Source organism: Lentzea sp. NPDC102401, from assembly GCF_044765805.1.
Classification (GTDB): domain Bacteria; phylum Actinomycetota; class Actinomycetes; order Mycobacteriales; family Pseudonocardiaceae; genus Lentzea; species Lentzea sokolovensis.
Genome location: NZ_JBIWKS010000020.1, coordinates 1 through 114,548, shown reverse-complemented (window position 1 = coordinate 114,548; position 114,548 = coordinate 1). Strand labels below are relative to the sequence as shown.

Sequence of the window (114,548 nt, the reverse complement as noted above, 5' to 3'; positions counted from 1 at the left end):
CCAGACCGGGCAGAGGGTGAGATCTCCCGCCGGCAGCACGTCGTCGGCCGTGGAACGGGGGTTGGGGACGGTGACGGGCTGGGCTTGGGGTGCGGGAACGGGAGTTGGCGCTGCCGCGGAAACCGGGGTGGCGGAAACCGGGGTGGCGGAAACCGGGGTGGCCGGAGGCGCCGGAACGGTCTGGCGCGTTGCCGGGGCGACCGGTGCTGCGGTGGGACCCGGTGGCGCAGTGGGAACTGCTGCCGTGGCGGGAAGCGGTGCCGCGGCTGGACTCTGTTCAGCGGAGAACTCCGCCGTCCTCCCCCCGCTCGGCAGCACGTCGGTGTACCAGTACCGCTCCCGTGCGAACGGGTACGTCGGCAGACCGACCTTGCGCGGGCGCGGCCCGTCGGCGTGCAGGCGCGACCAGTCCACCCGCACCTGGTTCACCCAGGCCTCCGCCAGCGGCCCGAGCCGGCGTCGCGCCGCCCAGCGGGCCAACGTCTCCTGGAAGTCCTCGTCGTCCTTCAGCGCCGCGAGCGAGCCCGACGGGCTGTCGCCGTTGCCCACGAACGTGTCCGCGGGCAGTTGCGCGCCGCTGACGTACGCGTCGAGTGCCGCCACCAGGGCCGGCAGATCACGGACCACCGTGGCGAAACGTGCGGTCATCGGCTCGCGGCCGACCTGCAGGGTGTAGGCGATGTCGGGCAGGTCGGCGTCGCTCCACGCGCCGTCGCGCAGTTCGTCGCGCAACCGCTCCGCCGACTCGCGCAGCCGCTCGTGGTCCGTTGCCGAGAGCACCACCGCCTGGGCCTCGGCTGCACGGTCTGGACGTTCCGGCACGATGTACTCCTCCACGAGCAGATGGGCGTTCGATCCACCGGCGCCAAAGGCCGAGACCACCCCGGCCCTGGGTTGTGCGCCGGTGCGGGGCCAGGGCGCCGCCTCGCGCTGCAGCACGAACGGGGTGCGGCTGAAGTCGATCTCCGGGTTGACCTCCGCGGAGTGCAGTGACGGCGCGAAGGTGCCGTGCCGCATCTGCAGCAGCAGCTTGCCGAGGCCGGCGACACCGGCCGCCGCCTCCAGGTGACCGATGTTCGACTTGACCGAGCCGATCGCGCAGAAGCCGCGGTCGTCGGTGAACTCGGAGAACGCCGAGGTGAGTCCGGCGATCTCGATGGGGTCCCCCAGCGGGGTGCCGGTGCCGTGCGCCTCGACGTACCCGATCCGGCGCGGGTCGACGCCGCTGCGGCGGTACACCTGCCGGATCACCGACGCCTGCGCGACCGGGTTCGGCACGGTGAAGCCGTGCGTGTGGCCGCCGTGGTTGACCGCGGTACCCCGGATGACACCGAGGATGCGGTCGCCGTCGGCCTCCGCGTCGGCCAGCGGGCGCAGCAACACCGCGCCGACCCCCTCGCCGGGGACGTAGCCGTCGCCGCCCGCGCCGAAGCTGCGGCACCGGCCGTCGCTGGACGCGAACTGGGTCTGGCCGATCATCAGGTACTTGCTCGGGTGCAGCGAGAGGTTCACCCCGCCCGCCAACGCGACGCCGCACTCTCCGCGGCGCAACGCGGCACACGCCAGGTGGATCGCCGTCAACGCGGCGGCGCACATCGTGTCGACCGCGATGCTCGGGCCGTTGGCGTCGAAGAAGTACGAGACGCGGTTCGCGATCGACGCCAGGCTTCCCGGCACGACCACCGGCTCGCCGCGCACACCCTGCTCGGCGCCGTAGAGCTGGTACTCGGTGTACATCGCCCCGGCGAACACGCCGATGTCTCCGGCGTCCTCGTTCACCACGGCCCTCGCCGCGGCCCGCAACGAGTCCCTGGTGTGGCCCGCGTCCTGCAGCGTCTCGTAGGCCGCCTGCAGGAACAGCCGCTCCTGCGGGTCCATTGTGGACGCGGCTCCCGGCGAGATGCCGAAGAACAGCGGGTCGAACTCGTCCACGCCGTCGAGGAAGCCGCCCCACTTGGCGTAGGTGCGTCCCGGCTTGCCGCGCCGCGGGTCGAAGTAGCGGTCGTGGTTCCAGCGATCGGCCGGGATCTCGGTGACGCTGTCCACCCCGTCGAGCAGGTTGGCCCAGAACTCGTCCAGGTTCCGCGCACCGGGGAAGCGGCCGGAGATCCCGATCACCGCGATCGGCATCTCCTCGTCCGTCCGCGCGGGAGCCGGAACGACCGGTTCCGCGACCGGAGCGACCACAGGAGCAGGAGCGGCCACGACCTCCAGCTGAGCAGTCGGGAGACCCACGAGCGCGGCGAGCGCGTCCGGCTGGGTCTTCACGAAGTGGGCAGCCAGGCCGTCGATCGTCCGCACCTCGAAGAACAACGTGCTGCCGACGTCGTCGAGCCCGCGGCGCACCGCCTCGGTGAGCTGGACGACGAGGATCGAGTCGATGCCGTACCTGTCGAAGGTCACGTCGGCGCGCACCGAGGAGACCGGCAGTTGCAACACGTCCGCCACGAGCGCGCGGAAGTGGTCGCGTGCTCGCTCCAGCAGCTCGTCCTCACGGCCGGCCGAAGCCGCCGCGACGGGCTCGACGGTCTCCGGAACGGCCTGCGCCGCCGGCAGGGACACCGGCTCGTTCTCCGGCCCGGCCGGGAATGCCGCGCCACCCGCGGGAATCGGCTGCCGGACGACGTCGTCGGCACAGGCCACGAACACCTGCTGGCCGAGGTCGTCGGCGCCCTCCGCCGCGACGAACGCGGACCGGAAACCGGTCTCGCTCAGCGCTCGCAGCCAGTCCGAGGGCGTGAGCCCGGGAGAGCCTGGAATGCGCAGCGCCGGGTCGTCGTAGCGCCACCAGCCTTCCAGCAGGCCGAACGTGAGGTGGCTGAAGTAGACGTTGTCGCTCAGCTCGTTGAGCAGCAGCACGCCGTTCGCGCGCATCGCCGCCTTGGTGTTGGTCAGGGTCGTGCGGATGTTGCGGGTCGCGTGCAGCACGTTGGTGGCGACCACGATGTCGTACCCGCCGACGTCCAGCGACTGCTCCGCTAGCGACTTCTCGACGTTGAGGATGCGGGTGTCCAGGTAGGGCGCGATGTCGCCGAACGAGCGGCGCGCGTGCAGCAGGAACGCCTTGGAGAGGTCGGTGTAGCAATAGGTTTCGATGTTGTCGCGCCACGGTGCGAGCCGGCCGAACACCACCCGGCTCGTGCCGCCGGTGCCCGCGCCGATCTCCAGCAGCCGCAGCCGCACGTCCGGGTTCTCGGCCACCCGTGCCCGCACGTGGTCGACGAGCGTGTCCGCGAGGACGTCGTTGAAGTAGTCGGCGACCGGGTTGTTGCGGTAGACCGCTTCCACGAGTTCGAGGGAGGACTTGGGGAACATGACGTCGGTGGCGGGACGGCGTCCGGTGAGGATGTCGTTCAGCGCCCGCAACGTCGTGTCGACGAGCACCGCCTGCGGTCGCTTGCCCTCGTTGTCCAGCCACGGCGTGCGGTCGGCGTCCCAGCGGCGCCAGGCGGCAGCCAGGTCCACCGAACTCGGGTCGATGGCGCCGTAACGACCTTCGCTGGAGCTCAGCAGGCCTTCCCGCACGAACACGTCCAGCGTGTGCTCGAGCCAGCGGCGGTAGAGCGGGACGATCCCGCCGATCGTCATCCAGTCGTCGGCCGTGCCGGTCTGGCCGGGGCCGAACAGGCCGAGGTCGCGCAGCAACGCCCAGGTGATCCGGACGAGCGCCGGTTCCATGGACCGGCCGTGGCCGTCCGCGGCGACGCGCACGCGCTCGATGGCGGCCTGCCGGTCCGGCCGAGCGGCGAGCAGTGCGGCGGCCGGCGAGGAGTTCGTGTGAGGCAGCGCCGTGAGAGTGCTGCGCTCGTAGAACGCCGCGATGCTGCGGGAATCCGCGGCCTTCAGCAGCGCCAGCCGGTCGTGGGACGAGCCGAGCAGGTGGTCGACGGCGGCCATGCCCTCGTCCGGTTCGATCGAGCCGAGTCCCAGCCGCGCCATCCTGCGCCGGTAGCCGTCCTCGGCCACGATGCCTACATTGCCCCAATATCCCCAGTTCATCACCTTGACCGGGCAGCCGAGACGGGCGGAGAGCCCGCCGGCGTAGGCGTCGGAGAACGTGCAACCGGCCGCGTAGTTGGCCTGACCGGGGGCGGTGAAGAACGCCTGCATGGACGAGAAGAAGACGACGAACTCCAGTGGCTGGTCCGCGAAGACCTCCGCCAGTGCGACGGTCACGCCGGCCTTGGCGGCGTAGGTCGTCCGCAACAGCTCCTCGTCCATCCGCGCCACGCTCCGATCGCCCAGGACGATGGCGGTGTGCAGGACGCCGTGCACCGGCCCGTACTGCCGGACGATCTCGGCACGCGCACGCCGCAGATCGTCCACATCGGACGCGTCGCACGACAGGTAGCCGGGTCGCGGGCCGAACGCGGCGAGCCGGTCCTGCTTCGCCGTGATCTCCGCGTCGAGCGGACGGCGGCCGATCCAGACGACCTGCGTGCCGTGGCGGCGCAGCAGGTGCTCGGTCCACACTTCACCGATGCCACCCGCGCCACCGATGGCGACCACCACGCCGCCGGGCGCACGCGGCGCGACGACCGGTCCGTCAGCGACCACCTCGACCAGGCGCGGCAGCAGCCATTCGCCGTGACGCAGCGCCACGACCCCGCCTCGTGCCGCCGCGGGCGGGTTCAGCACGGCGTCGAGGGACACAGCCGCCCCCAAGGCGATGTCGACGACCCTGACCTGCCAGTGCGGGTACTCCTTCGCGACGGACCCCAGCAGGCCGTGCACTCCCGCGTGGGTCGCGTCCACGGTCTCGTCGTCGTTCGCCCGGCAGGCCTGCCGGGTGACGGCGGTGAAGCCGATCTCGCGGCCGTCGGCACCCTGCGCCAGCAGGGCCTTGATCCAGCGGAAGACGGTGAACGTCCCGTCCGTCCCGCCGGTCTCCGGTGCGAGCCACACGACGTGGCCGGCATCGGAGGGAAGGCTTTCATGGTCCTCGGCTCCGAGTACGGTGGCTCCGGGGAACCGGGCCAGGAACGCGGCACGCTCGGCCGCTCCTCCCCCGGCGAGCACCAGACGGCCGCCGATGGCGGGCTCCAGCTCGACGCCGTCCGGGACCGCATCCCAGACCGGAGCGAGCAGTGCCGTGCGCAGATCGGGTTCCGCGGTCACGCGACGGAAAGCAAGTCCCCGCAGACGCACGGCGACACGGCCGGTCTCGTCACACACTTCGATGTCCACAGTGGACGTCTCCGAACCGCCACCCGTGTGCCGCAGGTGCGCCCACATCGTGCCGGAGACCGGCCCGAGGAGGTCGATCCTGTCGACGGCGAACGGGAGTGCGGGACGTCCGCTGCTCTCCGCGAGTTCGCCGGACTCGCCGCCGAAGAGACCGACGACCGCCTGGATGGCGCTGTCGAGCACCGCCGGGTGGACGGCCAGGTCCTCGTCCTGGGCACCGGCCGGGACGACGAGCTTCGCGAGCACCTCGCGGTCGCCGATGGCCAGGCTTTCGAGCGCACGCAGGCGAGGGCCGTGGGCGATGCCGACCGCGTCGAGTGCCGAACGGCATTGTTCCGCGCTCAACGTGCGGTTGCCACACCGCGCCCTGACGGCGTCCAGTGCCACCGTCCCGGCCGGTTCCGGCTGAACGTAACGACCGTGCGCGTGCACTTCCGCCTCGCCTTGGCAGACGCGGAAACCGTCGCCGTCGCGCTCCACCGTCAGGTCCGCTCCCTCGGCACCGACCGGGAACGGCTTGGCCCACACGAGGTCACGGATTCCCACCGCCTCGAACGCACCGCTGGTGGCCGCGCGGCGCGCGAACTCCAGTGACAGCACCGCCGGAAGCACGGCGCGGCCGTTGACGTGGTGATCGGCGAGGAAGAACTCCTGCCCGGTGAGCCGGGTGCGGTAGGCGGAAGCACCGCGCGACGGCCAGTAACGCTGCCGCTGATACGGGTAGGTGGGCAAGGGAACGATCCTCCGCACTGCGGCCGGGAAGGCCGTGTCGAGGCCGGCGAGGTTCTCGCGCACGAACGCGGACGCCAGCTCGTGAGCCGTGCTGGGAAGGACGCCGTCGCGCGGTGCGGCGTCGACGGCGACCTCACCGTGGTGGACACCGGTCGCCGTGCCGGAAAGCCAGGAACGCAGGCGCTGGGCGGCCTCGGCCGTGCTCGCGGCCACGACGGCAAGACGGTGCGGCAGGGGCGCGCGGCCGGCCGCGAGGCTGTACGCGACCTCCGCGGCGGACAGGCGCGGTTCGCGCTCCAGGTGGGCGGCCAGACGTGCCACGACCTCGCGCAGAGCTTCCGGCGACCGGGCCGACAGCAGGAACGGCTGCTCCCCCGCGGCTCCCGCGACCGGTTGCCGCTGGTACTCCTCCAGCACGACGTGGGCGTTGGTTCCGCTGGCGCCGAAGGAACTGACGGCCGCGCGACGCGGACCCTGCTCGGGCTCCGGCCAGGCGACGGTCTCCGTGGGCACGGTGAACGCGCTGCCCTGCAACGGAATCCGGGCGTTCGCCCCGGTGAAGTGCAGCGTGGCCGGAATCGTGCGGTGCCGCAGCGCGAGAACGGCCTTCACCACACCGGCGACACCCGCGGCGAACTGCGTGTGGCCGAGGTTCGACTTGATCGACCCGAGTGCCACGCTGCCCGGCCGCGCGCCGGCGAAGACCTTCGACAGCGCCCGGAACTCGATCGGGTCACCCAGTTGCGTACCGGTGCCGTGCGCCTCGACGTACTGGACGCCACCAACACCCAGGTTGGAGTGCACCTCACGCAGCAACCGTTCCTGCGACAGCGCGCTCGGAGCGGTTATGCCGTTGGTGGTGCCGTCCTGGTTGACTCCCGAAGCGCGCACGACGGCGTGGATGTGGTCGCCGTCCCGTTCGGCGTCGGCGAGACGCTTGAGCACGATCGCGCCCGCGCCTTCACCCGGCACGAACCCGTCCGCGCCGGCGTCGAAACTGCGGCAGCGGCCCGACGCCGAGAGCATTCCGGCCACGGAGGCGGACCTGTAGAGCCGCGAGGTGTTCTGGACGAAGACTCCACCGGCGATGGCGAGATCGGCGGTGCCCGCGAGCAGGTCGCGGCATGCGAGGTCGATCGCGACGAGCGAACTCGAACACGACGTGTCGACGGTGAGGGCCGGGCCGGTGAAGTCGAGCAGGTAGGCGATCCGCGACGCGACGACCGAGCCCATCGTGCCCCACAACGCCTGCGCCGGCGCGTCTTCACCGAGGTGCTCGGAGTAGTCGCCGGCGTAGCAGCCGACGTAGACGCCGGCCCGCGTGCCGCGGCGACGCCCACCCGTGTAGCCCGCGTCCTCCAGCGCGTTCCAGCACTGCTCCAGGAAGACGCGCTGCTGCGGGTCCATCGCCGTCGCCTCGACGCCCGAGATGCCGAAGAAGGCCGGGTCGAACCGGTCGACGTCGCGCAGGAAGCTGCCGGTGCGGCAGGCCACGGTGGCGGGCAGCGGCCAGCGCGTCACGGGTTCGACCAGGTCGGTGCCGGAGACCAGGTGCGCCCACAGCGCGTCGGGGTCCTCGGCGTCGCCGTAGCGTGCGGCGAGGCCGACGACGGCGATCGCGTCGTCCTGACCTGACGTGGTGGCGGCGACCGGTGCGGCGGCCGGACGGGCGCCTGCCAGGAAGGTGATGAAGCGTTCGGCGGTGCCGTGGTCGAACAGGTCGGTCGTGTCGACCGACGTGCCGAGGACGTCGTTGAGCCGGTGCACGAGGCTGACACCCAGGATCGAGTCGAGTCCGTAGTCGGCGAACGGCCGGTGCCGCTCGATCTCGGAGACCGGCATCTGGAGGATCTCCGCGAGCTCGGCCATCAGCACGCTCTCCACGTTCACGGCCGCCGGGCGCGCGACCGGCGCGGCCTCCGGCCGGAGTGCGGCGGGCTCGAACCAGAACTCAGGTCCGGCGAAGGGATAGCCCGGCAGGTGCACGCGCGGGCTCACACCGTCCACTTCGGACCAGTCGATCGGCGCGCCCCTGACCCAGAACGAGGCGAGCTCGGCGTGCCCACCGTTGCCCAGCCAGTGCGCGATCAGTTCCCGCAGCTCGGGTTTGGCCGCCAGCTCGGCCAGCGTCTCGTTGTTGGCCTCGACGCGGCCGCGCCACCACGACTCCCCGGAGGAGTCGGTCGTGGGAGCGGAGAGGAACGCGCGCAGCTGACGGCGCCACTCCAGCGCGTCGCGTGCCACGAAGCACACCCGCTCGTTCATGGCTTCACGGCCGGTGCGGAGGGTGGCAGCGATGGCCGCGAGGTCCGGCGTCTCCTGCGTGTCGAGCCATTGCGCCAGCTCTGCCACACGGGCGCGCAGGTCGTCCTCGGTGCGCGCGGACACGGGCAGCAGCTCCGGAATCCCCTGCGCGGCCGAAGGCACTGCCGTGGAAAGGTGCTCGGCGACGATGACGTGGGCGTTCGCGCCGCCCGCACCGAACGAGGAGATCCCGCCGATCCGGCGCCCGCCCGCGGGACGCGGCCAGGTGCCGCCGTCACGGGACAGCTCGAACGGCGTCGCCGCGAAGTCGATGTTCGGGTTGGTGCGCTCGGCGTGCAGCGTCGGTGCGAACTCACCGTTGCGCAACTGGAGCACGACCTTGGTCAGTCCGGCGATGCCCGCCGCCGCTTCGAGGTGACCGATGTTCGACTTGACCGAACCGATCGCGCAAGACGCGCCCGCGTCCGGCTCGAAGGCCTGGGTGAGCCCGTCGATCTCCACCGGGTCGCCGAGCCGGGTGCCGGTGCCGTGCGCCTCGACGTAACCGATGTCGCCCGCCCGCAGCCCGGCGGCCTTGATGGCCTCGCGGACGACGGAGGCCTGGGCGCGCGGGTTCGGCACGGTGTAGCCGTTGGTGCGGCCGCCGTGGTTGATCGCCGAGCCGAGGATGACCGCGTGGATCGGGTCCCCGTCCGCCTCGGCCGCCGCCAGCGGCTTGAGCAGCACCGCGCCGACGCCCTCGCCGGGCACGAAGCCCTCGCCCCCGTCACCGAAGCTGCGGCAACGGCCGTCGGCGGCCAGCATCCTGGACCGGCACAGCTCCACGTAGGTCGAGGGGTGCAGGTAGAGGTTCACCCCGCCCGCGATGGCGACCTCGCAGGTGCCTTGGCGCAGGTGTTCGCACGCCTCGTGGATCGCGGTGAGCGAGGCCGAGCACATCGTGTCGACCGGCAGGCTCGGGCCGCGCAGGTCGAGCAGGTAGGAGACGCGGTTGGCCAGCGAGGCGAACGACGTGCGCGGCGACCGGCGCGGACCGCTCACCGGGGGCGGCACGTTGCGGTCGAAGCCGGTCTTGGTCACCCCGGCGAACACGCCGACCCTGCCCTGGTGGCGGGTGGCGAGCCGGTCCCGCGTGTAGCCGGCGTCTTCCAGAGCGGACCACACGGTTTCGAGGAAGAGCCGTTCCTGCGGGTCGATGTCGGCGGCCTCGCGCGGGGAGATGCCGAAGAACGCCGCGTCGAAGCGGGCGAAGCCGTCGAGGAAGCCGCCCCACTTGCTGTAGCTGGCGCCGGTGTCGACGGCCTTCTGCTGGTCGGGTTCGAAGAAGCCGTCGAGCGTCCAGCGCTGGGCCGGGATCTCGCGGATGCTGTCGCGGCCTGCCCGGAGGTTGGCCCAGAAGTCGTCCAGGGTCGGCGCGTCGGGGTAGCGGCCGCTGAGACCGATGATCGCGATCGGCTCGCCGGCGGGGTCGGGGCGCGGCCCGGTGGTGGCTGCGGGGCGCGTGGACGCCCCGGACGGCACCGGAACCGGGCGCGCGGTCGCCCCAGCCGACACGAGAACCGGGTCCGCGGACTGCACCGGAAGCGGGCGCGCGGTCGCCTCGGCAACGGACGAGGTGTCCGGCCGTGCCGTCCTCTCCGCCACGTCCGCGGCACCCGGCGCCTGGACGTCGTCCAGCCAGCGCGCGCAGCCCTCGGGGTGACGCTCGGTCAGGTGCGCGGCCAGCTCCGCGAGCGTGGGGTACTGGTAGAGCACGGTCTTCGGCAGCGCGCCGAACCAGCGCGCGAAGTGCTTGTTCAGCCGGGTGACCGTGATCGAGTCGATGCCGTGGCTGTCGAGCGGCGCGGTGGCGTCGAGCGTCGCGGGGTCGAGTCGCATGGTCTCGGCGATCAGGCCCTTGAGCCGTCCGAGCACCCGCCCGCGGAGGTCGTCGGTGCCGGTCATCACTGTTCCTTCCCCGGAGATCACGACGTGGGTGGCACCGAGCTCGACGGCTCCGTGCAGTGCGGCCAGCGCGGCCTCGGTGGGCAACGGCGGGCCGAAGCGCTCGATGAGCGCCGGAAGTTCCTCGTCGGGCACGTGCATGCCGCCGTCCCGCCACAGCGGCCACGCCAGCGAGACGCTCGCCCCGTGCCGTTCGCCGCGGGTGACGAGCTCCTGCCGGTGCGCCGCATAGGCGTCGAGGAAGCCGTTGGCCGCTGTGTAGGCGGCCTGGCCGGCGTTGCCCAGATTCCCCGCGGCGGCGGAGAACGCGGCGAAGAAGTCGAGCGGGAGATCGCGGCTCGCCTCGTCGAGGTGCACCAGCCCGGCGACCTTGGGGGCGAGCACGCGCAGGAAGTCCTGATAGGACGCACGAATCAGGTAGTCGTCCCGCAGCAACGCGGCCGCGTGCAGGATGCCGTCGAGCCGGCCGTGCGTGCGGACGACACGAGCGACGAGTTCGCGCACCGCCGTCGCATCCGTGACGTCGACTCGGTGGTACTCCCCCGGCCCGTCGGCTGTCGCGGATCGTCCGCACCGCACGACGACCGCGTTCGGAGCGTGCCGGGCGACGTCCTCGGCGAGCAGGCGGCCGATCCCGCCCGCACCGCCGCTGATCAGGTAGACGCCGCCGTCGCGCCACACCGGGGAGCCGGTCGTGCGCGCCACCGGTTCCCAGGTCACGGTCTCCCGTCCGGCCGGGGTGTGCCGCACGTGCTCGCCCTGACCGTTCAGGGCCGCCACGAGATCGGCGGCGGAGGGCTCGTGGGTGAACTCGACCAGCCGGACGGTCAGACCTGGGTCCTCCTGTGCGGCGGTGCGCAGCAGTCCCAGCAGCCCGCGGTAGAGCGAGTCCGCGCGGCAGGCGAGCTGGACGACGCACGGGCGTCCGTCCGAAGTGGACATCAGCCGCTTGAGCTCACCGAACAGCCGGACCGCCGCGCGCTCGTAGGCGACGTGCGGGGCGTCGCCGCCGGTGGTCACCTCGGCGGCCTGGACGCCGGGAAGGTCGATGGCGGGCAGGTCGCACAGCACGACCAGCCGCCGGCCACCGGCGGGTGCCGGCGGGACCTCCTGGCCGGCACGCCACACGGGCACGCTCAGGATGCTGCGGGTCACGGCGAGGGTTCCTTCCGAGAACGAGGTGGGCTCAGGCGAGCGCATCGGGAACCTCCCGGTTGGCCAGGACCGCTTCCAGCAGTGCGGCGCGCGCACCGACGTCGAAGGAAGGGGGTCCGATCACCGTCACGGGCACGGCCGGGGGTTGCGGGGTGCTCGTCTCCGGCACCCAGTAACGCTCGCGTGCGAACGGATAGGTGGGCAGCGCCAGCACTCGCCGTTCACCGGACGGATGCAGGCTCACCCAGTCGACCGCGCGTCCTTCGCACCACAGCGCGAGCACCCGGTTGAGATCGCCGCTCCGCAGGGCGGCGGTGACTTCCGGCTCCGTTTCGCGGTCGCGGCGCACGGCCGCACCACGCGCCCGGCGCAGGCTTCCCGTGTGCAGGCCCGTGCCACCCGCGAGGAACGCGGTGAGCGCGGCGACGACCTCTCCGACGTCACGGGCGACGAAGCCCAGCCGGTGCTCCATCTCCTCCCTGCCGACCTGCAGCGTGAAGGCCAGGTCCGCGAGCGAGGGCGAGTTCTCGCCGAGGAAGGCGCGCAGGTCCTCGGCACGAGCCGCGAGGCGGTCCGCGTCACGGGCCGAGAGGACGATCGCCTGCGGTTCGGCAGTCGGCGCCGGTTCCGGTCGTGACGGTGGGGCTTCCAGGACGACGTGGGCGTTGACCCCGCCGAACCCGAAGCTGCTGACACCGGCCCGCAACGGCAACTCGGTGCCTGAAGCATCGGTCACCGGCTGCCAGGGGCGTGATTCGCGCAGGACCTCGAACCCACTGCCGTCGAGCTTCAGGTGCGGGTTCAACTGGTCGAGGTGCGGCACCGCCGGCAGCTCGCGGTGGTCCATCTGCCGCAACACCTTGACCACACCCGCCAGGCCGGCCGCCGCCTCGGCGTGGCCGATGTTCGCCTTCACCGCACCGAGAGGGCGCGTGGCCGAGCCACCGAGGTTCCGGTACGCGGTGGTGAGCGCGTCGACCTCGACCGGGTCACCCAGTGCGGTGCCCGTGCCGTGCGCCTCGACGTAACCGATGCTGTCCGGGTCGATGCCGTGCATGGCCGTCTGGATCACCTCGGCCTGCGCCGAGGCGTTGGGGGCGGTGAGCGAGGCCGCCCGGCCACCGTGGTTCTCCGCCGTGCCGAGAACGACACCGTGAATGGTGTCGCCATCGCGCAGCGCCGCGGACAACGGCTTGAGCAACACCGCCGCCACGCCCTCCGCACGGACGTATCCGTCGGCGTCCGCGGAGAAGGTCTTGCAACGCCCGTCGGGGCTGAGCATTCCCGCGGCCCGCGTCGAGACGAACGTGTCGACGCTCAGCAGCAGGTTCACCCCGCCGGCCAGCGCCATGGCACAACGCCCGGACCGGATGCTCTCGACCGCGCGGTGCAGCGCCACCAGCGAACTGGAGCACGCCGTGTCGATCGGCTCGCTCGGTCCCCGGACGTCGAGCAGGAACGAGATCCTGTTCGCCAGCACGGCGTGCGAGTTGCCGGTCGCCGTGTAGCCGTCCGGCTCGACACCGCTCGCGTTGAGCAGGTGGTGGTAGTCCGTACCGGACACCCCGAAGAACACACCGGTGTCCTCAGGCAGCCGTGCGGGCGAGTAGCCGGCGTTCTCCAACGCCGTCCACACCGTCTCCAGCGCGAGCCGCTGCTGCGGGTCCATGAGTTCGGCTTCCAGGCGGGACAACGAGAAGAAGCCCGCGTCGAACCGGTCGACGCCGTCGATCAGCCCCGCGTACTTCGGGAAGTCCGCGCGTGCCACGACATCGGCGTAACGGCCGTCGAACCGGTCAGCCGGATAGGAAGAGACGAGATCCGCGCCTTCGCTGAGGCGTTCCCACAGGGATTCCGGATCGTCCGCACCGGGGAACCTGCCGGCGACACCGATGATCGCGACAGCGTCGGTCTCCTGTTCGGCCGGAGGCAGCGCCACCGGGAGGGCCTGAGGAAGTGACGACGGCACAGCGGGAACGAGAGCTGCCGGAGCGGACGTCCCGACCTCGTCGGCCAACTTGCCGACGAGACCGCGGATGTTGGGGTGCTGGAAGAACACCGCCGGGCTCAGGTCGACGCCGAGCCGGCCACCGAGTTCCTGGGCGAGCGAGGCCAGGCTGATCGACTCGAACCCGAACGCAGGGAAGTGCGTGTCGAGGTCGATGTCGGCCGGGTCGGTCTTGAGCAGCGCGGCGACGGTCTCGCGAACCTGGGCGGTCAGCCGGTCCCGGACCGCGCCGTCCCCGTCCCCCACGCCGGTGACCGCGGCCGGCGCGTTGCCGAACTCCACGCCCTCCCATCGGCCCAGCACCGCTCCGGTCTCGTCGAGCAACCGCACGTCGAACTCGGAACCCCTGCCCTCCAGCACGATCGCCCTGGTGCGGCCGAGATCGGCGCCCTCCGCGGAGCGAATCCGCACGACAGTCGCGTCGGCGTCCGAGGTGAGGTACTGCACGCCCTGCACCAGCCCGTTGAGCACCCAGGCCGGAACCCGGACGCGCCGCTTGTGCGGATCCTGGGACAGCGCGGGTTCCGCGACGCGGACGAGCAGCCGTCCGCCGATCTCCGCGACACCCTCGACCACCCTGGCGTAGGGCCGGGCGTCCACCCCCAGTTCGCCGAGCTTCGCGTAGAACGCCTGCTCGTCGAGCGAGAGCGGGGTGCCGATCACGGAGTCGTTCTGTCGCAACGGTTCCGTCGCAGCCACGAGATCGGCGCCGAACACGACGGTGCCGTCCTGGTCGTGCAGTTCGGCGCGGTTCGCGCCGAGCTTCCACGTGAGCAGCTGTTCCCGCGACGGATCAGGCAGCGCGGCCCAGCGCGCGTCACGCACGGCCCAGCCGTCCCCGAGTCCGGCGACCTCGGCGAACGCGAGCGCGCCGTCCACCAGTGCGACTGTGGCGTAACGCTTTTCGCGCCGCACCGAGTAGACGTAGTCAAGCAGTTCGTCACCGCGCAGTGCGAGCCGGTAACGAACGCCGTCCAGATCGGACTCGTTGACGCCGACCCACGGGTGCACCCGCCGCGCGAACGCGATGGGGTCCAGCACGCTCGGCGCGTCGTCGAACTCCGGGTACCAGCACCGGACGCGCTCGAACGGGTAACCGGGCAGCGACAGCTTCGCGGGCCTGGTCCCCTGCGGCCACAGCACGTCCCAGTCGACAGCCGCACCGGCGGTCCACACCACCGCGAGCGCACCGAGGTCCGTCCCGGCAAGCGCGTTCTCCACGTCCGCCTCGTCCGGCGGATCGGTCACGCCCATCGTGCTCGGCACGAACCACACGCCGTCGAGCACGACCGGACTCGTCCAGTCCACTTCGGACAGAGCGGCGAGCTTGGACACCACTGCGTCGACGTCCGCGGCGACGAACGCCACACGGGACGACATCTCGTTCTTGCCCGTCTGCAACGTGAAGGCAAGGGCGTCCAACCCGGGCCGCGACGCCACCACGTGCGCATGCAGGTCACGCACCACACGTCCCAGTGCCTGCGGCGTGGCCGCCGAGCAGACGATCAGGCGTGGCAGTCCGGACTCGACCACCGGCTGGACCACGTCTTCGTGCTCCTCCACGACGATGTGCACGTTCGCGCCGCCGGCTCCGATCGAAGTGACGCCGGCACGCCGGGGCACCGTCTGCCCGTCGAGCACAGGACGCGCCCACTCGGTGCGCTCGTGCTGCACGACGAACGGGGTCTCGGCGAAGTCGATCGCCGGGCTGAGGGTCTCGGAGTGCAGCGACTTCACGATCGTCCGGTGCTTCAACTGCAGCAGGACCTTCGTCAGGCCGACGATGCCCGATCCCGACAGCAGGTGGGCGATGTTGGACTTCACCGAGCCGAGCGCGCAGAAGCCCCGGTCGGCGGTGTCCCGGCGGAACGCGCTCGTCGCGCCGCGGATCTCGATCGGGTCACCCAGCGACGTCGCCGACCCGTGGCCTTCGAGATAGCTGATCGTGCGCGCGTCCACTCCCGCGTCGTCCAGCGCCTTCTCGATGGCACGGCCCTGCTGCACCGGACTGGGCACGGTGAACCCGTTGCGCACGCCCGCGTTCGTCATGCCGCTGCCCCGGATCACGCCGTAGACGTGGTCGCCGTCGGCCACCGCTTCGGCGAGCGGCTTGAGCACGACCATGCCGACGCCCTCACCGAGCACCGTGCCGTCCGTGCCGACGCCGTAGCTGCGCAGGAGGTCGGCCGTCTTGCTGGTGAAGTGGGCCTGGGAGGTCCCGATCAGGTCGTAGGGGTGCAGCATCAGGTTGATGCCGCCGACGACGGCCATCCGGCACTCGCCGGCCCGCAGCATCCGCACGGCCTGGTGCACGCACGTCGACGAGGACGCGCACATCGTGTCGAGGAACATCGACGGCCCGGTGAAGCCGTAGAAGTACGACAGCATGTTCGCGAACACGCCGATCTCGCTGCCGCTCGTGGCCGTGCCGCGCATGAGCATGTTCTGGAAGCCGTACAACGAGTAGCTGTTGTTCATCGACCCGACCAGCACGCCGACGTCGCCCTGGTAGCGGCGCTGGATCGTCTCGCGGGAGTAGCCCGCGTCCTCCAGCGCGGTGACGCCCGCCTGCAGCAGCAGCCGCACCTCGGGTGAGAGCAGTTCGGCCTGTCGCTGGGAGAGGGAGAAGTACCGCGGGTCGAACGCGTCGATGTCGCGCAGGAACGTCCCGGACTTGACCACGGACTTGCCCGGCACGTCACGCTCGCCGTAGTAGATGTCCTGCTGGCGCCACCGGTCCTGGGGCGGCGGCTCGAAGCTGTGCCTGCCCTCGCTGAGCAGCTCCCAGAACTCGTCGAGCGTGTCCGCGCCGGGATAGCGGCCGGACATGCCGATCACCGCGATGTCGTGGTCGCCGTGCTCGGCCACAGGACGTTCCCTGGTCTCGACCCGTGCGACGGGTGCGGGTGGAATGACGGGCTCCTCGATCACCTGCTCCTGCGGCACCTCCGGCGCCGGGTCCCCGGCGGGCGCGAACAGCTCCACGAGCCTCGGCCGGTGCTCGGCGAGGAGGTATCCCGCCACGCCTCGCAGGTCTACGTGCTCGAAGAACAGCGTCTTCGGCAACGATCCGAAGTCGTCCTCCAGCCGGCTGGTCACGTCCACGATGACGAGCGAGTCGATGCCGTAGCGCTCCAGCTTCTGGTCGGCCCGGATGCGCTCCGGTTCCTGACCGGTCAGCTCGGCGAACAGGTGCCGCAGGTGCTCCTCGGTGCGAGCCGTCAGCGTTCGATCGTCCATTTCGGACTTCACGGCGACAGCGGCAGCGCGCTGGACGGGCGCGTCCTTCGTGAGACCCGAGTAGCGGCGCAGTTTCGGCGCGTCGCCGTACAGGACGATGCGCTGTGAGGGAGCGTCGACGCCCAGTGCCCGTTCCAGCGCCCCCAGTGCCGCGGTGGTCGGCAACGGGACGGTGCCCGTCGTCTTGCGCAGATAGGCCTCGGTCGCCGGGTCGACGCGCATGCCGCCCTCGGCCCACAGCGGCCAGTCGACGGCGCGGACGACGTGGCCGGACGATCGCGCGGCCCAGGCGTCCAGGAAGGCGTTCGCCGCCGCGTACCCGGTCTGGGCCGCACCACCGAACGCACCCGCGACCGACCCGAACACGAGCAGGAAGCCGACGCCGCGCTCGCGGCACACCTCGTCGAGGTGCGCGGTGCCGGCCAGCTTGGGAGCCAGCACCGGTGCGGTGGTCTCCAGCGGGGTCTTCACGAGGTAGCCGTCGTCGAGCACCCCGGCCGCGTGGAAGATGCCGTCGATACGGCCGAAACGCTCGCTGATCGCGTTCGCGGCGGCACGCACGCTCGCCAGGTCGGTCACGTCGGCCTGCTGGTAGGCGATGCGGTCGCCCAGATCGGCGACCTGGGCGCTCCCGGACCGTCCGCTCAGCACGACGGTCGCGCCGTACCGAGTGCTCAGGTGCGACGCGATCAGGCGGCCGACACCGCCCGCGCCACCGGTGATCCAGTAGACACCGCCGTCGCGCAGCAGCGACTCGCCGCCGGAGGTGACCGGCAGTTCCTCCGTCTCGCGGGTCAGGCGACCGCCCGAGACGTCGTAGGCGACCTCGACGTCGTCGGAACCGGCCTCGGCGCGCACGATCTTCTCGAACCGCGCGGCGTCGACCGGGCCGTCGACCAGCACGAGCTTGCCCCGGACCGCCGGGTTCTCCTTGTGCAACGACTTCAGCACCGCGGCGAGCGGCGCGAACACCAGGTCGCCGGGACGGCCCGGCGCGATCACGACCACCGTCCGTCCCGACGGCCCAGGCCTTTCCAGCAAAGCCTTCAGGTGCCGGTAACACGCGTCGAACACGACCTTCGCGGAATCCGCTGGGGCGTCCCCGAGTTCCCTCGGCAGCGGCAGGACCTCGGCGTCGAGCCGCCCGGCAACGGACTGGCCCAGCACCGCGTCGAGCACGACGAGCGGCCCGGCGGGCGCGGTCTCCGTGACGGGCTCAGCCGCACGCCACACCTGGTGTGCCTCGACGAGCGTGCCGTCCACCGGCTCGGCCGCGTCGGCCTTCTTGGCCGCGAGCGGGCGATGCGTGTAGCCGCGCAGCCGGGCGCACAACGTCCCGTCCTCGCCGAACACGTCCAGGTCCACTTTGGACTCACCGGAGGCGCGGAGCACCGCGTGCGTGATCCGGCCGACCGGTGCCAGCAGCGTCAGCTCGTCGAGCGCGAACGGCACGGCCACCGCGTCGGGGTTGCGCCAGCCGGACTCGTCCGCGCCCAGGGCGAGAACGGCCTGCAGCGCGCTGTCGAGCACGACCGGGTGCAGCAGCCAGCCGGACGCCGCCCGCGCGGGCACCTGGATCCGGGCGAGCACGCCCTCCTCACCGCGCGACACCTTCTCCAGGCCGCGCAACGCGGGCCCGTGCTCGATCCCGCTGGCGCGCAGAGCCGCATACCCACGATCAACGTCGACTGTCAGCGGGAACCGGGCGGAGAGGTCTCCGGCGGTCTCGCCACCGGCCTGACCCGAAGTCAGATGTCCAGTGGTGTAACGGTTCCCGGAGTCGTCGAGAACCGTGAAGCCGAAACCGCCGTCACGGGGTTCCAGCCGCAGTCGCACGACCAGCCGCTCCCCCGTGACCGTCAGCGGCCGGAGCCAGCCGACGTTGCGCACGCTCGGCACCTCGATCCCGCCGATCCGTTCGGCGGCGGCGAGCACCAGACCGAGCACGGCGACACCGGGGACCACCGGAACGCCGTTCACGACGTGGTCACGGATGACGTCCTGGCCGGCCTCGAAGGTCAGCGGGAAGGTCCAGCCACCGTTCTCCTCCACGCCGGCACCGAGCGACGGGTGGCCTGCGGCCTCCAGCGGCCGGAACCAGTACGGCGTGCGCGCGAACGCGTAGCCCGGCAGGTGGATCCGCCTGCCGGTCGCGGGCCACGCCGACCAGTCGACCGGGAGGCCACGAACCCAGGCTCGGGCGAACTTCTCCGTGCGGCCCTGTTCACGCCACACCGCCACCAGGTCCGTCAGGTCGCTCTCGTCGAGCACGGCGACCTGCTCGTCCTCGGCCTGCCCCCGCACGCTGTCCCCGCGCACCTCGCCACTCTCCGAGAACGCTTCGAGCTGCTCGGCCCAGTCAGCTAAATCCTGGGCGCGGAAAGCCACTCGCACGGGCAACGGCACGCGGCCGTGCCTCAGCGTGTGCGCGATGTCGGTCAACGAGGGCGGCGCGTCCTCCGTCAACCGCGTGCGCACCCACTCCGCCAGATCGGCGCACGTCTCGCGCAGCCGGTCGTCGTCCCAGGCGGACACCGGCAGCCATTCGTCCTCTTCGGACGGTGGCGTCGACTCCACGGCGGGAACGGACTCCAGCACGGCGTGCGCGTTGGTGCCCGCGAAACCGAACGAGCTCACTCCGGCACGCAGCGGCTCGCCGTCCGGTGCGGTCCACTCGGACAGTTCGCCGACGACGCGGAACGGCGACCCGGTCAGGCTGATCAACGGGTTCAGGCGCTCGAACCCGACGGTGGCCGGCAACCGGCCGTGCCTCATCGAAGCGATCACCTTGAGCAGACCGGCGACCCCGGCCGCACCTTCGAGGTGACCGATGTTCGTCTTGACCGAGCCGAGGCCGCAGTGGTGCTCCTCGCCCGTGTCGCCGAGCTCGGCGAACGCCTTCTTCAGGCCTCGCACCTCGATCGGATCACCGACCGGCGTTCCCGTGCCGTGTGCTTCGACGTAGCTCACCGACGCCGGGTCGATGCCGGCCCGCCGGTAGATGTCGACGATCAGCTCTGCCTGCGCGTCGGGGTTGGTGACGGTGAGCGAACTGGTGCGGCCGCCGTGGTTGCTGCCGATGCCGCGCACGACCGCGTGCACGGAGTCGCCGTCCCTGAGCGCGTCGGCGAGCCTCTTGAGCAGGAGGACGCCACCGCCCTCGCCGCGCACGTACCCGTTGGCCTCCGCGTCGAAGACCTTGCTCCGACCGGCCGGCGAGAGCATGCCCGCCTTGCTGAACGCGACGAAGTGCCGTGGCGACCAGACGAGGTTGACGCCGCCGGCCAGTGCCTGGTCGCAGTCGCCCGCCTGCAACGCCTGCACGGCCTGCTGCACCGAGACCAGCGAACTGGCGCACGCGGTGTCGTTGACCACGCTCGGGCCGCGGAAGTCGAAGAAGTGCGAGACGCGGTTGGCGATGACCGCGTACGCCGCGCCCGTCGGGTAGTAAGCGTCAATCGTGGTGAGCTCCTGCTCGACCAGTTCGGCGTAGTCCCAGTGACACACCCCCATGAACACTCCGGTGCGCGAACCCGCCAGCCGGTCGGCGCGGTGGCCCGCGTCCTCGACGGCGTGCCAGCTCAGTTCGAGGGCCAGCCGCTGCTGCGGGTCCATCAGCCGTGCCTCGCGCGGGGAGATGCCGAAGAAGTCGGCGTCGAAGCACTCGACGTCGTCGACGAAACCGCCCCAGACGCTGGCCGTCTTGTCGCCGTCCCGGCGTGGGTCGCCCGCGAAGTCCGAAGCGCGCCAACGCTTCTCCGGCACTTCACTGATCAGTGAGCGCCCCTGTTCGAGGTTCGCCCAGAACTCGTCGGCGTTGCGCGCACCGGGCAGCCTCAGTGCCTGGCCGACGACCGCGATCGCGGTGTCCTGCGCGCCGGAAGTGTGCTGTGTCATGGAAGTTCCTCGTCTATTCCTGGCCGTGTCCGGCCGGCAGCGCGCTCGTGCGGCGATCGACCACGTGCAGCCCGGCGCGCAGGGGCGAGGCGTCGAACGCCTGCCCGCGGACGAACCAGTGGTGCAGCCAGTGCAGGGAGGCCAGCAGCGTGAAGGCCTGGTTCTCCTTGGTCCCGATCCGTTCGGCGGGACTGGTGAAGACGCGGTCGACCAGAGCGCGGGTGAACCGCGGGTCGAGCACGCCGATCGCGTCGAGCGTGGTCTGGTCGGTCAGAACGTCGCGGAACTCCGGCCAGGCACGCACGAAGGCCGCGCCGTCGGTCGCGCGGTAGGGGAACTTGCCCTTGTCGATGACCTTTTTCGGCAGCACGCCGGCGAAAGCGCGCTTGAGGAGGTACTTCTCGTCGAACGGGTCGCCGAAGCGGTGGTTGAGCGACGCGGCCAGCTGCACGACCGCCGGGTCCAGGAACGGGCAGCGGTTCTCGACGCCGTGGGCCAGTGCCATCCGGTCGCCCTGGGTGGAGAGCAGGTATCCCGACAGCAGGGTGCGGAACTCCAGCCACTGCGCCCTGCGCACGGTGTCGAGCGCGGCGTAGTCCGGTTCGGAGGCGACCATCTGTTGCGCCGCGGCGAACGGGTCGGTGGCGCCGCGCAGCAGGCGTGCGGCGAACCTGCCGTTCTGGAACCGCATCTGGTGCGAGAACAGTCCGGTCAGGTGCTCCTCGGTGAACTGCTGGTACAGCCCCAGCATCCGCCGGGGAGCGTTCTCCCCGGAGAAGTGCGGGAGGTACGGGTAGATCCGCGCGATCCGCTCCAGGCGGCCCTGCTCGTCGAGGTCGTGCCAGGAGTCGAGCAGCAACGCGTCCTTGAAGATGCCGTAGCCGAGGAACGCCTCGTCCGCGCCCTCACCGCTCATCACCACCTTGATCCCGGCCTCGCGCACCTTCTCGGCGAGCAGGTACATCGGCACGAACGCGGTCCGGAACGCGGGAACCTCCGCGTGCCTGACCGCGGCCGGGAACGCCTGCACCACGTCGTCGTCACGCACGTGCACGGACTGGTGGTGGGTGCCGAGGTCCGCGGTGACCGCCGCCTGCTCGGCGGACTCGTCGAACTGGGCGTCGTCGAACTCGATCGAGAACGTCCGCAGCGGGTGCTGCTGCCGCCCGGCCGCCAGGTGGGCGATGATCGAGGAGTCGAGCCCGCCGGAGACGTAGACACCGACCTCGACGTCGCTGCGCAGCCGCACGTCGACCGCCGCCGTCAGCTCCGCCCGCACCAGTTCGATCGCTTCTTCCTCGGAGTCCGGTGGCAGACCCGGCTCCAGGTCGAGCGTGGCCCACCGGCCTCGTTCGACCTCGTCACCGCGCAGGCACAGGAACTCCCCCATCGGGATCTGCTCGATGTCGCGGTACCCGCTCTGCGCCGGCAGCGGCGTCCAGGTCGCGAAGATCGACGCGAGCTGCTCGGAGTCGAAGGAGAACCGGAATCCCGGAACGGCCAGGAACGCCTTCATCTCGGAGGCGAACAGCCACTTCCCCTCGTGCCGGGCCACGAACAGCGGCCGCTTGCCGAACCGGTCGCGGACGAGGGTGAGCTCCCCCGTCAGCGAGTCGTAGAGGGAGAAGGCGAACGCGCCGTTGAACCTCCGCAGGCAGTCACGCCCCCAGGCGAGCCACGCCTGGAGCACGACCTCGGTGTCGGAGTCGGTGCGGAAGCGCATCCCGAGCCGGACGAGTTCCGCGCGCAGCTCGCGGTAGTTGTAGAGCTCGCCGTTGTAGCAGAGCCACCACCGGCCGTCCTCGCTGCCGACCGGCTGCGACCCGTGGGTGAGATCGATGATGCTCAGGCGGACCGTGCCCATCACGAGGCGGTCGTCCAGGTAGCACCCGGCCTCGTCAGGGCCCCGGTGCTCGATCTGGCGCAGCATCCCCGCGATCAGGTCCTGGTGCCCGGAGATCCCGTGGGCGCCTCCGTAGGCGCCTGCGATTCCACACATCCCCGGTCACCGACCGTCCACGACGGACAGCACGTGGGCCTCGACGAACTTCACGATCGCGCTGAGCGAGACCAGCACCTCGTCGAGCAACTGCTCGCCCAGCTCGAGGCCGTAGCGCTGCTGCACGTGGTTCATCAGCGAGATGTAGCCGAACGAGTCGAGCACCCCCGCCTTGAACAGGTCGGTGTCCTCGGTGATCTCGTCCCCGAACGTGAACAGCGCCTCGTTCTCCAGGTAGCTCTTCAGCTCCGCGGTCAGCTCGGCGGTCATGGGTTTGCTCCTTCGATCAGGTGAGCCAGTTCAGGCCAGTGGGCGCGGATGAAGAAGTGGTCGCCCGGCAGCCGGTGACGGACCAGTGGTTCGGTGGTTTCTCGTTGCCACGCGAAGATGTCCGCGTCGCTGAACGGTTCGAGGTCGCCGGTGACCACCGTGATCGGCACGTCCAGCGGCGCCTCCTCGTGGTGGCGGTACCGTCCGAGCACGGTGAAGTCCGCGCGCAGCACGCGTTCGTAGTGCGCCATGAGGTCCTCGTACTGGCGCAGCTGCTGCGGTACCCCACCGAGTTCGTCGAGATGCGCCCAGAAGGCGTCGCCGGTCAGCTGCCAGGTGTCCCGCTCCCGGCTGGGCACCGACGGCCCGCACTCGCCGGAGACGACCAGCCGCACCGGAGCGGGCAGGCCCTCCGCGCGGAGCTGCCGGCACACCCGGAACGCGAGCCTGGCGCCGAGACTGTGGCCGTAGACGGCGAACGGTTCGCCGTCGCGCAGGTGGTCCCGAAGCTGGCCGGTCAGGTCCGCGACGAGCGCGTCGGGATCGGTCACGAGAGGTGTCGAGTGGCGGCGTCCGCGGCCGGGCCGTTCCAGCGTCACCAGCTCGACGTCCCCGAGATGCTCGTTCAGCGGCCGGTAGGAGTTCTCGTCGCCGCCCGCGAACGCGATGGCGAAGACCCGCCGCGGTGTCGCTGTCTGCTGCACCGGCGCGGTCTCGATCTGGCGCACCATCCTGGTCAGCACTCCGTTTCCGCCGATTTCCCGGAATCGCGCCGCGGGCTGCGAGCGAAGTACCGCGAGGACGCTGTCCGACCAGCGCACGGGACCGTCGAGCTGGGCTGACAGCGTTGTCGCCACCTCGCCGTCGCGGTACGGCCGTGCGGTCGCGTTGGCGATCACGGTGCCGTCCAGCGGCGCGAACCGGAATCCGCGCAGGAACGCCGCGAACTCCTCCCGCGCCGGCTTCATGTACCGCGAGTGGAAGGCCGCGGACACGCGCACCTGGGCCACGCGCAGGCCCTGTCCCGCAAGGACTTCACGGGCACGGTCGATGTCGTCGGCCGGGCCGGAGAGCACGTTCTGCAAGGGGGTGTTGCGGTTCGCCACGTCCAGGGTCGTGAGCTCGTTCCCGGCGAGCAGCTCCTCGAGTCGCCGCACCGAGGCGCCCACCACGGCGAGCATCGCGCCGCCCCGTTCGGCCCCCATCAACGCGGACCGCTGCGCCACCAGCTTCAGGCCGGTCTCGAAGTCGAACGCCTTCGCGGCGAGCAACGCGTTGTACTCCCCCAGACTGTGCCCGAGCAGCACGCCGGCCGGCGGCTCGCCGCGATCGACGCTGTCCCAATAGGACAGTGCGTTCACCACGAAGACCGCGGGCTGCGTGTAGCGCGTGTCGTCCAGGCGGCCGTCGGGGTCTTCGAGGCACAGCCGCGCGATGTCGTAGCCGAGGACGTCGCTCGCCAGCGAGACGGCCCCGGGATATCGGTCGAACAGTCCCGCCCCCATCCCCTTGGCCTGGGTTCCCTGGCCGGGGAAGAGCGCGACGCCGCCGCCGTGCGTGACAGGCATTGCTGCTCCGCTTCTCGGATCAGTGAGTTCAGAGGAGTTCTCCCCGAATGCGGGGAGGAAAGACCGGCTCGATCGGCCGGAAACGTCGTCGCCAAACCGTTTTCGGGCATGGGTCTGCCGCGGTCTGAATTGAGGAATGTTTCGCCGATCAGAGAGGATCGGCCACGAACCGGGGCGGAGCGGCGACTCAGGCCGCGGTCGCGCCGGCCTGGACGGAGCCGGCGACCTGCGCGGATGCGGACGACAGCACCATGTTGGGTCCTTCGACCCCGGAGTCGGGACCGCCCAGAGCGATGACGGCCGCGACACCCAGGCTCATTCCGGTGTAGCGCGTGACGACGGCGAACCGCTTCACAGTTGAGTTCTTCAGCACTTTGTCACTCCCGTTCGCTCGACTGAAACCACTGTCGCAGCCGTGGTTCCCGATCCGTTCCTCCCCGGGATACCGCTTCAGTACCTATGCGGTAGGACCGGATCTGCGGGACGGCGGATCAGGTGAGAGCGCGACACCCCGGCCGCGATCCAGCAGCGCCTCCACCGTTTCCGGTGTCGGTCCCTCGGCCACCACGTACAAGGCACTGTCGGGCGCCGCGTGGGTGTGCTCCGCACCCGCGAACCAGCGGGCACTCGACGGACGCACCTGGCCACCCGCCAGCGCTCGGAAGAGTTCCGTCTGCACGTCGACGCCCGCCGCGATCTCGATGAGCCTGGCGATCGTCCTGGTCCCGAACCCGGGCCTGACGCTGACGACGCGGGGACCTCGTTCGGACAGCACGAGCGTGGTCTCCGCGGGCCCGAACTCGTAGCCCACCAGGTCGAGCACGGCCGCGACGGTCGCCCGTGTCTCCCTCGAAACGGGCTCGGCCAGCTCCGCCGGGTGCAGGTAGCGCACGCCGCCACTCGTCATCCACTTGGCCGTGGCACCGACGACGCGGTGCATGCCGTCCAGGGTCAGCGTGGTGATCACGACCTCGGGCCCGATGACGAACTCGGCGATCTCGAACGGCCCCTGCTCGGCACCGTTCAGCCATTCCGCCAGCTCGGCGCTGCGGCGCAGCACGACCTCTTCCCGTTGTCCCGAACGGATCATCACGGGCAGGCCGATCCTGGCGACGGCCTCGGAGACGTCCGCACCGGTGGCGGTGGCGCGGCGGATCATCGGATACCTGCTCGTGGCCAGCACCTCCGCGAGCCTGTCGTCCTCGGCGAGGATGCGGGCGGCACCGGCGGAGTCCGGAACCGTCTGTGCCGCCGGGAACCCGTCCGAGGCGAGGACGTGCGTGATGCGGTGGTCCTGGACGACTTTCGCGACGGTCCTCGTCACGGCGCTCTTGTCGTCCGGGTCGACCACGTCGGTGTGATCGGACGCCAGCGTCCCGAAGGCCTGCCGCTCGTCCTCCGCGATCACCAGCCGCAGATCGACTCCGCTCCGCACGGCCTTGCGCGCCAGCGACACCGACGGGAAACACAGCAGCAGCCGTATGTCCGCGTTCATCGCCGCATCGCGTTTCCGGTCCCATCGGACCGAGTGCTCGTACACCGCCGCTTCATCGTCGCGCTCCTCAGCAGATCGGTGAGGCCCAACGATTCTCCAAGGCCACATCAGCTGTCGACACCTGCTCTTCAGCCAGCGTGCCCTCAGCCGATACCGATCCGTTCCCGGTGGAACCCCGGGTGGGAACGAACCCCGGCAGCCGTCAGATACGCGCTCCCCGAGGAACGCCGAGGCTTTCGAACAGCGCGTCTGCCCGCTGCGCGAGCGAGCGGGCCCGCTCGTCCTCTCCCCGCCGGTCGCAGATCTCGGCCAGGCCGGCGAGTGCCCGTGCCTCCTCGATCCGGCACCCGATCCGCGTGGCGAGCGCGAGCGCACGTTCGTGCAGCGTCCACGCCTCGGCCAGTTCCGACTGAGCTCGGTGGAGACGGGCGGCCAGGTTGTCGATGACGATGCTCCGCAGCGGCGTCCACCGCACCTTCTGGTGGCCCAGCCCCAGCCCGAGCGCGGCGAACTGCCGGGCCTCGGCCGTGCGGCCCTGACGGTGGACGACCAGTGCCGAAAGGACATACACGAGCGCGATGTCGCCGGGGACCCCGGCGGTCAGGGTGAGATCGCGCGCGGTCGCCAGCAGTGCGTCCGCCCTGGCCACGTCACCCATCGCGAGGCGGGTCATCGCGAGGTAGGCGAGCGTGACGACCTCGTTCTCCTGGACGCCGAGCTCGCGGTTCAGCAGCAGGGCGCGCTCGCCGACGGCGATGGCCTCGGCGTACTCACCCCGTTGCTCGTGCAGGGTGCCGAGGTTGACCAGCGACTCCGCCTCCGCCCGTCCGGCGCCCAGCTCCCGCTTGATCCGGATCGCCTCCTCCAGCAACGTCCTGGCCTCGTCGTGCCGCCCGGACGTGAGCACGAGCAGGCCGAGCACCCCGGTGTCCTTGGCAACGCCCCTGCGGTCGTCGATCGCGTTCGCGACGGCCAGTGCCTCCGACACGGCCTCGATTCCCGCCTCCAACCGGCCGAGCTTCCAGTTCGCCACGGCCAGGTTCGACAGGCTGAAGCGCACCAGCTCGGCGTCGCCGACCTTCCGCGAGGAGACGACGGCCAGCCGCGCCACCTCGGCGAACTCCTCGAACAGGCCGTCCGCGTCAAGCAGGAACACGACGTTGCGGGCCAGCCGGACGACCTGGCTGTCGAAGCCGCGCTCGTGTGCCAGCACGAGTGCCTCGCGCAGGGTGGCCTGCTCGCGGTACGTCCACTTGCGGGCGGCCTCGTCGGTCGACATCCGGGGAAGCTCGAACGTCTCGGCGATCGGCGTGCCGCGCAGCACCGCCCTGCCGGGGAACAACACGTCGCACGCCTGGTCGGTGGCCCGCACGTAGTACTCGAGCAGGCGGGCGAACGCGGCCCGCGTCTCCGCCAGCACCTCGTCCCCGCTCTCCGCGTGGGTGAGCTGGCGGACGAAGCTGCGCACCAGGTCGTGGAAGGTGTAGCAGCCGATCTCGTGCTGCTTGAGCATGTGCGCGTCGAGCAGCACCTCCAGGACGGCCTCCGCGTTGAGCGCGGACATGCCCAGCAGCGCGGCCGACGAGTAGACGTCGACGTCACGACCCGGGCACACCCCGAGCATGCGGAAAGCGGTGCGATGCCGTGAGGCGAGACCTTCGTAGGACATCCGCAGCGACAGGTCCACGCCGCGTTCGCCGGACTTGAGCTCGTCCAGGAGCCGGGACTCGTCGCTCATCCGGTCGACGAGATAGCTGATCGGCCATCGGGGCCGGTTGCCGAGACGGCTGAGCGCGATCCGCAACGCCAGCGGCAGGTGCCCGCACAGCGCGACGAGTTCGGCCACCGCCTCGGGCTCGGCGGCCGCCCGGCGCCCGCCCAGCACCTGGGCGGCCATCGCCGCGCCGTCCTCGTTCGTCATCGTCCCCAGGGTCATCCAGTGCGCGCCGTCGAGGTCGATGAGGCGCGTCCGGCTGGTGACCAGCACCAGCGCCTGACCGCTCTGCGGCAGCAACGGCAACACCTGGGCGACGTCGCAGACGTTGTCCAGCAGGACGAGCAGCCGGCTCTCCGTCGTCATCGTCCGCCAGAGGGCGATCCGCGCGTCGGCCTCGGAGGGCAGGTCGTCGGTCTCCACGCCGAGCATGCCCAGCAGCTTCTCCGCGGCGACCTGCGGCGGCACCGGCGTGCCACCCGCCGTGTAGCCGCAGAGGTCGAGCGCGAACTGCCCGTCCGGGTAGTTGTCGGCCATCAGGTACGCGAAGCGCACGGCCAGTGACGTCTTGCCCACGCCACCCATTCCGTCGATCGCGACGACCTGCGGTCCCAGGCCCGCCGGTTCGCTGAGAACGCCCTGCAGCGCGGTGAGTTCGGGTTCGCGGCCGATGAAGTCCGTGAGGTCGTAGGGCAACGAGCGCAGGGCCGGCCGCGGCACCGCCTTGGCGACGGGGAGAGCCGGACTGTCGGCCACCGGCGCCTCGATCTGCGCCGGAGCACCGAGCGCCGGGTCGTTGCGGAGGATTCGCTCGTACAGCGCGGAGAGCTCACGGCTGGGGTCGATCCCGAGTTCCTCCGCCAGCAGCCGGCTGAGCTGCTGGTACTCGTTGAGCGCGTGTGCCTGCCGTCCGCAGCGGTACAGGGCCAGCATCAGCTGGGAGCGGAGCTTCTCCCGCAACGGGTTCGCCCCGACGTGTTCGCGGAGCTCACTCACGAGTTCCCGGGAGTCACCGCGCGCCAGGCGCAGATCGGTGAGCTGCTCGACCGCGTCGAGGTAGCGTTCACGCAGCGCGACCTCCGCGGTCTGGATGGCCTGGCCGCCGCTGCCCGCGAGCACCTCTCCCCGCCGCAGCGCCACCGCCGCCCGCAGGTGCGCCGCCGCTTCCTCCCAGCTCTGCCGGGAGGTCGCCCTACCCGCCTTCTCCAGCAGGTCCAGGAACACCTTGAGATCCAGCTGCTCGACCGGCAACTCGACCCGGTAGCCCGGTCCCTCGGTGAGGATCATCTCCCCGCCGGAGGGGATCAGTTGACGCAGCCGCGCGACCGCCTTGCGCACCTGGTGGGTGGCGGTGGCGGGTGGTTCCTCGTCCCACACGAAGTCGACCAGCTGCGAGACCGACATGACCTGCCCCACGTCGAGCAGCAGGGCGACCATGACACGTTCCTGGACAGGCCCGCCGAGGTGGATCCGGCGGTTGCCGGCCCAGCACTCCAGCGAACCGAGCAGGTTGATCCTCAGTCCCTGCTCACCCGCCGGCGGCAAGGTCGACGAGGGACCTTTCGACGTGCCGGTCACATCGTCACCTCACTCAGATCGGGCTCCTGCAGCCAAACGCGTTTCGATCAGAGAACCGCAATTCGAGGCCGATCGGGTTGCACCACAAACGAAGTTACTACGACACACGTTACAGATCGGCAACCAATACGAACACACCTCTCGGCACGGCACCGCCCGACCGGCAGTCACCCAATGCGCCACATGCCGTCTCACCAGGCAAAAGCGGCCTGCCTAATTCGCCTTTCAACTAGAGACTGGGAATTTGCCAGTTCTTCCTCCGCAAGGAAATCCTGGGAATACCCCCAAGAATTCGACACCCCCCGGAAAACTAGGGAAATCACTGGCATGAACGTGCTGTCAGGGCCCGAGCGGTTCGAGTCGGGCCGGCACGTGCTTGTGCCACGGCGTGCCGGCCCACTCGTCGCGGTCCTCCGCGGCGGTGAGTTCGTTGGGAGCGACGCCCGTGCGCTCCTTCACGGTGAGCCCGAGGCCGTTGGGCAGCGAGATGTGGCCTGAGCGCATGGTGTCGGTGGCGTCCACGGACACCTCCGCGCTGCCGCGCCGGGTCGTGAGCCTGACCCGGTCGCCTGTCGTGACACCGAGCCGCGTCGCGTCGGTGACGCTCATGCGCAGGCGGCCGTCCGGGTCGCGCCGTCGCCAGCCGGGGTCGCGCATGATCGTGTTGGCGGTGAAGGCGCGCCGTTCTCCCGCAGACAGCACGAACGGCCACTCCGGATCCTGCCGCGGGACGGGCCTCTCGCCCAGCGCGGCCACCGCGGCGAGCAGTTCCGGCACGGCGAGGGTGATTCGCTGACCGCGCAGGCGCCGCCACGAGACGTCGTACTCGTCGTCGGTGATGTGCACGCCGTGCCGGCCGTTGACGATCGCCTCGAACAGCCGCTCCCCCGCCTCGAGGCCGGACCCGTAGCCCGCCTTCTCGACTCCGGCCGGGTTCTTGCGGGCGCACTCGTGCGCGGCCATCCACAGCACAGCGGCCGCCGAGGCGTCGTGCGGCAGCGTCGGGCCGAGCGTGCGGTACAGCAGGACGGACGCGAGCCGCCGCTTCGCCGGATCCGCGAGGACGGTGAGGAACGCCTGCGCGAACTCGGCTCGTCCAGCGGCCGCGGCCGCACGCAGCGGTGCGTAGTCGTCTTCGGTGAGCGCGCCGGACGCCTCGACGAGACGAGCGTGGATCTCCGGCTCGGGCAGCACGCCCCGCGGTGCGGGCACGACGGGGTGCCGCAGGTGGAAGATGTTGCGCGGGAAGTCGAAGTTGAAGAACGTGGCCTCGAACTTCTCGAACTGCGTCGGCGCCGGCAGCACGTAGTCGGCCAGGCGTGCGGTCTCGGTCATCGCGACGTCGATGACGACCACGAGTTCCAGCGCGGCGAGCGCCTCCCGCATCCGGGCGGAGTCGGCCAGGGAGTGCGCGGGGTTCGCGCTCTCGACCAGCATCGCCCGGTAGCAGGCCGGGTGGTCGGTGAGGATCTCCTCCGCGATGACGTTGCACGGCACGAGGCCGCTGATGATCCGTGCGCCCGCGACGGGGCTGCGCGGGCCCTCGTCGCCGGCGTGCCCGCGGTCACGGCCGATCGGCACCAGGCTGGAGGGCACGTACTGGGCGCCCTGTTTGCCGAAGTTGCCGGTGAGCAGCCAGACCAGCTTCTCGACGTAGCTCACGAGCGTGGAGTCGCGGTTCATCTGGACACCGAGGTCCTCGAACACCGCCACGGAGTCCGCGGCGGCGATCCGGGCGGCGACCGCCCGCACCAGCGTCTCCTCGACGTCGGCGACGGCGCAGTAGTCGCCGACGGGCACCTGCCGCAGGACGGCGGTGACGGCGTCGAGGCCGTCCGTGTGCTCGGCGAGCCAGTCGGCGGCGATCAGGTCCTCCTGCACGAGCACGGCGGCCAGCGCCGTCAGCAGGTAGAGATCGGTGCCGGGCCTGACCTGGAGGTGGAAGTCGGCCAGCTCCGCCGTCTCGGTCCGCACGGGGTCGATCACGACCATCGACCGGGCCGGGTCCTTGGCGATGTCCTTGAGCACCGAACGGGCCCGCGGGAAGCCGTGCGACTGATAGGGATTCTTGCCGACGAACAGCGCGACCTCGCAGTGCTCGAAGTCCGCGCGGGTCATGGTGCCGAGCATGCGGGCGCTGACCCAGAACTCGCCGGTCTTCTCCTGCGCGAGCGCGGACGAGCGGTAGCGGCCGCCGAACGCGGCCATCGTGGCGGGCGAGTAGGCGCCGCCGAGGTGGTTGCCCTGCCCGCCGCCACCGTAGTAGAAGATCGTCTCCCCGCCGAAGGTGTCGCGGACCTCCCCCAGGCGCGCCGCGATCTCGCTGATCGCGGTGTCCCAGTCGATCTCCTCGAAGGTGCCGTCCGGCCGCCGCCGCAGCGGGTGCGTGATCCGGCCGGTGTCGCCGTTCTGGTGCAGGCCGAGGCGCAGCGCCTTGTTGCAGGTGTAGCCGGCCGACGCGGGGTGGAGCTTGTCGCCGCGGATCTTGTCGAACGACCGGCCGTCGTCACCGACGAGGATCTCGATCCCGCAGTTGCACTCGCAGAGGATGCAGGCGCTGGGTTTCCACATGGGCCAGGCTCCTAGTCTCGTCGCTCGAGCAGGGGCGCGATCTCGACGAGCACGTCGTCGAGCGGGCCCAGGTCACGGTGAGCGCGGCAGAGGATGATCGCACCCTCGATCGCGGACACGACCAACGTCGCCAGCCGCTGCGCGCGCTGTGCCGCGAAACCGTTGGCGGCCAGCGTCTTCGCGAGGCTGGCCTGCCAACTGGTGAAGATCTCCCGCACCAGCTCACCGGCGTCGGGGACGAGATCACGGCTGTCCATGGCCATCGCGGCGACGGGACAGCCCGCCCGGTAGTCGGTCTTGACCAGCGCCCGCTTCCAGAAGGCGACGAGCCGGTCCACCATCTGCCGGACGTCGCCCCCGGCCGCCGACTCGCTGACCATGGCGGCGATGTAGTCCCCGGCCTGACGGACCGCACCCAGGACCATCTCGTTGCGGCCACCGGGAAAGTGGTGGTAGACGGACCCCCGCGGCGCACCGCTGTGCGCCAGCACCGCGTCGACCGTCACGCCGGCCGCGCCGCGTTCCCGCAACAACAGCACCGCGCTGTCCAGCATGCGCTGCTTGGTGCCCCGCCTGCCCTGCCCGCTCATCGCGCCGTCCCTGATTCGGGAGTATGGCAGAGACCATAGTCGCTGCCACCGGCCGCGGCTACCCGTCCGTCACGCCGGAACCACGTCACTCCGCGCCCGCCCGAGCTGGTCGAAGTCCTCGTCGGGCAGCTCGACGTTCACCGCACCGGCGTTCTCCTCCAGGTGGCGCAGGGAGGACCTCGTGACGGCTTACTCCAACCGCCTGGACCTCGCATCGTCGCTGGTCACGGTGCTGGATCAGCTCCGACAGGCACAGGCGGATACCGCGACCACGGCTGACAGCGTCCGTTCGACCGGTCGCAGCGCCCGGCAGTGGCGGGTCAGTGATCGACTGAGCGAGGCAGACATGCGGCTGCTGGTCGAGGCGTTCGAGTCCGGCATTCCCAAGTGGAAGCTTGCCGAGCAGTACGGGGTGAGCGAGAGCAGCGTCAAGCGCCTCGTTCGGCGCCACCGTCAGCAGCAGGCCGCGCAGCTCGCTTCCGCCTGATCCCCTCGTCTCCCTCGGCTCCGCCACCTGCGGGTGGTCGAGCCGAGGGAGAGCAGGTTTCTCTGTTTCTCCTGAAGTACCAAACAACTTAATAACGAAAGGGGGTGATCCATGATCACTGCAAACGCGATGACGGCTACTACTAGAATAATGGCGACTACCCCGATAGTGCCGAATCCTTTTTGCGACTGTGTTTTCGACATAGATTGTCTCGTTTAAATTGATCTATGCCGGATTATGCGGGAATTGAGCCGATTTATGCAAGTCGGAAGATCACTCTAGGGCCGTACTGCTTTCAATACCGCATTCCACGGGTACGCGTCCATGACCTTGCCACCCATGCGCGGCGGGTGCGGTACGAAGCCGCCCTCTCCAAATAGCACGGTCACACCGGACTCGCGTAGTTCCTCGATGCTGCGCCGGAAGGGACGGGTGTTGGCAAGGGCGGTGTTCACGAACGGAAGTACAGCGATCGGCAGACCCAACCCGGTCAGCTCGGCGAGCTGCGTGAGCACGTAGGTGTCAGCGATGCCTGCCGCCCACTTGTTGATCGTGTTGTACGTGGCGGGAGCGACGATGACGGCCGTGGCCTTGGGGAGCGCGGGTTGTCCGGCGCGCTGGTGTCCGGTGCGGACGGGGTGCCCACTGAGCGCTTCGAGTGCTTCGAGATCGAGGAAGTGTTCGACAGCGGCCGGCGTGGCCACACACCACACATCCCACCCGTCAGCCTGCGCGAGCTTCACCATGCGGTCGATGTGGTCAGCAGGGCCAGCACCACAGATCATCAAATACAGGACAGGTGCGCTCACGCCTCAACTCCAGCTCGTTCAGCCATCTGACGCACGAGCTTGGCAGGCTCGCCCGTGGTGTTGTTCAGCAGAGACCGCAGCAGACCGTGTGCCAACGGCCGACAGCGGACTTCCTCTGGCGCGATCTGTTCAGCGCGTCCCAGCATCCGCACCGCTTGGCGGTAGTTGCCGACACCGGTATGGGCCTCGGTGAGATCAAGCATGTAGTTGGCCTGTCGTTCGGCCGACAACGCGCCCACGGCCCGCGCGCTGATCGTCGTCGCGAACTCCAAGGCCTGCCCACACTCGTGCAGTCGAACCAAGGCGGAGACGCGGTGAATCTGCGTGTTGGTGACGCCGAAAAAGGTGTGGTGGTCGTCGTAGTGCGGCTTGTACACGAGCGCGGCGGCAAGCGCAGCTTCGTGCATGTCACGAGCGAGATTGGCGTCGTCCTGGCCCGCCGCCGTGATAGACGCGGCCAGATACAACATGCCGTGGAGTGACAGGAGCTCGGCCGCGTTCGTCCGTACCTCACCCTGCATTCGGTCTGCCATAGCCAGCAACGTCACGATGGCCTGTGACTGCTCGTGGATGCTGGTCATGGCACGGGCAACGCTGCGGGTGGCGCGTGCGAGTGACCAGGTATCGCCAGCCTCCATCGCGGTGTGCATTGCTCGATCGGCAGCCAGCCAAGCAACGTCGTTGGCTTCGAACTTCAGCAGCATGGACGAAGCCAGTCGATACACCGTGACCAGGATGCGGTAGGCGGTCATCCGGTCGGTCTCTGGCGCAACCCGAACCGCGGCTTGCGCCTCTGCCATCAGCTCGGGCAGGTGGCGCGCAACCACCGTGAAACGCGACATGTTCCAGGCGTGGTCGAGGTAAGAAGCCTGACGCGTAATAGCCTCAAAATCGGTCACTGCCGTTGCTGCGTGCAGTCCGGGGTAGGCAGCAAGCGCCCGGCGAATAGCCTGGACTTCGCAGGCGTCGACACAACGACGCGCACGCTGATCGCGGTTGTCGTCCGTGAGCACATCCGGATCGACTCCGAGTACCTCAGCAACGCGCTCGATCATGGGCACGCGCGCTAGGGCGCGCTCACCGGACTCGACCTTGTCCAGCCACGAAGTCGATCGTCCGACCATGTCGGCGAACTGCTTCCGAGGCAACTTGCGGCGCTCACGCCAGTAGCGGACACGTTCGCCGATGTGTTCCTCGGCCTGATCCATACTCACCTCACCTGAGCTGCGCCAACAGCCCTCACTGTACCCATTCTGAAGTCGCACATTTTGTACAAGTTGTCGCGCGCAACCGCCTTAGCGTCGAACTCAGGCACCTGGACGTTGGCGGCACTCCCGGACGGGGGCGGGCGGGGTTTCTCTCCCTCGTACCTTGCCGACGCAACCCCGAAAAGCCCTGGCGTTCAGGTGCCGCCCATGCCCGCCACGCTGACGACAGAGGTATGCGCTGTGATGCCCTCTCCCGCCGACCCGACGACTGGCGGACAGCCGCAGAAGGTGATGTACGGCTACATCCGTATGGAAGAGCCGGACGAGATCGAGATTGCCTTGCTGCGTAAGCAAATGGCGGTGGTCGCAAACGCGCACGGGTGTCGACTAGGAGCGGTCTTTATTGATCGGCGCGTGCCAGCGGACGCTGTGGCGCGGATCGGCTTCACGGCCTTGGTCGACGTACTGACGTTCCCCGACACCCTTGGCGTGGTTGTCCCGACGCTCGATGACCTGTCGACGCAAAGCGGCCTGCGGAAGGTGCTGACCGCCCGCATCACGAGCACGGCTTCCAGACTGTTCGTCTTGAGTGGGAACGGCGTCTCGGCGTGATCCGCATCGTCTCCACGCTCACACAGCGGTTGGCTCCCGGTAACGAGGTCTACGGCTACATGTGGGCCGCTACCGATGCGGTCGGCCCGCTGCTGAACGGGCGGCTGACGCTGAAGCGCTGGGCGGTCGACCACCAGTTGGTTCTGGGCACGGTGTGTGCTGATGCTGGCGTGCAGGCTCCGCTTAATCGCCCAGGGTTCCGCGCCTTGCACCGCCTGGTGAGCCTCCATCGCCCGGCAGGCGTCGTCATGCCGTCGCTTACGCACTTGTCGACCTTTCACGGTGAGGCACTGGGCGCTGCGGTACTCCTGCGACAACAGGGCTGCCTGCTGTTCGTCGTTGAACCGAGCACTGCGGATGTCCGAGACGCCCCCATGACGCCCACCCTCCCGTGGTAGCCGGACATGGCGCGTGCACAGAAGCCCAAGAAACCGCCAGTGGAGCAACTGCGCGCGGTGACGGTGCAACTCACCGCCGCCGAGCTGGCGGCGATCAGCCGTGCGGCAGTCGTTGTGACCGCCTCCGGCGAACCGGCCTTTATCAACGCGGCCGAGAGCGCACTGCGCAAGCTGCGTGACGCGGCGGCCAAGCATCCGGATTCCCCGCGAGCAACACTTGGACAGACGCGATGAGTGGACGATCTTCGGCGGCAGTCCAGGCTGTCGAGTCAGCGAACACCCGATGCACGGCCAAGCATGACGGCTGTCGACCGGGCAGCGTTCCGGTGGCCGAGCTGCTGGAGCGCGAGGCGAAGCGCGGGCAAGCGCTCCGGCTGCACTGGCGGGAGCAAGACCTTGATACGCAAGGACTTGCGCGCCCGCTGGACGATGACGACTGGCCGACCGGCATCCTGCCGAAGATCCCCGCCATGCGCGGCGAAGAGGTCACTGCGGATTCGGTCGGCGAGCTGCCCCAGCGGCCCCGCGACACGGTCTTTCCGGAGCCTGACGAGACGGACGGACCGCTGTGGTTCCAGCGTGATCCGGCGCTGCTGAGTCAGATTCTCGACGGTCTGCGGAAGCTTGCTTAGACCGGTATGCGGTAGGTCGGTAGCTCCTCTTCGAGCCAAGCCGGATCGAACGCCAGACCGGTGACGCGCTCGACTGCTTCAAGGCTTGCAGACTTCAAGCGCTCCAACGGAAAGTCCTCCGGCTCCACCCAACCGGGAAGCAGGTCGTTCGCTCCGGCAGGCAGCCCGATGAATGTGGGGTCAAAGCGGCCGGTGATCTGGCCGTCAGTGGCCTGGAGAAACTGGTGGCCGCTCGGACTCCAGTACAGCGAGAGGAACAACCCGTCGGGGCTGGAGAGTTTGCGGGCTACCTCCGGCGCGTTGCCGATCCAGCCGTTCGGCTCGATCACGAGCGCGTAGTCCCGGAAGTGCTTCACCTGCATGACGACGAACGTGTCTTCGTGCTCACCGCGCCACATGAAGGCGGCGTCGAACGTCAGGGACTCGGGCGCACTGTCGTCGACTCCGTACGCGTCGCGCAGTTCGTCGTCTGTCCGGCCCTGGATGACCGCCAGTGTCCAGGCGAGGTCGTAGGCCACGTCTGCCCAGGCGTAGTCGCTCACACGAGGCATTGTGCCTGATCCTCCATCCCCCGGCTGGGCCGCGGCGCCACACCAGAAGGCGTCCGGTTCGTGCCGCTGCTGCCGGCACCCCGACGACGCGTGTTCGCCTTGTGGCGCAACAGCACCACGAACCGCCCCGCGTGCCGGGCGGCGCTGCGCGCACTGCAGGACGCCGCCCTGCGGTGCGACACCTGACCAGCGTCATATCCCGTAGCTGAAGTGAAGCAGGCCGACGAGTTCTTCGTCCTCGTCCACGAGTTCGATGCACGAAATGCCGCTGGCGCTGTCGTACGACGGGAACAGCATCACGTTCAACCCGGTCTCCGGGTCGACGACCTCGCTGGGCCACGGCCCCTTCCGGTGCACGCTCTCGCTCGACAGCACCGCCTCCTTGAGCCGGGCGAAGGTCTCTCCCGTGACGAACGAGCCGGCCTTCTGACTGGCCAGGCAGGTGTAGTTCTCGATGGTCATGAGGCCTGCCTGGTCGTGCCGCCAGGTGGCCTCGGCGAGTTTCTCCGGCCCGGCCAGGGCGATGAAGACCACGCGCACGTCGTACCGCGTCTGCCCGGTGTCGTCGCCGTAGTCGTCGATCCCGACGAACACCGGGTAGGTCCCGGGCGGCACGTCGTAGCTGTCCTCGCCGAACGGCGTGTCGTCCGGCGTGGACCAGACGACCGGCCCGTCCACCACCAGGTCACCCGCACGCTCGATCCACTGGGGCAGGGCACCGCACGGTGAGTTGGCGTCCGCCCAAGCCCAGTTCCGCTTGATGAGGTCCGGCACGAAAACGTCCATGTCCATGAGGAACCTTGGCACGGCCGCGAATCGGGCGAGCAGGTACTCCTTTCGCGAACCCTGAGCTGATCCGGGAACTGCTCGGCCCGGTCAGGGTGGGACGGGTGGCGACGCCACCAGCCCAGCAGTGCGGCCAGGACCAGGCAGCCGCCCGGGCCCCCACGCCCGTCCACGGAGCCCGGTCGTGCAGCAGGACGGCCGCCGCGACGAGCACGACGTAGACCGCGCAGCCGACGAGCCAGAAGCGCACCCGCCGGGCCTTGGTCGCACGGTCGGACATCAGAAGGATCCTTTCAGTCCTGCGACGGAACCTGCGCGGATTCCGTCGGGTCAGTGGTGTTGCCGGGTCCACCCAGGCGTAGTTGGACAGGGTGGGCGAACTACAGCCCAGGCCCCGGAACCGGCGCGCCCGCACAGCTGCCCGTCGACGTGCGGCCGGTGTCGAAGAACGTCACCGCGGCCTCGGCACAGGGCAGGTCCTGCAGCGAGCCGTGGGCGTCGTCCTCGATCGTCATCAGGTCACCGCCGACGCGGCCGCGCATCTCCAGGGCCCAGCCGATCGGCGTCACCGGTTCGTACAGGTGGGCGACGAGCTGCACGGGGCTCTTGCCGGCCTTGAGGTCCCACGGCTTTCCCTCCGTCGGCCAGCCGACGCAGCGCTGTTCGTAGATCCCGAACCGGCCGGCCACCGGGAAGCGTTCGGCGCGTTCCTCGCGGTGGCGCCACACGGTTTCGAAGTCGCGGGCGCTGGGTGAGTCGTTGCACAGCAACGCGGTCTGCGGGAACGGGTCGTAGCGGTGGACGTCCGCGTCCCAGCCGAGGCCACCGGGCCGTTTCGGTGCCGTTGCCGGTCCGTTGTCCTTGATGGACCTGAGCTGTGCGGCGAGGCCTGCCCATTCCTTGCGGGGGTTGGCGTACATCATGTTCACGGTGTCGCCGTCGACGACGGTGCCGTCGGGCATGGTGCGCGGATGGGCGGTCAGCTCGGCCCGCAGGTCCAGCAGTGCCTGTGCGACAACGGTCTGGGTCGCTCCGAGGTGGTAGACGGTGTCGTAGCGGGCGATCCAGGCGGCGAACTCGTGGAACGTGTTCTCCCCCGCGGTGGCCTGAGCGTCGTCCATCGTCTTCATGTCGAGCACCGGCGGCACGACGGAGTCGAGCAGCATCCGGTCCACGCGGTCGTCGAACAGCGTCCGGTACGTCGCGCCGAGCCCTGTGCCCCAGGAGATCCCGTAGTAGCCGATCTTCGTCTCGCCGAGCGCCTCGCGGATGACGTCCATGTCGCGGGCCACGTTCTGGGTCGTCATGGAGCGGGCCAGGTCCGGGTCGCGGTCGAAGCACTCGCGGTTGCGCTTGGCGTCGCGTTCGGCGGAGAACCGGGCGCGTTCCTTCGGGGACAGCGACGGGTTCGGTTGCGTGTCGTCGCGTTCGCACGGAACGGCGGTGCTGTAGCCGATGCCGCGCGGGTCGAAGCCGATGAGGTCGTGACGGACGTTGAGCCCGCCGGCCCTGCTCGCGGCGAGATGACGCGGCATCGTCACGCCCTGCTGGCCGGGGCCGCCGGGGTTCACCAGGATCGCGCCGGTCCTGTCGCCGGTGGCCCTGAGCCTGCTGACCGCGATCTCGATCTGCCGCCCGCCGGGGTTCGCGTGGTCGAGCGGTACCCGGACCATCGCGCATTCGGTGCGCGGGTCGTCCGGACTCCACCCGGCGGCCACCGCCGAGCACGGTTTCCAGTCAGGATGCTCAGCGGCGGAGGCGACGCCACCCACGCAGAGCGCGGAGCCCATCAAAACGACTACGGGCAGCATGGGACGCAACGGTTCTCTCCTCAGATTGGTAGTCACTCGGTGTCCGTCCTGATCGCCGTCAGGATCGGGATCCGCACGACGCGGCGGGCCGGGACGAAGGCCGCGGCGACACCGATCGCCACGGTGATCGCCATGAACACGGCCAGCCGGTCCCACGGCAGCACAGGGGTGGTGTTCGCCTGTCCGCTCACCGTCATCGCCCCGATCACGCAGCCCGACACGACGCCGGCCAGCGCACCGATTACCGCGATGATCACCGACTCGATCCGCAGCACGGCGCCCACCTGGGACCGGCCGAGCCCGACCGCGCGCAGCAGGCCGATCTCGCGGATGCGCTCCATGGTGGACATCGTCATGGTGTTGACCACGGACATCGCGCCGATCAGCACCGAGACGCTCAGCATCGCGTAGAGGAGGTTGAGGTACAGGTCGAACTGCGCGGCCTGCGACTCGACGTACTCGTCGCGCGTCTGCACCACGAGGACCGGGTTGTCCAACGCGCTGCGGATGTCGTCGCGCACCTTCTCCGCCGGCCCGCCGGCCTTGATCAGGACCTCGCGGTTCCAGAGTTCGTCCGCCGGGAGGTTCGCCGTGTCGACGAGGGCGTCGGCGCCGAACTCCTCGGGTGCGTCGAAGATGGCCACGACCGTGAGCGGCTTCTCCTTGCCCACCGTCGAACCCACCGTCCACCCGTGTGCCGCCGCGACGCCGCTGTGCACCGCGATGCCCGTGCCGAGCTGGTCCAGCGAGCCCGAGCGAACCGTCAGCGGCACGAGCGCGCTGATCGACCCGGCGTTCACGCCGGTCACCTGGAGGGAGCCCTTGTCCAATGGCAGCAACGCCTGCCGCAGCGCCGTGACGTGCTCGACGCCGGGCACCTTCGCGATCTCGTCGGCTGTGCTCGGGCTGATGTCCGCGAACGGGAGCGCCTCCACGCGGATGTCCGCGTGGTTCCACGACTTCGCGGTCTCCTCGCTCTTCGCCGAGATCGAGGCGATCGGCACGGTGACGGCGGCGCAGACCGACAGTCCGATCATGAGCGCACTGGCCGTCGCACCGGTGCGACGCGGGTTGCGGCGTGTGTTCTCCACGGCGAGGGTGCCGGTAAGTCCGGCGAACCGGGTCAACGGACCGCGCAGCACCGAGGTCAGCCCCGCGGCGAGCAACGGCGTTAGAATGATCATGCCTGTCAGCATGGTCGGCGCGCCGAGGTAGATCATGGTCTGCTCACCTCGCCCGAGCACGACCATCAGGGTGCCGGCAGCGGTCACCACGAAGCCCGCGATGTTCCTGCGGCGCAACGACTTCCCTGTCGGCGGCAGACCGGTGCGCAGTGCCGCGATCGGCGGGATCGCGGCGGCGCGGCGCGCCGGGAGGTAGGCGGCCAGCAGGGTCACGCCGAGTCCGACGCCGAACGCCGCGAGCACGGTGGCCGGGGTCAACGGCCGCAACGGGACCGGCGCGCCTTCGAAGACGGCGAACTCCGACTTCAGCACCGCCGCGCCGCCCACACCCAGCAGGTAGCCGGCCACGGTCGAGGCGACGCCCAGCAGCGTCGCCTCGGTGAGGACCATCCGCAGCACGTACCGCCGCCCGGCGCCGATCGCCCGCAGCAGCGCGTGTTCGCGCGCCCTGGCGGCGGCGAGCATCGTGAAGGTGTTGGCCACCAGGAACACCGACGAGAACAGCGCCACGCCCGCGAAGATCAGCAGGATCATGGTCAGCTTGTCGTTGTCGCTCGCTTCAAGACTGGTCAGCTCGTCGGCGGTGGACACGCGGAGGTCGGGCAGCGCCGTCTCCACCGCCGCGGCCAGCGCTCCCGGACCGGTGCCCGGCGCCGCGGTGAGCAAAGCCGAGGTGTAGCCGCCGTCGCCGGGGGCGAACTGCTCGCGCGCCGTGGCGTCGGCGAACGCGACGAGCGTGCCGCCCTGCACGATCCGGGTGTTCTCGTGGTCGAACACACCGGTCAGCCGGACGTCGTGCGCGGCACCCGCCACGACGACCCGCATCCTGTCGCCGACCTGGTAACCCGCGCGCTGTGCGGCCCACTTGTCGAGCGCGACCTCGTCCGGTCCGGCCGGAGCGGTACCGCTGGTCAGCCTGTGGCGCTGCGGGTCGAAGTTGACGCCGCCGTCGGATCCCGGTGTGCCGACGAGCTTTCCGTCCTCGCCGACCAGGAACGCCGGGCCTTCCGCGACCGGACGCAGGCCGCCCACACCGGCCACGCCGCGCAGCCGTTCGATCGTCGCGGCGGACATGGCCTTGTTGTCGCGTTGCTCGACCTGGACGTCGAAGTCCTTGGGCGCGCCTTCCACGGCCGCGCGCACGGTGTCGCCGTAGACCAGTGACCCGGTGACGAACGCGACGCCGAACACGATCGCGATCGCCGGCAGGAGGAAGCGCACGCGGTTGTCCATCATGGACCGCCATGCCACGCGGATCATCAGCGCACCGCCTGGCCGTCGAAGCGGCGCATCCGGTCCAGCACCAGATCCGGGGTGGGACCGGCCATCTCGTCGACGATCCGGCCGTCGGCGAGGAACAGCACGCGGTCCGCGTAACCGGCGGCGATCGGGTCGTGCGTGACCATCAGCACCGTCTGACCCCACTCCTTCGCGCACCGGCGCAGCAATCCGAGGATCTGCGCACCGCTGCGGGAGTCGAGGTTGCCGGTCGGTTCGTCGGCCACCACGATCTCCGGCCGCGACACGAGCGCCCGCGCGCACGCCACGCGCTGCTGCTGACCGCCGGACAGCTCGGAGGGACGGTGCCCGAGCCGGTCGCCCAGCCCGACCGCGTCGACCACCCGCCGCGTCCAGTCCTGGTCCGGCTTCGCACCCGCCAGCGTCAGCGGCAGGACGATGTTCTCCCAGGCCGTCAGAGTCGGCAGCAGGTTGAACGACTGGAAGACGAACCCGATCCGGTCCCGCCGCAGCCGCGTCAGCTCAGCCTCCTTCAACGAGCCGAGGTCGACGCCACCGACCCACGCCTTGCCCGAGGTCGGCGTGTCGAGCCCGGCCAGGCAGTGCATGAGGGTGGACTTGCCGGAGCCGGAAGGTCCCATCACCGCGGTGAACTCGCCGCGCCGGAACTGCGCGGACACCTCGGCCAGCGCCGTCACCGCGGCCTGCCCGGACCCGTACACCTTGCCCAGCCGGTCGGCCACCGCCACCGTTCGCTGATCCATCTGACACCGTTCTCGTCGACTTCGGGGAACGGTCCACAGCCTGCTGACGGACGACGCCGCGCGGATCCATCGCACTGCTGAGTGATCTCGGAGCGGCTCCACCAAAAGGTTGAGGACCTCGCCGCGGCTCTGACCTACCGTCGCCGTTATGACAGGCATCCTGACGCGGCTCACCTGGTGGCAGCGCGTCGTCTTCTGGCTGATCGTCGCGGCCGGAGGCGCCATGCTGGTCGTCGAGGCGTTCAGCGCACCGAGCGTGTACGGCGCCCTGGGCGTGACGGTCTGCGGGATCCTGCCCTCGGTGGCGTTGTTCACGCGCGACCTCTCCGCGCGCGCCGTGGCGGGCATCGGAACGCTGTCGATCGCCTTCACCGTCGTGTGCGCGACCGTGCTGCCCGGTCACCTCGACAACACGTTCGGGTTCTTCGAGCTCATCGGCCTCGCCTGCCTCTGCGTCCGGACCCTGCTGGTGTTCCCGGCCTGGCGCGCGGCGGGGCTGTGCGTCCTGCTGGGCGTCGCCGCGACCACGCTGCCGTTGCGCCTGGCGGACCTGGACACCCTCCTGACCCCCGCGATGGCGTTCATCATCGCCGTGGTGCTGGCGTTCGTCCTGCTGCTCGGCCTGTTCATGCGGCTGCACGACCGCAGCCGCACCGACTCGTTCCAGCTGTCCCGGCAGGCGCAACGGCTGGAGTACGCCCGCGACCTGCACGACTTCGTGGCCCACCACGTGACCGCGATCGTCGTGCAGACCCAGGCGGTCCGCTTCGCCACGGGCAGCGGGCAACTGCCGGACCCCGCGGTGCTGGACAAGATGCTCGACGGCATCGAACGGGCGGGCTCGCAGGCGTTGACGTCGATGCGGACCATGGTCGACGTCCTGCGCGACGACAACGCCCCGATGCACCCCCATCAGGCGATCACCCTGATGATGAACGACCTCGCGTCCAGCTTCACCGGCGCGCCGGTCAGCACGAACATCGACCCGGCGATCGCCTCCCTCGACCTGCCGACCTCCACTGTGGACGCCGCCCGGCACGTGGTGCAGGAGGCGCTCACCAACGTGCTCAGGCACGCCACCCGCGTCAGCCAGGTGATGATCAGCGCCCGCGCCAGGGGTTCGGAGGTGGAGATCAGCGTCACCAACGACGGCCAGGCAGGCGACAACGGCCTGCCCCAGGGCGGCTTCGGCCTGGTCGGCCTGGCCGAACGGGTGGAGTCGGCCGGTGGCAGCCTTTCCGCCGGACCGACGGGTCGTGGTTGGGCTGTGACAGCACTTCTGCCATCCTCCACCGCATGACGATCCGGGTGCTGATCGCCGACGACCAGGAGATGATCCGCTCGGCGTTCGGGATGATCCTCGGCACACAGCCCGACATGGAGGTCGTGGCGAGCGTCGCGGACGGCGAGAGCGCGGTCGAGCAGGCCCGCCGGCTGCGCCCCGACGTCTGCCTGCTCGACATCCGGATGCCGGCACTCGACGGCCTGGAGGCGACGCGGCTGCTCGCCGGCCCCGGTGTGGACGCACCCCTCAACGTGCTCATCGCGACCACGTTCGACCTGGACGAGTACGTGTACCGCGCGCTGCGGAACGGCGCGTGCGGGTTCCTGCTCAAGGACATGTCGCCCGCGCTGCTGATCGAGGCGGTCCGCGCCGCCTCCACCGGCACCAGCCTCATCTCCCCCACCGTGACGGTGCGGCTGTTGTCGAAGCTGGCGCCGGCGCGGCAGAGCGACGACTCCACTGTGGACAGACCGCTGCCGGAACCGCTGACCGACCGCGAACTGGACGTCGTGAAGCTCGTCGCGAACGGCCACACCAACGACGAGATCGGCGCCAAGCTGTACGTCTCCGTCGCCACCGTGAAGACGCACCTGGCGAACGCGCAACGCAAGCTCGCCGTCCGCAACCGCGTCGAGATCGCGGCATGGGCGTGGCGCACCGGCGTCGTCACCGGCTGAACGGAACAGCGCCCTCCGGACCAGCCATCTCCAGCCAAGGTTGCCTCGGCGAGGCAGATCTCACGGTTCACTACTTCACTAGTGAAAGGTGTTACCTTGGCGTCAGCCGAGGACGGAAAGGAGACGGCCGTGAACATGCGAGGTCAGCCGGAACAGGTACTTCCGGTCTTCACGCAGGGTGTGGGCAAGCGGTACCGCAGGGGCTGGGCGCTGCGGGAGACATCCCTGGTGATCCCCCAGAACCGGGTCGTGGCCCTCGTCGGCCCGAACGGCGCGGGCAAGAGCACGCTGATGGGACTCATCACCGGCCTGCTGCGCCCGACGACAGGTTCGATCACCGTGTTCGGTGACCGCCCGTCGGGCAAGGGCCTGCACCCGGCGGTGTCCTACCTGGCTCAGCAGAAGCCGCTCTACCACCAGTTCACCGTGGCCGAGACGCTGACGTACGGGGCGCGGACCAACCCGACCTGGGACCAGGGCTACGCGGAGCACCTGATCGAGCAGGCGGCGGTGCCGAGGAACGCGAAGGTCGGCACCCTGTCAGGCGGGCAGCGCACCCGCGTGGCCCTGGCCCTGGCGCTGGGCAAGCGGCCGAGCCTGCTGCTGCTCGACGAACCGCTGGCCGACCTGGACCCGCTGGCCCGCGAGAACGTGCTGCGCGCACTGATCACCGAAGCGAGAACCCAAGGCATCACAGTGGTGTTGTCGTCGCACGTGCTGGCCGAACTCGAAGGCGTGTGCGACCACCTCGTCCTGCTCCACAAAGGACGGATCCTGCTGGCCGGCGACGTCAGCCGGCTCGGCGCGGGCGGCACCCCGCTCGGTCAACTGGCACTCGACCACATGCGCGCGGCGGCGGCGCAGGAGGAAGCGGCATGATCTGGGCTTCGTGGCGGCAGCAGCGCCTGCAACTGATCACCCTGCTGGGCATGCTCGTCATCGGCGCGGGTGTCATCGTCCTGCTGTGGTCGAACATGGTCGACGACATCACCTCGTCGCAGCTCACCGCGTGCGTGACGCAGTCCCTCCAGGAGTGTTCCGCGCCGGACGGAGCGGCGAAGGCCTTCCGGGAGGCATGGGGAGACCGGTTCGACACGGGGCGGTTGGTGATCACCGGCCTGCCGGCCCTGATCGGTGTCTTCATCGGAGCGCCCCTGTTCGCCAAGGAACTGGAGCAGGGCACTCACGTACTGGCCTTCACCCAGTCGGCGAGTCGCACCCGGTGGATGTTCAGCAAGCTGGTGGTCGCGCTGCTGCCCGCGTTGATCGTGCTGATCACGCTGCAGTACTTGGTCTCCGGATGGCTGGCCGCGGCCGGCACGCTGGGGCCGCTGATGAACGGTCCGTTCAACGCGTTGAACTTCGGCGTCGCGCACGTCTCGCCCGTGGGCTACACGCTGTTCGCGTTCATGCTCGGGACCTTCCTCGGGGTGCTGACCCGCCGCACCCTGGCAGCGATGACCGCGACGCTCGGCGCGTTCATCGTCGTGCGCCTCGCCCTGTCCGGCCTGGTGGACCGCCTGGTTACCCCGCAGCGACTGGAGGCTGCGTCCGGCACGAGCCTGGAGGTCGACAGGAACACCAGCCTTGTGATCACCGAGGGCTGGCTCGACACAGCCGGACGACCGGTGCCCGACGACAAGGCCCTGGCCCTGACCCAGGCCTGCAAGTCGACGCCGGGCGGGACGCCGAACACGCAGGAGGGATTCCTGGCGTGCCTGCCGCAGTCCGGTCTCGCCAAGCGGTACGCGGTCTTCATCCCGGAGAGCCAGGCGTGGCAGGTGCACCTGGTCGACGTGGCGATCTTCGGCGGGCTCGCCGTCCTGCTCATGGCGGGCACCATCTGGGCGCTGCGGCGTCAGAGCTGATCGCGGTGGAGGCCCTGAACTGCGGGAGCACCTATGCTGACCGATGTGATCGAGTTCCGGATCGACCGGCGCTCCGGGGTCTCCACCTACATGCAGATCGTCCATCAGGTCAAACACGCCATGCGACTGGGACTGCTGACCCCCGGCGACCGGCTGCCCTCAGCGCGCGAGGTGGTGGAGGCGACCGCCGTCAACCCCAACACCGTGCTCAAGGCGTACCGCGAACTGGAACGCGACGGACTGGTGCAGGGCCGCCGTGGCCTCGGCACGTTCGTGACGAAGTCGCTGTCGTCCGAGGCCACCGCCGGCGACGACGCCCCGTTGCGGCAGGAACTGACCGGCTGGATGGGCCACGCACGGGAGGACGGCCTCGGGGTCGAGGACGTCGACGCCCTGTACTTCGCGGTCCGCGACGAGCACTACCCCGCTGAGGAACGATCATGACCCCGTTGACCGCCACGGCCCTGGGCAAGCGATACCGCACCAACTGGGCCGTCCGCGACTGCAGTTTCACCATCCCCGAGGGCAAGGTCGTCGCCCTGGTCGGGCCGAACGGCGCCGGCAAGAGCACCCTGCTGCGCATCGCCGCGGGCCTCGTCCGCCCGAGCACCGGTGAGCTGAGGGCGTTCGGCACCCCGCTGCGGGGCCGCATCCACCCGGACGTCTCGTTCCTGGCGCAGAACAGGCCGCTCTACCGCGATCTCACGGTGCGCGAACTGATCCGGGTCTGCGCGGCCATGAACGATCGCTGGTCCGCCGAGCGGGTCGACGAGGTTCTGGGGCTGCTGGGCGGTGTGGACCAGGAGGCGAAGGTGCGCACCCTGTCCGCGGGCACCCGGACCCAGGTGGCCATCGCGATGGCTCTGGGACGGCTCCCGCGGCTGCTGCTCCTGGACGAACCTCTGTCCGACCTGGATCCGCTGGCACGCGACGAGACGCTGCGGATCATCATGACCGAGGTGGCCGAACGCGGCACCACGGTGGTGATGTCCTCCCATCTGCTCACGGACCTGCGCGAGGTGTGCGACCACCTCCTGCTGATCGACGACGGCCGGGTGCAGGTCGACGGCGACATCGAGGAAGTACTGGCACAGCACAGGTTCCTCTCCGGACCGGCCGTGGACGAGGCCAGTGTGGACGGAACGCTGGTGAGCGCGACCCGCACCCAGCGCCAGTCCATCCTGCTGCTGCGCGACCCGAAACCGGCTCCGGAGGGCTGGTCCGCCGCGGAACCGGATCTGGAGTCCCTGGTCATGGGCTACCTGTGCGCGTCGCGCGACCGGCGGTCGCCGGCTCGACGCGGATAGCTCCGCAGGCGGAGGTCAGGGCTTGGTCTGGTACTCGCGGGCGACGTCGACCAGAAGCTGGTGCATGGCGAGTTCGGCGGGTGCGCGAAGCCGGTCCTGGCGGTGCGCCAGCAGGACGCGCCTGGCCGGCACGTCGGTGCCGAGGGCGAGGACGCGGACGTCCGGGTTCGGGTTGCGCACCGCCGTCCGCGGCGCGAGCGCGACGCCGAGTCCGACGCTGACCATGGCCTGCGCCTCCTGGTAGTCGTTGGCCTCGAACGCGATCTTCGGGGTGAAGCCGGCCGCGCGGCAGCTGCGTTCGAGCACCTCGGCCACCGGGTGGTCGTGGGCGCGGACGATCCAGTCCTCGTCGGCGAGTTCGGACATGGTGGTGAACCGCTTGCGGGCGAGGCGGTGGTCGGCGGCGACGATGAGCACGGTCGGATCGTCGAGCAGCGGGGTCAGGGAGATGTCGTCCACGTTGACCCGGTTCCACGCGTAGTCCCACAGGAGCGCGATGCCCACCGTGCCGTTCTCCAGCAGTTCCACCAGCTCGTCGAACCGGGTGCTGCGCACGTCCAGGCGGAGGTCGGGGTACTGGCGGCGGAACCGGCTGACGACCAGCGGGAGCAGGGCGCTGGCGACGGTCGGGAACACCCCCACCGCGATGGTGCCGCGGCGCAGTCCCGCGAGTTCGGCGAGATCGGCCTCGGCGGCGCTGAGCCGGCGCAGGACGTGACGGGCGTGGCCGGCCAGCACGGCTCCCGCCTCTGTGGGGCGCACACCCCTGGCCTGCCGGTGCAGCAGGGGTTGACCGGCCTCCACCTCGAGCCTGCGCAGCTGCTGCGAGACCGCGGACGGGGTGTAGCCGAGCTGTTCCGCGGCTGCGGTCATCGAGCCGGTGTCCACCACGGCCGCGAGCAGAGCCAGGCGTCGGACGTCCAGCATGAGCGCTCCTCGTACGAAGAAGTTTGATGCGGCGAGTTCACTGGTTGATGACTTCCGTGCAGTCTAGCTTCAAGCTTCACATTGACCCTCAGCTGTGGTTTTCCTTGCCCAACGTCCGAATGCGCGAATAGCTGGGTCCGCGGAGCCTGAAGCATTACTTCACGGGTAGTCAGATTCTCGTGATTGTGTTCACTCTCGGCGCGAGTCACGGTAGCCGTCGTTCCCCGGCTGTTACGGCGGTGTTGCGACCGTCGCGAAGGAGTGACTGTGCGAGAGATCCCGGCGACGTGGATGCGCGGCGGCACCAGCAAGTGCTGGGTGTTCGAGCGCGACGTCCTCACGGTGCCCGGCCGCAGCGTCGACGAGGTGCTGCTGCGCCTGTACGGAAGCCCTGACCCGCGTCAGGTCGACGGTGTCGGCGGGGCGACCTCCACCACCAGCAAGGCCGTCGTGCTCACCAGGAGCGACCGGCCGGGCATCGACGTCGAGTACACGTTCGCCCAGATCGGCATCGCCGACGGGCGGGTGGACTGGACGAGCAACTGCGGCAACTGCTCGGCCGTCGTCGGGCCCTACGCGCTGCGGCGCGGCTGGGTGGCGCCCACCGGCGAGGTGACCACGGTGCGGATCAACAACACCAACACCGGCCAGTTGATCGTCGTAGACGTGCCGACGCCCTCGGGCCGGGTGACCGAGCAGGGTGGAGACCACATTCCCGGAGTGGCGCAGCCCGGCCTCGGGGTGCACCTGTGGTTCGTCGATCCGGCCGGCCGGACGACCGGGGCGTTGCTGCCCACGGGCAACGCCGTCGACGTGGTGGACGGGGTCCGCGCCACGCTGCTCGACGCCGGGGCTCCCGTCGTCCTCGTCCCCGCCGCCGAGGTCGGCGCGGACGGTGAGGCCTCCCCTGCCGCACTCGACGCCCAGGAGGACCTGCTGGCCAGGCTCGACCGCATCCGCCGCGTCGCGGCGGTCCGCATGGGCCTCGCCGCCGGCCCCGCGGAAGCCGCCAGGGCCATCCCCAAGATCGCCCTGGTGAGCCCTGGCCGGCCGGGGCGTTCGGACGTGACCGTGCGGATGTTGTCCATGGGGCGGACGCATCCCGCGCTGGCCATCACCGGAAGCGTCGCGCTCACCGCCGCCGCGCACACGCCGGGTACGGTCCTGTCCGGCTTCACCACCGGCGAGCGGGAGGTGCTGCGCCTGGACACTCCGGCCGGGGTCGTGACCACCCGCGCGGGCACTCGCGACGGACTGCTCGCGATCGGGGTCACCCGGACCGCACGTCGCATCGGCGACGCGACCCTCGCCCTCCCCGACGACGAGCCGACTGCGACCCAGCCCACGACACAGGCCGCCTCGTCGGCCGCCTGACCGCACCGTCCCCGCCCGGACGGAAGCGTCAGGGCCGTACGACCGAAGAGGACAATGATGTCATCACAGCTGATCGCGATCCTGGTTCTGGGCGGCATGTTCGTCATCGCCACGATGCTGCCCATCAACATCGGGATCCTCGCGCTCGTCTCGTCGTTCGTGGTCGGCACGTTCGTGTTCGGCCTTGAGGACAAAGAGATCTTCGAGGGATTTCCTGTCTCCCTGTTCATCACCGTCGTAGGCGTCACCTATCTGTTCTCCGTCGCCAAGCTCAACGGCACCATCGACCTGTTGGTGCAGGGCGGAATCCGGCTCGTACGAGGCCGCGCGATCCTCGTCCCGTGGGTGCTGTTCCTCGTCGCGGCGACGCTGACCGCGCTGGGCACGTTCACCCCCGCGGCCGTCGCGCTCCTGGTGCCGATCGGGATGAGCTTCGCCTTCACCTACCGCATCAGCCCGCTGATGATCGGCATGATGGTGATCTGTGGCGCGCACGCCGGGGCGTTCTCCCCGATGGCGGTGTCCGGTGCGCTCGTGTACGGCATCGTGGCCAAGTCCGGCCTGACGATCTCCCACGCCACGTTGTTCTTCGCGAGCCTGGGCTTCAACCTGCTGCTCGCCGCCGTCACCTACGTGATGCTCCGCCGCCGCGGCGAGGAGAGCTTCGACGAGCACCCGGACAGCGCCGCGGCCGACGGTGACGCACCCTCCGGAGGAGGTGCCCCGGCGCCGGCCGGTGGCGGTGTCGCCACCGAGGTCAGGCCGAAGACGACCGCGGTCACCTGGCACCAGCGGGCCACGCTCGCGGCACTGGTCGGGCTCGTGGTCGGCGCACTCGCCTTCCACCTGCAGATCGGGTTCCTCGCCCTGGCCGCGGGTGTCGTGCTCGCCCTGCTCGACCGCGCGAACCTCGGCAAGGCCGTCGACGGCATCAGCTGGCCCACGATCCTCCTGGTCGCCGGCATGGTCACCTACGTGGGAGTGCTGGAGCACTCCGGCACCATCGACTGGGTCGCCCACGGCGCGGTCGGCCTGGGAGCCCCGTTGCTCGTGGCGCTGGTGCTGTGCGTCATCGTCGGCGTCACGTCGGCGTTCGCCTCGTCCACGGCGATTCTCACCGCGACCATCCCGATGGCGATCCCGTTGCTGCTCACCGGATCGCTGCCGGTCGCGGGCGTCGTCGCCGCGATGGCCATCTCCACGACGATCGTGGACGTCTCACCGTTCTCCACCAACGGCGCACTGGTCCTCGCCAACGCCCGCGGTGTCGACCGGAACCGCTTCTACCGGCAGGTGATCTCCTACACCTGCGTCATCGTCGCCCTCGGACCGGTCGCGGCGTGGGCGGTACTCGTCCTGCCGGGCTCGTTCTGATCAACGGATCCCGGTCGCTGCTCCGAGGATCTGTCCTTTCTGGAGTGTCAGCGCGGGAGAAGCCGGATCGTCACCGGGATCGCGTCGGCGCCGACGACGGTGCCGACGATGGCGGGCCCGTGGCGGTCGTACTTGGCGTGGTAGGCCGCGTCGATGTCGTCGTGCACGTCCGTGGCCGCGTCCGCGAAGGTGACGTCGCGCTCGACTCCGCCTGCCCGGACGCGCCCGGTTCCCGCGGTCGTGGCGTTGCGGTACCAGGAGTTGTCCGGGCCGTAGGCGCTGCGCACGTAGAGGTCGTCGCCGGCGCGGACGACCCACATGGTCACGTACGGCCGGAGTGTGTCGTCCGCGCGCAGCGAAGCGAGCTGGAGCTCTTCCGCGCCGCCGATGCGATCGAGTTCGTCCGCGGTCCAGGCGGTCATGGCTGGATCAGGACCTTCAGCGCGGTGCGGTCGGCCATCGCCTGGTAGCCCGAAGCGACGTCGTCGAGCGTGACGGTGCGGTCGAAGACGCGGCCGGGTTCGACGCTGCCGTCGAGGACGTCGGGCAGGAGTTCCTCGATGTAGGCACGGGCCGGCGCGACTCCGCCGGTGAGGGTGATGTTGCGGAAGAACACGCCGAAGTCGGCCGGCACGTCCGGGTACTGCGGCACACCGACGCGGCTGACGGTGCCTCCGTCGCGGACGATGCCGAACGCGGTCTCGATCGCGGGCTTGAGGCCCACGCACTCCAGCACGACGTGGGTGCCGTCGCCGCCGGTGAGCTCCCGGACTCGTTCGACGCCTTCCTCGCCACGCTCGGAGACGACGTCTGTAGCACCGAAGTCGCGGCCTAGGTCGGTGCGGTCGGTGTGGCGTCCCATGAGGATGATCCGCTCCGCGCCCAGCTGTTGGGCGGCCAGCACCGCGGACAGCCCGACGGCACCGTCGCCGATCACCGTGACGGTGGTGCGGGGGTTCACGCCGGCGGTGACGGCGCAGTGGTGGCCGGTGGGGAACACGTCGGACAACGTCAGCAGCGAGGGCAGCAACGCGGAGTCCTCACCGACGGGCAGCTTGACCAGCGTGCCCGCGGCCTGCGGCACCCGTACGGCCTCGCCCTGGCCACCGTCGACACCCGGCGAGCCCCACCCGCCGCCGTGCCGGCAGGAGGTCTGCAGGCCCTCGCGGCAGAAGTCGCAGGTGTTGTCCGCCCACACGAACGGCGCCACCACCACGTCGCCCGCCTTCAGGCCGGTGACGTCGGAGCCGGTCTCCTCGACGACGCCGAGGAACTCGTGGCCGATCCGGTCGCCGTGGTCCTGCGCGGGCTTGGCCTGGTACGGCCACAGGTCACTGCCGCACACGCACGACCGGAGCACGCGCACGATCGCGTCGGTCGGTTCGTGCAGTTTCGGGTCCGGCACGGTCTCCACTCGCACGTCACCGGCACCGTAGATCAACGTCGCCTTCATGAGCCTCTTCCTGTCGTGGCCGTCCGCTCTGGGGCGGCTTCCCCGGTCAGGTTCGGTCAAACGCCGACGGCGGGCGACGCGACAGGACCTGCCTTCACGGGGTGACGACGCTGTTCATCGGCGGCGGATCAGGCCGATGTCGGTCGCGGTCGCGACGGCGGCGGTGCGTGAGTCGACGCCGAGTTTGGTGTAGCAACGGGCGAGGTGCGACTTCACGGTGCCTTCGGTGAGGTGCAGGCGTGCCGCGACGGCCCGGTTGGACAGCCCGTCGGCGACCAGGACGAGCACTTCGATCTCCCGCCGCGTCAACGCGACGTCGGGCATGCGCATCCGGGTCAGGAGCCGGTCGGCGACGGTCGGGGCCAGGGTGGTGCGCCCTGCGGCGGCGGTGCGGACGGCGGCGGCCAGGTCGTCGGGAGGGGCGTCCTTGAGGAGGTACCCGGTGGCGCCCGACTCGATGGCGGGCAGCGTGTCGGCATCGGTGTCGTAGGTGGTGACGATGAGAACGCGGGGCGCGCCCGGTCGAGCGGTGATCGCGGCGGTCGCCTCGGCACCGGTCATTCCCGGGCCGAACCGCAGGTCCATCAGGACGACGTCGATGTCGCCCTCGGTGGCGCGTGCCACGGCGGCTTCGGCGGTCGCGGCCTCGGCGACCACGACGAGACCGGGTTCGGTCTCCAGCACTGCCCGCAGACCCGCTCGCACCACGGGATGGTCGTCGGCCAGGAGGAGCCGGATCGGGGTGTCGGTCATGGCAGGGCCTCTGGCTGGGTGTCGGTGGAGCGCGGCAGGGGCAGCCTGGCGGCCAGCGCGGTGCCGTGGCCGGGGGCCGACTCCACGGTGAGGGAGCCCCCCAGCGCACGGGCGCGGGTGCGCATGGCAGCCAGGCCGAACCCTCCCTCGCCGGGATCGGGAGCGGGAAGGCTGCTGGGGTCGAAACCGGTTCCGTCGTCGACGACGCCGAGCGCGATCTCGTCGCCGCTGTGGCTCAGGGTGATCTCGACGGTGGTGGCGCCCGCGTGGCGGACGGTGTTCGCGATGGCGGCCTGGGCTATGCGCAGCAGGGCGACCTCGTGCGCCGTCGGCAGCGGGACCGGATCGCAGGTGAGGTGGAACCGCGCGGTGATCCGGTGGCGGGCGCCGGTGGTGGCGCACAGGCGTTCCAGGGCGTCCGCCAGCGTGGTGTCGTCGAGGGCGGGCGGGGTGAGGGCGGCGACGAAACGGCGTGCCTCGGCCAGGTCGTCCGCCGCCGCCTGACGGGCCTGGCGCACGTAGCGGGCCGCGTTGCCGGAGGTGTCGGGCAGCACCCGTTCCGCGGCGCTCAGCAGCAGCTGGATGCTGGACAGCCCCTGGGCGAGGGTGTCGTGGATCTCGTGGGCCAGGCGTTCCCGTTCGGCCAGCACCCCGGCGGTGTGCTGGGCACGGGCCAGGTCGGCCCGGGTCGCGGTGAGCTCCTCGATCAGGCGCCTGCGTTGCTCGCTCTCCCGGTAGAGCGCCTGGTAGCTCCAGACGACGGCGACCGCGACGGCGGCGCCGAGCAGTGGGCCGATCGCGGCGACCGGGCTGAAGACGGCCTGGTGCGCGCCGAAGGCGGTGATCGCGGCCAGCGCCGTGGCGATCACCGCGACCAGGCCCGCCCGGCGTGGCAGCAGGTGGAGCTGCAGAAAGTACAGGGGGAAGGCCACCCACACGCCGTCGGGGGTCAGCAGCACCAGGACCAGCCACACGGCGCTGACGGCGCCCAGCCACCCCGCGGCGGCGAGCCGGGACGTGCGGACGCGGGGCAGCAATGGTCCGGCCGCGTACACCGCCCCGCAGACCAGCGCGACCGCGACGACCGCCCAGGCCCGAGGGTGTCCCCCGGCCACGGCCCGTGCCATCGCCAGCACGAGCAGGGCGAGGAACAACAGGTGCAGGCACCAGGTCAGTACCCGGTTGGTCGGTGTCAGAGCGGGAGCGTTCACGGTCTGTCCAGGCTACGGGGGCGGCGGTGGGAGGCACCTCTGTCGAAAGGTGTAGCAGGGGCGCCGTCTTCCGGCTCGGCAAGTGCCATCCCCGGCCAGATGCCGCGGCAGGGCACCGGCGGCGACCGTGGAGACGTACTGATCCACCCGCCGGAAAGGACAGGTCGAGATCTTGTTCGTCGCCTGGAGAGAACTCCGGTTCGCCAAGGGGCGTTTCGCCCTGATGGGAACCGTGATCGTGCTGATCACCCTGCTGGTCGGTCTGCTGTCCGGACTGACCGCCGGGCTCGGACGGCAGAACGTCTCCGCCATCACCGGCCTTCCCGCCGACCGGATCGCCTTCGCCGCGCCCAGCGCCGACCAGGCGCTGTCCTACGCCGACTCCACCGTCACCGAGACGCAGTGGCGGCAATGGGCCACCACCTCCGGCGTCACCCGCGCCGAGCCCCTGGGCATCACCACCACCAAGGCGACCGCGGGTGACCGGAGCGCCGGTGTCTCGGTCTTCGGCGTCCGAACCGGATCGCCCCTCGCCCCGGACGGCGGAAAGCTCACCGAGGACTCCGCGGTGCTGTCCGCGGCGGCCGCCGCCGGCCTGGGAATCCAGTCCGGTGACAGCGTCGCTCTGAGCGGACGGCGGCTGACCGTGGCCGCCGTGTCCGGTGACGCGTCCTTCAGCCACACCCCGGTCATCTGGACCACCCTGGACGTCTGGCGTGCGACCGCTCCCCCGTCCGCCGACGACCCGTTCGCCACCGTGATCGCCCTGACCACCACCTCCGGCGCCGATCTCGCCACCACCGACCAGGCCGCGGGCACCAGGACGGTCACCACGGACGGCTCCCTGGCGGCGATCGGCTCCTACGCCTCCGAGAACGGCTCTCTGCAGCTGATGCGCGGTTTCCTGTTCGCCATCTCCGCCCTGGTCATCGGCGCCTTCTTCACCGTCTGGACCATCCAGCGCAGTGGTGACGTCGCCGTCCTCAAGGCGCTCGGCGCCACCACGGCCGGGCTGCTCAAGGACGCGCTGGGCCAGGCCGTCGTCCTGCTCGCGGGCGGCACCCTCGTCGGAACCGGGCTCGCCGCGGGCCTCGGTGCCGCCCTCGCCGGCTCCGCCGTCCCGTTCGTGCTCACCCCCGCCACCGTGCTCGTCCCGGCCGCCGTGATGGTCCTGCTCGGCGCGCTGGGAGCCGCGCTCGCGATCCGCCGCATCACCTCCGTCGACCCGCTGACCGCACTGGGGAGCACCCGATGAGCCTCACCCTGACCGGCGTCACGCTCACCTACCCCGACGGCGGCTCCCGCCTCACCGCGCTCGACCAGGTCACGCTGGACGTGCCCCGCGGAAGCCTGACCGCCGTGGTCGGCCCGTCCGGCTCCGGCAAGTCCAGCCTGCTCGCGGTCGCCGCCACCCTCATCACCCCCGACGCCGGCACGGTCACCGTCGACGGCACCACGACCACCGGCATGACCCGCGGCGAGCTCACCGACCTGCGTCGGCACAAGATCGGCATCGTCTTCCAGCACCCCAGCCTGCTGCCCGCCCTCTCCGCCCGCGAACAGCTCCAGGTCATGGCCTGGATCGACGGCCGTTCCCCGGCCAAGGCCCGCACTCGCGCGATGGAACTGCTCGACGCCGTCGGCCTCGCGCCGCAGGCAGAACGCCGCCCGCACCAGCTTTCCGGCGGCCAGCGCCAGCGCGTGAACATCGCTCGCGCCCTGATGAACGACCCCACCGTCCTGCTGGTCGACGAACCCACCAGCGCCCTCGACCACGACCGCGGAGCCGCCGTCGTCGACCTCCTCACCCGTCTCACCCATAAGCAGGCCACCGCCACCGTCCTGGTCACCCACGACCGCGACCACCTCACCGGCGCCGACCAGATCGCCGAAGTCCACGACGGCCGCCTTCGCCCCGGCGCCCTCAGACAGGCGTGCAGGTGATCGACACGATGCCGGGCGAGACGCCACTGCCGACCACGTCGAAGCTGGTGGACCTGCCCGGTTCGAGCACGCCGTCGCGCGCGGCGCCGACCACGTGGACCGACGAGCCGGACTGGGTCACCTGACCCACGGACGTTCTCTCCACGTGCTGGCCGCCGGGGAACGTCCAGTCGAGGATCCAGCCCTGGACCGGCGAGTCGCCGACGTTCGTCACCTCCACGACCGCGCGGAACCCTCCCGTCCAGGTCTCCTCCACGTTCAGGGCGGCGAAGCACGGCGTGGGAGCGGACGTCCCCAGCGCCCTTCTGGGCTTCTGGTCGTCCACGGAGACGGAGAAGTTCTCGATGGCGTTGCCCGCGCCTCCACGCCACAGGTTGAATCCGGCCTCGACCGCGATCAGGTACCAGTCCGGTGAGACCAGACCTCGTCCGACGGAGTCCCCGGTGAACGCGCTGATGTCGAGGTCCCTGACGGCCGTGGCCTCGCCGACGCGCTCGTAGGTGATCCGCACCCGGCCCTGGTCACGTGCCAGCCACACGTTCCACCGGGCATCGGAGATCGGCACCTCGCGGGCCAGCATGACCCCTCCCGGCCGGACCCCGCCGCGACTGCGGAGCCAGATCACCATCTCGGCGCCGTCCGGCGTGCCCTCGGCGACGGGTCCGCTGTGGAACCACACCACGTAGGCGGCGTTGAAGACCCCGGTGTCGACCTGGCTGGTGATCCAGTCGCTGGTGACGCGGGGCATCGCCGACACCTGGACCGGCAGGTCGCCGACATCGGTGCAGTCCTGCCAGTGACACCCCTTGAGCAACGACGGGGTGGCGGCGGGGGCGCCTTCCGGCGACACGTCGTGCGCGGCGCTCTCGATCCGCAACGACTGGTCCCCCACGGTGATGCACTGGGGCGTTTCGGCGTTCCACACGTTGTTCTGGGCGAGGTAGTCCCGCCCCCCGGCCGGAACGACACCGTCCTTGGCGCAGAGGGACAGGCTCGCGCTCGCCGCGGGTCCCACGTTCGTCAGGACCAGGCCGACGATCGCGGCGATCAACGCTCCGCCCAGTCCGAGCGCCACGAAAGCCGCGGCGACGCGGAAGGCGATGTGAGCGCTGGGATTCATCCGTGCTCCTCACTTCGGTGGCCCGGAGGCGCCGGCGCCTCGGTGCACGACGCTCTGCAGAGGGATACGCCCTGCCCGGCGATGGCGTTCATCCCGGCTCGCGAGCGACCACGTGGGTGAGCCGCGCCACCCCATCGGGCCCGCCGGCCGTCATGCAGGCGGTCCTGCGCGGCAATAGCGTTGGTGCGGACGTTCTAGTTGTGGCGCGGCGGCAGGGAAATCGGGACATCGTGAGCTCACCATCGCGCCACACCGGCGCACACGACGCGTCGTCGGCACCGACGCCGGACCGCACGTCCGCTCACGGACGAACTGGGCTGGGCGAGCTGATGACCGCTGTCGCGGGCGGGGACCAGACCGCGTTCGGGCAGGTCTACGACCTTCTCGCGGTGCCGTTCTACCGCCTGGTCCTGGGCGAATCGCGACGGGAGGACGGTCGAACGGCTGACCGGGCCGCGCTCGACGCGTGGACGCAGGTCTGGCGGGACGCTCCTCTGCTGCTGCACGGGTCGCGCCGGCCACTGTCCTCCGCCGAGGCCGTCGCCTGGATCATGGACAAGGCACGCGAGCAGCGCCGATGAGCTCGCACCACGACGAAGAAAAAATCACGGATTCCGTGTGCCCGCCCATCAAGCGGACGCGGAACGGCGCATTTAGCGTTGAGTCATGTCCCTGATCTGCTCCAGCGTCGTCGACGCGCCACTGGACGAGGTGTTCGCCTGGCACGAGCGGCCGGGAGCGATCCACCGGCTCACGCCGCCCTGGCAACCGGTGGGGGTGGTGCGCGAGGCCGGCTCGCTCGACGGTGGCCGGGCGGTGCTGGGGTTGCCGCTGGGACTGCGCTGGGGTGCGCGGCACACCGGGTACAGCCCGCCGCACCGGTTCGTCGACGAGCTCGACTCCGCGCCGCTGAAATGGGCGTTGCGGTGGCGGCACACCCACGAGTTCCAGGCCGAGGGCGAGCGGACCCGGATGACGGACCGGGTGGACACACCGGTGCCCGGCGCGCTGCTGCGGTCGATGTTCGCCTACCGGCACCGGCAACTCGCCGCCGACCTCGCCGCGCAGGCGGCCGCTCGGGAGGCGGGCGACCGGCCGATGACCGTCGCGATCACCGGTGCCAGTGGCTTCGTCGGGAGCGCGCTCTGGTCGTTCCTGAGCACCGCGGGCCACCGGGTGGTCAAGCTGGTGCGGCATTCCCCCGCGGGCCAGGACGAGCGGCGCTGGGACCCCGACCGCCCGGCCGCCGACCTCCTGGCAGGCGTGGACGCCGTGGTGCACCTCGCGGGCGCCTCGATCGCGGGCAGGTTCACCGAAGCGCACCGGCGGGCGATCCGTTCCTCCAGGATCGGACCGACCCGCGCGCTCGCCGACCTCGCCGCGGCCACCGGTGTGGCGGTGTTCGTCAGCGCGTCCGCGATCGGCTTCTACGGCAACGACCGCGGTGACGAGGAGCTCACCGAGGACAGCGAACGCGGTGAGGGTTTCCTGGCCGGCGTCGTCGCCGACTGGGAGGCCGCCACCGCTCCCGCCGCGGCGGCCGGGGTTCGGGTGGTGACCGTGCGCACCGGACTCGTCCAGTCGCCCGACGGCGGCACACTGCGCATCTTCCACCCGCTGTTCGCCGCCGGGCTGGGCGGCAAGCTCGGCGACGGGCGGATGTGGCAGTCGTGGATCGGCATGGACGACCTGGTCGACGTCTACCACCGCGCGCTTTACGACACCTCGCTCAGCGGACCGGTCAACGCCGTCGCCCCGGAGCCCGTGCGCAACAGCACCTACACCGCCACGCTCGCGAAGGTGCTGCACCGGCCCGCGTTGCTGCCGGTCCCCTCCTTCGGGCCACGGCTCCTGCTCGGCGAACAGGGTGCGCGGGAACTGGCCGAGGCGAGCCAGCTGGTCCGGCCCGCCGTGCTGACCAAGGCAGGGCACGTGTTCCGGTATCCGGATCTGGAGCAGGCGCTGCGTCACGTCCTGGGACGCGTGCCGGGATGAGCCCCGTGCTCCAGCACTTCCAGCAGCCGTGCGGCGCCCACGTCCGGCCCCGCGGCGCGCACCGCGTCGTGCAGGCCCGCGAACCGTTTCTCCAGCACCGATTCCAACGCCTGCGCCACGTCTTCGAAGGTGGCCGCGTTGGGATCGAGGCACACGCCCGCGCCCGCCTTCTCGGCGTCGTGGGCGATGCAGAACTGGTCGCTGGAGAACGGCAGCACCAGGGCGGGAACCCCCGCCTGCAGGCATTCGGTGAAGGAGTTGTTGCCACCGTGGTGAACCATCGCGGCGACGTGCGGCAGCAACGCGCGCTGAGGCACGACGGACTCCACGACGACACGCGGATCAGCCGCCAGGTCAGCAAGTTCGGCGACACGGCCTCCCGCGGCGACCACCACGGTCAAGCCGGGAATCCGCAGAGCCCCGCGCACAACAGTGCGCAACACGTCGTGGCGCGCGGATAGGAACGTGCCGAGCGCGACGAGGAGCACTCGCCTGCCGCGCACGCGGTCGAGCCAGATGTCGTCGAGCGGCTCCGGCGTCGTGCAGTGGCCGAGAAAGATCTGCTGCTGGTGCGCCGGCAACGGTGGCAACCAGGGCAGTTCCGGATAGTTCAGCACGGCCGCGCGGGAGGAGGTCAGCGCGAACGCCCGGGGCGGCACCGGCCGCGACGGAGCGAAGTCGCGCAGCAGCCGGGAGAACTCGGCGGTGAGAGCCTGATCGGTGCGGCGCACCTCCGCGGCCAGTTCGGCGAGCTCTTCCGGTGACGGGCGCACGGAGGACGGCCACACCTGCGGCAGTCCGAAGAACTGGTCGTCGCGTGCCACCAGATAGGTCGGATGCCCTGTGACATAAGACAAGAACGGCAGATCGAGCGCGTGCAGCGCCAAGGTCGTGGCGTAGTCGATCTGGTCGACGACGTACCAGTCAGGCCTCAGGCGATCGTGCAGGGCGCTCAGATCGCGCATCACTTCTTCAGGCGCGGCAAGCAGTTCCGTCCTGCGTCGGCGTGTCTGCGCGAGCAGTGCTGCCACCGCACCTCCTTTGGTGGCTTCGAGGAAGTCGGTGAGGCCACGCGCCGAGCGCGCGTCCTGCGCCGTCCGCTCCGCGACGCCGCTGTTCGACTCGCGCGTGGTTCTCATTGCCACGAAAGGGATGCCGGGAGCGAGGTCGGCGAACTCGGCCCCGCAGGCGAACGTCACCGCCTGGGCGCCCGCCGTGCTCAACGCCGTGGCGAACACCGACATGGGCTGGGCGTGCGAGCGAAAGGGCGGACTGACAACGACGAAACGCGGCACCGGGCTCCTCCTTTTGGTACGACTGGAAAGTTGTTCGATCCGAACACCCCTTCCGGTTCGAACACCAGAGGTGCGGACACATCCAGAAGTACAGCGAGCACTGGAATCCCGGCAGGCCGGGAACGCCCCCGCGGCGCAGAGCCCTCACCTCCTGATCGACACCCTGAGACGCGATCCGCGTCCGACCACCTTTTCCCTTCTGTGCGAACGGATCCCCGCGACCGTGCGCGCACACGGCGAGGAGGCGACAACCGCCGAATTACGCCGTGTGATCTCGTCCACAAGGGATGAGGCGGTCCGCACGTGGCTGCTCGACGCGTCCTGGTTGCACCGCCTCACGCCACTGGATCCCGACGAAGCGCGCGGGCTTGCCACGGGACCGGCGCTGTGGCGCCATCTCGACGCGCTCGGCGAGCCGGTCGACGCCGATCCCCGCTCCCCCTACGAAAAACTGATGCTCGACCTGCTGCACAACGACATCTCGTTGCCGGTCGCCCCACCCGTGCCAGGACCCACGATCGCCCAGTCGATGCTCATCGGCGGAACCGCCCGGCCGGGCGAGGGCGCGAGCGGCGGGCTCACCGTCTTCCTCTCCTCGCTGGCCGACGCCTTGGTGAAGCGGCAGGACATCGGCCGCGTGGTCACCGTGGTGCTCGCACCCGAACCGACCACCGTGACCGTGGAGAAGAACTCCGAGCTCGACCACTGGACGGTGCGCGTGCCGGTCGACTCGCCGGTCGCGCTCGCACAACCGGACATGGCGCGTCATCGGGCGGGAATCACCTGGTGGCTCACCAGACTTCTGCCGAGGTGCGGGCTGTCGCCGGACGTCGTGCACGTCCGCTACTCCGACGACGGCTCTCTCGCCGTGGCCGACGCCGCTCGCCTGCTCGGCGCGAAGCTCGTGTTCACCGTCACGCCGGACCCGCACCGCCACCTGGCCGAGCGCTATCCCCAGGACACCGGGGACCTCACGGCCATGCGGTTCGACCTGCACCGCGTGCGCACCGCCGACCACCTCGTCGACCGCGCCGACCAGGTGATCACCATCGGCGGCAGGCAGGACGAGGTGCTGACGCACTTCCCCCAGCTCACCCCGGCGGCCCTGGGGGCACTCGAGGAAGGCATCGCGCCGGCGCCCCCACCCACCGGGCGGTCACTGGTGCGGGAGCTGTTCGCGCCCTCCGCGCTGCCCCGCCTCGACGTCTCCGCCGAGGGCCTGCCCGTCCTGCTCAACGTGGGCAGGCTGCACCCGATGAAACAGCAGCCTCTGCTGGTGCGCGCCTGGCTGGAGGCGGGTCTGCACCACTCGACCGCGCTGGTGATCATCGGTGGTTCCTCCACCGACCGGACACCGGACGAGCAGAAGGTGCTCGACGAGGTGCTCGGCCTGGCCCGCTCCGAACCCTCGGCACGGGGACGGCTCGCCGTGCTGCCTGCCTGGTCGAACGACGACGTGCGGCTGCTCCAGCACGAACTGGCGGCCGCCACGCCGTCCTCAGGCGCTCCGCACGTCTACGCCTGTGCGAGCACGAAGGAGGAGTTCGGCATCGCGGTCCTCGAGGCGATGGAGGCCGGGTTGCTCGCGATCGGTCCGCTTCGCGGCGGCCTGAGCTGTTACGTCGAGCACGGGCACAACGGTTTTCTCGTCGACACGTCGGCCGCGCGGTCGCTGGGCGAGGGCTTGGCCCAGGTCGTGCGTCTCGGTGCCGCCACCGCGCCGATCGCGGTGGCCGGGCAGAGGACCGTGCGCGAGCGGTTCGACATCGACGCCGTCGCCGATCCGTTCGCCACGCTCTACCGCGAGCTGTCAGGCTGATCTGGCCCGCACGAACACCTCGTCCGCGCCCAGCCTGGTGAACAGGCTCTGGTTACGGGGATCGCGGACCGCCGCCACGATGGTCGCCGTCCGGTTGAGGCTGCGCGCGGCCATCGTGACCTGCAGCCCGTCCAGGTCGTCGGGAACCGCGACGACCACCCGTGCCGCGAACTCCGTTCCGGCGTGCCGCAACGCGCAGATGTCCCGTCCATCGCCGCGCGCGACCCTGGCACCGTTGGCGAACGCACTGGTCAGCGCAACCGCGTCATGGTCGAGCACCACGACATCGGGCCGATCGAAGCGCGACGGAAGGTGCCGCAACACGTCCAGGGCCGCGTCCCCGTATCCCACCACCACGGTCAGGCCGGTCACCGCGACTCCTCGCCGTCCGCCGTGAGCGCGGGCCGTGACGGACGCAGTCGCTGGGGCGACTCGGCCTTGGGCGGCGGCCGGTCGTTGGCGATGAGGACCGCCATCCAGGGCAGCGGAACGGACAGCAGGATCAGGATGAGCGCGAGCCACCAGATCTTCGCGAACAGCAGGGCCAGCAGGATGCACGGGATGCGCAGACTCATCATCAGGGCGTACCGGCGACGCCGTGCCGAGAGCTGGTCCTCGTAGGACGGGGCGGCAGAGGTGATCAGTACGGGGTTTTCGTTTCGGTGCGAGTTCACGACGAGACCTCCGTTCTCCTGGTTGGTTCGGAGCGGAGGCCGATCGGGTTCGTGTCTGCTCGGTCACGCCGGAGCCATGTCGACCAGGCTCTGGCACCGCGTGGTGACCCGCTCGCCGCGAATGGGCTAGCCTTCGCACAGATTGTGGGTGACCAAATGAGTGAGCCTGACTTAGGCCCGTTGAGCCGTCATGGCTCCGAGATGCTCGACAGCACCACCGAACAGGCGCCGCACGAGCGGGCGATCGAAGTACTCGAACAGGCAGTCGCCGCGGGAGAGCCCGCGGCCGCGCGGTTGCTGGCCCTCGGGTATCTCGAGCAGGGCCGGCTGATCGAGGCGCACGAGTTGCTCGGTCCCCTGGTCGCGGCAGGACGTGACGATCTCGCCGACGTCCTGGGCGACGTGCTGGCCGACCTCGACCTGACCGACGAGGCCGAGAACGCCTACCTGCTCGCGGTCGGCTCCGGCGACAGCAAGGCGATGAACAACTTCGCCCTGTTCCTGGCCGAGCAGGAACGCTTCGACGAGGCGGTGGGAATGTTCGAGCGCGCCGTCGTCTTGGGCGACACGCTGGCGCCCGCGAACCTGGCCCGCCTCCACCTGCACGACCGGCACGACGTCGACACCGCGCTCGCCGTCGCCGAGCAGCACCTGGACGCGGCCAGACCGACGACCTACTGCGCGCTGGCCGAGGTCTACGCCGAGCTCGGACGCCTGGACGAAGCCGAGCGGCTGCTGCGCGCGGCCATCGACCTGGACGCCCAGCAGGCGCACATCGACTACGCCAAGTTCCTGCACCGCCGCCGCGACGATCTCGCAGCAGCCGAACGCGAGTACCGGGCAGCCGACGAACTCGGCGAGCCCGCCGCCGGCTACCACCTAGGCGCGTTCCTGCTCGAGCACGGCGATGAGGACGAAGCCGCCGGCGTGCTCGAACGGGCCGCCTCCTGGGGCGATCTCGACGCCCGACGGCTACTGGACACCGAGTTCGAGCTCGTCACGGATCCGTGAGAACCCGGCGGCGGGCAGAGCTACGGGTTCAGGCCGTCTCGCTGGAGTGCTGCGGCGCGTCGGCCGGTTCGCGGAAGAGGCCGGTGTAGGACCGCTGGTCCCCGTCTGGCGACGAGTCGGACCTCGGATCGAGGTGATCCGTGTCCGGGTGGCTGAAGAGCCCGTCCCCCGAGAACGCGGCCGCCGGTCGCGTACCGGCACCTGCGCCGTCCGCGCTGGAGTCGGGCACGTCGTTACGCGAAAAGTACTGGGATTGCATGGGTTTCCGACTTTCTTTGCATCCTGTGCGTGCTCGCAGCGAGTGGTACTGGAGCCGAAGCAGCCGCACGGCGCTAGGGGTTTCGGGAAGATTTGACGAAGTCAGGGCCCCGATAGACGGCAATACTACACCTCACGCCGCGGCAGGTGCCCTGTACGCCGCAACAACGCGTGGCGTGGCGTGTCGCGGCCCTGCGAGCGGAAGTCCTCTGTGGACCTGCCGCGAACCTCTACCAGGCGGATTCCGCGTGAGACAGGAAGAATCGGCCCCGCGCCGGGTCGCCGGTTCGCGCCGACGGCTCTCACCACGGTGCACGGCAACACTTTCATCGATTCGAGGCGACCACGTCGGTGATGTCGCGCTGCTGCCGGCGGAACTTGCCCGGCGCCGTGCCGAACTCCCGCTTGAAGGCGGCGGAGAAGGCGAACTCCGAGGTGTAGCCGACGTTGCGGGCGATCGCGGCCAGCGGCGCCTGGCCGTCCCGCAGCATCCGTGCGCCGGTGCTCAGCCGCCACCAGGTCAGGTAGGCCATCGGGGACTGCCCGACCAGAGACGTGAACCTGCGGGCGAAGGCGGTCTTGGACAGTCCGGCCTCGGCGCCCAGTTCCTGGACCGTCCACGGGTGCGCGGGCGAGCGGTGGATGTGCTGCAGCGCCGTGGCGACGACCGGATCGGTGAGCGCGAGACACCAGCCTCCGCGCGGGCCGTGGCGTGCGGCCTCCTCGTCGAGCCAGGCACGCAGCAGATAGACCAGCAGCAGGTCCATCAGGGCGGGAACCGCCGCCGCGGCACCGGGGCGGGCCTCGATGAGGTCCGCGCCGAGCAGGTCCACCGCGCTGCGCAGGGCGGAGTGATCACCCAGCCGGGCGGGGAGGTGGACGACCTCGGGCAGGGTCCGCAGGAACGGGTGGGCCTGTCCGCGATCCAGCCGGTAGGCCCCGCACAGCAACTGCGCCTGGCCGGGCGCGGGCTCGTGGTCCGGCGGGCCGGCCTCCGGCGCCAGGGGCAGCTCGGCGATGGCCCTGTCCGGACTGTCGCTCATGCCGTGCACCGCGCCGTGCGGCAGGAACACCACGTCACCCGCACCGAGGGCGACCGGAGGGCCGGACGGCGGAATCAGCCAGCAGTTGCCCTCGAGAACGACGTGGAAGCCGGCTCCGGGATACGGGCCGAACGCGTACCCCCACCGGCCGCTCAGACGGGAACGGGTGAACTTCGCCCGGCCCGCCCTGACCGTGGAGATCACGTCGCTGAAGACGTCCATGACATCAGGCTACAGCGCCCCGAGTGGTCGTTTCGAGTATGAATGCGGTTGAAACAAGCATTGGAAGGACCACTCCGCGCGCTTAGCGTCGACAGCGTTCACCACATCGCATCTTGAGGAGACGCGGACATGACCGCCTATGTCGTGATCGATCTGAACGTCGCGGACCCGGCCGGCTTCCAGCAGTACGTCGACGGGGTGACGCCGTTGCTCGAGAAGGCCGGCGGCCGCAACGTGCTCACCGACGCCGACGCACTGGTGCTCGAAGGCGACTGGACCCCGCCGACGCTCGTGATCCACGAGTTCGCCGACAGGGCCGCGGTTCAGGCGTTCTGGGACTCGCCGGAATACCAGCCGTTCAAGGACCTGCGCCGCAGGTACTCGACGGTGAAGGTCGTCGTCGGCCAGACCGCCTGATCCCGGTTCGGCCCAGAGCCGTGCCGCGACGTGCTCACCTCGTGGCTGCCAGACTTCCAGACGTGAACAGCGCGCTCACCAGCTTGATCGCAGTGATCGGAACCCTGGCGGGATCGGGTCTCACCTACCTGTTCGGACGGCTCACCGCGCGACGCGCCGAACGCGTCGCGCGCCACGAACGACTCCGTCAGGAAAGGATCAACGCCTACGTCACGTTCGTCGGGGCGCTGACCGACCTTCGGCAGGCCCTGATCTCGTTGTGGTTCCTCGAACGCGACGAGCCGGACGCGGCGGACGCCAGGGCAGCCCGCACGGAGGCGGACAAACGCGGCGCCGCCGCTCACCACGCCCGATTCAGCGTTCAGTTGCTGACCGAGGACGCGGAACTCCTGAGGCTCGCGGACGTGGTGTTCGGACCGGTCGACGACCTGGTCAACGCAAAGGACCGCTCGGAACTGAAGGCGCTCGAGGAGAAGAGCGAGGAGATGCTCGCCGCGTTCATCAAGGTCGCGGGCCGGCAAGTCAGGTAGCACCGACAGCGGAGTTACGCGGTGGGCAGGGGGACGCTCCACGGCTCTCCCCTGTCGCGCTTCATCGGCGGGACCTTGAAGTTCGCGTAGGAGTACTTGCCGGTGATCGAACCGTCGGCGTCGAAGTGGAAGACGTCCATTCCCTGCCAGACCATGCGCGGGCCGTGCCGCAGGAGCCCGAGCAACCGCAGCAGCGGGTAGACGCCGCGACCGCGTGGCCCGGAGACGTCGATCCGGCACGCCCAGCGGATCGCCGCGCGTCGCCCGGCCTCGTCGACGAGCTTGTCGTGCACGTCGAAGCGCATCGCGCCGTACCTGCCGGCGAACTGGGGCGCGAACTCCGCGCGAATCGCGGCCTTGCCCCGGTGCTTCGCGCCGTCACCCGGCTCGTACTCGGCGTCGTCGGCGAAGAAGGCCATCACCCGGTCGAGGTCGTTGACGTTGAAGGCGTCGACGAACTCGTCGACCGTTGCCGACAGGGAGCGCTGCTGCTGGGTCATGTGTCGTGGCCTCCGGCCGCGCAGGGGGTGGTGCTGACCGGCCAGACAATAAAGGAACACCGTACTTTTATCAAAACCTCCTGGTAGAGTGCCTTTCAACATGGAAGCGTCGTTCCGACGGGCACGGCGCCCGGACCAGAAGGAGCAGCGGCGGGAGACGATCCTCGCGGCTGCCCGCGACCTCGCCCTCGACAAGGGCGTGGCCCAGGTCAGCCTGGGCGACATCGCGGCCGCCGTCGGCCTGGTGAAGTCCAACGTCCTGCGCTACTTCGGCACCCGTGAAGAGATCTACCTGCAGCTCACCATGCGCGACGGAACGGACTGGGCCGACGCGGTGCGAGACCGGCTCAAGGACGCCTCCGGCATCGGCCAGATGGCGGCCGCGCTGGCGGACTCCTTCGCCGAGCGGCCCCTGTACTGCGATCTCATCGGCCACGCGGAGACCATGCTGGAGCACAACGTCTCGCTCGAGGTGCTGCACACGTACAAGCTGTGGGCGATCGACATGTACGCACGGGCCGGCGAGCAGATCATGGCCGCGTGCCCGGAGCTGACCGGCAGGGACGGTTCCTCCGTGGTGTTCGCCGCCGGAGCGTTCGTCGGCAGGCTGCATCCCCTGTCCCAGCCCCCGCCGACGCTGGCCGAGCTCTACGCCCGCGAACCCGGGATCGCGGCCGTGTTCCCGCCGTTCCGGCCGACACTGCAACGCTTCATCGCGGCCACCGCCGCCGGCCTGCCCACGGTCCGAGGCGATTCCTCCTGACCGCACCGCTCGGCATCACCTTCTCGGCTGCGAACCGACGACGTTCGCGCAGCTACGGGCCATCCGCGGTCTGCCGGCATCGGCACACGATCGCGGTCAGGCTTCAAGAAACCTGAGAGCCTCGGCGACGAACTCGTCGTGGTGCTGGAAGATGCCGCCGTGCCCGGCATCCGGGTACAGCGTGAGCCGGGCGTCGGGCAGGCGCCGGGCGAGATCGGCGGAGTTGCTGCTCGGAACCATCCTGTCGTGGTCGCCGTTCGCGACGAGGACCGGCTGCCGGACGACCGTCAGGTCGGAAGGCCGCTGAACGCCCCACGCGTGGATCGCCTTGAGCTGGTTGCGGAACGCCGTGACGGAGATCGGCTTGTCCCGGTCGTCCGCGCGTTCCTTCAGCCGGTTCACGAACTGCCGTGCCGTCGCCTTGCCGTTGGCCGTCCTGGTGAAGAAGAGGTACTCCTTGGGGTCCTTGAAGGTGAGTACGGCTTTCAGGGTGTCGAGCACGGTGACGGCGGTGACCCTGTCGATGCCCTCGCCACCGGCCGGACCGGTGCCCGCGAGGATCATCCTGCGCACGAGTCGTGGTTCGCGCTCGGCGATCACCTGGGCGACGAAGCCGCCCAGCGAGAAGCCGAGGAGGTCGACCTGGTCGTGGCCCAGCGCCCGGACGAAGGCGACGGCGTCCCGTGCCATCGCGTCCACCGAGCGCGGTGTCGTGCCCTGCGAGGCGCCGACTCCCCTGTTGTCGAAGGTGATCACCCGGCGCCTGGCCGCGATGCCGTCCACGACACGGGGATCCCAGTTGTCCAGCACCGCGGCCAGGTGGTTCAGGAAGATCACCGGCGTGCCGGTGTCCTGGCCGAGTTCCCGGTAGGCGAGCGTCGTTCCGCCGATGTCGGCGGTCCGGGTCGGTGTGTCCTTGTAAGCGGTGATCACGGTCATGACTCCTCCTCGCACGAGCTCCTACCTGACCTTCACGACGACCTTGCCCTTGGCGCGTCCTGTTTGGACGTACGCCAGGGCCTCGTTGGTCGACTCGAAGGGAAAGATCCGGTCCACGACCGGTGTGATGACGCCGGCGTCGATGAGCGAGGTGATCTCGCCCACTTGCTTCCCGTTCGCCCGCATGAAGAGGAACGAGTAACTGATCTGGCGGCGCCGGGCGGCCTTCCTGACGCCGTGACTCAGGACCCACATGACAGGCCGCAGGAACCACGGCCTGCCGAGCTCCCTGGCGAAGGCGGCGTCCGGTGGGCCGGAGATCGAGACGAGCTTCCCGCCGGGCTTCAGCACGCGCAGCGACTTCCTGAGCGTCTCGTCGTCCAGGCTGTGCAGCACCACGTCGTAGTCGCGCAGGACGGTCTCGAAGTCGTCCTCGCGGTAGTCGATGACGACATCGGCGCCGAGCCGCCTGACCAGGTCGGCGTTGGCCGCGCTGGTCGTCGTGGCCACGGTGGCGCCCAGGTGTTTCGCCAACTGGATCGCGAACGTCCCGACGCCGCCGGCACCGGCCTGGATGAAGACCTTCTGCCCCTCGCGCAGGCCGGCGATCTCGACCAGTGCCTGCCAGGCGGTCAGGCCGACCAGCGGGATGGCGGCCGCCTCCTCCATCGTGAGCCGCTCCGGCTTCAGCGCCAGGTCGCTTTCACTGATGGAGATGCGTTCGGCGAAGGTGCCGATCCGGTCCTTGTCCGGTCGCGCGTAGACCTCGTCGCCGGGCTGGAACCTCCGCACGCTGCCACCGACCCGGATCACGACACCGGCGACGTCGTTGCCCAGCACGAACGGCGGGCAGTAGGGCAGGACGAGCTTGAACTCCCCGTCCCTGATCTTGACGTCCAGGGCGTTGACTCCCGCGGCGTGGATCTGGACCAGCACGTCGTGCTCACCCACCTCCGGCTCCGGCACGTCGCCGGCCCGAAGGGCGTTGTCGCTCTTGCCGTAGCGATCAACGATGAACGCCCGCATGTCAGCCCACCATCCTGTTCAGCTTGCGCACGCTCCTGTCGAACGCCCACGCGGGAGCGACACGGCGAAGCACGCTGACGCGCATCGACTCCGCCATGACGTCGTCGCAGACGCGACGCTGGCGCGCGTAGACCGGCAGTGGGCTGTCGGCCTGCGCCATGTTGGCGTCGAACGGGCTGTCGGTGGGACCGGGCTGGACGCGCACGACCTGAATATCCCGTTCGCGGACCTTGCCGATGCCCGAGGACGCGCCCGTCACGAGCGCGACCTGCGGTGTTGCAGTCATCGCGAGCTCCAACCGATTGGATTATGATCGTACGACCATAAGACGGGACAGACCCCCAGGGCAAGAGTTCCGGCAGATTTAGATTATGATCGTACTAACATCGAGGCCGGAGGAGCACATGGCGCGGTACGGCAAAGAGCACAAGCTGGCGACGAGGCAGCGAATCATCGAGACGGCGGGCCGCCGGTTCAAGCGCAGCGGCATCGACGGCTCCGGCGTCGCCACGCTCATGGCGGACGCGGGACTGACCAACGGCGCTTTCTACGCGCACTTCGAGTCCAAAGAGGACCTGGTCGCCACCGCCGTCTCCGACCAGCTGCGCGACCAGCGCGAGCAACTCGCGGCCGTCGGACCAGGCCGCGCCGGCGTGGAGCAGATGGTCCGCGCGTACCTCTCCCCCGAGCACCGCGACAACCCGGAGGAGGGCTGCCCGTCCGCGGCCCTGCTGGACGAGGTCAGCCGCTGCGGGGATCCCACGAGGCAGGCCTACACCGACAGCGTGCTGGCGATCATGGACGACTTCGCCGCCCGCCTCGCACCGCATGATCCGCAGTCGGCTCGCACCACGGTTCTCAGCGTCTACGCCCTCATGGTCGGCACGGTGCAACTGTCCCGCGCCCTGACCGACCGGCGGCTCGCCGACGACCTCCTGGAACAGGGCATCCGCAACGCATTGGCGTTGCTGGACGGCGAAAGCGCTTCCCAGGAGTGATGAACACGGTTCTGCCAGCCCTGCCACCACCTCTGATCACGTAGCCGAATTCGGCCCCACCACAGGGTTTTCCGGACTAGGCTCGAACTCTCCGATGGTTGCGGCAGCGGATCTGAGGGAGCTACCGACGTGGTCGAGACGCACGACATCGTTCGCCCGCCCGCCGAGTTGAGTGCGGCCCTCGCGGCCATCGGCAGTGCGACGGCCAGCGCCGAGCTCAGCCGGATGGGCATCCGAAGCGCGTTCATCCGCGGCCCCGTTTCGGTGACGCCCGGGGTGCGCGTGGCCGGTCCGGCGCTGACGCTGCAGTTCCTGCCGAAGCGGGAAGATCTCTACCCCGTCGACGAGTACGAGGAGCCGGAGAAGCAGTTGCACCGGCACGTCATGTACCACGCCCAGCCCGGCGACATGATCGTCGTCGACGCGCGCGGTGACATGAGCAGCGGTGTGTTCGGCGAGATGATGCTGACCTACTTCAAGGGTCGCGGCGGCGCCGGCGTGGTGATCGACGGGTGCCTGCGCGACATCGGCGAGGCCAAGAAGCTCGGACTCGGGCTGTGGATCCGGGGCGCCACACCGAACTTCCACGCCCAGACCGACATCGTTCCGGCCGCCGTGAACGTTCCGGTGGCGTGCGGCGGCACGATCGTCGTGCCGGGCGACATCGTCGTCGCCGACGACGACGGGGCGGTGGTGGTGCCGATCAAGCTCGCGCCCGCTCTGGTGGCCGTCGCCCAGGAACACGCGGAATGGGAGGAGTTCTCCCGGATCCGGCTGGCCGAGGGCGGCGACCTGCGGCGGTACTACCCGCTGTCGGACGAGGCCCGGCCCGAGTACGAACGGTGGCGCGCCGAGCAGGGCCGGGCCTAGGCGTCATCGCCCAGCACGAACACCAGCCGCGGCACGCCCGACTCAGCCGCGCCGATGAAGAACCTGCCCGCCGGGTCGTTGCGGTTCCAGGTGACCGCGGAACTGTCGACGCGTTGTCGATGGACTGTCGGCCAAGCCTGCGACCTTGAGCACCGCACTGATCCCAGGTTAGGAGAAAGCATGTTCAAGCAGAGGCTGGCCGCCCTTCTGATGGCCGGTGCGGCCGTGGTGGCGACCGGACTGTTCAGTGGGGGCCCGGCGCAGGCCGAGGGAGTGGGGGCGCAGAGCGTCGGGGCGGCGTTCACGCTGGTCAACCGCGGTACGGCCAAGTGCGTGGAGGTGTTCAACCGGCAGATCGAGGACAACTCGCCGTTGGTGCAGAACGACTGCCTCGCCAACAACACGGATTTCAACCAGAACTGGCTGGCGGAATCGGTTGGTGGCGGTTTCTTCCACCTTCGCAACCTCAACAACGGCATGTGCCTCGATTACGCACGGGCGGTGAACGGGCAGAACGCCAAAACGCACGTGTGCGGCAACGACCTGTTTCAGCGGTGGTCGTTGAGCGTGGCCCCGGAGGCTCCTGGGTTCGTCCGGGTCGGCAGCGCGGGCAAGGTCAACGGCAGCAACCTGTGCCTGGACCTGTTGGGCGGCAACCCGAACAACGGCGCGTCCATCGGCGTCTGGCAGTGCGGGGTCGGCAACAACAACCAGCTCTGGCGTCAGGGCTAGGCGACGAGCTCCGCGGACTCCTCCGACACCGAGCAGACTGCTGTAGAGCGTCTGCTCGGCGGACGGGCTGGCGAGACGGCCGACTCGACGGTGCCCCACGATGACGCCGAGCCGGGGCCACACGCCAGGTGGGCGACTCTGGCAAAGCCGCTAGCTCCACAGGCGGTCGTGGCTCGACTCCGCGTCCCAGTGCGTCGTCTCGGCGAAGAACACCGGATCGCGCGGGTCGAGATGGCGTCGCAGCAGTTCCTCGTCGAGGTCGCCGAACCCCAGTCCTGGCGTGTCCGGCACCGTGATGTGGCCGTTCTGGATCAGCGGCCGGGGCAGGCCGGTGACGAGGTCGCTCCAGAACTCCACCTCGGCCGCGTGGTGTTCGAGCGCCAGGAAGTTCTCCGTGGCGGCGGCCAGGTGCACGCACGCCATCGTCGCGATCGGCGACGCCGCCAGGTGCAGTGCCATCGCGATCCCGCGCTCCTGCGCGTAGTCGCCGAGCCGTTTGGTCTCCGCGATCCCGCCCGCCGTCGCCGGGTCGGGGTGCACGACGCGGATGGCGCCGGCGTCGAGCAGCGGCCGGAAGCCGTCGAGCAGGTAGATGTCCTCCCCCGTGCACGTCGGGACGGCGACGGCCGCGGTGAGCCTGCGCCACTGGTCGGTCAGCTGCCACGGGATCAGGTCCTCGATCCACGCCAGGGTGAACGGCTCCAGTGCGCGGCCGATCCGGATGCAGGAGTCGAGGGCGATGTGACCGAAGTGGTCTGCGGCGAGCGCGATGTCGTAGCCGACGACGGAGCGGACGGTGTCCACATAGGACGCCAGGTGGTCGACGCCCTTCGCGGTGACCTGGATTCCGGTGAACGGATGCATCGTCGTCAGGTCCGCGCGGGCGCCCGGCGGCGCGATCAGCGCCCCCGGCACGTCCCACAGCAGGTCGATCCCCACGTCCATCTTCAGCATCGTGAACCCGCGCTGTTTGCGGTCCAGCAACCGGGCGCCCATCGCGTGCGGGTCCGGCAGCGACGGAGTGTCGGCGTAGCAACGGATCTCGTCCCGGAAGCGGCCCCCGATCAACGCGTACGCGGGCACTCCGTAGGCCTTGCCGGCGAGGTCCATCAGCGCCATCTCGACGCCGGAGACCCCTCCGCCCTGGCGGCCGTGGAAACCGAACTGCTTGATCTTGCGGAAGATCTTGTCGACGTTGCACGGGTTCTCGCCGACGAGCCGGCTCTTGAGCATGAGCGCGTAGGTCGCGCTGGCCTGGTCGCGCACCTCCCCGTAGCCCGTCAGGCCCTGGTTGGTGTCGATCCTGATGATCGACGAGCGAAACGGCACGCCGGCCACGTTGGCCACCCGCAGGTCGGTGATGCGCAGGTCGCTCGGCCGGGACGCCGTCGCGACGTGCTCCTCGGTGATCGCCGGTGTCTCGCTCATCCCTTTACGGCCCCCGCGGTGAGGCCCTCGGTCAGGAACCGCTGCCCGAACGCGTACATGGTCACGACCGGAATGCTGATCAGGAGCGAGGCCGCGGCGAGCTGTCCCTGCGGCACGACGTCACCGAAGATCATCGACTGCATGCCGACGGGCAGCGTCTTGTAGTCGTCCTTGGTGATGAACACGAAGGCGAACAGGAACTCGTTCCACGCGTTGGTGAGCGTGAACAGTGCGACCGCGAGCAGGCCCGGTTTGGCCAGCGGCAGCACGATCCGGATGAACGCCCCGAACCGCGTGCAGCCGTCGACCAGCGCGGCCTCCTCGAGGTCGGCGGGGATCGACTTGAAGTAGCCGACGAGCAGCCACGTCGCGAACGGCAGGGTGAACGTCGGGTAGGCGAGCACGAGCGACCACAACGAGTCGTTGAGCCCGATCCCGCTCATCATCTGGTACAGCGGGATGAACAGCAGCGCGCCCGGCATCACGTAGGTGAGCAGGATCGTCACCGTGAAGCTCTCCGAACCGCGGAACTTCAGGCGTGCCAACGCATAGCCCGCCAGCGCCGCGCAGACCAGGGCGATCGCGGTGGACGCCACCGACACCAGGATCGTGTTGAGGTACCAGGTGCCGAACGCCCTGCCCGTGAACAGGTTGGTGAACTGCTCGGTGCTCCACGGGGTCGGCCACAGGTCGTCGGTGCGCGCGACGATCTGGTTGTCGGACTTGAAGGCCGTGACCGTCATCCAGTAGAGCGGGGCGAGCACGAAGCCCAGCAGGCCCACGAGCGCGATCCCGCTGCCGGTACCGCTGACCACCCGTGCGGCCAGCCGGTTGCCCCGCGCGGCGAGCGTGGAGACGACCCGTCCGACGGCGGCCGCGAGCACCACGAACACACCCAGCACGAGCGCGGCCTTCCACACGATGTGCGGCGACGCCCAGACCAGGATCAGCGTTGAGCCCGCGACGATCACCCACGGCAGCGCCCTGCGCTGGGCGGGAGTGAGCCGCCTGCGGCCCATGTCGCTCGCGCCCGGCTGGTCGCTGCGCCGCATCATCCGCACGAGGATCATCACGAGGATGCCGATGATCGGCAGCATCACCAGCGTGACCGCGGCGCCCGCGCCCAGTTGCAACTGCTGGATCGCCTTCGAGTAGGCCACCATCACGTACGGGGCGGTGGCGTCCCCCGGCCCGCCCTGGGTCATCAGCCAGATCAGGTCGAAGTTGTTGAACGTCCAGATCGACGACAGCAACACCGTCACGATCATGATGTGCCGCAGGCCCGGCAGCGTGATGTGCACGAAGCGCTGCCACGGCGAGGCGCCGTCGACGACAGCCGCCTCGTAGAGCCCGCTGTCGATGGCCTTGAGCCCGGCGAGGAACGTCACCGTGAAGAACGGGATGCCCTTCCAGACGTTGACCAGGATGACCGCCGGCATCGCCAGCGCGGGATCGGACAGCCACTCCGCGGGCCACCGGTCGACGAGCCCGATCGCGGCGAGGGCTGGCCCGATCCCCGAATCGGTGAGCAGGACGTTGACGCTGCCGAAGATCGGGTCGAACAACGACCGCCAGGTGAAGGCCGTGACGACCGTCGGCACCACCCACGGCAGCAGGATCACCCCGGCGATGATCGCCCGGCCGCGGCGCATGTGGTGCAGCATCAGCGCCGCGATGAGGCCGAGGGTCACCTTGAAGATCTCGGCGTACGCGGTGAAGACGAAGGAGTTGAGCACTCCCTTGTGGAACACGGTGTCGCCGATGAGGGCGGCGTAGTTGTCCAGCCCGACGAAGACCGTCTCCGCACCGTGGCGTTCCGTCGTGCTGGTGAGGACCGAGCTGACGATCGGGAACAGGATCAGGCCGGAGACCAGCACCAGCGTCGGCCCGATGAACACGGCGGCGAGGCGCCAGTCTCGTCCGAACAACCGCTGCGACCTGGTGTGCGAAGAAGGCCCGCGCGGCGCCGGACGAACCGGCGCCGGCCTGGTGCGCAGCACGGTCACTGCTTGTAGCCCTGCTGCTCGAAGACCTGGACGATGCGGGTGTGGGTCGAGGCGACGGCGTCGGCCGGCTTGGCGCCCTGGATGACCGACTGCATCATGTCGGTGAGCAGGTAGGCGGCGGTGGCGGCCTGTTCACCGGGGCTCGGGGCCTGGGGGAACTTGAAGCCCGTTTTGGTGGCCACCGGGAGCGGCGTGCGGGTCTGCTCCCGCAACGCCGGGAAGGCCGGATCACCGGTGGTGTAGTACGGGTCGGAGTCCCACACCTTGTCCCACGAGGGATTCACCAGGCACGGTGCTCCCTTCGCGACACCGAGCAGCGCGGTCCCGCTGACCATGTACTTCGCCACCAGCTTGGCGAGATCGGGGTTCTTCGCCCCCTTGAACACGACGAACGAGTTGGACTCGCCGAACGCGAGCGGCTTGTCGATCGCCGGTCCGGTGGCGCCGTTGAACGGGTGGGTGTTGGCGTACACCGGGTTGTTCTTGGTCTTCGAGTCGGCGTAGACGCTGAACTGGTTGAGCGTCAGCCCGAGGATCTGGGCCAGCCAGTTCTCGTTGTTGCTCGAGTCGGTCCAGCTGCCGATGCCCGGCGGCAGCATCGGCGTGTACTTCGGGTTCGTGTAGATGTCGCCGATGAACGTGACGGCGGCGACGGTCTCCGGCGAGTTGAACACCACCTTCGTGCCGGTGTTGTCCGCGATGGCGCCGCCGTAGGTGTTGATGACGTTCGCGATGAAGCCGTTGGCGTCGCCGGAGCGGTTCACCGTGAGACCCCAGCCGAAGCGCTTCTTCGCCGGGTCGGAGACCTCCAGAGCGTTGTCGCGCAGCTCTTCCCACGTGTAGTGGGGTTTGAGCTCGAGACCCTTCTCCTGGTACCAGTCCTTGCGCAGGTACATCGCGGAGGCGATGAAGTGGTAGGGGATCGCGAACCAGCGCCCGTCGAACACGCAGTAGTTGGTCGCCTCCGTCGCGGGCTCGCCGTAGAGCTTGCGCATCTCGTCGACCACGTCGGTGACGTCGGTGAGAGCGCCGAGGTTGTGGAGCTGGCCGACGAACCGCCGGTCGCTCACGAAGGCGAAGTCGCGGCTGGTGCCCGCCTTCACCTCGGCGTCCATCTTCGCGACCATGTCGCCGGCATCACCGGAGACCAGGTCGTTGCGGACCGTGGTGCCGGTGGCCTGGGCGAACACCTGCAGCGACCTGTCCAGCGCCTGGTTGGCGGCCTCCGAGTACAGCTTCTGCGAGAGCATCCCCGCCGACCCGCCGCGCAGCGGGCCCGCCTGGTCGAGGAGTGCCTGGGGCACTTGGACGTCGACCTGCGGCGCGGGCGCGGGGCCTCCCCCGCACCCCGCGAGACCGAGCACGCCCAGCGCGCTCACCCCGAGGAAGGTGCGCCTCGATAAGTCCGTTTTCTCTTCCATGACCACTCCTCTCGCGTCCGGTCGAGCGGACGCGTACCGACGGGGCGACGTTGCAACCGGCGGGACAACGAGGCGTGGGCCGCGCTGCCGGGTCGTTCATGTGCTGAAGAACGGTGAAGCGGAAGAACTCTCGTGCGGTGCGCTAGCGCCGTCGGGCAGCGCGTTTGGTCTGCTGCTCCTTCTCCGCGAGGAGGTTGGAGTTGTTGGCCAGGTGCTTGCGCATCGCCGCGCGGGCGCCTTCCGGGTCGCGCGCCACGAGTGCCTCGTAGATCTCCGTGTGGTCGCCGGTGGCCTTGCGCAGCGCGGCCGGCGCCTCGTTGGTGATGCGCCGGCTGGCCGTGCCCAGCCAGCGGGCGGAGTACATGATCCGGTCGAGTATGCGGTTGTCGGCCGCCCGGCAGATCTCCATGTGGAACTCGTGGTCGACCTCGAGGTAGGCGTTGGGATCCCCCTCGAGCGCCGACATGCGGTCGAGCTCGTCCTTGAGCCGCTCCAGGGTCTCGCCGGTGACGCTGGCCGCGGCCATCGCGGCGAGTTCGGGTTCGAGCAGCACGCGCATCTGGTGCAGCTCCTGCAGCAGCTCGCCGACGATCTCGGTGGGCAGCCACTCGATCAGCAACGGACTCAGGTAGTCCCACTCCGCGCGGGGACGCACGGCGACGCGGCGACCCTGCGCGACCTCGACGATGTCGAGCGAGGCGAGGATCTTGAGCGTCTCCCGCGCGACCACGCGGGACACCCCGAACTCCCGGGAGATGTCGAGTTCCGACGGAGCACGCCCGTCCTCGATCTCGCCGCTGACGATGCGCCGGGTCAGGTGTGCGGCCACCTGCACCGGCAGAGTCCGGACCTTGACAGCGTCCGAAGACTCTTGTCCCCTTTGCATGTCATCAGCTTATAGGACAAGTTTGACCCAGCGACAGAGTCTGTTCCTCTGCACGACCCAGCGGCGGGAGAGCAATGCGGATCGTCAACGTCACGACGGCGGTGGTCGACTACCACGGTCAGGCCACACTGGTCCGGATCGACACCGACGAGGGCCTCAGCGGGTTCGGCGAGGCCAATCCCGACGCCGGCGCGGGCGCCGTCGTCGGAATGATCAATTTTCTGGCGCCACTCCTGATCGGCGAGGACCCGCGCAACGTCGAGCGGTGCTGGGAAAAACTGCGCCGCAACAAGGTCTTCGCCGGTCCCCAGGGCGGGGTGTTCGTGATCGCCCTGTCCGGGATCGAGCTCGCGCTGTGGGACCTCGCGGGCAAGGCCGCGGGCCAGCCGGTCTACCGGATGCTCGGCGGGAAGTTCCGCGACCGGATCCGCCTCTACGCCGACTGCGGCGACGGCGACGACCCCGCGGGCTCGATCGCCGGGTGCGTCGACCGGGCCCAGCGGATGGTCGCCGAAGGCTTCACCGCCATCAAGTTCGACATCGACAACCTCGGCCACCCCGCCAAGTTCGACGCCTTCAACCACACGATCAACGCCGCCGAGCTGCGGTCGATGGTCGAGCGCGTGGCGGCCGTGCGGGAGGCGATCGGACCGGACGTCGACCTGGCCATCGACCTGCACGCCCGCTACGACGTGCCGAGCGCCTGCCGGATCTCGTGGGAGCTCGAGCCGTTCCGCCTGATGTGGCTCGAAGAGCCGCTGCCGGCGGAGAACGTCGACGCGCTGGCGCGGGTGCGCGCGCAGACCCGCACGCCGATCTGCGCGGGCGAGAACCTCTACCTGCGGTGGGGATTCCGCGACCTGCTCGAACGCGGCGCCGTGGACGTCATCGAACCGGACGTGCCGAAGTGCGGCGGCCTCGCCGAAGCCAAGAAGATCGCCAACCTCGCGGAGATGCACTACATCCCGTTCGCACCGCACCTGGTGTCGACGCCCCTGGGCACGATGGCCACGTCGCACCTCTGCGGAGCCATCCCCAACTTCTTCGTCCAGGAATGGCACGCCCTCGACGAGCGCGCGGTGTGGGACGGCTACGTCCACGCCCCCGACGGGAGCGGCTCGATCGTGAAGGACGGCTACATCACGCTGCCCGACACCCCCGGCATCGGCGTGGAGCTCGACATGGACGGTGTGCGGGCACACGCCGTCGCGGGCTACGGGATCTTCGAGTAGCGGAGCCGGAATCCCTGATCGACACGTGAGCGTGGCGGTGACGTCACCGCCACGCTCACGCGGCTACCGGAGCTGGTCGTCGGTGTAGTATCCGGACTCCACGAGAACCTTGTGGTAGTTGGCCTTGTCGACGCTCACCGGGTTCAGCAGGAAGGCCGGGACGACCTTGACGCCGTTGTCGTAGTCGTTGAGGTTGTTCAGCTGCGGCGGCGTGCGGTCCTTCAGCACGGCCTCGGCCATCGACGCCGTGGCCTTCGCCAGTTCGCGGGTGTCCTTGTAGATCGTCGAGTACTGCTGGCCGGCGAGAATGGACTTCACCGAACCGAGCTCGGCGTCCTGGCCGGTCACGATCGGGAACTCGGGGCCGTAGCCGCCGTTCGTCAGCGCGGTGAGGATGCCGAGGGAGATGCCGTCGTAGGGCGAGAGCACGCCGTTCACCTTGGCTCGGCGGTACGTCGTGCCCAGGATCTCCTCCATGCGCTTGCGGGCGGTCTCGCCGTCCCACCGGAGGGTCGTGACGGCCTGGAACTCCGTCTGACCGCTGCGCACCACCAGCTTGCCGTTGTCGAGGTACGGCTTGAGCACGGACATGGCACCGTTGAAGAAGAACGCCGCGTTGTTGTCGTCCGCCGAGCCGGCGAACAGCTCGATGTTGAACGGCCCCTCCGCGGGGCCGGGGCTGGCGTCGGGGTTGCGCAGGCCCAGCCCGGTCAGCAGCGACTCGGCCTGGTAGACGCCGACCCGGAAGTTCTCGAACGTCGCGTAGAAGTCGACGTTCGGGCTCCCGCGCAGGAGCCGGTCGTAGGCGATCACCGGAATCCTGGCGTTCGCGGCCGTGTCGAGCGGCTTGGTCAGCGCCGAACCGTCCACCGACGCGATGATCAGGAGCTTCGCGCCCTTGGCGATCTGGTCCTCGATCTGCTTCACCTGGGTGGGCACGTCGTTCTCGGCGTACTGGAGGTCGACCCGGTGCCCGCGCGACTCCAGGTCGCGCTTGATGTTCTCGCCGTCGCTGATCCAGCGCTCCGACTTGGTCGTCGGCATCGTGACGCCCACGAGCGCACCGTCACCGGGTTTGGGCTGATCACCGGCCGCTGGTCCGCCGCATGCCGCCGCCAGCAGCGCGACTGCCAGCACAGCGAACCTCGGGAATACCATTCCGGCTCCTCGCGTGGATCAACGTTGACGGTCGCCACGGTTCGAGGCAGGCCGAAAAGGCGGCTTCGGTGTGACCCGCGCCACAAGCGGATGTGGACGTTAACAAGCGAACTTGGCCGAATCAAGCGAAGACACGAAGACGTTGTCAGCTCAGCGATTCGCATCTCGAATCACTCCTTGCACCTGACACTGGCGTCAGGTTCTAACGTGACGGCATGACTCTCTCCTCCGGCACGCACGACGGTCGCTTCGATGCCGTTCGCGCCGCGTTCGAGAACAACCTCGCCACCGGTGAAGAGCTCGGCGCTTCGCTCGTCGTGGACATCGACGGTGAGTCCGTTGTGGACATCTGGGGCGGCTACCGCGATGCCGCCCGCACCGCCGGCTGGGAACGGGACACGATCGTCAACGTCTGGTCCACGACCAAAACCGTCACCAGCCTCGCGACCCTGATGCTGATCGATCGCGGACAGCTGGACGCACACGCCCCGGTCGCCCGGTACTGGCCCGAGTTCGCCGCCCGCGGCAAGGACGCCATCGAGGTCCGCCATCTCCTGTCGCACACCTCCGGCCTTTCCGGACTCGAGCCACCGGTGAAGCTGACCGACCTCTACGACCCGGCGGACTCGACGGCGCTCTTCGCCGGCCAGGAACCGTGGTGGGAACCAGGCACCGCGTCGGGTTACCACGCGGCCACCTACGGCCATCTCCTCGGCGAACTCGTCCGGCGGGTCACCGGCAGCACGTTGCGCGAGTTCGTCGCGAACGAGCTGAGCGGTCCGCTCGCGGCGGACTTCCACCTGGGCGCGGCCGAAGTGGACTGGCCGCGAGTCGCCGAGATCGTCCCGCCGCCTCCGCCGTCGCGGTTGCCAGAGCCCGGCAGCATCGCGGCCCGGACGTTCGCCGGTCCCGTCGTGAGTGCCGGCGCGGCCAACACCGCCGACTGGCGCAGAGCCGAGATCGGCGCGCTGAACGGTCACGGCAACGCCCGTTCGGTCGCCCGGCTCCTGTCCGTGATCGCCAGGGGCGGCAGCGTCGACGGCACCCGCTACCTCGGCGAGGCGACGCTGGATCTGATCTTCGAGGACCAGGCCGACGGCGTGGACCTGGTGCTCGGCATCCCGATCCGCTGGGGAACGGGCTTCGCGTTGCCGAAGGAGGAGACGCTGTCCTGGATCCCCGCCGGGAGGATCTGCTTCTGGGGCGGGTGGGGCGGATCGATGATCATCATGGATCTCGAACGCCGGCTCACCATCTCGTACGCGATGAACCGCATGGCGCCCGGCATCATCGGCTCGGACCGCAGCGAGGCCTACGTTTCCGCCGTGTACGACGCGCTCGCCTGACTCAGGATCCACGAAGGCCGGCTCCCCCACCCGGTGAGGTGAGGAGAGCCGGCCTCGCTGGAACGACCTGGGTCAGACGCTCAGCGTTGCAGCGTCAGCACGCCCGGCCGGTACGGCAGGAGGCCGTAGTCACCGCCGGAGTTGGGGTTGCGACCCTGGTAGAGGAGCTGGAGGTTGCAGGGGTCGATGGTCTTGGTCTGGTCCGGGTTGGAGCGGATGAGGTCGCCGTGGCTGATGTCGTTGGTCCAGGTGGCGCCGCTGTTGGCCTTGCCGGCGAACGGGTTGCTCTCGGTGGCGGCCTGCGGCGTCCAGGAACCGTTGAGGCTGCTGGACGTGAACGAGCGGAAGTAGCGCCCGTTGTTCCCCATCGCCTCGACGATCATCAGGTACTGGTTCTGGCCCTGGACCTTGTAGACCTCGACGCCCTCGAACAGGTTCGCCGTAGTGTCGCTCATGATCTGCGTCCAGGACGAGCCGAAGCTGCCGGGGAAGTTCCCGATCGGCATGGTGGCCCGGTAGATCTTGCCGTTGTCACCGGCGAAGAACAGGTACATGTTCGTGTCGTCGCCGATGAGCGTCTGGTCGATGGGGCCGGTGCCGGAGTTGGGAATGCTTCCGGTGAACAGGGTCTGCGCCGACGACCACCCGTTCGCGTTGGTGGGGTCGTTCGACGTCCGGTAGCTGAACGCGGTCGGGCCCCACTGGTAGGTGAGCACCCAGATGTTCTTCGGTGCGAAGTAGAACAACGTGGGGGCGACCGTGCCCGCGCTCATCCCGTTCTGACTCGCCGAGGCCATGTCCGACCAGTTCGTGAACGTCCCGAAGTTCATCGAGCCCCAGGTCGTTCCCGTGTCGTGCGTCGTGGCGTAGACCAGGTGCTTGCCGTTGTACATGACGTGCGTGAAGTCCTTGAGCGACACCCATCCCTGCTTCGGGTTCGCGAGCGAGCCGGTCGACGACCAGCGGTAGCTCGACGGGAGCTGGCAGCTGCCGCCCGGCGGGGTGGTCGTCGTGGTGGTGGGGCCCGTGCCGCCACCGACGCGGACGAGCTGCCACTGCTGGTTGGTGCCGTTCCAGTCGCTGTACTGGACGACGTTCGCGCCGTCGGCGGTCGAGCCGCCCTGGACCTCGACGCTCTTGTTGCTGTTGCGGTTGATCAGTCGCACGTAGCCGCTGTCGGAGTCGGCGAGGCGGAACTGCTGGTTGGTGCCGTTGCCGTCGGCCCACTGGACGATGCTGCCGCCGTCCGCGGTCGAGAAGTTGTAGACGTCGAGGACCTTGCCCGACAGCCGGGACTTCAGCCGGTAGTAGCCGCCGCCGGAGTCGGTGAACTGCCACTGCTGCTGGTTGCCGTCGTTGCGGGCCCACTGGGTGATGCGCGCGCCGTCGTTCGTGGCGAGGTTGTAGACGTCCAAAGCCTTGCCGCTGTTGCGGTTGACCAGCACGTACCAGGCGGAGGTGTCGACGGTCGCCGCCGACACGGGTGTCGCGCTGAAAGCCGCCACGAGACCGCCGAGCAGGACGGCCACGACGGCGGTGACGCCGGCCACTCGACGTCGGCCGGCGCGGGAGACGGAGGTGGGCGGGTGATGGCCTGATCCGGCCATGAGCGTGCTCCTCTTCGTTGAGGTGAAGGAGAACCCGACCGGGGCACCGTTCGATCGACCACTTGCGCCGAGTGGCCCATCGCGTTTTCTGAACGAACGCTGATTACGTCACAGAGGTGCCATTGCTGCGGATACCGGTCGCGTCCATCAAACTGTGGAGGACGATCTCCGTCCGGTCAAGAAGTGTCGAATGCATTCGACTGGGGAAGCGAACAGGTCGTCGAATGTCTGTTAGCGCACTCATTCGCAGAGAACTGTCCTGCGGATCCGAATGAAGAATCCACTTCCCCATTCTTGAACGCCCTCAGGCCCAGGCGGCGAGAGTGAACGCGAGCAACGCCGTCGAGGTGAGGTCGATCGCGCTGCGCAGTCCACCGCGAACCCACCGGCGCTCGTTCTCCCGGGGGCCCTCCGTCACGGCAGCGTGCCGTTGCGGCGCAAGAGGTCTCGCGCGTGCTCGATGGCCTCGGGTGTGCTGGCGAACGTGCGCACGCCGTGGGTCTCCAGCTGGTGGCGGTGCCCGTCGCGCACGCCGGAGAGCAGCACGGTGACGCCCCTGTGCTCCAGTCTCTCGACGGCGTCGCGCAGGACCAGCACCCCGCTGCCATCCATTGTGGACACACGGGACATCCGCAGGATCACCACCCCGCCACGACGAGGCCGACGATCACGGCGGTGACGAGGTCGAGCGCCAGTGTCGCGATCGCGGTGAGGGCGAGCACCACCGCGTCGGAGCGGTTCGCGCGCATCAGGACCCGGACCGAACCGACCTCGACCATCCGCACCGCGGTGGCGAGCAGCACGCCGGCCAGCACGGCCAGCGGGATCCGTCCGACCGCGGAGGCCGCGACCAGCATGATGGCGGCGAGTGTCGCGGCGTGGACCAGGGCCGCCAGTCGCGAGGTCGCACCCGACCGGACGTTGACCGCGGTCCTGGCGATGGCCGCGGTCGCGGGCACGCCACCGAACATCGGTGTGATGACAGTGGTAACGCCACGACCGCGACCGTCAGGCCTGCGACGACACCTCTCGGTGTCGCTGCCGACCAGTCCGTCTTCGCGGCAGGAACGCTCTCACGCGGAGTCCTCGCGCAACTGTGCGAGCAACTCGTTCCGCCCGGCCAGCAACTCGGTGAGGATCCTTCTGGCGGCTTTCATCAGATCGGCCACGTCCGCGCCCGCGAGCGCGTACACCACCGTCGACCCTTCGCGGGTCGCCGTCACGATGCCGGACCTGCGCAGCACGGCCAGCTGCGCGGAGAGGTTGGACGGCTCGACCTCGATCTCGGCCAGCAGGTCGCGCACCGCTTTCGGGCCGTCCTGCAACAACTCCAGCACGCGGATGCGCACCGGGTGGCCGAGCATCCGGAAGAACTCGGCCTTCGCCTGGTACAGCGGAACCGGCACCGCTCAGCCCTCGTCGGGCGTGCCGACCGACACCCCGTGCTCAGCCGCCAGTCGCCGCAGGTTGGCAAGATCCGCGGCGTGCACGTCCGCCGCGTACTCGTCCTGCTGCTCCACCGCTTGCCGCACTGCCCGTTCCGCCTGCTCGACGCGGATGAGCAGGCTGTCCACGAACTCGTTCACGGGACCACGACCTGTCGACTTGAAGAATTCTTCAAGTCGAAACTCTACAACTTCGTCAACACGAACGGTCAGTTTCCCGCGCGCACGGGTTCGGTGGTGAACTCGACGTCGGTCACGCCCGCGACCGCGCGGACCAGCACGTCGACCACGTGCCGTTCGGTGGCGCTGTTGCCCTTGTCCACGATGGACACCTTGCCGCCGGTCACCGCGACCTGCCACCGTTGCGCGCCACCGACCATGCCGAGCCGGTGGTGGATCTCGGCCTCGACGACCCAGTCCGCACGGGTGATGGAGCGGAGCATGTCGCGGCGGGTCACGATGCCGACGAGGCGGCCCTCGTGGACGACCGGCACGCTGCGCACACCGTGATCGAGCATCAGGCCTGCGACCTCGGCCAGGTCGGTGTTCGGGCTCACGGTCGCCGGGGACTTCGTCATCACCTGGGCGACCACGTCCGCGGGTGCCTGCCTGGCTTCGACGGGTTCGCCGTGCACCAGTCCCCTCGGATCCTGAGGCAGGCGATCTCGCAGCAGAACGGCCTCGCTGACCATGCCGACCAACGCTCCCAGGGCGTCGACCACGGGCAGGGCGGTGAAGCCGCGTTCGGCGATCAGCCGGGCCGCGTCACGCGCTGGTGTGTCCTGCTCGACGACCACTACGTCCGTCGTCATCACGTCTCGAGTCCTCATGGCGCTCCTCAGCCGAAGATCTCGGTCTGGTGGGTGTGTGCGGTGTCGTCCCACTCGGGCCGCAGGTTGTTGTGCACGTCCACCACGCCCGGCAGAGCGCGGATCAGGTGTTCAGCGATCTCGGCCTCGCTCTGCCGCTCCAACTTCCCCTGCACCGTCACCACGCCGTCGGTCACCGCGACGTAGAGGGAATCGGGGTCCACCCACAGCATCCGGCCGAAGATCTCGTCGCGGATCGTCGTGCGCAGCTCGTCGTCCTCACGCAGGAAGAGTTTCAGCAGGTCGCGGCGGGACAGCACGCCGACGAGCGCGCCATCGGAGTCCAGTACGAAGAGCCTGCGCACGCCGGCGACCGCCAGTTCGCGGGCGGCAGCGCTCGCGGCGAGGTCCGGCGCGATGCTCTTCACCGGCGACGTCATCACGTCGCGGGCGGTCACCCCGCTCGCCTGCTCCCAGCGGTGCTTCGTCGTGCGGCCCGCGAACAGACCGGGCGCGTCTTCGGTGCCGCCGCGGAACTCCTCCTTGGGCATCAGGTCGGCCTCCGACACGACGCCGACCGGACAGCCGCCGTCGAGCACCGCGACCGCACTGATCCTGTTGTCCTCCAGCAGCCGCACGAGGTCCTTGAACGGGCACTCGACGTCCGCGGTGATCACCTCACGTGTCATCAGCGAGGCGACTGTCGGTTCACGCATGACACCCTCCGGCGATCCTCGGTTCGTGTGTGACCAAGCCTGGTCGGTGGCGCAGCGACCAGACACCTGCCAAGGGCCCGGCCAGGCCGGGACGTAGTCCCCTCTCCGGCGGCCGCTCCTGCTGCGAGCTTCACAGCAGGACTTCGACGTGGAGGTGAGCGGGATGGACCGCGGTCAGCCCGACGAGACGACGGTACGAGCGGCGGTGGCGCTGGCCGGACGAGCGCCGTCCGTGCACAACTCCCAGCCGTGGCGCTGGGAAACCGGTGCGCACAGCCTGCACCTGTACGCCGACCGCACGCGCGGCCTGCCCGCGACAGATCCGCTGGGCGCCGACCTGGTCGTCAGCTGCGGGGCCGCGTTGCACCACCTGCGGGTCGGGCTCGCGGCGCTCGGCTGGCGCACGAAGGTCCACCGGCTGCCCAACCCGGCCCAGCCCGACCACCTCGCGGCGATCGAGTTCCAGCCGTTCGAACCGAGGGAGTCGCACGTCGCTCTCGCCGCCGCGATTCCGCGCAGGCGCAGCGACCGGCGCGCCTTCTCCTCCTGGCCCGCTCCCGACGAGATCCTCCAGCAACTCGTGCGCAACGCCCGCGCCGAAGGGGTGGACGCCCACGTCGTCACCGGCAAGGCGTACGACGAACTCCTGATCGCCATCGCCAAGGCGGCCTGCATCCAGGAGGCCGACCCGGCGTACCAGGCCGAGATCCGGCAGTGGAGCGGCGTGTATCCCGGTGCGTCGGCGGGTGTCCCCGCCGCGAACATCCCCGCGGGCTCCCACCAGTACGGCGACCTCCGGATGCGAGAGTTCGCCCCGGGATCGTTGCCGCAGGGCGGTCCCAGCCTGCTCGGCGAGGACGCGGGAACGCTGCTCGTGCTGAGCACGTCGTCCGACGACGACCTGTCGCGGCTGCGGGCCGGGGAGGCGACCAGCGCGGTGCTGCTGGAAGCCACCGCCGCGGGACTGGCGACCTGTCCGCTCAGCCAGCCGCTGGAGGTCGTGGAGACCAGGGAACTGGTGCGCGACGAGGTCCTCGACGGCGCTTCCTGCCCGCAGCTGGTGATCCGCGTCGGCTGGGCCGCGTTCAACTCCGATCCGCTGCCCGCGACGCCCCGCCGTCCCGTCGTCGACCTCATCCGCGACCAGGAGCGGACCTGACCACCCGCATCCGTGACTTCGGCGAGGACGACGATCGGATCGGCCGAACGGCGGTTGTTGTCGCAGCGGGCCCGTTGGCGCCAGAACCGGAATGCACCGCCGCACAGGGGCGGAAGGCCCTGTCGCGCGGGGAAACCCTTGAGGAGGCTGGAGAACGGCGGCGGCGCGCAGACGCAGATTGTCACGATCGAACCGAACCGCGTCGCCGCCCCTTCGGCGTCCTCCGATCTGGAGGAATCCACCTCTGCCACGAGAAACCGGCGTCCCGTCGCCACTGAGCACAAGGGCTCTGTCCACCCCTGATCAACGCAACGACGGTGGTGGCATGACCGAGATCCTCGTCGCCTACGCGACCAAGACGGGTGCTACCAAGGAAATCGCCGAAGCGATCGCCGCACGGATCCGCTCGGCGTCGCACGAAGTCGTCGTGCTGGACGCCGCGGACGTCGGCTCCGTCGAGCCCTACAAGGCGGTCGTGCTCGGCAGCGCGCTGTACGCGGGCCGGTGGCGGCGGGAAGCGGTGAAGCTGTTGACCCGCAACGAGAAGCTCCTGCACGCCCGCCCGTTGTGGCTCTTCCACAGCGGCCCGCTCGGCACCGATCTCACCCCGCAGCGAGCGCCGCGCAAGGTGCGCGAGCTCGCCGCCCGCATCGGCGCGGACGAACCCATCACCTTCGGCGGCAGGCTCACGCCGGAGACCGCGACCGGCTTCATCGCCAAGAAGATGGCGCAGGGCCCGATGGCGGGCGACTTCCGGGACTGGGACGAGATCGAGCGCTGGGCGTACACGATCGCCGCCGCGTCCATCTCGGGCGGCACCGGTGGTGGCTCAGGCCGGGACGAGAAGGGCCAGGAGGGCGAGGGCGGAGGGTTCGAGATCTCCGCGAAACCGACCGGGGCCTACGTGATCAACGGAGGCGACGTCCGGTGGGTGCCCGCGGTCGACGTGAACCGGCTGATCGCCACCCTGGGCGCGGTCGCGGTCGCGGCTCTCTTCGTGGCCGCCCGTTCCTGAAGTCCCGCAGGTGATCGGGACGTTCACGCCGTCGGCGACGAACCGGGGGTCCGGTCTCCGGAGGAAGTGAGCCAGCACGTCTTCGGCACCGCCGCGGCACGTCCCGACTGGATCGGGACCAAGGTCTGCGTTCACCGGCGGCGTTCCTGACCAGACTCGAACCAGAAGAACTTCCTGGGAGGTAAAGATGTCCGCTGTTCACGCTCCTGCCCGCACCCGAACCGAAGCGGGTGCCGTGCCCCTCGCGGTGCTGCGCATCGTGACCGGGTTGCTGTTCCTCTGGGCGTTCGTCGACAAGGCGTTCGGTCTCGGCTACGCCACCCAGCCCAAGAACGCGTGGTTCTCGGGAGGCTCGCCCACGAAGGGCTTCCTCAGCCGGGTCGCCGTCGGGCCGTTCGAGTCGCTGTTCCACGACATCGCCGGAGCCTGGTGGGCCGACCTGCTGTTCATGGCCGGTCTGCTCGCGGTCGGTGTGGCGCTGGTGCTCGGCATCGGCATGCGGATCGCCGCCGTCAGCGGTGCGCTGATGATGGCGCTCATGTGGGCCGCCGAATGGCCGCCGGCACAGCACACCTCTACCGGTGAGGCGACGATGTCGACCAACCCGCTCATCGACTACCACGTCGTCTACGCCCTCGTGCTGATCGCCCTCGCGGCCACCGCGTCCGGCGTCACGTGGGGCCTGGCGCGCTGGTGGAGCGACCTGCCGGTGGTTAAGGCGAACCCTTGGCTGCGGTGAACAACGAAAGAGCTGAGAGAGGGCGCCGCGGCGCCCTCTCTCGTTCGAGCGTCCGACAGGAAGGGTCACCCGCCTCAACGTCCGGTCCACGACGAGCCTCGAGCAGGACGGCGACGCGATGGCGACGGGACCGAGAGGCAGATCTGGAAGTCGAGAGCAGGAGCGATCTTGTTCACGGCCACGGAGGCAGGCAACTATGGTTCCGCGCAGGCAAGGCGTGGTTCCGCACCCCCGCCGAGCCGTCCACACCGGCGGCAACAACGCTGGAACGTCCACCAGGAACGACGACCCGCCTCAGCGCCCGGTCCAGTCCGGCGCGGTCAGCTCCCATTCGAGCTGCCACCAGCGCAGCCGAACCCGCATGCACGCGAACCTCACCAGTCCGAACAGCAGCGCCATGGCACCCGTGACCAGACCCCACAGCAGCACCGCGCTGAAGATCGCGTTGAACGCGGCTCCCTGGTTCGTCATGGGAGGCTCGGCCGGCTCACCGCTCAGATCGACCCAGACTCGCAGGGTCGTGCCTGCCTCGGCGCCGTAGGGCGCGCGGACGACGTCCTTCCGCTCGAGGCCGTCGGGCATGCGCCAGGTCGCGACCGCCTCGGTCGTCTCGACCAGCGCTTCGCTGTCGGCGGCACCGTCCATCGACGGCGCGTCCTCCACGAGCACGGCGTCCACCTGGATCCGGCTCTTCTGCTCGGCCTCGACGCGCGACACGTGCGTCGCGTAGATCTCCGAGCCGATCGCCCCGGCTACGGGGACCATCAGCAGCGCGACCACGACCCCCAGTGCGAGCACCGCACCCTCGATCCGGTCGCCGAACGAGGCGAGCGGGTTGCGTCCGGGGAAAGCCCGGCGGACAAGTCGGGACATCGCGGTCATGGTCCACCTCCACCCCCGAGACTTCCGGGTGCGGGCGGCGGACCCCAGGGACCTTGGTCTCGTCACCGATGAGCCCCTGGTCTCGAAGAAACGAGAGTCTCGGCGCGGGGCTTCCTCTACGACGTTCAGACGAGATCGGCGGCGTGATCCGGCACTTCTCGTTGCAGGGCGCGGGCCGTGCGCTGGTAGCCGCTGGACGGTGGCCGCGCGGGCAGCTTGATCTTCGGCGCGGTGACCTCGTGGTAGTCGATCGTGCCGAGCAGGTGGGCGATCATGTTGATCCGCGCCCGTCGCTTGTCGTCGCCCTCGACCGCGTACCAGGGTGATTCGGTGGTGTCGGTGTGCACCATCATCTCGTCCTTGGCGCGGGAGTAGTCCTCCCAGCGCGTCAACGACTCGAGGTCCATCGGCGACAGCTTCCAGCGCTTCAGGGGATCGTCGAGGCGCTTGCGGAAGCGGCGTTCCTGTTCGGCGTCGCTGACCGAGAACCAGTACTTGCGCAGCAGGACGCCGTCCTCGACGAGCATCCGTTCGAACTGCGGGCACTGCCGGAGGAACAGCCTGTGCTCCTCCGGCGTGCAGTAGCCCATCACGCGCTCGACGCCGGCGCGGTTGTACCAGCTGCGGTCCAGCAGCACGATCTCGCCCGCCGCCGGCAGATGTGCCGTGTAGCGCTGGAAGTACCACTGGGTGCGTTCGCGTTCGCTGGGTGCGGGCAGGGCCACGATGCGGGCGACGCGCGGGTTGAGGTGCTCGGTGATCCGTTTGATCGCCGAGCCCTTGCCCGCCGCGTCCCGGCCTTCGAACGCCACCACGAGCCGGGCGCCGGTGGCCTTCACCCACTCCTGAAGTTTCACCAGCTCGGTCTGCAGCCGCAGCAGCTCCTGCTCGTACGCCTCGCGCCCCAGCTTGGCCATCAACTGCCTTTCCCGTGGCGCTGCCGCCACTTCTCCAGCTCCACGACGACGTACGCCGCCGCACTCAGCATGAAGACCACCAGCCAGGGCTGCCACCCGAGCGGTTCGGTGTGGAACAGGTCGTTCATGAACGGCACGTACGTGAGCAGCAGCTGCAGGCCCGCGGTCAGCGCGATCCCCACCCACAGCCACCGGTTCGGTCCGGTGGCCGGCCGCCACTTCTCCAGCGAGCGGCAGTTGACCAGGTAGGCGATCTGGGCGCCGACGAAGACGTTCACCGCCACCGTCCGCGCGACCTCCAGCGTGGCACCCGACGCGAGCTGCCAGCGGAACGCGCCGAACGAGCACGCGAGCAGGATCGCCGAGACGAACACGATGCGGCCGACGAGTTGCCGGGTCAGCAACGGGAGCGACGGCGGCAGGGGTGGGCGGCTCATCACGTCGGCCTCACGCGGTTCGAAGGCGAGCGTCAGTCCCAACGCGACCGCGGTGGTCATGTTGATCCACAGGATCTGCACCGGCAGGATCGGCAGTGCCGTGCCGAGCAGGATCGCCGTCAGGATGACCAGGCCCTCGGCCATGTTGGTGGGCAGCGTCCAGATGATGAACTTGCGCAGGTTGTCGAAGACCGCGCGGCCTTCCTCGACGGCGGCGCGGATCGAGGCGAAGTTGTCGTCGGTCAGCACCATGTCGGCGGCCTGTTTGGCGACCTCGGTGCCGCCCTTGCCCATCGCCACGCCGATGTCCGCACGACGCAACGCGGGCGCGTCGTTCACGCCGTCGCCGGTCATCGCGACGACGTCACCGCCGGCCTGGATCTCCTTGACCAGCCTCAGCTTCTCCTCGGGTGCGACGCGGGCGCGCACGTCGGTGATGCCGAACTCGTCCGCGATGGCACGAGCGGTGGCCGGGTGGTCGCCGGTGATCATCCTGACCTCGATGCCGGCGGCCTGGCAGGCGCGCACGGCCTCGATCGCCTCGGGCCGCGCCGGGTCGTGCATCGCGACCAGGCCCAGCAGGACCACGTTGCCCCGCAAGCCTTCCTCCGACAGCTCCACGCCTGCCGCGCGTCCGACGGCCAGGACCCGCAGGCCGGCGGCAGCCAGTTGTTCGGCTTCGACGCACCTGTCCTGCCCGGCGAGGGCGAGGATCCGTTCGACCGCGCCCTTGACGTAGACCACGTCGTTGGCGTGCCGGGTCGCCATGAACATCCGTTCCGAGTTGAACGGCAACACGTCCACCCGCTCGGGTACGTCGCTCTCCGCGAGCCCGGCTTTGCGCGCCGCCACGACGAGCGCGGCCTCGGTCGGATCACCGATCGGGAGCCAGCGTCCACCGTCCTCGACGATCCGGGCGTCGTTGCACGCGAGGCCCGCCAGCAGGCACTCACGCAGTGCAGGCGTGACTTCAGGCGTGATGGCCCCGGTCGGCTCGTACCCGATGCCGGACAGGTCGTGCTGTGTCCCTCCCGCGACGACCGTGTCGACCGTCATCGCGTTGGCGGTCAGCGTTCCCGTCTTGTCCGTGCAGATCACCGTGGTGCTGCCCAACGTCTCGACGGCGGGCAACCTGCGGATGATCGCGTTGCGCTTCGCCATCCGCGCCACTCCGATGGCCAGCGTCACGGTGACCGCGGCGGGCAGGCCTTCCGGGATCGCGCCCACGGCGAGCGCGACGGCCGCGGTGACCATCTCCGCGAGCGGTTCGCCGCGCAGCACGCCGACCACGACGCTGAACGCCGCGAGGCCGAGGATCACCACGGTCAGGATCTGGCTGAAGCGCGTGAGTTTGCGGGTCAGCGGGGTCTGCACGGTGGTGGTCGAGCTGACCAGCCGGTGCACGCGGCCGATCTCGGTGCCCGCGGCGGTCGCGACCACGACACCGCGCCCTCCCCCGGCGGTCACGAGCGTGCCGGAGTAGGCCATGTTGGTCCGGTCGGCCAGCGCGGTGTCCGCGGGCAACTCCACCGGACTCTTCGCCACCGGCAGGGACTCCCCGGTCAGCGCCGACTCGTCGACGCGCAGCTCCTTCGTGGTGACGAGCCGCAGATCCGCGCCGACCTGGTCGCCCGCCTCCAGCACGACCAGGTCACCGGGCACGAGCTCCGCAGACGGCACGCGTGCGGTGAGACCGTCGCGCACGACGGTCACCTCGGTGCACACCATCGCCGTCAGGGCGTCCAGGGCCCGTTCGGCACGCGCCTCCTGGATGAACCCGATGACGGCGTTGACCACGACGACGGCGAACACCACGGAGGCGTCCACGACCTCGCCCAGCGCCGCGGTGATGCCCGCGGCCACCAGCAGCACGTAGATGAGCGGGTGGTGCAGCTGTCCGAGCAGCCGCACCACCCAGCTCTGGCCGCGCACGGCGGCCAGCTCGTTCGGCCCGTGCGCGGCCAGCCGGTCCCGCCACTGGGTGGTGGTGAGTCCGGCGGCCTCGTCGGTCTCCGTCATCAGGACGACCTCGGCCACCGGTAGTCCGTGGTGGACGACGTCCTCGCGATCAGCCGTGCTCAGCGGCATGGCCCACTCGCAGGTGCGGGTCGTCGTGGCTCATGGCCCGCAGCACGTCGAGCCGGGTGACCATGCCGATGACCCTGCCGTCGTCGAGCACCGGCACGCAGAGCACCTCGTAGCGGGTCATCGCCTCGAAGAGCGTCGCCACGTCGAACCCCGCCCCGACCGTCAGCGCGGGCTGCGCCATGACCTGCTCGACCTTGGGCGAGCCGCCCTCGCCGCGGCGGCAACCGGCTTTGGTCACCACGGCGACGAACGTGTTCCCGTCGACGACGGGCAGCATCGTCAGGCCGAAGTCGTCCATCAGCCCTTCGGCGTGGCGGGCGAAGTCACGCGGTCCGACCGTGACGAGGGGACGGACCATCGCGTCGACGGCCTTCATCGCGTGCTCTCCGCGAGCTCATGGTCGTTCACGGGGATGACGACGATCGGCGCGTGCGCGTGCCGCACGACGTGCATGCTCGTCGAGCCGAGGACGATCTGACGGACCCGGCGCCCGGTGTGCGAGGCGACGACCAGCATCGCGGCGCCCTCCGAGGTCTTCTCGAGCGTCGCGGCCGCGTCGCCGCGCAGGCTCATGCGGACGATCTCGGGCAGGTCCTGGCGCTGCTCCGACGCCTTCCGCACCGCCTTCTCGAGCACGGCCGCCGACTCGGCCCGCACCTGCTGTTCCGTCGTCTCCGTCCAGTTGGCGAGCGCCTCGAACGTCCAGGCGTGGACGACGTGCAGCGGGCACTTGCGCACGACCGCCTCGTCCAGTGCCCACTCCAGCGCCCGGTCCGACGCGGGCGTTCCGTCGATGCCCACCACGATCGGCTTGGTGCTCATGGCCTTCTCCTCTGGTTCGCGTGGTCAGGTGGTGCGCAGGCGGCGCAGGAACGGGTCGGTGTGCTGGGCCGGTGCGACGCGCACTCGTGCGTCGACGACCACGCATCCCTTGTCCGTCAGCACCAACGGGTTGATGTCGAGCTCGACGATCTCGGGCAGTGCGCCGGCCAGTTCGGCGACGCGGAGCAGCACCTCCCGGACGGCGTCCTCGTCGGTGTCGGCGAGCACGTGGCCCGCGGTGCGGAAGCCGTGCAGCAGGTCATCGGCGTCCGCTGTGGACAATGGCGCGAGCGCCGCCGCGCGGTCGTCGAGCAGGTCGGTGTCCACGCCGCCGAGGCCCGTGACCACGAGCGGCCCGAACTTCTCGTCGGTGACGACACCGACCAGCAGTTCCCGGCCGCCGGACGCCATCGGTTGCACGAACACTCCGCGCAACCGGTCGCCGAAGCGTTCCTGGAACGCGCGGAACGCTTCCGCCACCCCGCCCGCGCCGGTGACGCCGAGTTCCACGCCGCCTCCCTTGCTCTTGTGCAGCAGGTCGTCGGCCACCGCCTTGAGCGCGACCGGGACGTCGTAGGCCAGTTGCGCCGCCACCGCGTGTTCCGCGGTCGTCGCGAGCGTTCCGCCCAGCACCGGGAGCCCGAACGTGGTCAGCAGCGCCATCACCTCGTCCGGAGGCAGCCAGCCCTGCCGGTCGGCCACGATCGTTCTCGCGGCGCCGAGGTCGATCCGGTTCAGGCGGGCGAACTCCCTCGGGCGGGCCAGCCAGTCCGCGCGTTCGACCAGCCGCGCCAGTGCCGCGGCGGCGCGAGCGGGTTCGGCGTAGCAGGGCACTTCACCTGCGAGCCGTTCGGTTTGGCCGGTGCGCACGGCGAGCACCGGTTTGCCTTCGACGTCGTGCACGCCACCGGTGGGATCACCGAGTGCGGTCGGCACCGTCACGGTGATCACGGAGTCGACCGCCGGGTCGGCGCCGATGACGTCGAGGCAGCGGGCGAAGATCTTCTCGTCGACGACGGCGGTGGTGTCGACCGGGTTCTGCACGCTCGCCGTGTGCGGCATCAACTGCGCCAACGCCTTGCGGGTCTCGTCGCCGAGTGCGGCCATCTGCAGGCCTTGGCGCACACAGGCGTCCGCGGCCAGCACCCCGAGTCCACCCGCGTTGCTCAGCACCGCCACCGACCGTCCACTCGGGAGAGGCTGCCTGCTCAGGGCCATCACGGCGTCGGTCAGTTCCGGAATGCTGTCGACCGCGATCACGCCCGCCTGCCGGAACAGCGCGTCCCTGGTGACCGACGGCGTCGCGGTCGAGGCGGTGTGCGAGGCGGCGGCGCGCTGGCCGGCTTCACTCGTGGCCGCGCGGATGGCCAGCACCGGTTTGGTGGCGGCGACGCGGCGGGCGATGCGGGCGAACTTGCGCGGGTTGCCGAAGGACTCCAGGTACAGCGCGATGATGTGAGTGTCCTGGTCGTGTTCCCACCACATCAGCAGGTCGTTGCTGCTGATGTCGAGCTTGTCGCCGGTGGAGACGAGGGTCGACAGGCCGAGACCGAGGCGGCGCAGCTCTTCCCGCACGCCGATCGCGATGCCGCCGGACTGGGTGACCAGTCCGATGCTGCCCGCCGGGGTGCTGTGCGCCGCGAAAGTGGCGTTCATCCGCACGCCGGGCGCACTCGTCGACACACCAAGGCAGTTCGGCCCGACGAGCCGCATGCCGTGTGCGCGGACGGCCTGCAGCAGTTCCTCGGCGTTGACGCCGGACGAGATGACGACCAGCGCGCGAACGCCCCTGCGACCGCACTCGTCCGCGACAGCGGGAACAGCTTTCGCCGGCACGCACACCACGGCCAGTTCAGGTGCTTCCGGCAGCTCGTTCACCGAGTCGTAGCAGTCGACTCCGGCTACGGACTTCGCGTGCGGGTTGACCGCGTACAGGTCGCCGGTGAAGTCGCCGTCGACCAGGTTTCGCAGGATCGCGTGCCCGACAGACCCCTCTGATCGTCCGGCACCGATCACGGCGATCGAAGTGGGACGCAGCACGTGGGTCAGGCTCGCGACGTCGGCGCGCGACTCACGGGCGCTCGTCGCGTCGAGGTAGGTCTCGCCGGGCTCGAGGACGAGCTCGACGTAGATGACCTCGCCGTCGGGGACGATCGAGGTGACAAGCCCCATGCGCGTGAACACGCGCAGCATCCGGCCGTTGATCGTGAGCACCTCGGCGGTGAAGCGACGCACGCCTCGACCGCGTGCCAGGGAGGCGAGGTGTTCGAGCAGGAGGGTGCCGACGCCGTGGGCCTGCTCGGCGTGCGACACCACCAGCGCGACTTCCGCGAAGTCCGTCTCGCGCACCACGACGTAGCTCGCGGCTCCCAGCAACCGGTCCTCGCGGAACGCGCCGAGCACCACGTGGCGCGGGGCGTCCGGCGAGATCATCCGTTCGACGAAGTCCTGCAGCTGGCTCGGCGACGAGCTGAAGAACCTGAGGTAGCGGTCCTCGACCGGCAGGCCGTGGTGCAGCTCGAGCAGCGCCGCCACGTCGTCCAGCCCCAGCTCGCGCACCGTGACGACCGAGCCGTCCGCCAGCAACGCCGCCGCGTTCACAGCAACGGTCCAGGCGTCACCGCTGCAGCCGCAGCAACGAACGCGTGCTCCTTCTTGGTCTTCGGCTCCCGGATCACGACGACCGGGCACGCGGCGTGGTGCACGCAGTACGAGCTGACCGAGCCGAGAACGACCTCGACGACCGTGTTGTGCCCGCGGCTGCCGACGACGAGCAGTTCCGCTTCCTCGGACGCCTTGGTGAGCGCGTCCCTGGGATCGCCCTCGACCAGGATCCGGCGGATCTCCACGCCCTCGAACCCGTGCACCGCACCGTCGAGCGCCTTCTGCGCCGACTCCTTCATCGCCTGTGGGGACAACGCCATCAGCACCTCGGCGGGCACCGGTCCGATCATGCCGCCGTAGTCCGGGTGCCACGCCGAGATCACGTCGACCGGGCATCCGCGCCGCCGAGCATCCTCGACGGCCCACCGCAACGCCGCCTGCGAGGCGGGTGATCCATCAACTCCGACCACCACGGGCCGGGACTCGTTCTCGCTCATGTACTTCAGCCTCGCGGTCCGCGCCGCGGCCGGTGAGTGCCCGCGGTCCCGCGCCGTCCGGGACCTTCGTCCCCGGTCTACCAGGCCATGCCCAGCCCGACCGCGACGACCGCGGGCGCGAGCCACGCGGCGAGCCTCAGCGCGAACCGCGGTCCGCCGGCCACCGTGGCCAGCACGAGTTTCACGACGGTGTTCGTGGCCAGCGCGGCACCGCATGCCAGCACCGCGATGTGCACCGAAATCGACTGTGGCGCAAGCGAAGCGGCCGCGATCGCCGCGGCGTGCGCGTCGGCCAGCCCACCCAGAGCGCCGGCTGCCACCACTCCCCCACCGCCGAGCCACTCCGCTGCCGCACGGGTGACCACCAGGAACAGCACGAGGATCGCCGCCAGGGACAGCGCCGCCTTCACCGACATCGGCCTGCTCACCACGGGCTCGTCGTTCTCCGCTGCAACGGGCCTGGTGCGCCAGACGAGCCACGCCACCTCGACCAGCAGCACCAGCGCTCCCGCTCCGATCGCGGGCAGCAGTCTCAGCGCGACAGGCGGACTCGCGATGGCGGTCACCGAGACGATCTGTGCGAGTGTGGCCAGGTTGACCGCCACCGCACCCGGAAAAGCCGCCGCACCAACGGTTCGGTGCTTGCGCGCCATCACCGCGGTCGTCGCCGAGCCGGAGACGAAGCCACCGGCGAACCCGGTGACCAGCAGACCCCAGCGCTCACCGAACGCGCGTGCCGCCACGTAGCCTGCCCAGCCGATGACCGTGACGGCGATGACCAGCCACCACACCCGTGCGGGGTTCAGCACCCCGTACGGGCCGAGCGGCCGGTTGGGCAGCAGCGGCAGCACGACGAACGCGACGACGAACAGGATCATCGCGTCGCGCACGTCCTGATCGCTCACCACCTTGCGGGCGAACCGGTGCAACGGCCGCTTGGCCGCCAGCAGCGCGGCAGCCGCGACACCCACCGGCACCGCGAGCTCGGGCCGATGCCAGGCGAGCGCGCCCAGCAGGAACGTGGCGATGGCGGCGATCTCGGTCGTGGCACCCGGCTCGGAGGTGCGCAGGTACCAGGTGATGACGAGCGCGGCGACCGCACCGAGCGCGACGGCGACAGCGACGGGTGACAGCGCGGCGCTGACCGCTCCGGCCAGCGCGATCAGCGGAAACGTCCGCGAACCCGCGGGCCTGGCCGAGTCGTGCGCGTTGTCGTGCTCCCGCTCCACGCCCAGCAGCAACCCGATCGCGAGCGCCGTCGCGAGGTGGCCGAGTGCGACAGCGGTGTCCACCGGCTCAGCCCGCGCGCAGGCGCGCGGCCTCTTCCTCAGCCGTGACGACGTGCGTGTCCGGGCCGGGGAACACCAGTGCCTCGTGCTCGGTGTCCAGCCACCGCACGAGGTAGGGAGGTCTGCCCTCCGCGTGCTTGACCGCCGTGACCTGTCCGCGCCGGCCGCCGGGCTCCACCAACCAGTCGCCCCTCTTCACCTTCATGACGTCCTCCATTCGCTCCGTGCGATCAAGAGTTCGTCACGCGCGTGCGCGTCAGCAGTGCGGATGGGCTCACCTGGCTCGTGACGTTGGTCCCTGCCAGCGGTTACTCCAGAGCCGCACGCTGGTTCCGAGTGATGGGAGCAGCCATGAGGACACGTGTGATCCTGGTCGGCGTCGACGGTTCGACGGAGTCGCGCGCGGCGTTGCGCTGGGCGTTGGAAGAGGCTTCGCACCGGGGCGCCAGGGTGGAGGCGATGCTGGCCTACCAGCAGGAGCCCGTGGTGGTGCCGGCCGTGCCGATGGGCCTCAACCCGTACGGCGAGATGCCCAGACGGCACCCGGCGCGCGAACTCCACGCCACCGTGCAGCAGGTCCGCGCGACGATGTTCGACGCACCGGACGTCGCCGAGTGCGTCGTGGTGGGCGATGCGGCGGACCACTTGGCCGAGGCCTCGAAGCACGCCGAACTGCTGGTGATCGGCACGCGAGGGCGCGGAGCCGTCCGCGAGTTCCTTGCGCACGGCGTCGCCGCGAACTGCCTGCGCCACGCCGAATGCCCGGTCGTGGTCATTCCTCCGACCACGACCCGGTGAAGCACGCCGGGCTTCCCCTTCATCACGAGGACGAAGGGGAAGCCCGGCGGGTGACGCGGCCTAGTCGGGTCGCACGATCGCCAACGGGCACGGCGCGTTGTAGACGAGTGCCTGACTCGTCGAGCCGAGCAGCATCCCGGCGAACCCGCCGTGCCCGTGGCTACCCACCACCACGAGCTGAGCCTCAGCCCCGTACCGCATCAGCGCCCGCACGGGCCGATCGCGCACGACCACCGGGTGCACCTGCACGTCCGGGTACTTCTCCTGCCACCCGGCGAGGCGTTGCGCCAGCAGCCTGCGTTCGTCGGCTTCCACCTGGCCCCAGTCCACGGTGAACCGCGACGAGCTGTACGCGCTCTCGACCATGAAGTCGGTCCAGCACATCACGACGGTCAGCTGCGTGTCGCGCACAGACGCCGTCTCGAAGGCGAACGCCAGCGCGGCCTCACTCGTCGGAGAGCCGTCGACACCGACGACGACAGGCCCATCGGGCACGGACGTGCCGCGCACCACGACGACGGGACTCTTGCCGTGTGCCGCCAGCGCCAGGGCGGTGGAGCCGACGATCATGCCGGTCACGGTGCCCAGGCCCTGCGAGCCGACCACGACGAGGCGCGCGGACTTCGACTCCTCGATCAGCAACGTGGTGGCGCCGCAACACGCGATCTCGGTGGTCACCTCGACGCCGGGCGCCGCCGCCCGCGCGGCCGCGGTGGCCTCGTCCAGCTTGTCGCGGCCCAGTTGCTCGATCGCCTGACGGATCTCGTTGCCGGTCAGGATGATCTCGGGATAGCCGCGGGTCGGCAGCACGTAGGCGTGCACGAGCCGCAACGGCACCTTGTGCCGGGCGCACTCCTGCGCGGCCCACGCCACGGCGAGCAGCGCGGAGGTGGAGCCGTCGACGCCGGCCACGATCGGGGCGGATGGGGATTTCATCGTCGTCCTCCAGTCAGAACACGGGCGCGGCGCACTCCCGGCACGGCGTCGGCGAGTGCGACGAGAACCCGTTCGGTGTCCTCGTCGGTGGTCGCGGCGCCGATGACGGCCTCGCCGTCGACGACACTGACCGTCCACTTGCGACCGCCGCCGTACATGTCGAGCACGCGCTGGACTTCCGCGGTCACCGTCGTGTCGGCCCTGGCGATCACCCTCACCAGATCGCGGCGGGTGACCACACCGATCACGGTCGAGCCGTCGACGATCGGGACGCACCGCCGCCGGTCGTCGATCATCACGCGCGCGAGCATCTCGGCCGGCGCGGCGGCGTCCATCGCGACGGCGGGGGTGGTCATCACGTCGGCGACGACAGTGCCGGTCTCCTCGAGGTACTTGCCGCGCACCAGGTCGGCCTCGGTGATGATGCCGATGAGGCGCTTGTCGTCATCGACGACGGGCAGTGCGGTGAACCCGTGCGAGACCATCAGCGCGGCCGCGCCCTTGAGCGGTACGGCCGGTTTCACGGTGATCACCGGGCTGGTCATGATGTCGCGAGCACGCATGGCAGAGCTCCCTTCCTGCTTCGACGCTAGGAATCGGAACGACCGGCCGACGCTGCCGCAGGTCCCGTGCCGACCGGGCCCTTGGCACCGACGATCGCCATCGCCTGCGGAAAGCCGGCGAGCTCGTGCCGTTCGATCAGGCCCGCCCGCCACTCCTGGCGGTGCACCAGGTGGACCACCGGCCGGACGGCCACGCCCCCACCGCGTCCCGCCAGCACCGCGGCCTGCAGGGCCGCACCGCCCCGGACGTGGTCAGGGCGCCGGTCGCCGGTGGTGATCACGACGAGTTCGTGGTCGTTCAGCGAGCGCAGCTCCGTCCCCGCCCAGTGGCTCGCCCACCCGAGCGCGTGAGCGTCGCCGGAACCGGACGCGTCGGCGAGGCGGATCGCCCGGTGCAGGTCGAGATCCTGCGGGTCCGGTGGCTCGCGGCGGTCCGCCCGGACGACGGCGAGCACGTCTGGGCTGGCCTGGTCGGTCGGGAACACGACGTGCGGATGCCACCCGGCGTACCGGACGGCCAGCACGACGTGTTCCAGGGCGGCGCCGCACGAGAGCAGCCGGTCGAAGCCGAGCGGGTCGTGCCCGGACCGTTGTCCTGACTCGAAGAGGTAGACCGAACGGCCGTGCAGCTCCAGCGCCCACGGGCGGTCCGCGCTGTACACGGGCGCTTTGACGGCTGCCTCGACGATTTCCGCCGACTCCGCTGGATTCCATCGCATGCCCCGACGATTCCGCCGCGGTGCACCGCGCGGACAGAGCGGACGTGCTCACCCGGATCGGGCACTTCGACTCTCCGCACGGCCGGGTCACCGGGAACAACCTGGACACGACGACGGAGGCGACGATGATGAACTGGTACTACGGCACCCCGATGGGCTGGGGCGGGTTCTCGATGATGGCGCTGACCATGCTGGTGTTCTGGGGCGGCCTGGTCGCGTTGGTGGTCGTGCTGCTGCGCCGGGCCCCGCACACCGGCTCGGAGACCCGCATACTGAGGGAGCGGCTGGCCCGGGGTGACATCGACACCGAGGAGTTCGACCGGATCCGGAAGACGCTCGATTCCAGGTGACAGGGTCTTTGGTCCCTGTGTGCCGCCGGCCGGCTGAGAGATCGTGATCGCGGAACGATCGAGAGAAGGTGGTTGCGGTGGTGTCGAGAGTCTTCCTGGTGGACGACCACGAGATCGTCAGGGTAGGCATCAGGGAACTGCTCAGCGCCTCCCCCGACCTGGAGGTCGTGGGCGAGGCCGCCTCGGTGACCGAGGCGCTCACGATGGTCCCGGCGACCAACCCCGACGTGGCGGTGCTCGACGTCCGGCTGCCCGACGGCAACGGCATCGAGCTGTGCCGCGAGCTGATGTCCCGCATGCCGGACCTCAAATGCCTGATGCTCACGTCGTTCACCGACGACGAGGCGTTGTTCGACGCGATCATGGCGGGCGCGTCCGGGTTCGTGCTCAAGCGCATCCTCGGCACCGACCTCACCACGGCGGTGAAGACCGTGGCGGCCGGACAGTCCCTTCTGGACGCACGGTCCACGGCCGCGCTGCTCAACCGCATCCGCCGCGAACGAGAGCAGGGCGACCCCGTCCGCGCGCTCACCGAGCAGGAGCGGACCGTGTTCGACTACATCGGCGACGGCCTGACGAACCGGCAGATCGCGGAGAAGATGTTCCTCGCGGAGAAGACCGTGAAGAACTACGTCTCGCACCTGCTCGCGAAACTCGGCCTCGAACGCCGCACCCAGGCCGCCGTGCTGGCCTCACAGCTGCGCAGGCCCACCCACGACAACGAAACCGGCTAGTCCAGCGGTACCCGCCACGTCACCCGCGTGCCGCCACCGGGCTCCTCGCCGACGGTGAGCACGCCGTTCAGCTCGGCCGCGCGCTGCTCCAGGTTGCGCAGACCGCTGCGGGCCACGTCAGGCGGCATGCCCAGGCCGTTGTCGACCATCGAGATCACCAACGCGTCGCCCGCCTCGACGGTGAGCGTCAGCTCCGTGGCGTGTGCGTGGCGCAGCGCGTTGCTCACGGTCTCGCGCACCACCGCCTCGGCGTGCTCCCCGATGTAGTCGGGCACGAGGCTGTCGATGGTGCCCGACATCCGCACCGCCGGACTCAGCTCGCCGTCCTCGGTGAGTTCGGCGACGATGTTGAGCAACCTGCGCCGCAGACCGGTGTCACCGGAGTCCGCCTGCAGGTCGAAGATCGACGTGCGGATCTCCAGCACGGTCTGGTCGAGCTGGTTCACCGCCTTCGTCACCCGCCTGCGAGCCTCCGGATGAGTCACCCACGTCAGCGCGCCCTGCAGACTCATTCCAGTGGCGAACAACCGCTGGATCACGTGATCGTGCAGATCGCGGGCGATCCGGTCGCGGTCCTCCAGCACGTCCACCAGGCGCTTCGCGCTCTGGTTCTCCGCGAACTCGATCGCGACCACCGCCTGGTCCGCGAACGAGGCCAGCAAAGGCATCAGGTCCGCACCGAACGGGGCGGCGTCCTTGTCCCGGACGGCGAGCAGGACACCGGTGACCGCGGTACCGGCCCGCAGCGGCAGCACGACCGCGGCTCCCGTCCGCGCGGGCAGGTCGCCGAGCTGGCCGTCCGCCTCCTCGACCAACGCGGGAGCGGCCGTCTCCAGCACCTGCGCGAGCACCGGCGCGTCGGTGGCGAAGGTGTCGGGGACAGCCTCGTTGCCCGCGTACGCCGCCCTGCGGAGTTCCTTGCCGTCCCGCAACAGCACCGCCGCCCACGACGCCGACGCCAGCTCCACGGTGCGCTGGCCGATCAGCCGCAACGCGTCCTCGGCGGTGGCGCCGCCGAGGAGCTGGGCGTTGATCTCCGCCGTCGCCTCCAGCCACCGCTCGCGCATCCGCGACCGTTCGAACAGGCGGGCGTTCTCCACCGCGACACCGGCCGCGGCGGCCAGCGCCGCCAGCACGACCTCGTCGTCGGCGGTGAAGTCGCCGCCGCCGATCTTCTCGGTCATGTAGAGGTTGCCGAAGATCTCGTCGCGCACTCGCACGGGCACGCCGAGGAAGCTGTGCATCGGCGGATGGTTGGGCGGGAAGCCGACCGACGCCACGTGCTCGCTCAGGTCGTGCAACCGGATCGCCCTCGGGTCCTTGATCAGCAGACCGAGCAGGCCCTTGCCCTCCGGCAGGTGTCCCATGTGTGCACGGGTCTCCGGGGCGATGCCGACGTAGACGAACTGCGAGAGGTTGTGCCGCGAGCCGAGGACGCCCAGCGCGCCGTAGCGGGCGCCCACGAGCTCCACCGCGGCCTGGACGATGCGCTGCAGGGTGGAGTCCAGCTCCAGGCCGGCGCCGACGGCGAGGACCGCGTCGAGCAGGCTCTGCATCTTGTCGCGCGTGGACCCGATCTCGGCGAGCCGGTCGCGCATCTCGTCGAGCAGTTCGTCCAAGCGCAGCCCACCGAGCAGGCTGCGTACCGGTGGGTCCTGCGGGTCGGCCATGGATCAAGCCTGTCACGAGGGCGTGGCGACGCCAAGCGGTCCCTGCCAGGTCGGGACCTTCGACGCTGGGACCGCCAGGGGGTTGCGCAGACAGTGGACCGGTCAGGAGTTCGAACGGCAACACGATGGGGTGACGGACATGGCCGAGGTGACCGCGGCGCTGGGACTGGGACCCGAGCAGGTCGAGCGGGTGCTGGCGGCGGCCTCGCTCGCGCCGTCGGTCCACAACACCCAGCCCTGGCGGTTCCGCGTCCGGTCCGACCGCATCGAGTTGCACCCGGACACCTCGCGCAGGCTGGAGGCGACCGATCCCGAGGATCGCGAACTCCGGCTGTCGTGCGGCGCGGCGCTGTACAACATGCGGCTGGTGTTGCAGGACATGGGAGTGCGCCCGCTCGTCACGATGCTGCCGGGTCAGGACGCACCCGGCGCGCTCGCCGTCGTGCGCAAGGGCGGCACGGTCAAGCCCGACGCGGAGAACCACGCGCTGCTCGACGCCGTTCCCCACCGGCGCACCAACCGCCACCCGTTCCACGACGCCCCTGTCGACCCTCGCCAGCGTCACTCCCTGGTGCGGGCGGCCGAGCTGGAACGCTCGTGGCTGCACGTGGTCACGACCCCTGAGGACCGGGCCCAGCTCAAGCGATTCGTCCAGCAGGCGCACCAGATCCAGCTGGGCGACGGGGCCGTGCAGGCGGAGCTGGCGGCCTTCACCGGCCACCGGCCGCACGCGGTGGACGGCGTGCCACCCACGTCGGCGGGGCTCCGGCCGGAGCTGCAGGACGAGTGGGCGTTCCGAAACTTCCAGGGCCCCGAACGCCATCCCGGCAAGGACTACGAGTCCGACCCGCTCGTCGTGGTGCTCTGCTCCTTCTACGACGGCCCGCTCGGCGAACTGCAGGCAGGCCAGGCGCTGCAACGCGTGCTGCTCACCGCGACCACGCACGGGCTGTCCGCGTCGTTCCTGTCCCAGCCGGTCGAGGTGCGGCGGATCCGCGAGGAGCTGCGGCGCTCCCTCGGCGGAACGCTCGTCCCGCAGACCGTGCTGCGCGTGGGGTTCAGCACGCCGGTCCCGGCCACGCCGCGACGCCCGGTGGCCGAGCTCCTGCTGGATTCGAAGGATCGCGCCGAGTGCTGAGGCGTCCACGTCGCGTGACCGGCCCTGCGGCGCTGGGACTTTGGTCCCGGCCGGACGGACCCTTCCCGCACTGCTCCAGATGGACGCCGCGAGCCATTGTCGACGCATGGAACCAGTCGTGATCATCCAGGACGGCGCCCGGCGTGACGAGGCAGTGTTGCGGTGGGCCGCCGCCTACGCCCAGCTCGTCGGCACAGGCCTTGAGATCCACCGTCCGCAGGACGACTTCCGCGCCCAGCTCGTGGTCGTCGGCTACCGGAGACGAAGAACCTCGGCGCCGGGGCTGGGTGGCGACGTCCTGCCACCGCCGGCCTCGGCGCGCTGCGACACGGTCGTCGTACGCGGGACGCCCGAGGCCGTCGACGCCCGGAACCGCCACGTCACCGTGCTGGTCAGCGGTGGCCCCGGGGACAGACGGGTGCTGCGTCACGCCGCGGACTTCGCCCGGCGGCGCGACGCGGCACTGCGGGTCCTCCACGCCGCGCCGGAACTTCCGGTCCGGGACGGCGTGGTCACTGACCCCACGTACGTGCTCGCGCGTGCTGCCGCGGTGCTCGACGGGTTCAGGCACCATGCCGTGCTCGTCCGCGCGCAACCGCACGAAGCGATCGCGCGGTGCACGGACACCGACCTCATCGTCGTCGGTTCCGGTGACACGCATGAGAGCGGTACCGTCACAAGAGCCTCGCTCCATCACGCGCCGTGCCCCGTTCTCGTGGTGCACCAGCCGGTTCTGGCGGCACGCCATCGCCGTGCCGCCATCCCCACTCCTCGCCGGCCGGTTCGCCTCGAGGCCTGAGTTCGGCCGCACCGACCACGTGCTGGTCGACGCGAATCCCGCGGCCACGTGGAATTCCTTGCGGGTTCGCGTTGTGGTTCCGCGAGGTGCCGCAGCGGTGGCGAGCGCGCGGTCGGCAAGTTCTGGCGGCCGGTGGTGAAGTGCGTTCCGTGCGAGCCCGTGACTTCCCCGACTTCGCCACGCCGGGCTTCGGCAAGGTCCGCACGCTGTTCTCGTCCGAGATTCGCGTGACGCTCACCGATCCCCCGGCCTGGCTCCGCTTCCACCGCTACTGGCGGATCAGCACGCCGGCCGTGTGGATCATCAGCCGTGCGGTGCTGCGCACGATCAAGCACAACAGGTCTTTAGGTCCTCCGGTGTCCGGGACCACGGGCTCTGCGCCGCGCCCGCCGGTCCGGGAAGTCTGGGATCGACGAACCGGCGAGGAGAAATCCCGATGAGGACGCTGGTCCGCCGCTGTTCGGTGTCCTGAATGGACGGATCGGGTCAGCCGGTGCGGAACTCGCGCGGCGGGTGCACGACCGGTTCGCCCGTCCACTGACCGCACCAACCCGAATGAGGAGCGAGAGATGTCGAACGCCGACCTGGAGCTCGTCGACGCGTACTGGCGAGCCGCCAACTACCTGTCGGCAGGCCAGATCTACCTGATGGACAACCCGCTGCTGACCGAACCGCTGGCGCCGGAGCACATCAAGCCCCGCCTGCTCGGCCACTGGGGCACCACGCCGGGCCTCAACTTCGTCTACGCGCACCTCAACCGGATCATCCGCGAGCGCGACCTCGACATGATGTTCGTGACCGGCCCCGGCCACGGCGGTCCCGCGTTGCTGGCCAACACGTGGTTGGAAGGCTCCTACAGCGAGACGTACCCGGACGTGCCGCGCGACGCCGAAGGCATGCGGAAGCTCTTCCGGCAGTTCTCCTTCCCCGGCGGGGTGCCCAGCCACGTCGCGCCCGAGGTGCCCGGCTCCATCCACGAAGGTGGTGAACTGGGCTACTCGCTGGCGCACGCGTTCGGCGCCGCGTTCGACAACCCCGGTCTGATCGTCGCGTGCGTGGTCGGGGACGGCGAGGCCGAGACCGGCCCGCTCGCGGCCAGCTGGCACGCCGACAAGTTCCTCAACCCGCAGCGGGACGGCACGGTGCTGCCGATCCTGCACCTCAACGGCTACAAGATCGCCAACCCCAGCCTGCTCTCGCGGATCCCGCACGACGAGCTGGACGCGTTGCTGCGCGGCTACGGCTACACGCCGTTCTACGTCGAGGGCGACGAACCCAAGGCGATGCACGCCCGCATGGCGGAGGTGCTCGACCAGATCGTGGACGAGATCCACCGCATCAGGGGCTCGGAGGAGCGGCCGCGGTGGCCGATGATCGTGCTGCGCAGCCCGAAGGGCTGGACCGGTCCGTCCGAAGTGGACGGCGTGCCGGTCGAGAACACCTGGCGGGCGCACCAGGTGCCGCTGTCGGGCGTGCGGGACAACCCGGAGCACCTGCGGCAGCTGGAGGCCTGGCTGCAGAGCTACCGGCCGACGGAACTCTTCGACGAGGACGGAGCGCCGCGGCCGGAGCTCGACGCGCTGGTACCGGCCGGTGAGCACCGGATGGGCTCGACACCGCACGCCAACGGCGGACTGTTGTTGCGCGAGCTGAAGATACCGGGGATTCGCGCGCACGCCGCCGAGGTCGTGAAGCACGGCACCACGCACTCCGAACCGACCAGGGTGCTCGGCCGGATGCTGCGCGACGTCATCACGCTCAACGCCGACGCCAGGAGCTTCCGGATCTTCGGCCCGGACGAGACGGCGTCCAACCGCCTCGAAGCCGTGTACGAGGTGACCGGGAAGCAGTGGCAGGCCGAGACACTGGCGGTCGACGAGCACCTGGTGCACGACGGCCGGGTGATCGAGGTGCTGTCCGAGCACCTGTGCCAGGGCATGCTGGAGGGCTACCTGCTCACCGGCAGGCACGGTTTGTTCAACTGCTACGAGGCGTTCATCCACATCATCGACTCGATGTTCAACCAGCACGCCAAGTGGCTCAAGACGCACAAGAAGCTGGAGTGGCGCAGGCCCGTCGCGTCGCTGAACTACCTGCTCAGCTCGCACGTGTGGCGCCAGGACCACAACGGCTTCTCCCACCAGGACCCCGGTTTCATCGACCACGTGATGAACAAGAAGGCCGAGGTCGTCCGCGTCTACCTGCCGCCGGACACCAACACGCTGCTGTCGGTGGCGGATCACTGCCTGCGCAGCAGGGACTACGTCAACGTGATCGTGGCCGGCAAGAACGAGACACCGGACTGGCTCGACGTCGACGAGGCGATCCTGCACTGCACCCGTGGCGCCGGCATCTGGGAGTGGGCGAGCAACGACGACAGCATCGAGGAACCGGACGTCGTGCTGGCGTGTGCCGGCGACGCCCCCACCGTCGAGGTGCTCGCCGCGACGAAGCTCCTGCGCGAGCACCTGCCGACGTTGCGGGTCCGCGTGGTCAACGTGGTGGACCTGATGCGCCTGCAGCCCGACACCGAACACCCGCACGGGATGCCGGACCGCGAGTTCGACGCGCTGTTCACCACCGGCAGGCCCGTCATCTTCGCCTATCACGGCTACCCGTGGCTGATCCACCGCCTGACCTACCGCCGCACCAACCACCACAACCTGCACGTCCGCGGCTACAAAGAGGAAGGCACCACGACGACACCGTTCGACATGCTGGTGCTCAACGACATGGACCGCTACCGGCTGGTGATCGACGTCGTCGACCGCGTGCCCGGCCTCGGCCCCAAGGCGGCCCGGCTGCGCCAGCACATGCAGGACCAGCGCACCCGCCACCACAACTGGATCCGTGAGCACGGCGAGGACATGCCCGAGGTTCGCGACTGGACCTGGCAGTGAACGTTCTCGTGGTGAACGCGGGCTCGTCCAGTCTGAAGCTCGGCGTTCTCGGCGAGGACGACACCGTCCTCGCCGAGACCACCGTCGAACGGTGGTCGTGCGGCGACGAAACCGGCCCGCTGGAGGACTTCCTTCGTGACGCTCCATCTGTTGACGCCGTAGGACACCGCGTCGTGCACGGTGGCTCCGAGTTCACCAGCGCCACCGCGATCGACGATGACGTGCGCGCCAGGATCGAGGCGCTCACCGGACTGGCGCCGCTGCACCAGCCCCGCGCGCTCGCCGGCGTCGACGCGGCACGCCACCTGCTCCCCGACGTGCCTCAGATCGCATGCTTCGACACCGCCTTCCACACCACGATGCCCGCGGCCGCCACGACCTACGCCGTGCCCGCCGCATGGCGCCGCAAGTGGGACCTGCACAGGTACGGCTTCCACGGCCTGTCACACGCCTACGCGTCCCGGCGGGCGGCCGAACTGGCAGGCAGGCCCGGCGCTCGCGTGGTGAGCTGCCACCTCGGTTCCGGGGCGTCGCTCGCCGCTGTCGCGAATGGACGGTCCGTGGACACGACGATGGGCTTCACCCCGTTGGCGGGCCTGGTGATGGCCACGCGCAGCGGCGACGTCGACCCAGGCCTGCTGGTGTGGCTGCAGCGCGCCGGACTGTCGCTGGACGAGCTCGAGGACGGCCTGGAACACCACTCCGGCCTTGCCGGCCTGTCCGAGGTCGGCGGTGACCTGAGGGACGTGCGCAAGGCCGCGGAGAACGGTGACGAGCACGCGGTTCTCGCTTTGCAGGTGTACGTGCACCGGCTGTGCCAGAGCATTGCCGCGATGACCGCGTCCTTGGGTGGAATCGACCTGCTCGTGTTCACCGGCGGCGTGGGAGAGCACGACGCGGCATTGCGGGCGGACACCGCTGCCGGACTGGCCTTCCTCGGCATCGCCCTCGACAAGGGACGCAACTCCGAAGTCTCGCGGGACAACCGCATCAGCGCAGACGGTTCGGCTGTCGGGGTCTGGGTCGTCGAGGCACGGGAGGACGTCGAGATCGCCACGCAGACCCGCGCACTCGTTGAGGGATGAGAACACAACTGACCGCGGGCCCGTGCGGTTCAGGGCACGACATCGACCAGGACCTTGCCGACGGTCCCGTTCTCCACCGCGCGGTGGGCGTCAGCGGTGCGGTCGAGCGGGAAGCGCAGCAGCGGCAGACCGTGTTCCTCGCCGACGGGTAGGGCGCCGTCAGCGATCGCAGCGGCGACGTCCTCAACGGCCGCGGCCAGGACCTGCGGTCCCGCGGTGTAGAGCACGAGGAACTGGAGGCGGGTGTTCATCACCATGTTCCGCCGCACATCGAGGTCGACCGGGCGGCCGCCTTCGTTGGCATAGGTGGAGATCGTGCCGCGGAAGCGCAGGACGGCGAGGTCGAGTTCGAGGTTCGCGCCGAGGGCGACCTCGGCGATGACGTCGACGCCGTCCGGGGCGATCTCGCGGATCGCGGCGGCCGGGTCGCCCTCACGGTAGTTGACGACGTGGTGGGCGCCGGCGGCGGTGGCCAGCCGGGCTTTCTCCTCACCACTGACGGTGCTGATCACGGTGGCACCGGCCCAGCGGGCGAGTTGGATCACCGCGTGCCCGACCGCTCCGGCACCGCCCGCGGCGAGCACGACCTTGCCGTTGAGCGCACCGGGCCGCAGACGGTGGGGCCCGTCCTCGGCGACGGTGAGCGCACGGTGCGCGGTGAGGGCGGGAATGCCGATCGCGGCGCCGGCCTCGAACCCGACGTCGTCGGGCAGCGGTACAGCTCGGTCCGCGGGCACGACCGTGAACTCGGCCGCGGTGCCCGCCGGTCTCCCTGCCGCGGCCATGAACAGCCACACCCGCTGGCCTGCCCGGCCGGGATCGACACCGTGACCGACGGCGTCGATCGTGCCCGCGCCGTCGTTGTGCGGGGTGATCTCGGGGAAGTTCGCCGGGTGGGCGTCGCCGGAACGGGCCTGCGCGTCGGCCGGGTTCACGCCCGACACGGCAACTCGAACGCGCACCTCGCCGGGACCGGGTGAGGGCACGTCGCGGTCGACGAGTTCGAGCACCTCAGGGCCGCCGTGGTCGCGATAGGCGATGGCCCTCATCAGATGGCGACTTCGCTGGAACGGGACTCCACGGCGTCGAGCGCGGCGAGGGTCGCGGCGTCGAACGTGACCGCGCTGACCGCCACGTTGGCTTCGAGGTGAGCGACGTCGGCGGTGCCGGGGATGAGCAGCACGTTCGGGGCGTGGTGCAGCAGCCACGCCAACCCGACCTGAGACGGCGTGATGTCCAAGGACTCCGCCACCGCGTGCACCGCGGGCTCGTCGGTCACCTTGGGCAGGCCTGGAAAGGTGCCGCCGAGCGGGAAGAACGGGACCCAGGCGATGCCTTCCGCCAGGCACAGCTGGAGAAGGTCCTCGTCGTCACGGGAGACGAGGCTGTAGGCGTTCTGCACGCACACGATGCCCGCGGGCAGGGCCCGGCGCACCACGTCGAGGCTCACACTGCTCAGACCGATCGCGCCGATCTTGCCCTCGTCGCGCAGGGCGGTCATCACCGCGAGCTGGTCGTCGAGATCGACCACCTGGTCGCCTTCCGGCCGCAGGCCCGGGCCGGTGTCGAGGCGGCGGAGATTCACCACGTCGAGCCGGTCCGTGCCGAGACCGCGCAGGTTGTTCTCGACGCTGGCCCGCAGCTGTTCAGGTCGCTGGGCCAGCCGCAGCGGAAGCGGACCCTCGGGGTTCGGGTCGGCGCCGACCTTGGTGACCACCAGAACCCCGTCGTCGTCGCGCAGCGCTTGGCGGATCACCTCGTTGACGAACCCGAAGCCGTAGAACTCGGCGGTGTCCACGTGGTCCACACCCAGCTCGACCGCCCGCCGCAGCAGCGCCACAGCATCGTCGCGGCGGTCGTGCAGGCGTTCGAGTTGCATCGCGCCATAGCCGACCCGGCGCACGGTGCGGCCGTCGAACGACGCTGTCAGGGCGGTCATGACGTGGTCTCCTCGGTGTTCGGCCGCAACGCGGCCTGGAGCAGTTCGGCGAGATAGAGCGCCATCACCCGGTGCGCGATCGGCGCGGCCCGCTCCCCCGCCTCGGCCGGATCCCGGCCCTCGACCTTGACCAGCCACGCCGTCACGCAGTCGCGCACCACCGCGCGCACCCCGTCGATCATGTCCACGACGATGCCGCCGATCACGGGGTCGGTCGTCGCCTCGCCCCAGATCTGCACGCCGAACCTGGCCGCGACCGGATCGATGGCGGCGGTCATGCGGGCGAGCAGTTCGTCCGGGCCGGGCGGGTGGTCGCCGTCGGCGTACCGGCCGAGCGTCTCGGCGCGTTCGACGAGGGTGGCGCGGGCCGTGGCCTGGATCAGCTCCGCCTTGTTGCGGTAGTGCGCGTAGATCGATCCGGTCGACAGCCCCGACTCCGCCGTGATGTCGGCGATCGACGTCCGCTCCAGACCTCTGCGCCCGAAGCAGCGCACCGCCGCCTCGGTGATCTGCGCACGCCGGAGTTCCTTGCGAGCTTCAGTGAGTCGAGGCACCGCATCTCTCCAAAAAGAGCCGGGGTTCTGTTTGCGCTGACACTAGCAGAACTCCGGTTCTCTTTGCCGCCGTCTCACGGCCTCCCGCGCACTACTCGGTGAACATCGTGAACGACCGCATCCTGTCGAAGCGCCGGGCAGCGAGATCATCGGTGCTGATCAGGAAGCATCCGTAGTAGACGTCGCTTTCCGTGGGGAACTGGGCGAGCGGCACCCATTCCCCCCTCAACCGGCGCTCCTCCTCGTGGAGCAGGCGGAACCACTCCGCCCTCTGGAGGTCGGAGCCGCCAGGCCGATCACCGAGGTTGACGGACGCCATCTGCGTCCACGGACCGTCCTGACCACCGATCTCCCTGCCGTACCCGCCGAGGCGGAGCGCGGTGTACCGGTCCGGCGCCGGCCACAGTTCGCCGACCAGCGCGCACAACTCGTCGAGGTGCTTCAGTTCGTCGAAGAGCTGCTTCACGGTGTCCGACTCGAACTCGACGTCGCGGTCTTCGATCCAGTCCGGCAGAACCGGCTGAACCCACGCGGACAGCCGCCGCTCGGGGATGAGGAACGGGATGTTCTCGTGGAAGAACGTCGCGCTGTCGTGGTCGGGCGGCGGCGACGCCACCGCCGTGTCCGCTCCCGCCGGGACGTACAGCGCCTGCGCGTACGGCGACCCACCAAGAGGGGAATGTTCTTGAACCGCTCCCCGGAAGTTGGACTGGGAATCCAGTTCCGACTCTCCGGGGAGCGGTTGTTTGCATCCACGAAGTTCGTTGTCTGAGGGGCAGCG

100 protein-coding genes (1 of these 100 running past the window's edge) are annotated in these 114,548 nt (G+C 70.0%); 38 read left to right on the top strand and 62 right to left on the bottom strand.

What is annotated here, in order from left to right; genetic code table 11:
• The 10 genes from ACIRG5_RS44625 to ACIRG5_RS44580 form a co-directional block, all read right to left on the bottom strand.
• Positions 1-11,283 carry the 5' portion of an SDR family NAD(P)-dependent oxidoreductase gene (locus ACIRG5_RS44625; protein WP_402916881.1) on the bottom strand. 11,880 nt of this gene lie to the left of the window's left edge, so 11,283 of the gene's 23,163 nt are visible here — the first part of the coding sequence; its start codon is at positions 11,281-11,283; its stop codon lies off the left edge, out of view.
• 31 nt (positions 11,284-11,314) lie between these two features.
• Positions 11,315-20,428, bottom strand: a complete 9,114-nt coding sequence (locus tag ACIRG5_RS44620) for an SDR family NAD(P)-dependent oxidoreductase (protein ID WP_402916879.1) — start codon at positions 20,426-20,428, stop codon at positions 11,315-11,317.
• Positions 20,429-20,441: 13 nt separating this feature from the next.
• Positions 20,442-22,427 carry an asparagine synthase (glutamine-hydrolyzing) gene (asnB, locus tag ACIRG5_RS44615; protein WP_402916877.1) on the bottom strand — a complete coding sequence of 662 codons (1,986 nt, stop codon included), beginning with the start codon at positions 22,425-22,427 and terminating at the stop codon, positions 20,442-20,444.
• A gap of 6 nt (positions 22,428-22,433) precedes the next feature.
• Complete coding sequence (locus ACIRG5_RS44610; protein ID WP_319979276.1) at positions 22,434-22,697, bottom strand: acyl carrier protein; 264 nt, start codon at positions 22,695-22,697, stop codon at positions 22,434-22,436.
• Entirely contained in the window at positions 22,694-24,265 is a 1,572-nt protein-coding gene (locus tag ACIRG5_RS44605) for an alpha/beta fold hydrolase (protein WP_402916875.1), read from the bottom strand. Before ACIRG5_RS44605 ends, ACIRG5_RS44610 begins: the two co-directional genes overlap by 4 nt.
• A 187-nt stretch (positions 24,266-24,452) precedes the next feature.
• Positions 24,453-24,638, bottom strand: coding sequence for a hypothetical protein (locus ACIRG5_RS44600; RefSeq protein ID WP_402916873.1), 186 nt, complete (start codon positions 24,636-24,638; stop codon positions 24,453-24,455).
• An 84-nt stretch (positions 24,639-24,722) separates the two neighbouring features.
• The gene (locus ACIRG5_RS44595; protein ID WP_402916871.1) at positions 24,723-25,760 is read right to left on the bottom strand and encodes a hypothetical protein; all 1,038 of its coding nucleotides are present in this window, start codon (positions 25,758-25,760) and stop codon (positions 24,723-24,725) included.
• A gap of 202 nt (positions 25,761-25,962) precedes the next feature.
• Positions 25,963-29,052, bottom strand: coding sequence for a BTAD domain-containing putative transcriptional regulator (locus ACIRG5_RS44590; protein ID WP_402916869.1), 3,090 nt, complete (start codon positions 29,050-29,052; stop codon positions 25,963-25,965).
• Between the two features lie 339 nt (positions 29,053-29,391).
• Positions 29,392-31,623: a molybdopterin-dependent oxidoreductase gene (locus ACIRG5_RS44585; protein ID WP_402916867.1), complete on the bottom strand. Its 2,232-nt coding sequence runs from the start codon at positions 31,621-31,623 to the stop codon at positions 29,392-29,394.
• 11 nt (positions 31,624-31,634) lie between these two features.
• Complete coding sequence (locus tag ACIRG5_RS44580; protein ID WP_402916865.1) at positions 31,635-32,213, bottom strand: TetR/AcrR family transcriptional regulator; 579 nt, start codon at positions 32,211-32,213, stop codon at positions 31,635-31,637.
• Positions 32,214-32,394: 181 nt separating this feature from the next.
• Here ACIRG5_RS44580 and ACIRG5_RS44575 point away from each other — a divergent pair, with 181 nt between their 5' ends.
• Positions 32,395-32,700, top strand: coding sequence for a hypothetical protein (locus ACIRG5_RS44575; protein ID WP_402916863.1), 306 nt, complete (start codon positions 32,395-32,397; stop codon positions 32,698-32,700).
• A gap of 278 nt (positions 32,701-32,978) precedes the next feature.
• Here the strand turns inward: ACIRG5_RS44575 and ACIRG5_RS44570 are convergent, their stop codons facing one another.
• Positions 32,979-33,509, bottom strand: a complete 531-nt coding sequence (locus tag ACIRG5_RS44570; RefSeq protein ID WP_402916861.1) for a flavoprotein — start codon at positions 33,507-33,509, stop codon at positions 32,979-32,981.
• A complete protein-coding gene (locus tag ACIRG5_RS44565; RefSeq protein ID WP_402916859.1) occupies positions 33,506-34,717 on the bottom strand; it encodes a helix-turn-helix domain-containing protein in 1,212 nt (403 codons plus the stop codon). Before ACIRG5_RS44565 ends, ACIRG5_RS44570 begins: the two co-directional genes overlap by 4 nt.
• A gap of 207 nt (positions 34,718-34,924) precedes the next feature.
• On the opposite strand from ACIRG5_RS44565, the gene ACIRG5_RS44560 reads away from it, so the two are divergent.
• The 4 genes from ACIRG5_RS44560 (at position 34,925) to ACIRG5_RS44545 (ending at position 36,359) form a co-directional block, all read left to right on the top strand.
• Positions 34,925-35,329, top strand: a complete 405-nt coding sequence (locus ACIRG5_RS44560) for a hypothetical protein (protein ID WP_402916857.1) — start codon at positions 34,925-34,927, stop codon at positions 35,327-35,329.
• Positions 35,326-35,727: a hypothetical protein gene (locus ACIRG5_RS44555; protein ID WP_402916855.1), complete on the top strand. Its 402-nt coding sequence runs from the start codon at positions 35,326-35,328 to the stop codon at positions 35,725-35,727. The genes ACIRG5_RS44560 and ACIRG5_RS44555 overlap by 4 nt, the downstream gene beginning before the upstream one ends.
• Positions 35,728-35,733: 6 nt before the next feature.
• Positions 35,734-35,961 carry a hypothetical protein gene (locus tag ACIRG5_RS44550; protein ID WP_402916853.1) on the top strand — a complete coding sequence of 76 codons (228 nt, stop codon included), beginning with the start codon at positions 35,734-35,736 and terminating at the stop codon, positions 35,959-35,961.
• A gap of 92 nt (positions 35,962-36,053) precedes the next feature.
• Positions 36,054-36,359, top strand: coding sequence for a hypothetical protein (locus ACIRG5_RS44545; protein ID WP_402916851.1), 306 nt, complete (start codon positions 36,054-36,056; stop codon positions 36,357-36,359).
• On the opposite strand, the gene ACIRG5_RS44540 is transcribed toward ACIRG5_RS44545, so the two are convergent.
• The 5 genes from ACIRG5_RS44540 to ACIRG5_RS44520 form a co-directional block, all read right to left on the bottom strand.
• Positions 36,356-36,901: a hypothetical protein gene (locus ACIRG5_RS44540; RefSeq protein WP_402916849.1), complete on the bottom strand. Its 546-nt coding sequence runs from the start codon at positions 36,899-36,901 to the stop codon at positions 36,356-36,358. The two genes, ACIRG5_RS44545 and ACIRG5_RS44540, sit on opposite strands and share 4 nt — an antisense overlap.
• Before the next feature lie 201 nt (positions 36,902-37,102).
• The gene (locus ACIRG5_RS44535) at positions 37,103-37,702 is read right to left on the bottom strand and encodes a hypothetical protein (RefSeq protein ID WP_402916847.1); all 600 of its coding nucleotides are present in this window, start codon (positions 37,700-37,702) and stop codon (positions 37,103-37,105) included.
• Between the two features lie 374 nt (positions 37,703-38,076).
• Positions 38,077-39,507 (bottom strand): alpha/beta fold hydrolase, encoded by a 1,431-nt coding sequence (locus ACIRG5_RS44530; RefSeq protein ID WP_402916845.1) that lies wholly within the window; start codon positions 39,505-39,507, stop codon positions 38,077-38,079.
• Positions 39,508-39,539: 32 nt separating this feature from the next.
• The gene (locus ACIRG5_RS44525) at positions 39,540-41,951 is read right to left on the bottom strand and encodes an ABC transporter permease (RefSeq protein ID WP_402916843.1); all 2,412 of its coding nucleotides are present in this window, start codon (positions 41,949-41,951) and stop codon (positions 39,540-39,542) included.
• Entirely contained in the window at positions 41,951-42,694 is a 744-nt protein-coding gene (locus ACIRG5_RS44520) for an ABC transporter ATP-binding protein (RefSeq protein ID WP_402916841.1), read from the bottom strand. Before ACIRG5_RS44520 ends, ACIRG5_RS44525 begins: the two co-directional genes overlap by 1 nt.
• 148 nt (positions 42,695-42,842) lie before the next feature.
• Between ACIRG5_RS44520 and ACIRG5_RS44515 the strand changes: the two genes are divergently transcribed.
• The 6 genes from ACIRG5_RS44515 (at position 42,843) to ACIRG5_RS44490 (ending at position 47,831) form a co-directional block, all read left to right on the top strand.
• On the top strand, positions 42,843-43,994 hold the full coding sequence (locus ACIRG5_RS44515) for a sensor histidine kinase (RefSeq protein ID WP_402916839.1): 1,152 nt from the start codon (positions 42,843-42,845) through the stop codon (positions 43,992-43,994).
• Positions 43,991-44,656, top strand: a complete 666-nt coding sequence (locus ACIRG5_RS44510; protein WP_402916837.1) for a response regulator — start codon at positions 43,991-43,993, stop codon at positions 44,654-44,656. Before ACIRG5_RS44515 ends, ACIRG5_RS44510 begins: the two co-directional genes overlap by 4 nt.
• A gap of 135 nt (positions 44,657-44,791) precedes the next feature.
• Positions 44,792-45,535 (top strand): ABC transporter ATP-binding protein, encoded by a 744-nt coding sequence (locus ACIRG5_RS44505; RefSeq protein WP_402916893.1) that lies wholly within the window; start codon positions 44,792-44,794, stop codon positions 45,533-45,535.
• On the top strand, positions 45,532-46,524 hold the full coding sequence (locus ACIRG5_RS44500; RefSeq protein ID WP_402916835.1) for an ABC transporter permease subunit: 993 nt from the start codon (positions 45,532-45,534) through the stop codon (positions 46,522-46,524). Before ACIRG5_RS44505 ends, ACIRG5_RS44500 begins: the two co-directional genes overlap by 4 nt.
• A gap of 45 nt (positions 46,525-46,569) precedes the next feature.
• On the top strand, positions 46,570-46,968 hold the full coding sequence (locus ACIRG5_RS44495) for a GntR family transcriptional regulator (protein WP_319980040.1): 399 nt from the start codon (positions 46,570-46,572) through the stop codon (positions 46,966-46,968).
• Positions 46,965-47,831, top strand: a complete 867-nt coding sequence (locus ACIRG5_RS44490) for an ABC transporter ATP-binding protein (protein ID WP_402916833.1) — start codon at positions 46,965-46,967, stop codon at positions 47,829-47,831. Before ACIRG5_RS44495 ends, ACIRG5_RS44490 begins: the two co-directional genes overlap by 4 nt.
• 15 nt (positions 47,832-47,846) lie before the next feature.
• On the opposite strand, the gene ACIRG5_RS44485 is transcribed toward ACIRG5_RS44490, so the two are convergent.
• A complete protein-coding gene (locus ACIRG5_RS44485) occupies positions 47,847-48,758 on the bottom strand; it encodes a LysR family transcriptional regulator (protein ID WP_402916831.1) in 912 nt (303 codons plus the stop codon).
• 267 nt (positions 48,759-49,025) lie between these two features.
• Here ACIRG5_RS44485 and ACIRG5_RS44480 point away from each other — a divergent pair, with 267 nt between their 5' ends.
• Complete coding sequence (locus ACIRG5_RS44480) at positions 49,026-50,132, top strand: PrpF domain-containing protein (RefSeq protein WP_402916829.1); 1,107 nt, start codon at positions 49,026-49,028, stop codon at positions 50,130-50,132.
• A 57-nt stretch (positions 50,133-50,189) separates the two neighbouring features.
• Positions 50,190-51,506, top strand: coding sequence for an SLC13 family permease (locus ACIRG5_RS44475; protein ID WP_402916827.1), 1,317 nt, complete (start codon positions 50,190-50,192; stop codon positions 51,504-51,506).
• 47 nt (positions 51,507-51,553) lie between these two features.
• Here the strand turns inward: ACIRG5_RS44475 and ACIRG5_RS44470 are convergent, their stop codons facing one another.
• The 4 genes from ACIRG5_RS44470 to ACIRG5_RS44455 all read right to left on the bottom strand — a co-directional run bounded on the left by ACIRG5_RS44470 (position 51,554) and on the right by ACIRG5_RS44455 (position 54,923).
• Positions 51,554-51,928 carry a DUF2255 family protein gene (locus tag ACIRG5_RS44470; protein ID WP_402916826.1) on the bottom strand — a complete coding sequence of 125 codons (375 nt, stop codon included), beginning with the start codon at positions 51,926-51,928 and terminating at the stop codon, positions 51,554-51,556.
• A complete protein-coding gene (locus ACIRG5_RS44465; RefSeq protein ID WP_402916824.1) occupies positions 51,925-52,959 on the bottom strand; it encodes a zinc-dependent alcohol dehydrogenase family protein in 1,035 nt (344 codons plus the stop codon). The genes ACIRG5_RS44470 and ACIRG5_RS44465 overlap by 4 nt, the downstream gene beginning before the upstream one ends.
• Before the next feature lie 114 nt (positions 52,960-53,073).
• Positions 53,074-53,712 carry a response regulator gene (locus ACIRG5_RS44460; protein WP_402916822.1) on the bottom strand — a complete coding sequence of 213 codons (639 nt, stop codon included), beginning with the start codon at positions 53,710-53,712 and terminating at the stop codon, positions 53,074-53,076.
• On the bottom strand, positions 53,709-54,923 hold the full coding sequence (locus ACIRG5_RS44455; RefSeq protein ID WP_402916820.1) for a sensor histidine kinase: 1,215 nt from the start codon (positions 54,921-54,923) through the stop codon (positions 53,709-53,711). The genes ACIRG5_RS44460 and ACIRG5_RS44455 overlap by 4 nt, the downstream gene beginning before the upstream one ends.
• 172 nt (positions 54,924-55,095) lie before the next feature.
• Between ACIRG5_RS44455 and ACIRG5_RS44450 the strand changes: the two genes are divergently transcribed.
• Together ACIRG5_RS44450 and ACIRG5_RS44445 are read left to right on the top strand one after the other, a co-directional pair.
• A complete protein-coding gene (locus ACIRG5_RS44450; RefSeq protein WP_402916818.1) occupies positions 55,096-56,178 on the top strand; it encodes an FtsX-like permease family protein in 1,083 nt (360 codons plus the stop codon).
• Complete coding sequence (locus ACIRG5_RS44445; RefSeq protein WP_402916816.1) at positions 56,175-56,867, top strand: ABC transporter ATP-binding protein; 693 nt, start codon at positions 56,175-56,177, stop codon at positions 56,865-56,867. Before ACIRG5_RS44450 ends, ACIRG5_RS44445 begins: the two co-directional genes overlap by 4 nt.
• Here the strand turns inward: ACIRG5_RS44445 and ACIRG5_RS44440 are convergent.
• On the bottom strand, positions 56,848-57,987 hold the full coding sequence (locus ACIRG5_RS44440) for a cellulose binding domain-containing protein (protein ID WP_402916814.1): 1,140 nt from the start codon (positions 57,985-57,987) through the stop codon (positions 56,848-56,850). The two genes, ACIRG5_RS44445 and ACIRG5_RS44440, sit on opposite strands and share 20 nt — an antisense overlap.
• 230 nt (positions 57,988-58,217) lie before the next feature.
• On the opposite strand from ACIRG5_RS44440, the gene ACIRG5_RS44435 reads away from it, so the two are divergent.
• Entirely contained in the window at positions 58,218-58,568 is a 351-nt protein-coding gene (locus tag ACIRG5_RS44435; protein WP_402916812.1) for a hypothetical protein, read from the top strand.
• A gap of 85 nt (positions 58,569-58,653) precedes the next feature.
• Positions 58,654-59,982 (top strand): TIGR01777 family oxidoreductase, encoded by a 1,329-nt coding sequence (locus tag ACIRG5_RS44430; protein WP_402916810.1) that lies wholly within the window; start codon positions 58,654-58,656, stop codon positions 59,980-59,982.
• On the opposite strand, the gene ACIRG5_RS44425 is transcribed toward ACIRG5_RS44430, so the two are convergent.
• Entirely contained in the window at positions 59,955-61,277 is a 1,323-nt protein-coding gene (locus ACIRG5_RS44425; RefSeq protein ID WP_402916808.1) for a glycosyltransferase, read from the bottom strand. The genes ACIRG5_RS44430 and ACIRG5_RS44425 overlap by 28 nt on opposite strands.
• A gap of 268 nt (positions 61,278-61,545) precedes the next feature.
• Here ACIRG5_RS44425 and ACIRG5_RS44420 point away from each other — a divergent pair, with 268 nt between their 5' ends.
• Positions 61,546-63,096, top strand: a complete 1,551-nt coding sequence (locus tag ACIRG5_RS44420; protein WP_402916806.1) for a glycosyltransferase family 4 protein — start codon at positions 61,546-61,548, stop codon at positions 63,094-63,096.
• On the opposite strand, the gene ACIRG5_RS44415 is transcribed toward ACIRG5_RS44420, so the two are convergent.
• Positions 63,088-63,468, bottom strand: coding sequence for an NAD(P)-binding protein (locus ACIRG5_RS44415; RefSeq protein WP_402916804.1), 381 nt, complete (start codon positions 63,466-63,468; stop codon positions 63,088-63,090). The genes ACIRG5_RS44420 and ACIRG5_RS44415 overlap by 9 nt on opposite strands.
• Positions 63,465-63,770, bottom strand: a complete 306-nt coding sequence (locus ACIRG5_RS44410) for a DUF3099 domain-containing protein (protein WP_402916802.1) — start codon at positions 63,768-63,770, stop codon at positions 63,465-63,467. The genes ACIRG5_RS44415 and ACIRG5_RS44410 overlap by 4 nt, the downstream gene beginning before the upstream one ends.
• A 156-nt stretch (positions 63,771-63,926) precedes the next feature.
• Between ACIRG5_RS44410 and ACIRG5_RS44405 the strand changes: the two genes are divergently transcribed.
• Positions 63,927-64,781 (top strand): tetratricopeptide repeat protein, encoded by an 855-nt coding sequence (locus tag ACIRG5_RS44405; protein ID WP_402916800.1) that lies wholly within the window; start codon positions 63,927-63,929, stop codon positions 64,779-64,781.
• A 28-nt stretch (positions 64,782-64,809) separates the two neighbouring features.
• Here ACIRG5_RS44405 and ACIRG5_RS44400 read toward each other — a convergent pair whose 3' ends face one another.
• Both ACIRG5_RS44400 and ACIRG5_RS44395 read right to left on the bottom strand, forming a co-directional pair.
• On the bottom strand, positions 64,810-65,010 hold the full coding sequence (locus tag ACIRG5_RS44400; protein ID WP_402916798.1) for a hypothetical protein: 201 nt from the start codon (positions 65,008-65,010) through the stop codon (positions 64,810-64,812).
• 355 nt (positions 65,011-65,365) lie between these two features.
• Positions 65,366-66,304, bottom strand: a complete 939-nt coding sequence (locus tag ACIRG5_RS44395) for an AraC family transcriptional regulator (protein WP_402916796.1) — start codon at positions 66,302-66,304, stop codon at positions 65,366-65,368.
• Between the two features lie 129 nt (positions 66,305-66,433).
• Between ACIRG5_RS44395 and ACIRG5_RS44390 the strand changes: the two genes are divergently transcribed.
• Together ACIRG5_RS44390 and ACIRG5_RS44385 are read left to right on the top strand one after the other, a co-directional pair.
• Positions 66,434-66,721, top strand: a complete 288-nt coding sequence (locus ACIRG5_RS44390) for a DUF1330 domain-containing protein (protein ID WP_402916794.1) — start codon at positions 66,434-66,436, stop codon at positions 66,719-66,721.
• Positions 66,722-66,813: 92 nt separating this feature from the next.
• Positions 66,814-67,251 carry a hypothetical protein gene (locus ACIRG5_RS44385; RefSeq protein ID WP_402916792.1) on the top strand — a complete coding sequence of 146 codons (438 nt, stop codon included), beginning with the start codon at positions 66,814-66,816 and terminating at the stop codon, positions 67,249-67,251.
• A 14-nt stretch (positions 67,252-67,265) separates the two neighbouring features.
• On the opposite strand, the gene ACIRG5_RS44380 is transcribed toward ACIRG5_RS44385, so the two are convergent.
• Positions 67,266-67,751: a YybH family protein gene (locus tag ACIRG5_RS44380; RefSeq protein WP_402916790.1), complete on the bottom strand. Its 486-nt coding sequence runs from the start codon at positions 67,749-67,751 to the stop codon at positions 67,266-67,268.
• Between the two features lie 100 nt (positions 67,752-67,851).
• Here ACIRG5_RS44380 and ACIRG5_RS44375 point away from each other — a divergent pair, with 100 nt between their 5' ends.
• Complete coding sequence (locus ACIRG5_RS44375) at positions 67,852-68,514, top strand: TetR family transcriptional regulator (RefSeq protein ID WP_402916788.1); 663 nt, start codon at positions 67,852-67,854, stop codon at positions 68,512-68,514.
• A gap of 96 nt (positions 68,515-68,610) precedes the next feature.
• Here the strand turns inward: ACIRG5_RS44375 and ACIRG5_RS44370 are convergent, their stop codons facing one another.
• The 3 genes from ACIRG5_RS44370 to ACIRG5_RS44360 are packed head-to-tail and all read right to left on the bottom strand — an operon-like array spanning position 68,611 to position 70,765.
• Complete coding sequence (locus tag ACIRG5_RS44370; RefSeq protein WP_402916786.1) at positions 68,611-69,453, bottom strand: alpha/beta fold hydrolase; 843 nt, start codon at positions 69,451-69,453, stop codon at positions 68,611-68,613.
• Between the two features lie 21 nt (positions 69,454-69,474).
• Complete coding sequence (locus ACIRG5_RS44365; protein WP_402916784.1) at positions 69,475-70,479, bottom strand: NADP-dependent oxidoreductase; 1,005 nt, start codon at positions 70,477-70,479, stop codon at positions 69,475-69,477.
• 1 nt (position 70,480) lies between these two features.
• On the bottom strand, positions 70,481-70,765 hold the full coding sequence (locus tag ACIRG5_RS44360; RefSeq protein WP_402916782.1) for a hypothetical protein: 285 nt from the start codon (positions 70,763-70,765) through the stop codon (positions 70,481-70,483).
• 85 nt (positions 70,766-70,850) lie between these two features.
• Here ACIRG5_RS44360 and ACIRG5_RS44355 point away from each other — a divergent pair, with 85 nt between their 5' ends.
• Positions 70,851-71,477 carry a TetR/AcrR family transcriptional regulator gene (locus tag ACIRG5_RS44355; protein ID WP_402916780.1) on the top strand — a complete coding sequence of 209 codons (627 nt, stop codon included), beginning with the start codon at positions 70,851-70,853 and terminating at the stop codon, positions 71,475-71,477.
• 129 nt (positions 71,478-71,606) lie between these two features.
• Positions 71,607-72,347: a ribonuclease activity regulator RraA gene (locus tag ACIRG5_RS44350; protein ID WP_402916778.1), complete on the top strand. Its 741-nt coding sequence runs from the start codon at positions 71,607-71,609 to the stop codon at positions 72,345-72,347.
• Here ACIRG5_RS44350 and ACIRG5_RS44345 read toward each other — a convergent pair.
• A complete protein-coding gene (locus tag ACIRG5_RS44345) occupies positions 72,344-72,505 on the bottom strand; it encodes a hypothetical protein (protein WP_402916776.1) in 162 nt (53 codons plus the stop codon). The genes ACIRG5_RS44350 and ACIRG5_RS44345 overlap by 4 nt on opposite strands.
• Before the next feature lie 22 nt (positions 72,506-72,527).
• Here ACIRG5_RS44345 and ACIRG5_RS44340 point away from each other — a divergent pair, with 22 nt between their 5' ends.
• Entirely contained in the window at positions 72,528-73,079 is a 552-nt protein-coding gene (locus tag ACIRG5_RS44340) for an RICIN domain-containing protein (RefSeq protein ID WP_402916774.1), read from the top strand.
• Positions 73,080-73,229: 150 nt separating this feature from the next.
• Here the strand turns inward: ACIRG5_RS44340 and ACIRG5_RS44335 are convergent, their stop codons facing one another.
• The 4 genes from ACIRG5_RS44335 to ACIRG5_RS44320 all read right to left on the bottom strand — a co-directional run bounded on the left by ACIRG5_RS44335 (position 73,230) and on the right by ACIRG5_RS44320 (position 78,820).
• The gene (locus ACIRG5_RS44335) at positions 73,230-74,507 is read right to left on the bottom strand and encodes a mandelate racemase/muconate lactonizing enzyme family protein (RefSeq protein ID WP_402916772.1); all 1,278 of its coding nucleotides are present in this window, start codon (positions 74,505-74,507) and stop codon (positions 73,230-73,232) included.
• Entirely contained in the window at positions 74,504-76,507 is a 2,004-nt protein-coding gene (locus ACIRG5_RS44330; RefSeq protein WP_402916770.1) for an ABC transporter permease subunit, read from the bottom strand. The genes ACIRG5_RS44335 and ACIRG5_RS44330 overlap by 4 nt, the downstream gene beginning before the upstream one ends.
• Positions 76,508-76,509: 2 nt before the next feature.
• A complete protein-coding gene (locus ACIRG5_RS44325; RefSeq protein WP_402916768.1) occupies positions 76,510-77,934 on the bottom strand; it encodes an ABC transporter substrate-binding protein in 1,425 nt (474 codons plus the stop codon).
• 142 nt (positions 77,935-78,076) lie between these two features.
• A complete protein-coding gene (locus ACIRG5_RS44320; protein WP_319979329.1) occupies positions 78,077-78,820 on the bottom strand; it encodes an FCD domain-containing protein in 744 nt (247 codons plus the stop codon).
• A 74-nt stretch (positions 78,821-78,894) separates the two neighbouring features.
• On the opposite strand from ACIRG5_RS44320, the gene ACIRG5_RS44315 reads away from it, so the two are divergent.
• Entirely contained in the window at positions 78,895-80,052 is a 1,158-nt protein-coding gene (locus ACIRG5_RS44315) for a mandelate racemase/muconate lactonizing enzyme family protein (protein ID WP_402916765.1), read from the top strand.
• Between the two features lie 63 nt (positions 80,053-80,115).
• On the opposite strand, the gene chvE is transcribed toward ACIRG5_RS44315, so the two are convergent.
• Positions 80,116-81,210, bottom strand: a complete 1,095-nt coding sequence (gene chvE, locus ACIRG5_RS44310) for a multiple monosaccharide ABC transporter substrate-binding protein (protein WP_402916763.1) — start codon at positions 81,208-81,210, stop codon at positions 80,116-80,118.
• A 215-nt stretch (positions 81,211-81,425) separates the two neighbouring features.
• Between chvE and ACIRG5_RS44305 the strand changes: the two genes are divergently transcribed.
• A complete protein-coding gene (locus ACIRG5_RS44305) occupies positions 81,426-82,556 on the top strand; it encodes a serine hydrolase domain-containing protein (RefSeq protein WP_402916761.1) in 1,131 nt (376 codons plus the stop codon).
• 80 nt (positions 82,557-82,636) lie between these two features.
• Here the strand turns inward: ACIRG5_RS44305 and ACIRG5_RS44300 are convergent, their stop codons facing one another.
• From ACIRG5_RS44300 to ACIRG5_RS44270, 7 genes are all read right to left on the bottom strand, one after another.
• Positions 82,637-84,163 (bottom strand): non-reducing end alpha-L-arabinofuranosidase family hydrolase, encoded by a 1,527-nt coding sequence (locus tag ACIRG5_RS44300; RefSeq protein WP_402916759.1) that lies wholly within the window; start codon positions 84,161-84,163, stop codon positions 82,637-82,639.
• A gap of 414 nt (positions 84,164-84,577) precedes the next feature.
• Positions 84,578-84,775, bottom strand: coding sequence for a hypothetical protein (locus ACIRG5_RS44295; protein ID WP_402916891.1), 198 nt, complete (start codon positions 84,773-84,775; stop codon positions 84,578-84,580).
• Between the two features lie 26 nt (positions 84,776-84,801).
• The gene (locus ACIRG5_RS44290; protein ID WP_402916757.1) at positions 84,802-85,134 is read right to left on the bottom strand and encodes a SulP family inorganic anion transporter; all 333 of its coding nucleotides are present in this window, start codon (positions 85,132-85,134) and stop codon (positions 84,802-84,804) included.
• Between the two features lie 102 nt (positions 85,135-85,236).
• Entirely contained in the window at positions 85,237-85,569 is a 333-nt protein-coding gene (locus ACIRG5_RS44285) for an ArsR/SmtB family transcription factor (RefSeq protein WP_402916755.1), read from the bottom strand.
• Between the two features lie 3 nt (positions 85,570-85,572).
• Positions 85,573-85,749 (bottom strand): hypothetical protein, encoded by a 177-nt coding sequence (locus ACIRG5_RS44280; protein WP_402916753.1) that lies wholly within the window; start codon positions 85,747-85,749, stop codon positions 85,573-85,575.
• A 68-nt stretch (positions 85,750-85,817) separates the two neighbouring features.
• Positions 85,818-86,438: a CBS domain-containing protein gene (locus tag ACIRG5_RS44275; RefSeq protein ID WP_402916751.1), complete on the bottom strand. Its 621-nt coding sequence runs from the start codon at positions 86,436-86,438 to the stop codon at positions 85,818-85,820.
• An 8-nt stretch (positions 86,439-86,446) separates the two neighbouring features.
• Positions 86,447-87,133, bottom strand: coding sequence for a CBS domain-containing protein (locus ACIRG5_RS44270; protein WP_402916749.1), 687 nt, complete (start codon positions 87,131-87,133; stop codon positions 86,447-86,449).
• Positions 87,134-87,296: 163 nt separating this feature from the next.
• Here ACIRG5_RS44270 and ACIRG5_RS44265 point away from each other — a divergent pair, with 163 nt between their 5' ends.
• The 3 genes from ACIRG5_RS44265 to ACIRG5_RS44255 all read left to right on the top strand — a co-directional run bounded on the left by ACIRG5_RS44265 (position 87,297) and on the right by ACIRG5_RS44255 (position 90,046).
• Complete coding sequence (locus ACIRG5_RS44265; RefSeq protein ID WP_402916747.1) at positions 87,297-88,292, top strand: Acg family FMN-binding oxidoreductase; 996 nt, start codon at positions 87,297-87,299, stop codon at positions 88,290-88,292.
• A 325-nt stretch (positions 88,293-88,617) separates the two neighbouring features.
• On the top strand, positions 88,618-89,307 hold the full coding sequence (locus ACIRG5_RS44260; RefSeq protein ID WP_402916745.1) for a flavodoxin domain-containing protein: 690 nt from the start codon (positions 88,618-88,620) through the stop codon (positions 89,305-89,307).
• Between the two features lie 187 nt (positions 89,308-89,494).
• Positions 89,495-90,046, top strand: coding sequence for a hypothetical protein (locus ACIRG5_RS44255; protein WP_402916743.1), 552 nt, complete (start codon positions 89,495-89,497; stop codon positions 90,044-90,046).
• Between the two features lie 294 nt (positions 90,047-90,340).
• Here ACIRG5_RS44255 and ACIRG5_RS44250 read toward each other — a convergent pair whose 3' ends face one another.
• The 9 genes from ACIRG5_RS44250 to ACIRG5_RS44210 form a co-directional block, all read right to left on the bottom strand.
• A complete protein-coding gene (locus ACIRG5_RS44250) occupies positions 90,341-90,919 on the bottom strand; it encodes a hypothetical protein (protein ID WP_402916742.1) in 579 nt (192 codons plus the stop codon).
• Positions 90,920-91,053: 134 nt separating this feature from the next.
• Positions 91,054-91,845 (bottom strand): polyphosphate kinase 2, encoded by a 792-nt coding sequence (gene ppk2, locus ACIRG5_RS44245; protein WP_402916740.1) that lies wholly within the window; start codon positions 91,843-91,845, stop codon positions 91,054-91,056.
• Positions 91,845-94,370: a cation-translocating P-type ATPase gene (locus ACIRG5_RS44240; RefSeq protein ID WP_402916738.1), complete on the bottom strand. Its 2,526-nt coding sequence runs from the start codon at positions 94,368-94,370 to the stop codon at positions 91,845-91,847. Before ACIRG5_RS44240 ends, ppk2 begins: the two co-directional genes overlap by 1 nt.
• Entirely contained in the window at positions 94,351-94,746 is a 396-nt protein-coding gene (locus ACIRG5_RS44235; protein WP_402916736.1) for an HPP family protein, read from the bottom strand. The genes ACIRG5_RS44240 and ACIRG5_RS44235 overlap by 20 nt, the downstream gene beginning before the upstream one ends.
• Positions 94,743-95,192, bottom strand: a complete 450-nt coding sequence (locus tag ACIRG5_RS44230; protein ID WP_402916734.1) for a universal stress protein — start codon at positions 95,190-95,192, stop codon at positions 94,743-94,745. The genes ACIRG5_RS44235 and ACIRG5_RS44230 overlap by 4 nt, the downstream gene beginning before the upstream one ends.
• Positions 95,193-95,216: 24 nt before the next feature.
• The gene (locus ACIRG5_RS44225) at positions 95,217-97,793 is read right to left on the bottom strand and encodes a GNAT family N-acetyltransferase (RefSeq protein WP_402916732.1); all 2,577 of its coding nucleotides are present in this window, start codon (positions 97,791-97,793) and stop codon (positions 95,217-95,219) included.
• The gene (locus ACIRG5_RS44220) at positions 97,790-98,293 is read right to left on the bottom strand and encodes a universal stress protein (protein ID WP_402916730.1); all 504 of its coding nucleotides are present in this window, start codon (positions 98,291-98,293) and stop codon (positions 97,790-97,792) included. The genes ACIRG5_RS44225 and ACIRG5_RS44220 overlap by 4 nt, the downstream gene beginning before the upstream one ends.
• 77 nt (positions 98,294-98,370) lie before the next feature.
• On the bottom strand, positions 98,371-99,585 hold the full coding sequence (locus tag ACIRG5_RS44215; RefSeq protein WP_402916728.1) for an MgtC/SapB family protein: 1,215 nt from the start codon (positions 99,583-99,585) through the stop codon (positions 98,371-98,373).
• A gap of 4 nt (positions 99,586-99,589) precedes the next feature.
• Positions 99,590-99,787, bottom strand: coding sequence for a DUF1918 domain-containing protein (locus tag ACIRG5_RS44210; protein WP_402916726.1), 198 nt, complete (start codon positions 99,785-99,787; stop codon positions 99,590-99,592).
• Between the two features lie 146 nt (positions 99,788-99,933).
• Here ACIRG5_RS44210 and ACIRG5_RS44205 point away from each other — a divergent pair, with 146 nt between their 5' ends.
• Positions 99,934-100,380: a universal stress protein gene (locus ACIRG5_RS44205; RefSeq protein WP_402916724.1), complete on the top strand. Its 447-nt coding sequence runs from the start codon at positions 99,934-99,936 to the stop codon at positions 100,378-100,380.
• 60 nt (positions 100,381-100,440) lie between these two features.
• Here ACIRG5_RS44205 and ACIRG5_RS44200 read toward each other — a convergent pair whose 3' ends face one another.
• Genes ACIRG5_RS44200 through ACIRG5_RS44190 form a run of 3 tightly spaced genes read right to left on the bottom strand, consistent with a single transcriptional unit; the run spans position 100,441 to position 102,598 of the window.
• Positions 100,441-101,316, bottom strand: a complete 876-nt coding sequence (locus ACIRG5_RS44200) for a universal stress protein (RefSeq protein WP_402916722.1) — start codon at positions 101,314-101,316, stop codon at positions 100,441-100,443.
• Positions 101,313-101,879 carry an HPP family protein gene (locus tag ACIRG5_RS44195; protein ID WP_402916720.1) on the bottom strand — a complete coding sequence of 189 codons (567 nt, stop codon included), beginning with the start codon at positions 101,877-101,879 and terminating at the stop codon, positions 101,313-101,315. Before ACIRG5_RS44195 ends, ACIRG5_RS44200 begins: the two co-directional genes overlap by 4 nt.
• A 26-nt stretch (positions 101,880-101,905) precedes the next feature.
• Positions 101,906-102,598, bottom strand: coding sequence for a hypothetical protein (locus ACIRG5_RS44190; protein WP_402916718.1), 693 nt, complete (start codon positions 102,596-102,598; stop codon positions 101,906-101,908).
• 44 nt (positions 102,599-102,642) lie between these two features.
• On the opposite strand from ACIRG5_RS44190, the gene ACIRG5_RS44185 reads away from it, so the two are divergent.
• Both ACIRG5_RS44185 and ACIRG5_RS44180 read left to right on the top strand, forming a co-directional pair.
• A complete protein-coding gene (locus ACIRG5_RS44185) occupies positions 102,643-102,948 on the top strand; it encodes an SHOCT domain-containing protein (protein ID WP_402916716.1) in 306 nt (101 codons plus the stop codon).
• A gap of 77 nt (positions 102,949-103,025) precedes the next feature.
• Positions 103,026-103,682 (top strand): response regulator, encoded by a 657-nt coding sequence (locus ACIRG5_RS44180; protein ID WP_402916714.1) that lies wholly within the window; start codon positions 103,026-103,028, stop codon positions 103,680-103,682.
• On the opposite strand, the gene ACIRG5_RS44175 is transcribed toward ACIRG5_RS44180, so the two are convergent.
• Entirely contained in the window at positions 103,679-105,352 is a 1,674-nt protein-coding gene (locus ACIRG5_RS44175; protein WP_402916712.1) for a GAF domain-containing protein, read from the bottom strand. The genes ACIRG5_RS44180 and ACIRG5_RS44175 overlap by 4 nt on opposite strands.
• A 139-nt stretch (positions 105,353-105,491) precedes the next feature.
• On the opposite strand from ACIRG5_RS44175, the gene ACIRG5_RS44170 reads away from it, so the two are divergent.
• The 5 genes from ACIRG5_RS44170 to ACIRG5_RS44150 all read left to right on the top strand — a co-directional run bounded on the left by ACIRG5_RS44170 (position 105,492) and on the right by ACIRG5_RS44150 (position 111,274).
• Positions 105,492-106,490 (top strand): Acg family FMN-binding oxidoreductase, encoded by a 999-nt coding sequence (locus tag ACIRG5_RS44170; RefSeq protein ID WP_402916710.1) that lies wholly within the window; start codon positions 105,492-105,494, stop codon positions 106,488-106,490.
• Between the two features lie 106 nt (positions 106,491-106,596).
• Positions 106,597-107,289, top strand: a complete 693-nt coding sequence (locus ACIRG5_RS44165) for a universal stress protein (RefSeq protein WP_402916708.1) — start codon at positions 106,597-106,599, stop codon at positions 107,287-107,289.
• A gap of 149 nt (positions 107,290-107,438) precedes the next feature.
• Complete coding sequence (locus ACIRG5_RS44160; RefSeq protein WP_402916701.1) at positions 107,439-107,729, top strand: hypothetical protein; 291 nt, start codon at positions 107,439-107,441, stop codon at positions 107,727-107,729.
• Between the two features lie 129 nt (positions 107,730-107,858).
• The gene (locus ACIRG5_RS44155) at positions 107,859-110,189 is read left to right on the top strand and encodes a phosphoketolase (protein ID WP_402916693.1); all 2,331 of its coding nucleotides are present in this window, start codon (positions 107,859-107,861) and stop codon (positions 110,187-110,189) included.
• Entirely contained in the window at positions 110,186-111,274 is a 1,089-nt protein-coding gene (locus ACIRG5_RS44150) for an acetate/propionate family kinase (RefSeq protein WP_402916691.1), read from the top strand. The genes ACIRG5_RS44155 and ACIRG5_RS44150 overlap by 4 nt, the downstream gene beginning before the upstream one ends.
• 29 nt (positions 111,275-111,303) lie before the next feature.
• On the opposite strand, the gene ACIRG5_RS44145 is transcribed toward ACIRG5_RS44150, so the two are convergent.
• The 4 genes from ACIRG5_RS44145 to ACIRG5_RS44130 form a co-directional block, all read right to left on the bottom strand.
• A complete protein-coding gene (locus ACIRG5_RS44145) occupies positions 111,304-112,323 on the bottom strand; it encodes an NADPH:quinone reductase (RefSeq protein ID WP_402916689.1) in 1,020 nt (339 codons plus the stop codon).
• Positions 112,323-113,213, bottom strand: coding sequence for an aldo/keto reductase (locus ACIRG5_RS44140; protein ID WP_402916687.1), 891 nt, complete (start codon positions 113,211-113,213; stop codon positions 112,323-112,325). The genes ACIRG5_RS44145 and ACIRG5_RS44140 overlap by 1 nt, the downstream gene beginning before the upstream one ends.
• On the bottom strand, positions 113,210-113,767 hold the full coding sequence (locus ACIRG5_RS44135; RefSeq protein WP_402916685.1) for a TetR/AcrR family transcriptional regulator: 558 nt from the start codon (positions 113,765-113,767) through the stop codon (positions 113,210-113,212). Before ACIRG5_RS44135 ends, ACIRG5_RS44140 begins: the two co-directional genes overlap by 4 nt.
• Positions 113,768-113,858: 91 nt before the next feature.
• On the bottom strand, positions 113,859-114,383 hold the full coding sequence (locus ACIRG5_RS44130) for a hypothetical protein (protein WP_402916683.1): 525 nt from the start codon (positions 114,381-114,383) through the stop codon (positions 113,859-113,861).
• Positions 114,384-114,548 lie beyond the last annotated feature (165 nt).

Excerpts from the sequence above, each read along its gene's own strand:
- ACIRG5_RS44200 (WP_402916722.1), bottom strand. The coding sequence starts at position 101,316 with ATGAAATCCCCATCCGCCCCGATCGTGGCCGGCGTCGACGGCTCCACC.
- ACIRG5_RS44255 (WP_402916743.1), top strand. The coding sequence starts at position 89,495 with ATGTCCGCTGTTCACGCTCCTGCCCGCACCCGAACCGAAGCGGGTGCC.
- ACIRG5_RS44260 (WP_402916745.1), top strand. The coding sequence starts at position 88,618 with ATGACCGAGATCCTCGTCGCCTACGCGACCAAGACGGGTGCTACCAAG.
- ACIRG5_RS44380 (WP_402916790.1), bottom strand. The coding sequence starts at position 67,751 with ATGACCCAGCAGCAGCGCTCCCTGTCGGCAACGGTCGACGAGTTCGTC.
- ACIRG5_RS44465 (WP_402916824.1), bottom strand. The coding sequence starts at position 52,959 with ATGAAGGCGACGTTGATCTACGGTGCCGGTGACGTGCGAGTGGAGACC.
- ACIRG5_RS44440 (WP_402916814.1), bottom strand. The coding sequence starts at position 57,987 with ATGAATCCCAGCGCTCACATCGCCTTCCGCGTCGCCGCGGCTTTCGTG.
- ACIRG5_RS44375 (WP_402916788.1), top strand. The coding sequence starts at position 67,852 with ATGGAAGCGTCGTTCCGACGGGCACGGCGCCCGGACCAGAAGGAGCAG.
- ACIRG5_RS44430 (WP_402916810.1), top strand. The coding sequence starts at position 58,654 with ATGTCCCTGATCTGCTCCAGCGTCGTCGACGCGCCACTGGACGAGGTG.
- ACIRG5_RS44190 (WP_402916718.1), bottom strand. The coding sequence starts at position 102,598 with ATGCGATGGAATCCAGCGGAGTCGGCGGAAATCGTCGAGGCAGCCGTC.
- ACIRG5_RS44240 (WP_402916738.1), bottom strand. The coding sequence starts at position 94,370 with ATGCCGCTGAGCACGGCTGATCGCGAGGACGTCGTCCACCACGGACTA.
- ACIRG5_RS44165 (WP_402916708.1), top strand. The coding sequence starts at position 106,597 with ATGGAACCAGTCGTGATCATCCAGGACGGCGCCCGGCGTGACGAGGCA.
- ACIRG5_RS44175 (WP_402916712.1), bottom strand. The coding sequence starts at position 105,352 with ATGGCCGACCCGCAGGACCCACCGGTACGCAGCCTGCTCGGTGGGCTG.
- asnB (WP_402916877.1), bottom strand. The coding sequence starts at position 22,427 with ATGTGTGGAATCGCAGGCGCCTACGGAGGCGCCCACGGGATCTCCGGG.
- ACIRG5_RS44250 (WP_402916742.1), bottom strand. The coding sequence starts at position 90,919 with ATGTCCCGACTTGTCCGCCGGGCTTTCCCCGGACGCAACCCGCTCGCC.
- ACIRG5_RS44585 (WP_402916867.1), bottom strand. The coding sequence starts at position 31,623 with ATGTGGAAACCCAGCGCCTGCATCCTCTGCGAGTGCAACTGCGGGATC.
- ACIRG5_RS44370 (WP_402916786.1), bottom strand. The coding sequence starts at position 69,453 with ATGACCGTGATCACCGCTTACAAGGACACACCGACCCGGACCGCCGAC.
- ACIRG5_RS44295 (WP_402916891.1), bottom strand. The coding sequence starts at position 84,775 with ATGGATGGCAGCGGGGTGCTGGTCCTGCGCGACGCCGTCGAGAGACTG.
- ACIRG5_RS44230 (WP_402916734.1), bottom strand. The coding sequence starts at position 95,192 with ATGAGCACCAAGCCGATCGTGGTGGGCATCGACGGAACGCCCGCGTCG.
- ACIRG5_RS44305 (WP_402916761.1), top strand. The coding sequence starts at position 81,426 with ATGACTCTCTCCTCCGGCACGCACGACGGTCGCTTCGATGCCGTTCGC.
- ACIRG5_RS44170 (WP_402916710.1), top strand. The coding sequence starts at position 105,492 with ATGGCCGAGGTGACCGCGGCGCTGGGACTGGGACCCGAGCAGGTCGAG.
- ppk2 (WP_402916740.1), bottom strand. The coding sequence starts at position 91,845 with ATGGCCAAGCTGGGGCGCGAGGCGTACGAGCAGGAGCTGCTGCGGCTG.
- ACIRG5_RS44290 (WP_402916757.1), bottom strand. The coding sequence starts at position 85,134 with ATGTTCGGTGGCGTGCCCGCGACCGCGGCCATCGCCAGGACCGCGGTC.
- ACIRG5_RS44550 (WP_402916853.1), top strand. The coding sequence starts at position 35,734 with ATGGCGCGTGCACAGAAGCCCAAGAAACCGCCAGTGGAGCAACTGCGC.
- ACIRG5_RS44265 (WP_402916747.1), top strand. The coding sequence starts at position 87,297 with ATGGACCGCGGTCAGCCCGACGAGACGACGGTACGAGCGGCGGTGGCG.
- ACIRG5_RS44275 (WP_402916751.1), bottom strand. The coding sequence starts at position 86,438 with ATGAGGACTCGAGACGTGATGACGACGGACGTAGTGGTCGTCGAGCAG.
- ACIRG5_RS44490 (WP_402916833.1), top strand. The coding sequence starts at position 46,965 with ATGACCCCGTTGACCGCCACGGCCCTGGGCAAGCGATACCGCACCAAC.
- ACIRG5_RS44525 (WP_402916843.1), bottom strand. The coding sequence starts at position 41,951 with ATGATCCGCGTGGCATGGCGGTCCATGATGGACAACCGCGTGCGCTTC.
- ACIRG5_RS44605 (WP_402916875.1), bottom strand. The coding sequence starts at position 24,265 with ATGCCTGTCACGCACGGCGGCGGCGTCGCGCTCTTCCCCGGCCAGGGA.
- ACIRG5_RS44235 (WP_402916736.1), bottom strand. The coding sequence starts at position 94,746 with ATGAAGGCCGTCGACGCGATGGTCCGTCCCCTCGTCACGGTCGGACCG.
- chvE (WP_402916763.1), bottom strand. The coding sequence starts at position 81,210 with ATGGTATTCCCGAGGTTCGCTGTGCTGGCAGTCGCGCTGCTGGCGGCG.
- ACIRG5_RS44335 (WP_402916772.1), bottom strand. The coding sequence starts at position 74,507 with ATGAGCGAGACACCGGCGATCACCGAGGAGCACGTCGCGACGGCGTCC.
- ACIRG5_RS44140 (WP_402916687.1), bottom strand. The coding sequence starts at position 113,213 with ATGACCGCCCTGACAGCGTCGTTCGACGGCCGCACCGTGCGCCGGGTC.
- ACIRG5_RS44560 (WP_402916857.1), top strand. The coding sequence starts at position 34,925 with ATGCCCGCCACGCTGACGACAGAGGTATGCGCTGTGATGCCCTCTCCC.
- ACIRG5_RS44395 (WP_402916796.1), bottom strand. The coding sequence starts at position 66,304 with ATGGACGTCTTCAGCGACGTGATCTCCACGGTCAGGGCGGGCCGGGCG.
- ACIRG5_RS44325 (WP_402916768.1), bottom strand. The coding sequence starts at position 77,934 with ATGGAAGAGAAAACGGACTTATCGAGGCGCACCTTCCTCGGGGTGAGC.
- ACIRG5_RS44210 (WP_402916726.1), bottom strand. The coding sequence starts at position 99,787 with ATGAAGGTGAAGAGGGGCGACTGGTTGGTGGAGCCCGGCGGCCGGCGC.
- ACIRG5_RS44145 (WP_402916689.1), bottom strand. The coding sequence starts at position 112,323 with ATGAGGGCCATCGCCTATCGCGACCACGGCGGCCCTGAGGTGCTCGAA.
- ACIRG5_RS44270 (WP_402916749.1), bottom strand. The coding sequence starts at position 87,133 with ATGCGTGAACCGACAGTCGCCTCGCTGATGACACGTGAGGTGATCACC.
- ACIRG5_RS44405 (WP_402916800.1), top strand. The coding sequence starts at position 63,927 with ATGAGTGAGCCTGACTTAGGCCCGTTGAGCCGTCATGGCTCCGAGATG.
- ACIRG5_RS44580 (WP_402916865.1), bottom strand. The coding sequence starts at position 32,213 with ATGAGCGGGCAGGGCAGGCGGGGCACCAAGCAGCGCATGCTGGACAGC.
- ACIRG5_RS44365 (WP_402916784.1), bottom strand. The coding sequence starts at position 70,479 with ATGCGGGCGTTCATCGTTGATCGCTACGGCAAGAGCGACAACGCCCTT.
- ACIRG5_RS44610 (WP_319979276.1), bottom strand. The coding sequence starts at position 22,697 with ATGACCGCCGAGCTGACCGCGGAGCTGAAGAGCTACCTGGAGAACGAG.
- ACIRG5_RS44315 (WP_402916765.1), top strand. The coding sequence starts at position 78,895 with ATGCGGATCGTCAACGTCACGACGGCGGTGGTCGACTACCACGGTCAG.
- ACIRG5_RS44360 (WP_402916782.1), bottom strand. The coding sequence starts at position 70,765 with ATGACTGCAACACCGCAGGTCGCGCTCGTGACGGGCGCGTCCTCGGGC.
- ACIRG5_RS44220 (WP_402916730.1), bottom strand. The coding sequence starts at position 98,293 with ATGAGCGAGAACGAGTCCCGGCCCGTGGTGGTCGGAGTTGATGGATCA.
- ACIRG5_RS44445 (WP_402916816.1), top strand. The coding sequence starts at position 56,175 with ATGAGCCTCACCCTGACCGGCGTCACGCTCACCTACCCCGACGGCGGC.
- ACIRG5_RS44205 (WP_402916724.1), top strand. The coding sequence starts at position 99,934 with ATGAGGACACGTGTGATCCTGGTCGGCGTCGACGGTTCGACGGAGTCG.
- ACIRG5_RS44520 (WP_402916841.1), bottom strand. The coding sequence starts at position 42,694 with ATGGATCAGCGAACGGTGGCGGTGGCCGACCGGCTGGGCAAGGTGTAC.
- ACIRG5_RS44535 (WP_402916847.1), bottom strand. The coding sequence starts at position 37,702 with ATGGACATGGACGTTTTCGTGCCGGACCTCATCAAGCGGAACTGGGCT.
- ACIRG5_RS44595 (WP_402916871.1), bottom strand. The coding sequence starts at position 25,760 with ATGAACGCGGACATACGGCTGCTGCTGTGTTTCCCGTCGGTGTCGCTG.
- ACIRG5_RS44620 (WP_402916879.1), bottom strand. The coding sequence starts at position 20,428 with ATGACACAGCACACTTCCGGCGCGCAGGACACCGCGATCGCGGTCGTC.
- ACIRG5_RS44530 (WP_402916845.1), bottom strand. The coding sequence starts at position 39,507 with ATGCTGCCCGTAGTCGTTTTGATGGGCTCCGCGCTCTGCGTGGGTGGC.
- ACIRG5_RS44485 (WP_402916831.1), bottom strand. The coding sequence starts at position 48,758 with ATGCTGGACGTCCGACGCCTGGCTCTGCTCGCGGCCGTGGTGGACACC.
- ACIRG5_RS44565 (WP_402916859.1), bottom strand. The coding sequence starts at position 34,717 with ATGGATCAGGCCGAGGAACACATCGGCGAACGTGTCCGCTACTGGCGT.
- ACIRG5_RS44390 (WP_402916794.1), top strand. The coding sequence starts at position 66,434 with ATGACCGCCTATGTCGTGATCGATCTGAACGTCGCGGACCCGGCCGGC.
- ACIRG5_RS44470 (WP_402916826.1), bottom strand. The coding sequence starts at position 51,928 with ATGACCGCCTGGACCGCGGACGAACTCGATCGCATCGGCGGCGCGGAA.
- ACIRG5_RS44340 (WP_402916774.1), top strand. The coding sequence starts at position 72,528 with ATGTTCAAGCAGAGGCTGGCCGCCCTTCTGATGGCCGGTGCGGCCGTG.
- ACIRG5_RS44505 (WP_402916893.1), top strand. The coding sequence starts at position 44,792 with ATGCGAGGTCAGCCGGAACAGGTACTTCCGGTCTTCACGCAGGGTGTG.
- ACIRG5_RS44500 (WP_402916835.1), top strand. The coding sequence starts at position 45,532 with ATGATCTGGGCTTCGTGGCGGCAGCAGCGCCTGCAACTGATCACCCTG.
- ACIRG5_RS44320 (WP_319979329.1), bottom strand. The coding sequence starts at position 78,820 with ATGCAAAGGGGACAAGAGTCTTCGGACGCTGTCAAGGTCCGGACTCTG.
- ACIRG5_RS44300 (WP_402916759.1), bottom strand. The coding sequence starts at position 84,163 with ATGGCCGGATCAGGCCATCACCCGCCCACCTCCGTCTCCCGCGCCGGC.
- ACIRG5_RS44195 (WP_402916720.1), bottom strand. The coding sequence starts at position 101,879 with ATGCGTGCTCGCGACATCATGACCAGCCCGGTGATCACCGTGAAACCG.
- ACIRG5_RS44355 (WP_402916780.1), top strand. The coding sequence starts at position 70,851 with ATGATCGTACTAACATCGAGGCCGGAGGAGCACATGGCGCGGTACGGC.
- ACIRG5_RS44475 (WP_402916827.1), top strand. The coding sequence starts at position 50,190 with ATGTCATCACAGCTGATCGCGATCCTGGTTCTGGGCGGCATGTTCGTC.
- ACIRG5_RS44515 (WP_402916839.1), top strand. The coding sequence starts at position 42,843 with ATGACAGGCATCCTGACGCGGCTCACCTGGTGGCAGCGCGTCGTCTTC.
- ACIRG5_RS44155 (WP_402916693.1), top strand. The coding sequence starts at position 107,859 with ATGTCGAACGCCGACCTGGAGCTCGTCGACGCGTACTGGCGAGCCGCC.
- ACIRG5_RS44510 (WP_402916837.1), top strand. The coding sequence starts at position 43,991 with ATGACGATCCGGGTGCTGATCGCCGACGACCAGGAGATGATCCGCTCG.
- ACIRG5_RS44460 (WP_402916822.1), bottom strand. The coding sequence starts at position 53,712 with ATGACCGACACCCCGATCCGGCTCCTCCTGGCCGACGACCATCCCGTG.